Annotated in this window: 122 protein-coding genes, 2 pseudogenes and 1 riboswitch (1 of these 125 running past the window's edge); of the genes and pseudogenes, 30 read left to right on the top strand and 94 right to left on the bottom strand. The window is 39.0% G+C overall.

The window, feature by feature from the left end:
* The 18 genes from AC1Z3K_RS08895 to AC1Z3K_RS08810 all read right to left on the bottom strand — a co-directional run.
* On the bottom strand, positions 1 to 153 hold the beginning of the coding sequence (locus AC1Z3K_RS08895; protein ID WP_461732499.1) for an SDR family oxidoreductase. The gene continues 732 nt to the left of window position 1, outside the view; 153 of the gene's 885 nt are visible here — the first part of the coding sequence; the start codon lies at positions 151 to 153; its stop codon lies beyond the left edge, outside the window.
* Positions 154 to 377: 224 nt separating this feature from the next.
* Positions 378 to 974, bottom strand: a complete 597-nt coding sequence (locus tag AC1Z3K_RS08890; protein ID WP_426082524.1) for a nitroreductase family protein — start codon at positions 972 to 974, stop codon at positions 378 to 380.
* 166 nt (positions 975 to 1140) lie between these two features.
* Positions 1141 to 2418, bottom strand: coding sequence for an ABC transporter permease (locus tag AC1Z3K_RS08885; protein WP_461732498.1), 1278 nt, complete (start codon positions 2416 to 2418; stop codon positions 1141 to 1143).
* Positions 2419 to 3099 carry an ABC transporter ATP-binding protein gene (locus AC1Z3K_RS08880; protein ID WP_426082528.1) on the bottom strand — a complete coding sequence of 227 codons (681 nt, stop codon included), beginning with the start codon at positions 3097 to 3099 and terminating at the stop codon, positions 2419 to 2421.
* Between the two features lie 307 nt (positions 3100 to 3406).
* On the bottom strand, positions 3407 to 4612 hold the full coding sequence (locus AC1Z3K_RS08875) for a hypothetical protein (RefSeq protein WP_426082529.1): 1206 nt from the start codon (positions 4610 to 4612) through the stop codon (positions 3407 to 3409).
* A gap of 19 nt (positions 4613 to 4631) precedes the next feature.
* A complete protein-coding gene (locus tag AC1Z3K_RS08870) occupies positions 4632 to 5792 on the bottom strand; it encodes a hypothetical protein (RefSeq protein ID WP_461732497.1) in 1161 nt (386 codons plus the stop codon).
* Between the two features lie 221 nt (positions 5793 to 6013).
* On the bottom strand, positions 6014 to 7369 hold the full coding sequence (locus tag AC1Z3K_RS08865; protein ID WP_426082531.1) for a metallophosphoesterase: 1356 nt from the start codon (positions 7367 to 7369) through the stop codon (positions 6014 to 6016).
* A 185-nt stretch (positions 7370 to 7554) separates the two neighbouring features.
* Positions 7555 to 9273 carry a glucosaminidase domain-containing protein gene (locus tag AC1Z3K_RS08860; protein ID WP_461732496.1) on the bottom strand — a complete coding sequence of 573 codons (1719 nt, stop codon included), beginning with the start codon at positions 9271 to 9273 and terminating at the stop codon, positions 7555 to 7557.
* A 460-nt stretch (positions 9274 to 9733) separates the two neighbouring features.
* Positions 9734 to 10564 carry a MetQ/NlpA family ABC transporter substrate-binding protein gene (locus AC1Z3K_RS08855; RefSeq protein WP_426082533.1) on the bottom strand — a complete coding sequence of 277 codons (831 nt, stop codon included), beginning with the start codon at positions 10562 to 10564 and terminating at the stop codon, positions 9734 to 9736.
* Positions 10565 to 10576: 12 nt separating this feature from the next.
* The gene (locus AC1Z3K_RS08850; RefSeq protein ID WP_426082535.1) at positions 10577 to 11251 is read right to left on the bottom strand and encodes a methionine ABC transporter permease; all 675 of its coding nucleotides are present in this window, start codon (positions 11249 to 11251) and stop codon (positions 10577 to 10579) included.
* A complete protein-coding gene (locus AC1Z3K_RS08845) occupies positions 11248 to 11979 on the bottom strand; it encodes an ATP-binding cassette domain-containing protein (RefSeq protein WP_461732495.1) in 732 nt (243 codons plus the stop codon). The genes AC1Z3K_RS08850 and AC1Z3K_RS08845 overlap by 4 nt, the downstream gene beginning before the upstream one ends.
* A gap of 16 nt (positions 11980 to 11995) precedes the next feature.
* Positions 11996 to 13009: a lipoate--protein ligase gene (lplA, locus tag AC1Z3K_RS08840; RefSeq protein WP_461732494.1), complete on the bottom strand. Its 1014-nt coding sequence runs from the start codon at positions 13007 to 13009 to the stop codon at positions 11996 to 11998.
* A gap of 438 nt (positions 13010 to 13447) precedes the next feature.
* Positions 13448 to 13987: an HdeD family acid-resistance protein gene (locus tag AC1Z3K_RS08835; protein ID WP_426082538.1), complete on the bottom strand. Its 540-nt coding sequence runs from the start codon at positions 13985 to 13987 to the stop codon at positions 13448 to 13450.
* 309 nt (positions 13988 to 14296) lie between these two features.
* The gene (gene apf / locus AC1Z3K_RS08830) at positions 14297 to 14863 is read right to left on the bottom strand and encodes an aggregation-promoting factor (protein ID WP_426082539.1); all 567 of its coding nucleotides are present in this window, start codon (positions 14861 to 14863) and stop codon (positions 14297 to 14299) included.
* A 605-nt stretch (positions 14864 to 15468) separates the two neighbouring features.
* Positions 15469 to 16617, bottom strand: coding sequence for a tRNA epoxyqueuosine(34) reductase QueG (gene queG / locus AC1Z3K_RS08825; protein WP_461732493.1), 1149 nt, complete (start codon positions 16615 to 16617; stop codon positions 15469 to 15471).
* Positions 16618 to 16653: 36 nt separating this feature from the next.
* On the bottom strand, positions 16654 to 17415 hold the full coding sequence (locus AC1Z3K_RS08820; RefSeq protein ID WP_426082541.1) for an ABC transporter permease: 762 nt from the start codon (positions 17413 to 17415) through the stop codon (positions 16654 to 16656).
* Entirely contained in the window at positions 17408 to 18052 is a 645-nt protein-coding gene (locus tag AC1Z3K_RS08815) for an ABC transporter ATP-binding protein (RefSeq protein ID WP_461732492.1), read from the bottom strand. Before AC1Z3K_RS08815 ends, AC1Z3K_RS08820 begins: the two co-directional genes overlap by 8 nt.
* A 132-nt stretch (positions 18053 to 18184) precedes the next feature.
* Complete coding sequence (locus AC1Z3K_RS08810; protein ID WP_461732491.1) at positions 18185 to 18787, bottom strand: YczE/YyaS/YitT family protein; 603 nt, start codon at positions 18785 to 18787, stop codon at positions 18185 to 18187.
* A 387-nt stretch (positions 18788 to 19174) separates the two neighbouring features.
* A riboswitch (Lysine riboswitch) is annotated at positions 19175 to 19350 on the top strand.
* 82 nt (positions 19351 to 19432) lie between these two features.
* On the opposite strand from AC1Z3K_RS08810, the gene AC1Z3K_RS08805 reads away from it, so the two are divergent.
* Entirely contained in the window at positions 19433 to 21046 is a 1614-nt protein-coding gene (locus AC1Z3K_RS08805) for an ABC transporter permease subunit (protein ID WP_461732490.1), read from the top strand.
* Positions 21047 to 21059: 13 nt separating this feature from the next.
* Positions 21060 to 21800, top strand: coding sequence for an amino acid ABC transporter ATP-binding protein (locus AC1Z3K_RS08800; protein ID WP_426082545.1), 741 nt, complete (start codon positions 21060 to 21062; stop codon positions 21798 to 21800).
* Between the two features lie 25 nt (positions 21801 to 21825).
* On the opposite strand, the gene AC1Z3K_RS08795 is transcribed toward AC1Z3K_RS08800, so the two are convergent.
* From AC1Z3K_RS08795 to AC1Z3K_RS08785, 3 genes are all read right to left on the bottom strand, one after another.
* On the bottom strand, positions 21826 to 22398 hold the full coding sequence (locus tag AC1Z3K_RS08795; protein ID WP_461732489.1) for an adenylate kinase: 573 nt from the start codon (positions 22396 to 22398) through the stop codon (positions 21826 to 21828).
* A gap of 26 nt (positions 22399 to 22424) precedes the next feature.
* A complete protein-coding gene (locus tag AC1Z3K_RS08790; protein ID WP_426082548.1) occupies positions 22425 to 23003 on the bottom strand; it encodes an LOG family protein in 579 nt (192 codons plus the stop codon).
* Between the two features lie 72 nt (positions 23004 to 23075).
* Entirely contained in the window at positions 23076 to 23690 is a 615-nt protein-coding gene (locus tag AC1Z3K_RS08785) for a histidine phosphatase family protein (RefSeq protein WP_426082549.1), read from the bottom strand.
* 133 nt (positions 23691 to 23823) lie between these two features.
* Here AC1Z3K_RS08785 and AC1Z3K_RS08780 point away from each other — a divergent pair, with 133 nt between their 5' ends.
* The 4 genes from AC1Z3K_RS08780 (at position 23824) to AC1Z3K_RS08765 (ending at position 27982) form a co-directional block, all read left to right on the top strand.
* Entirely contained in the window at positions 23824 to 24147 is a 324-nt protein-coding gene (locus AC1Z3K_RS08780) for a MazG nucleotide pyrophosphohydrolase domain-containing protein (protein WP_426082551.1), read from the top strand.
* Positions 24148 to 24160: 13 nt separating this feature from the next.
* Positions 24161 to 24661: a GNAT family N-acetyltransferase gene (locus AC1Z3K_RS08775; protein WP_426082552.1), complete on the top strand. Its 501-nt coding sequence runs from the start codon at positions 24161 to 24163 to the stop codon at positions 24659 to 24661.
* A gap of 289 nt (positions 24662 to 24950) precedes the next feature.
* Positions 24951 to 26312, top strand: a complete 1362-nt coding sequence (gene brnQ / locus AC1Z3K_RS08770) for a branched-chain amino acid transport system II carrier protein (protein WP_461732488.1) — start codon at positions 24951 to 24953, stop codon at positions 26310 to 26312.
* 155 nt (positions 26313 to 26467) lie between these two features.
* On the top strand, positions 26468 to 27982 hold the full coding sequence (locus AC1Z3K_RS08765) for a helix-turn-helix domain-containing protein (RefSeq protein ID WP_461732487.1): 1515 nt from the start codon (positions 26468 to 26470) through the stop codon (positions 27980 to 27982).
* A 320-nt stretch (positions 27983 to 28302) separates the two neighbouring features.
* Here the strand turns inward: AC1Z3K_RS08765 and truA are convergent, their stop codons facing one another.
* The 34 genes from truA to AC1Z3K_RS08595 all read right to left on the bottom strand — a co-directional run bounded on the left by truA (position 28303) and on the right by AC1Z3K_RS08595 (position 47506).
* A complete protein-coding gene (gene truA / locus AC1Z3K_RS08760) occupies positions 28303 to 29049 on the bottom strand; it encodes a tRNA pseudouridine(38-40) synthase TruA (protein WP_426082556.1) in 747 nt (248 codons plus the stop codon).
* A 21-nt stretch (positions 29050 to 29070) separates the two neighbouring features.
* Positions 29071 to 29868: an energy-coupling factor transporter transmembrane component T family protein gene (locus AC1Z3K_RS08755; RefSeq protein ID WP_426082558.1), complete on the bottom strand. Its 798-nt coding sequence runs from the start codon at positions 29866 to 29868 to the stop codon at positions 29071 to 29073.
* On the bottom strand, positions 29865 to 30728 hold the full coding sequence (locus tag AC1Z3K_RS08750; protein WP_426082559.1) for an energy-coupling factor ABC transporter ATP-binding protein: 864 nt from the start codon (positions 30726 to 30728) through the stop codon (positions 29865 to 29867). The genes AC1Z3K_RS08755 and AC1Z3K_RS08750 overlap by 4 nt, the downstream gene beginning before the upstream one ends.
* Positions 30704 to 31543 (bottom strand): energy-coupling factor ABC transporter ATP-binding protein, encoded by an 840-nt coding sequence (locus AC1Z3K_RS08745; protein WP_461732486.1) that lies wholly within the window; start codon positions 31541 to 31543, stop codon positions 30704 to 30706. Before AC1Z3K_RS08745 ends, AC1Z3K_RS08750 begins: the two co-directional genes overlap by 25 nt.
* A 462-nt stretch (positions 31544 to 32005) precedes the next feature.
* The gene (rplQ, locus tag AC1Z3K_RS08740) at positions 32006 to 32386 is read right to left on the bottom strand and encodes a 50S ribosomal protein L17 (protein WP_229441613.1); all 381 of its coding nucleotides are present in this window, start codon (positions 32384 to 32386) and stop codon (positions 32006 to 32008) included.
* A gap of 140 nt (positions 32387 to 32526) precedes the next feature.
* Positions 32527 to 33465, bottom strand: a complete 939-nt coding sequence (locus AC1Z3K_RS08735; protein ID WP_426082561.1) for a DNA-directed RNA polymerase subunit alpha — start codon at positions 33463 to 33465, stop codon at positions 32527 to 32529.
* An 80-nt stretch (positions 33466 to 33545) separates the two neighbouring features.
* Entirely contained in the window at positions 33546 to 33935 is a 390-nt protein-coding gene (gene rpsK, locus AC1Z3K_RS08730; protein WP_426082562.1) for a 30S ribosomal protein S11, read from the bottom strand.
* A 27-nt stretch (positions 33936 to 33962) separates the two neighbouring features.
* Entirely contained in the window at positions 33963 to 34328 is a 366-nt protein-coding gene (gene rpsM / locus AC1Z3K_RS08725) for a 30S ribosomal protein S13 (RefSeq protein ID WP_426082564.1), read from the bottom strand.
* Between the two features lie 18 nt (positions 34329 to 34346).
* Positions 34347 to 34463 (bottom strand): 50S ribosomal protein L36, encoded by a 117-nt coding sequence (gene rpmJ / locus AC1Z3K_RS08720; protein ID WP_002288710.1) that lies wholly within the window; start codon positions 34461 to 34463, stop codon positions 34347 to 34349.
* A 32-nt stretch (positions 34464 to 34495) separates the two neighbouring features.
* On the bottom strand, positions 34496 to 34714 hold the full coding sequence (gene infA, locus AC1Z3K_RS08715; protein ID WP_013773088.1) for a translation initiation factor IF-1: 219 nt from the start codon (positions 34712 to 34714) through the stop codon (positions 34496 to 34498).
* Positions 34715 to 34909: 195 nt separating this feature from the next.
* Positions 34910 to 35557 carry an adenylate kinase gene (locus tag AC1Z3K_RS08710; RefSeq protein ID WP_426082567.1) on the bottom strand — a complete coding sequence of 216 codons (648 nt, stop codon included), beginning with the start codon at positions 35555 to 35557 and terminating at the stop codon, positions 34910 to 34912.
* Between the two features lie 85 nt (positions 35558 to 35642).
* Positions 35643 to 36941, bottom strand: coding sequence for a preprotein translocase subunit SecY (gene secY / locus AC1Z3K_RS08705; protein ID WP_426082568.1), 1299 nt, complete (start codon positions 36939 to 36941; stop codon positions 35643 to 35645).
* Entirely contained in the window at positions 36941 to 37381 is a 441-nt protein-coding gene (rplO, locus tag AC1Z3K_RS08700) for a 50S ribosomal protein L15 (RefSeq protein WP_426082570.1), read from the bottom strand. The genes secY and rplO overlap by 1 nt, the downstream gene beginning before the upstream one ends.
* Before the next feature lie 44 nt (positions 37382 to 37425).
* Positions 37426 to 37605, bottom strand: coding sequence for a 50S ribosomal protein L30 (rpmD, locus tag AC1Z3K_RS08695; protein WP_426082572.1), 180 nt, complete (start codon positions 37603 to 37605; stop codon positions 37426 to 37428).
* A 14-nt stretch (positions 37606 to 37619) separates the two neighbouring features.
* Positions 37620 to 38120: a 30S ribosomal protein S5 gene (gene rpsE / locus AC1Z3K_RS08690; protein WP_426082574.1), complete on the bottom strand. Its 501-nt coding sequence runs from the start codon at positions 38118 to 38120 to the stop codon at positions 37620 to 37622.
* 20 nt (positions 38121 to 38140) lie between these two features.
* A complete protein-coding gene (rplR, locus tag AC1Z3K_RS08685) occupies positions 38141 to 38497 on the bottom strand; it encodes a 50S ribosomal protein L18 (protein WP_426082576.1) in 357 nt (118 codons plus the stop codon).
* Between the two features lie 114 nt (positions 38498 to 38611).
* A complete protein-coding gene (rplF, locus tag AC1Z3K_RS08680) occupies positions 38612 to 39148 on the bottom strand; it encodes a 50S ribosomal protein L6 (protein ID WP_426082578.1) in 537 nt (178 codons plus the stop codon).
* Between the two features lie 31 nt (positions 39149 to 39179).
* Positions 39180 to 39578 (bottom strand): 30S ribosomal protein S8, encoded by a 399-nt coding sequence (gene rpsH, locus AC1Z3K_RS08675; RefSeq protein WP_426082579.1) that lies wholly within the window; start codon positions 39576 to 39578, stop codon positions 39180 to 39182.
* Positions 39579 to 39613: 35 nt separating this feature from the next.
* Positions 39614 to 39799 (bottom strand): type Z 30S ribosomal protein S14, encoded by a 186-nt coding sequence (locus AC1Z3K_RS08670; RefSeq protein ID WP_002356214.1) that lies wholly within the window; start codon positions 39797 to 39799, stop codon positions 39614 to 39616.
* Between the two features lie 18 nt (positions 39800 to 39817).
* Positions 39818 to 40357 carry a 50S ribosomal protein L5 gene (rplE, locus tag AC1Z3K_RS08665; RefSeq protein ID WP_202058253.1) on the bottom strand — a complete coding sequence of 180 codons (540 nt, stop codon included), beginning with the start codon at positions 40355 to 40357 and terminating at the stop codon, positions 39818 to 39820.
* A 26-nt stretch (positions 40358 to 40383) separates the two neighbouring features.
* Positions 40384 to 40695 carry a 50S ribosomal protein L24 gene (rplX, locus tag AC1Z3K_RS08660; RefSeq protein WP_426082582.1) on the bottom strand — a complete coding sequence of 104 codons (312 nt, stop codon included), beginning with the start codon at positions 40693 to 40695 and terminating at the stop codon, positions 40384 to 40386.
* A gap of 34 nt (positions 40696 to 40729) precedes the next feature.
* The gene (rplN, locus tag AC1Z3K_RS08655) at positions 40730 to 41098 is read right to left on the bottom strand and encodes a 50S ribosomal protein L14 (RefSeq protein WP_086349668.1); all 369 of its coding nucleotides are present in this window, start codon (positions 41096 to 41098) and stop codon (positions 40730 to 40732) included.
* 56 nt (positions 41099 to 41154) lie between these two features.
* Positions 41155 to 41421, bottom strand: coding sequence for a 30S ribosomal protein S17 (gene rpsQ / locus AC1Z3K_RS08650; protein WP_426082584.1), 267 nt, complete (start codon positions 41419 to 41421; stop codon positions 41155 to 41157).
* Between the two features lie 23 nt (positions 41422 to 41444).
* Positions 41445 to 41633 carry a 50S ribosomal protein L29 gene (gene rpmC / locus AC1Z3K_RS08645; protein WP_209557371.1) on the bottom strand — a complete coding sequence of 63 codons (189 nt, stop codon included), beginning with the start codon at positions 41631 to 41633 and terminating at the stop codon, positions 41445 to 41447.
* On the bottom strand, positions 41623 to 42057 hold the full coding sequence (rplP, locus tag AC1Z3K_RS08640) for a 50S ribosomal protein L16 (RefSeq protein WP_289868718.1): 435 nt from the start codon (positions 42055 to 42057) through the stop codon (positions 41623 to 41625). The genes rpmC and rplP overlap by 11 nt, the downstream gene beginning before the upstream one ends.
* Positions 42058 to 42059: 2 nt before the next feature.
* Positions 42060 to 42716 carry a 30S ribosomal protein S3 gene (gene rpsC / locus AC1Z3K_RS08635; protein ID WP_426082586.1) on the bottom strand — a complete coding sequence of 219 codons (657 nt, stop codon included), beginning with the start codon at positions 42714 to 42716 and terminating at the stop codon, positions 42060 to 42062.
* Positions 42717 to 42862: 146 nt separating this feature from the next.
* Complete coding sequence (gene rplV / locus AC1Z3K_RS08630) at positions 42863 to 43210, bottom strand: 50S ribosomal protein L22 (RefSeq protein ID WP_426082588.1); 348 nt, start codon at positions 43208 to 43210, stop codon at positions 42863 to 42865.
* Between the two features lie 23 nt (positions 43211 to 43233).
* Positions 43234 to 43512 carry a 30S ribosomal protein S19 gene (rpsS, locus tag AC1Z3K_RS08625; RefSeq protein WP_271493795.1) on the bottom strand — a complete coding sequence of 93 codons (279 nt, stop codon included), beginning with the start codon at positions 43510 to 43512 and terminating at the stop codon, positions 43234 to 43236.
* 138 nt (positions 43513 to 43650) lie between these two features.
* Positions 43651 to 44481 carry a 50S ribosomal protein L2 gene (gene rplB / locus AC1Z3K_RS08620; protein WP_426082589.1) on the bottom strand — a complete coding sequence of 277 codons (831 nt, stop codon included), beginning with the start codon at positions 44479 to 44481 and terminating at the stop codon, positions 43651 to 43653.
* A gap of 49 nt (positions 44482 to 44530) precedes the next feature.
* Entirely contained in the window at positions 44531 to 44821 is a 291-nt protein-coding gene (rplW, locus tag AC1Z3K_RS08615) for a 50S ribosomal protein L23 (RefSeq protein WP_426082590.1), read from the bottom strand.
* Positions 44821 to 45444 (bottom strand): 50S ribosomal protein L4, encoded by a 624-nt coding sequence (gene rplD, locus AC1Z3K_RS08610; RefSeq protein WP_461732485.1) that lies wholly within the window; start codon positions 45442 to 45444, stop codon positions 44821 to 44823. Before rplD ends, rplW begins: the two co-directional genes overlap by 1 nt.
* 26 nt (positions 45445 to 45470) lie before the next feature.
* Positions 45471 to 46100: a 50S ribosomal protein L3 gene (rplC, locus tag AC1Z3K_RS08605; protein WP_426082592.1), complete on the bottom strand. Its 630-nt coding sequence runs from the start codon at positions 46098 to 46100 to the stop codon at positions 45471 to 45473.
* A gap of 30 nt (positions 46101 to 46130) precedes the next feature.
* Positions 46131 to 46439, bottom strand: coding sequence for a 30S ribosomal protein S10 (gene rpsJ, locus AC1Z3K_RS08600; protein ID WP_010734471.1), 309 nt, complete (start codon positions 46437 to 46439; stop codon positions 46131 to 46133).
* 566 nt (positions 46440 to 47005) lie between these two features.
* Complete coding sequence (locus AC1Z3K_RS08595; RefSeq protein ID WP_461732484.1) at positions 47006 to 47506, bottom strand: DUF1307 domain-containing protein; 501 nt, start codon at positions 47504 to 47506, stop codon at positions 47006 to 47008.
* A 202-nt stretch (positions 47507 to 47708) separates the two neighbouring features.
* Here AC1Z3K_RS08595 and AC1Z3K_RS08590 point away from each other — a divergent pair, with 202 nt between their 5' ends.
* Together AC1Z3K_RS08590 and AC1Z3K_RS08585 are read left to right on the top strand one after the other, a co-directional pair.
* Positions 47709 to 48032, top strand: coding sequence for a PadR family transcriptional regulator (locus AC1Z3K_RS08590; protein WP_426082596.1), 324 nt, complete (start codon positions 47709 to 47711; stop codon positions 48030 to 48032).
* Positions 48025 to 48576, top strand: coding sequence for a DUF2812 domain-containing protein (locus tag AC1Z3K_RS08585; protein WP_426082598.1), 552 nt, complete (start codon positions 48025 to 48027; stop codon positions 48574 to 48576). The genes AC1Z3K_RS08590 and AC1Z3K_RS08585 overlap by 8 nt, the downstream gene beginning before the upstream one ends.
* Positions 48577 to 48723: 147 nt before the next feature.
* On the opposite strand, the gene tuf is transcribed toward AC1Z3K_RS08585, so the two are convergent.
* The 4 genes from tuf to rpsL form a co-directional block, all read right to left on the bottom strand.
* Positions 48724 to 49911: an elongation factor Tu gene (gene tuf / locus AC1Z3K_RS08580; RefSeq protein ID WP_426082600.1), complete on the bottom strand. Its 1188-nt coding sequence runs from the start codon at positions 49909 to 49911 to the stop codon at positions 48724 to 48726.
* A gap of 216 nt (positions 49912 to 50127) precedes the next feature.
* Entirely contained in the window at positions 50128 to 52212 is a 2085-nt protein-coding gene (fusA, locus tag AC1Z3K_RS08575) for an elongation factor G (RefSeq protein ID WP_461732483.1), read from the bottom strand.
* An 80-nt stretch (positions 52213 to 52292) separates the two neighbouring features.
* Entirely contained in the window at positions 52293 to 52763 is a 471-nt protein-coding gene (gene rpsG / locus AC1Z3K_RS08570) for a 30S ribosomal protein S7 (protein WP_069662405.1), read from the bottom strand.
* A gap of 56 nt (positions 52764 to 52819) precedes the next feature.
* Positions 52820 to 53239: a 30S ribosomal protein S12 gene (gene rpsL, locus AC1Z3K_RS08565; RefSeq protein ID WP_426082604.1), complete on the bottom strand. Its 420-nt coding sequence runs from the start codon at positions 53237 to 53239 to the stop codon at positions 52820 to 52822.
* A gap of 331 nt (positions 53240 to 53570) precedes the next feature.
* Here rpsL and rpiA point away from each other — a divergent pair, with 331 nt between their 5' ends.
* Both rpiA and AC1Z3K_RS08555 read left to right on the top strand, forming a co-directional pair.
* Complete coding sequence (rpiA, locus tag AC1Z3K_RS08560) at positions 53571 to 54251, top strand: ribose-5-phosphate isomerase RpiA (RefSeq protein ID WP_426082606.1); 681 nt, start codon at positions 53571 to 53573, stop codon at positions 54249 to 54251.
* A 42-nt stretch (positions 54252 to 54293) separates the two neighbouring features.
* Positions 54294 to 54878 carry a recombinase family protein gene (locus AC1Z3K_RS08555; protein ID WP_426082608.1) on the top strand — a complete coding sequence of 195 codons (585 nt, stop codon included), beginning with the start codon at positions 54294 to 54296 and terminating at the stop codon, positions 54876 to 54878.
* A gap of 241 nt (positions 54879 to 55119) precedes the next feature.
* Here AC1Z3K_RS08555 and AC1Z3K_RS08550 read toward each other — a convergent pair whose 3' ends face one another.
* The gene (locus AC1Z3K_RS08550) at positions 55120 to 56016 is read right to left on the bottom strand and encodes a MerR family transcriptional regulator (protein WP_426082610.1); all 897 of its coding nucleotides are present in this window, start codon (positions 56014 to 56016) and stop codon (positions 55120 to 55122) included.
* A gap of 279 nt (positions 56017 to 56295) precedes the next feature.
* Here AC1Z3K_RS08550 and AC1Z3K_RS08545 point away from each other — a divergent pair, with 279 nt between their 5' ends.
* Complete coding sequence (locus AC1Z3K_RS08545; RefSeq protein ID WP_426082612.1) at positions 56296 to 56982, top strand: 2,3-diphosphoglycerate-dependent phosphoglycerate mutase; 687 nt, start codon at positions 56296 to 56298, stop codon at positions 56980 to 56982.
* Between the two features lie 100 nt (positions 56983 to 57082).
* Here the strand turns inward: AC1Z3K_RS08545 and AC1Z3K_RS08540 are convergent, their stop codons facing one another.
* Both AC1Z3K_RS08540 and AC1Z3K_RS08535 read right to left on the bottom strand, forming a co-directional pair.
* Positions 57083 to 59518 (bottom strand): hypothetical protein, encoded by a 2436-nt coding sequence (locus tag AC1Z3K_RS08540; RefSeq protein WP_461732482.1) that lies wholly within the window; start codon positions 59516 to 59518, stop codon positions 57083 to 57085.
* A gap of 222 nt (positions 59519 to 59740) precedes the next feature.
* Positions 59741 to 61138, bottom strand: coding sequence for a glycoside hydrolase family 1 protein (locus tag AC1Z3K_RS08535; RefSeq protein ID WP_426082616.1), 1398 nt, complete (start codon positions 61136 to 61138; stop codon positions 59741 to 59743).
* Positions 61139 to 61298: 160 nt separating this feature from the next.
* Here AC1Z3K_RS08535 and celB point away from each other — a divergent pair, with 160 nt between their 5' ends.
* Positions 61299 to 62567, top strand: a complete 1269-nt coding sequence (celB, locus tag AC1Z3K_RS08530; protein ID WP_426082617.1) for a PTS cellobiose transporter subunit IIC — start codon at positions 61299 to 61301, stop codon at positions 62565 to 62567.
* 237 nt (positions 62568 to 62804) lie between these two features.
* Positions 62805 to 63524: a GntR family transcriptional regulator gene (locus AC1Z3K_RS08525; protein WP_426082618.1), complete on the top strand. Its 720-nt coding sequence runs from the start codon at positions 62805 to 62807 to the stop codon at positions 63522 to 63524.
* Positions 63525 to 63713: 189 nt separating this feature from the next.
* Here AC1Z3K_RS08525 and AC1Z3K_RS08520 read toward each other — a convergent pair whose 3' ends face one another.
* From AC1Z3K_RS08520 to AC1Z3K_RS08505, 4 genes are all read right to left on the bottom strand, one after another.
* Positions 63714 to 64904, bottom strand: coding sequence for an iron-containing alcohol dehydrogenase (locus tag AC1Z3K_RS08520; RefSeq protein WP_461732481.1), 1191 nt, complete (start codon positions 64902 to 64904; stop codon positions 63714 to 63716).
* 410 nt (positions 64905 to 65314) lie between these two features.
* Entirely contained in the window at positions 65315 to 66313 is a 999-nt protein-coding gene (locus AC1Z3K_RS08515) for a FecCD family ABC transporter permease (RefSeq protein ID WP_461732480.1), read from the bottom strand.
* On the bottom strand, positions 66310 to 67320 hold the full coding sequence (locus tag AC1Z3K_RS08510) for a FecCD family ABC transporter permease (protein WP_461732479.1): 1011 nt from the start codon (positions 67318 to 67320) through the stop codon (positions 66310 to 66312). Before AC1Z3K_RS08510 ends, AC1Z3K_RS08515 begins: the two co-directional genes overlap by 4 nt.
* Positions 67304 to 68116, bottom strand: coding sequence for an ABC transporter ATP-binding protein (locus AC1Z3K_RS08505; RefSeq protein WP_426082622.1), 813 nt, complete (start codon positions 68114 to 68116; stop codon positions 67304 to 67306). The genes AC1Z3K_RS08510 and AC1Z3K_RS08505 overlap by 17 nt, the downstream gene beginning before the upstream one ends.
* Before the next feature lie 244 nt (positions 68117 to 68360).
* Here AC1Z3K_RS08505 and AC1Z3K_RS08500 point away from each other — a divergent pair, with 244 nt between their 5' ends.
* A complete protein-coding gene (locus tag AC1Z3K_RS08500; RefSeq protein ID WP_461732478.1) occupies positions 68361 to 69311 on the top strand; it encodes an ABC transporter substrate-binding protein in 951 nt (316 codons plus the stop codon).
* A 57-nt stretch (positions 69312 to 69368) separates the two neighbouring features.
* On the opposite strand, the gene deoD is transcribed toward AC1Z3K_RS08500, so the two are convergent.
* The 11 genes from deoD to AC1Z3K_RS08445 all read right to left on the bottom strand — a co-directional run bounded on the left by deoD (position 69369) and on the right by AC1Z3K_RS08445 (position 81442).
* Positions 69369 to 70073, bottom strand: a complete 705-nt coding sequence (gene deoD, locus AC1Z3K_RS08495) for a purine-nucleoside phosphorylase (RefSeq protein WP_461732477.1) — start codon at positions 70071 to 70073, stop codon at positions 69369 to 69371.
* Between the two features lie 59 nt (positions 70074 to 70132).
* Positions 70133 to 70951: a purine-nucleoside phosphorylase gene (locus AC1Z3K_RS08490; protein ID WP_461732476.1), complete on the bottom strand. Its 819-nt coding sequence runs from the start codon at positions 70949 to 70951 to the stop codon at positions 70133 to 70135.
* Positions 70952 to 70961: 10 nt separating this feature from the next.
* On the bottom strand, positions 70962 to 72128 hold the full coding sequence (deoB, locus tag AC1Z3K_RS08485) for a phosphopentomutase (protein WP_426082646.1): 1167 nt from the start codon (positions 72126 to 72128) through the stop codon (positions 70962 to 70964).
* Between the two features lie 407 nt (positions 72129 to 72535).
* Entirely contained in the window at positions 72536 to 73498 is a 963-nt protein-coding gene (locus tag AC1Z3K_RS08480; RefSeq protein ID WP_426082647.1) for an ABC transporter permease, read from the bottom strand.
* Complete coding sequence (locus AC1Z3K_RS08475) at positions 73498 to 74634, bottom strand: ABC transporter permease (protein WP_426082648.1); 1137 nt, start codon at positions 74632 to 74634, stop codon at positions 73498 to 73500. Before AC1Z3K_RS08475 ends, AC1Z3K_RS08480 begins: the two co-directional genes overlap by 1 nt.
* Positions 74627 to 76195, bottom strand: a complete 1569-nt coding sequence (locus AC1Z3K_RS08470; protein WP_426082650.1) for an ABC transporter ATP-binding protein — start codon at positions 76193 to 76195, stop codon at positions 74627 to 74629. Before AC1Z3K_RS08470 ends, AC1Z3K_RS08475 begins: the two co-directional genes overlap by 8 nt.
* Before the next feature lie 291 nt (positions 76196 to 76486).
* Positions 76487 to 77602, bottom strand: a complete 1116-nt coding sequence (locus tag AC1Z3K_RS08465) for a BMP family lipoprotein (RefSeq protein ID WP_426082652.1) — start codon at positions 77600 to 77602, stop codon at positions 76487 to 76489.
* 259 nt (positions 77603 to 77861) lie between these two features.
* Positions 77862 to 78257: a cytidine deaminase gene (locus AC1Z3K_RS08460; protein ID WP_426082654.1), complete on the bottom strand. Its 396-nt coding sequence runs from the start codon at positions 78255 to 78257 to the stop codon at positions 77862 to 77864.
* 48 nt (positions 78258 to 78305) lie between these two features.
* Positions 78306 to 78968, bottom strand: a complete 663-nt coding sequence (deoC, locus tag AC1Z3K_RS08455) for a deoxyribose-phosphate aldolase (RefSeq protein WP_461732475.1) — start codon at positions 78966 to 78968, stop codon at positions 78306 to 78308.
* Positions 78969 to 78990: 22 nt separating this feature from the next.
* Positions 78991 to 80292 (bottom strand): pyrimidine-nucleoside phosphorylase, encoded by a 1302-nt coding sequence (locus AC1Z3K_RS08450; protein WP_461732474.1) that lies wholly within the window; start codon positions 80290 to 80292, stop codon positions 78991 to 78993.
* 121 nt (positions 80293 to 80413) lie between these two features.
* Positions 80414 to 81442 carry a LacI family DNA-binding transcriptional regulator gene (locus AC1Z3K_RS08445; RefSeq protein WP_461732473.1) on the bottom strand — a complete coding sequence of 343 codons (1029 nt, stop codon included), beginning with the start codon at positions 81440 to 81442 and terminating at the stop codon, positions 80414 to 80416.
* A gap of 458 nt (positions 81443 to 81900) precedes the next feature.
* On the opposite strand from AC1Z3K_RS08445, the gene AC1Z3K_RS08440 reads away from it, so the two are divergent.
* Positions 81901 to 82797, top strand: coding sequence for a PhzF family phenazine biosynthesis protein (locus AC1Z3K_RS08440; RefSeq protein ID WP_461732472.1), 897 nt, complete (start codon positions 81901 to 81903; stop codon positions 82795 to 82797).
* Between the two features lie 92 nt (positions 82798 to 82889).
* On the opposite strand, the gene AC1Z3K_RS08435 is transcribed toward AC1Z3K_RS08440, so the two are convergent.
* The 4 genes from AC1Z3K_RS08435 to AC1Z3K_RS08420 all read right to left on the bottom strand — a co-directional run bounded on the left by AC1Z3K_RS08435 (position 82890) and on the right by AC1Z3K_RS08420 (position 85806).
* The gene (locus AC1Z3K_RS08435) at positions 82890 to 83528 is read right to left on the bottom strand and encodes a hypothetical protein (protein ID WP_461732471.1); all 639 of its coding nucleotides are present in this window, start codon (positions 83526 to 83528) and stop codon (positions 82890 to 82892) included.
* A 29-nt stretch (positions 83529 to 83557) separates the two neighbouring features.
* Entirely contained in the window at positions 83558 to 83734 is a 177-nt protein-coding gene (locus AC1Z3K_RS08430; protein ID WP_461732470.1) for a hypothetical protein, read from the bottom strand.
* A gap of 138 nt (positions 83735 to 83872) precedes the next feature.
* A complete protein-coding gene (locus AC1Z3K_RS08425; protein ID WP_461732469.1) occupies positions 83873 to 84712 on the bottom strand; it encodes a hypothetical protein in 840 nt (279 codons plus the stop codon).
* A 278-nt stretch (positions 84713 to 84990) separates the two neighbouring features.
* Complete coding sequence (locus AC1Z3K_RS08420; RefSeq protein WP_461732468.1) at positions 84991 to 85806, bottom strand: hypothetical protein; 816 nt, start codon at positions 85804 to 85806, stop codon at positions 84991 to 84993.
* 286 nt (positions 85807 to 86092) lie between these two features.
* Between AC1Z3K_RS08420 and AC1Z3K_RS08415 the strand changes: the two genes are divergently transcribed.
* Positions 86093 to 87154 carry a hypothetical protein gene (locus AC1Z3K_RS08415; RefSeq protein ID WP_461732467.1) on the top strand — a complete coding sequence of 354 codons (1062 nt, stop codon included), beginning with the start codon at positions 86093 to 86095 and terminating at the stop codon, positions 87152 to 87154.
* Between the two features lie 421 nt (positions 87155 to 87575).
* On the opposite strand, the gene AC1Z3K_RS08410 is transcribed toward AC1Z3K_RS08415, so the two are convergent.
* Together AC1Z3K_RS08410 and AC1Z3K_RS08405 are read right to left on the bottom strand one after the other, a co-directional pair.
* Complete coding sequence (locus tag AC1Z3K_RS08410) at positions 87576 to 88844, bottom strand: DUF5068 domain-containing protein (protein WP_461732466.1); 1269 nt, start codon at positions 88842 to 88844, stop codon at positions 87576 to 87578.
* Between the two features lie 203 nt (positions 88845 to 89047).
* Positions 89048 to 91495 carry a glycoside hydrolase family 3 protein gene (locus AC1Z3K_RS08405; protein ID WP_461732465.1) on the bottom strand — a complete coding sequence of 816 codons (2448 nt, stop codon included), beginning with the start codon at positions 91493 to 91495 and terminating at the stop codon, positions 89048 to 89050.
* Between the two features lie 511 nt (positions 91496 to 92006).
* On the opposite strand from AC1Z3K_RS08405, the pseudogene AC1Z3K_RS08400 reads away from it, so the two are divergent.
* Positions 92007 to 92789: pseudogene (locus AC1Z3K_RS08400) on the top strand (TraX family protein).
* A 260-nt stretch (positions 92790 to 93049) separates the two neighbouring features.
* Here the strand turns inward: AC1Z3K_RS08400 and AC1Z3K_RS08395 are convergent.
* Both AC1Z3K_RS08395 and AC1Z3K_RS08390 read right to left on the bottom strand, forming a co-directional pair.
* On the bottom strand, positions 93050 to 93658 hold the full coding sequence (locus tag AC1Z3K_RS08395; RefSeq protein ID WP_426082672.1) for a class I SAM-dependent methyltransferase: 609 nt from the start codon (positions 93656 to 93658) through the stop codon (positions 93050 to 93052).
* A gap of 110 nt (positions 93659 to 93768) precedes the next feature.
* Positions 93769 to 94350: an SGNH/GDSL hydrolase family protein gene (locus tag AC1Z3K_RS08390; protein WP_461732464.1), complete on the bottom strand. Its 582-nt coding sequence runs from the start codon at positions 94348 to 94350 to the stop codon at positions 93769 to 93771.
* A 164-nt stretch (positions 94351 to 94514) separates the two neighbouring features.
* On the opposite strand from AC1Z3K_RS08390, the gene coaA reads away from it, so the two are divergent.
* Together coaA and guaA are read left to right on the top strand one after the other, a co-directional pair.
* Positions 94515 to 95438 carry a type I pantothenate kinase gene (gene coaA, locus AC1Z3K_RS08385; RefSeq protein ID WP_426082676.1) on the top strand — a complete coding sequence of 308 codons (924 nt, stop codon included), beginning with the start codon at positions 94515 to 94517 and terminating at the stop codon, positions 95436 to 95438.
* A gap of 206 nt (positions 95439 to 95644) precedes the next feature.
* Positions 95645 to 97201 (top strand): glutamine-hydrolyzing GMP synthase, encoded by a 1557-nt coding sequence (gene guaA / locus AC1Z3K_RS08380; RefSeq protein ID WP_461732463.1) that lies wholly within the window; start codon positions 95645 to 95647, stop codon positions 97199 to 97201.
* A gap of 158 nt (positions 97202 to 97359) precedes the next feature.
* On the opposite strand, the gene AC1Z3K_RS08375 is transcribed toward guaA, so the two are convergent.
* Positions 97360 to 99039 carry a hypothetical protein gene (locus AC1Z3K_RS08375; protein WP_461732462.1) on the bottom strand — a complete coding sequence of 560 codons (1680 nt, stop codon included), beginning with the start codon at positions 99037 to 99039 and terminating at the stop codon, positions 97360 to 97362.
* A gap of 15 nt (positions 99040 to 99054) precedes the next feature.
* A complete protein-coding gene (locus AC1Z3K_RS08370; RefSeq protein WP_461732461.1) occupies positions 99055 to 100074 on the bottom strand; it encodes a dsDNA nuclease domain-containing protein in 1020 nt (339 codons plus the stop codon).
* 228 nt (positions 100075 to 100302) lie between these two features.
* Between AC1Z3K_RS08370 and AC1Z3K_RS08365 the strand changes: the two genes are divergently transcribed.
* Positions 100303 to 101031, top strand: coding sequence for a restriction endonuclease (locus tag AC1Z3K_RS08365; RefSeq protein WP_461732460.1), 729 nt, complete (start codon positions 100303 to 100305; stop codon positions 101029 to 101031).
* Between the two features lie 133 nt (positions 101032 to 101164).
* Here AC1Z3K_RS08365 and AC1Z3K_RS08360 read toward each other — a convergent pair whose 3' ends face one another.
* Positions 101165 to 101458, bottom strand: a complete 294-nt coding sequence (locus AC1Z3K_RS08360) for a hypothetical protein (protein WP_461732459.1) — start codon at positions 101456 to 101458, stop codon at positions 101165 to 101167.
* Positions 101459 to 101548: 90 nt separating this feature from the next.
* On the opposite strand from AC1Z3K_RS08360, the pseudogene AC1Z3K_RS08355 reads away from it, so the two are divergent.
* From AC1Z3K_RS08355 to AC1Z3K_RS08325, 7 genes and pseudogenes are all read left to right on the top strand, one after another.
* A pseudogene (locus tag AC1Z3K_RS08355) lies at positions 101549 to 101762 on the top strand (helix-turn-helix domain-containing protein).
* A 371-nt stretch (positions 101763 to 102133) separates the two neighbouring features.
* Positions 102134 to 103495, top strand: a complete 1362-nt coding sequence (locus tag AC1Z3K_RS08350; protein ID WP_461732458.1) for a T7SS effector LXG polymorphic toxin — start codon at positions 102134 to 102136, stop codon at positions 103493 to 103495.
* A gap of 14 nt (positions 103496 to 103509) precedes the next feature.
* Positions 103510 to 103818 carry a hypothetical protein gene (locus AC1Z3K_RS08345; RefSeq protein ID WP_461732457.1) on the top strand — a complete coding sequence of 103 codons (309 nt, stop codon included), beginning with the start codon at positions 103510 to 103512 and terminating at the stop codon, positions 103816 to 103818.
* Positions 103819 to 104351: 533 nt separating this feature from the next.
* Positions 104352 to 104867 (top strand): hypothetical protein, encoded by a 516-nt coding sequence (locus AC1Z3K_RS08340; protein ID WP_461732456.1) that lies wholly within the window; start codon positions 104352 to 104354, stop codon positions 104865 to 104867.
* A gap of 221 nt (positions 104868 to 105088) precedes the next feature.
* Positions 105089 to 105607, top strand: a complete 519-nt coding sequence (locus AC1Z3K_RS08335; protein ID WP_461732455.1) for a hypothetical protein — start codon at positions 105089 to 105091, stop codon at positions 105605 to 105607.
* An 899-nt stretch (positions 105608 to 106506) separates the two neighbouring features.
* Positions 106507 to 106761: a type II toxin-antitoxin system RelB/DinJ family antitoxin gene (locus AC1Z3K_RS08330; RefSeq protein WP_461732454.1), complete on the top strand. Its 255-nt coding sequence runs from the start codon at positions 106507 to 106509 to the stop codon at positions 106759 to 106761.
* Positions 106751 to 107035, top strand: coding sequence for a type II toxin-antitoxin system YafQ family toxin (locus AC1Z3K_RS08325; RefSeq protein ID WP_461732453.1), 285 nt, complete (start codon positions 106751 to 106753; stop codon positions 107033 to 107035). The genes AC1Z3K_RS08330 and AC1Z3K_RS08325 overlap by 11 nt, the downstream gene beginning before the upstream one ends.
* Positions 107036 to 107413: 378 nt before the next feature.
* Here AC1Z3K_RS08325 and AC1Z3K_RS08320 read toward each other — a convergent pair whose 3' ends face one another.
* Positions 107414 to 107965, bottom strand: coding sequence for a hypothetical protein (locus AC1Z3K_RS08320; RefSeq protein WP_461732452.1), 552 nt, complete (start codon positions 107963 to 107965; stop codon positions 107414 to 107416).
* A gap of 321 nt (positions 107966 to 108286) precedes the next feature.
* Between AC1Z3K_RS08320 and AC1Z3K_RS08315 the strand changes: the two genes are divergently transcribed.
* Positions 108287 to 109258 (top strand): MerR family transcriptional regulator, encoded by a 972-nt coding sequence (locus AC1Z3K_RS08315; RefSeq protein ID WP_461732451.1) that lies wholly within the window; start codon positions 108287 to 108289, stop codon positions 109256 to 109258.
* A gap of 159 nt (positions 109259 to 109417) precedes the next feature.
* Positions 109418 to 109828, top strand: coding sequence for a VOC family protein (locus tag AC1Z3K_RS08310; protein ID WP_461732450.1), 411 nt, complete (start codon positions 109418 to 109420; stop codon positions 109826 to 109828).
* Positions 109829 to 110012: 184 nt separating this feature from the next.
* Here the strand turns inward: AC1Z3K_RS08310 and yeiL are convergent, their stop codons facing one another.
* Positions 110013 to 110666 carry a transcriptional regulator YeiL gene (yeiL, locus tag AC1Z3K_RS08305; RefSeq protein WP_426082714.1) on the bottom strand — a complete coding sequence of 218 codons (654 nt, stop codon included), beginning with the start codon at positions 110664 to 110666 and terminating at the stop codon, positions 110013 to 110015.
* Between the two features lie 99 nt (positions 110667 to 110765).
* Here yeiL and AC1Z3K_RS08300 point away from each other — a divergent pair, with 99 nt between their 5' ends.
* Positions 110766 to 111413 (top strand): YczE/YyaS/YitT family protein, encoded by a 648-nt coding sequence (locus AC1Z3K_RS08300; protein ID WP_461732510.1) that lies wholly within the window; start codon positions 110766 to 110768, stop codon positions 111411 to 111413.
* Positions 111414 to 111464: 51 nt separating this feature from the next.
* Here the strand turns inward: AC1Z3K_RS08300 and AC1Z3K_RS08295 are convergent, their stop codons facing one another.
* The 4 genes from AC1Z3K_RS08295 to AC1Z3K_RS08280 are packed head-to-tail and all read right to left on the bottom strand — an operon-like array spanning position 111465 to position 113885.
* Complete coding sequence (locus AC1Z3K_RS08295; RefSeq protein ID WP_461732449.1) at positions 111465 to 112220, bottom strand: ABC transporter permease; 756 nt, start codon at positions 112218 to 112220, stop codon at positions 111465 to 111467.
* The gene (locus tag AC1Z3K_RS08290) at positions 112221 to 113150 is read right to left on the bottom strand and encodes an ATP-binding cassette domain-containing protein (protein WP_426082716.1); all 930 of its coding nucleotides are present in this window, start codon (positions 113148 to 113150) and stop codon (positions 112221 to 112223) included.
* A gap of 32 nt (positions 113151 to 113182) precedes the next feature.
* Positions 113183 to 113551, bottom strand: a complete 369-nt coding sequence (locus tag AC1Z3K_RS08285; RefSeq protein ID WP_461732448.1) for a DUF1048 domain-containing protein — start codon at positions 113549 to 113551, stop codon at positions 113183 to 113185.
* Complete coding sequence (locus AC1Z3K_RS08280; RefSeq protein ID WP_426082719.1) at positions 113544 to 113885, bottom strand: PadR family transcriptional regulator; 342 nt, start codon at positions 113883 to 113885, stop codon at positions 113544 to 113546. The genes AC1Z3K_RS08285 and AC1Z3K_RS08280 overlap by 8 nt, the downstream gene beginning before the upstream one ends.
* Between the last annotated feature and the right edge of the window lie 427 nt (positions 113886 to 114312).

Genomic DNA, 114312 nt, shown 5'->3' with positions numbered 1-114312 from the left:
TTTCCTTCCGCTCAGTTTGTCTGAGCCTGTATAACTTTCCTCACCACAATCAGGCACAGGGGTCATTTTTCTTTGTAAAGCAGGTGCTTCCTGTCTTTGCTTCTCAAATTTTCCTGCATAAAATTTTGTCAATGGGTTATTTAAATCACTCATTCTAGCTCCTCCTTGTTTTCTTTCTCTTATTTCACCCTAATACAAAATTAAAACTGCTTCAAATTATACGCTTTATTTTTTTGGTTAAGACTACAAAAAATAAACCTGCCCCACGTACAATATAACTGTACATAAGGCAGGTTTAGCTTCTTCATATTACTATGAAATGCAGACGATTAGGATAGATAGCGACTAGAAGAATATCTATCCCTGATTCTTTGATTTTAGTTAAACTCACGGAAGCGCGCTGCATCATCCATATATTCTTTTTCACCTGCTGGTGCTTCGATTGAACCAATGACTAATTGCGCTCTTAATTTCCAATTTGCAGGAATAGACCATTCTTTAGCAACAGCTTCATCAATAACAGGATTGTAATGCTGCAGATTTGCACCAATGTTCTCTTGGGCTAAAGCAGTCCAAACATTTGCCTGTGTTAAACCACTTGCTTGTTCAGACCATACTGGGAAATTATCTGCATATAATTCAAATTGTTCCTGCAGACTTTTTACAACATCCTGATCTTCAAAGAATAAGATTGTTCCAGCAGCACCGGCAAAGCCTTGTAATTTCGCTTGTGTATTAGGAAAAGCTTCAGCAGGAGTTAACGGCTTCAATGCATCTTCTGTCAATGACCATAATTTTTTATGAGCATCACCAAACAGAAAAACGACACGTTGCGTTTGAGAATTGAAAGCACTTGGGCTTTCTTTTACTACTTCTTTCACTAAAGCTGTAATTTCTTCATTTGATTTTGTTAGGTTAGTACCTAAAGCATAGATAGAACGACGTTTTTTTAATTCTTGAACAAAATTTGACATATTTTTTTCATCCTTTCGATTTCACAAGTAAATAATTTCTACTACTCTTACAGTATATACGCTTACGAAAAGTAAGTAAAGAGTTTTGCTTACTTTTTTAAAGTAAAAAAATCCGGTACCTAAATTTAGGTACCAGATTGATAACTTATTCTATACTTTATTTCGCTTATTCATAGCGTAAAGACTCGATTGGATCAAGCTTCGCAGCTCTTCTTGCCGGCAAAGTACCTGCAAGAAACGCAATCAGCATAATGATTAGGATGATCCACAAGCTGGAAATTGGTGAAAACTGCAGCAAGGTAAATCCGGTTAACGCATCAAGGAATGATTCTGCCGCATAGCTGTTGATTATGGTGCTAACACCCATCGCTCCTAGAATACCTAGGACAGAACCGAAGAATCCGATTAATGCGGCTTCGACGCTAAAGACCATAAAGACTTTTCCACTGCTCAATCCCATCGCTTTCATCAACCCAATTTCTCTTGTCCGTTCCTGAACGGACATATAAAGAGTATTGATAATGCCAAAGCTCGCTGCCAGTAATGCGATAGCACCAAACATGGTCAGAACACCGGTGATTGCATTGATGATATTGCGAATCATGCCAATTTCATCTTCAACAGTAGTTCCTGTATAGCCGGCATCTTCTAATTTCTTTTGGATTTTTTCCACTTGGGTTTTAGACAGGCCTTTATCCATAACTGCTGAAATCATCATATATTGATTCTTCATTGTATCAGGCAGACCGTTTTCATTGATTGCTATGATTTTATCGCCTAACGCTTTACTAACGATTGACTGCCCCCCCTGAATAAGGCTTGTGTTACGAACACCTACTATTTTTGCTTCTACAATTTCCTGTTCTTTTGTCGCTTGAGAGCTTACTGCAATTTTTACTGTTTTGTTCAATGCTTCTTTTGCTGATTTATAACCCAAGCTCTCAACGTATTCTGGGGCTAGATTTATTTCATAGGCCTCTCCTTCAGAAGCTACCTGTTTTCCAACCTCTAAATCCATTTTAATCTCGCTTGGTGTTGCCGCTGAGAAAACAAACTTTTTGTCATCATTACCTTGAATGTAGTCTGTTGAAAGAAAGTTAAAAGGCTCCGCTTTGTTGATGCCTTTAATATCTTTGATTTTATCGACATCCTTATCGGACATATACTCTGCTTCTGCCCCAGCCTGATCAGGATTGTACTCTTCCGGACCTTCACTACTTCCCCCAGCCATCCCCATATCTAGTTTTGGTTGAACAAAGAGCTGGTTTTCTCCTCCAACATTGTTTACCTGTTTGTCAATATAATCGTTAACTCCGGTATTAACCCCAGTTGTTAATGAAATCGTAAAGGCACCAATAAAGATTGCTACGATTGTTAAAATTGTTCTTCCTTTATTTCTAAGCAGGTTTGCTCCTGCGGATTTTAAGATATCGCTGATTTTCATTTATTCGTCCCCTTCTATGATTTCCCCGTCTTTGATTCGTATTTGCCGGTCGCATCGCGCAGCCAGCTCATCATCATGTGTTACGATAATCAAGGTTATTCCCTCTTTTTTATTTAAGTCAAATAATAGTTTTTCAATTTTTTCACCTGTATTGGAATCAAGATTTCCAGTCGGCTCATCTGCAAAGATAATCTGAGGATTGTTTACCAAGGCTCTGGCAATACATACCCGCTGTTTTTGCCCGCCAGAAAGATTGTTCGCTTTATTATTGACCTTATCCTCCAACTCAACAGCTTCTAACGCCGCCATTGCCATCTTCTTACGCTTTTTTCCAGAAATACCGGCAATTTTCAAAGGGAGCATCACATTATTCAAGACAGTATCTTTAGGATTCATGAAAAACTGTTGAAAGACAAAACCGAATCGTTCGTTTCTTGTCTGGTTTAATTCCTTCTTCTTGATGTCTCTCACGCTGTTTCCATTCAATAAAATATCTCCAGAACTAGGTTTGTCAAGCAATGCTAGGATGTGCATTAATGTTGATTTCCCTGAGCCGCTTTTCCCAATAATTGCCACTGATTCTCCCTGTTCAATCTGTACATTGACACCCTTTAACGCATCAAATCTAGTTTCATTTTTCCCATAACTTTTCTTCAAGCTTTTTGCTTCAATTACAGCCATTTGACTCCTCCGTTGTTTTTCTATTTTTCATCACATAACCTATTGTGACGTAACACATGTTATTTGTCATGGTACTTGAGATGTATTTCATGGAAATCAATTTGCTACAATCGTTATTTCACTATCTAAAACCAAAATTAAATAACTGCAAAAATAATCATAAAATAAAATAAAACGCTTTATATAAACTTTGCATCGTCATATAGGAATGATTAAAAACAATGAAAATAAAATGTATTTCTAATAATACAAAAAAACTTAAAGCAATTTCTCTAAAAGAGAATTTCGCTTCAAGTTTTTTTGTTATTTAACTTTCCGACTTAAGTATAATTTGTTCCAACAACCTGTTTTCTGTCTGAATGACATCAAAGAATCCACTGATTTTTTCCAGCTGTTCATAATCAATTTGATAAAGCTTAACCGAAGGTTTAATAAACCAGAATCCCCGATTAATCCGTACCCGGTTATTAATTAAATGGCACTGTTCCATCATTGATTGGAGGTCCATCTCCGATACGCTATTCTTGATTCGTTCAACACGTTCACGCTCGTAAGTCAGCTCTCCTTTAGTAACGGTCATCTTTTCAGTGATTGTTACTAACTCTTTATTCAATTTCCAGGACTGTTCAATAAACTTAGCTTTTTTATACAAATCATCATAGTGAATCAAATCAATTTTCACAGATTTATACCAGTCTTCTTCATCGACTGTAATTTTTCTGTGCTTCTTAAATCGCTTCAAGCCACTGACTAGCAAACTATTTTCTATAGCGAGCAGCTCGTGTTCCAATTTTTCTTTTGCTACCCGCACACGTTCCTTTGACGCTTTTTCTCGTTTCAAACTTTCTTTTAAGTAAACCAGCTCATTCTCTTCTGAACGTACCATGCTGGTTTCATTTACATTTTTGACTTCTGGAAAAAGCTCTTCCGAAGGTTCAGCTTTTGTTTGCTTTGTTTTACTTTCCTCTTTTGAGGGCTCAATAGTGACACTTACTGGAAATGAGAGTTCTTCAGGCTGATTATCTTCCACCGCTTCTTCACTCAAAATTTCATGTAAATGCTTTTCGACCATCTCACTGATTGATTGTCTGGCACTGCCTGTCATTTGCTCAAGACTAGTTTTCAGACTGAAGTATACTGCCTGGTTTTCACCTTGGATGGCTAACGGAATAAATTCACACGCATATGTGCTGAATTCATCCTCAATTTCTTCAGACATTTTCGTCCAAATAAACTGAGGAAACAATTCCTGCAGCTCTTCCAGTAAAGCTTCTTCATCAAGTTCTACCTGAAAAAACTGGATTTCAAGATAGTTACGATTCTTCTGTGAATCCCGCAGCTGTTCAGTTAGTTCTTCTTTTTCTAATAAAGTTAAACTATCACCAGTTGCTTCGGCATAAATAGCTTCACACGAAACGAGTAGCTTGTCCGCAGATTTTTCTTCGAAGATTGTTTTTCCTAGGTAATCAGGAATTGCTCTCTGGTGAAAAAATACATCAAATGCCTCATCCACTGAATCATCCCTCCTTTTCCTATATATCCAGTTGATCTTCTTTAACTAAGTTAATGATTTCATTGAAGGCCATCTCAGACTCTTCCTTCACATTCTTAATACGGTTGTAGTAGTTTGTATACTCTCGTTCAGCTTTTTCCAGACGTTTCAGAATAACGGCTTTTCGTTGAACTTCCTCATTAATCAATTGCGCACGATGATTCGCTTGATTAATAATTTCTTTTGCCTGACGCTTCGCCTCAAGCAGTACTTCACCGATATCTTCTTTGGAAAGCTGTGTATCATTTGAAAACTCTTGCTGTGCTAAACGGCGCTTGGTTGTATCAAGCTCCTGACGCAGTCTTGAAAGCTCTTCATAAGTAGACGTATCTGTTGTTGCCGGATCGCTAGACATAATAACAATGCGATCCTCTGAAAGCTTATCAATCTCTTCTTGCTTAGCAAGTAATTCTTGTTCATATTGACGTACTTTTTGAGAGAAACGATCAGCCTTCTTACGATTCAAATCAAGCTCATCAGACTGACGGGTATTTTCTCTTGATAATGTATCATAATCCCGCTGCAGCTGTTGAAGCTCAGCAATACGCAGCTCATAATCTTTTGGTACTGCTTGAACTGTTGCCAGTTCATTCTCCAAAGAGCTGTTTTCTTCACGAAGCTCTGCTGTCTCTGCTTCGGCCTTACTTAATGCACGTTGACTTTTACGCAGTTCAGCTTTCAAATCACGAAGTTCATTCTGAAGCTGTTCATTTTCTTCCTGAAGCTCTTCTAACTCTTCATCATCGGCAACGACAGGAGCTGGACGTTTTCTCTTTTTAGGAGCTGGCGCAGCTTTTTCCTTTTTCTTGAACGGGAAGCGTTTTGGTGCTTCATCATAATCATCATCGTCGTCATAATCATCATCGTCATCGTCGTCGTCATAATCATCATCGTCGTCGTCATAATCATCATCGTCGTCGTCATAATCATCATCGTCGTCGTCATAATCATCATCATCGTCATCGTCGTCATCATAATCATCGTCATCGTCATCGTCGTAATCATAATCATCATCATCGTCGTAATCGTCATCATCATAATCATCGTCGTCGTACTCATCGTACTCGTCGTCATCATAGTATTCATCATCATCGTGTTTTTTTCTTGATTTATTTTTTCCTTTTTTTAAAAAAGAGAACATGTATTCACAGCCTTCCTAGTTTATGTTAAAGATTAATATAAATCTATTTTATCCTATCCTCCTTGTTACTTCAATCTTATCTTCTCATCATTTTTTATGGTTTTATATAAATTATAGAGATAAGACAGCTACTGTCTTTATCTACATATAATATTTTTATCAAACATTTATCCACTTTTTTACGACATATTCCTTTAATATAAGAAAATAAACAGCTTTTATTAGTTCCAGCTTTTTTCGAAATGAAGGTCATCGTCATTTTTGTCTTGAATGATTGTATCAATGTACTCTCGCAGTTCAGGAGCCTGCTCATTTATTGTCTGGTATGCATCAGAATTTCTCAACTTATCCGCAGCCTCATCAGTGATTGAATCTTCACCAGTAAAAAAGGATAGATTGAGTTTGCCGACAAAAGCCGCCGCTTCATCCAGCTTCTTTTCATCTTTAAAACCAGCACCCAACAATGAACGATACGCCATTGCCTCGCCATCTTTTATAAATAAATTTTCCAGATACTCATGATGCTTCAATAAATTTTCATCTTCCTGTTTTGTATCCTGCGCCCAACGGTCTACATCGGTTTCTTTTCTATAATAGCACATCTTCTTATTTTTTAGCGACAGAACACCTACAGGATGAGGTGATAGTGAAAAAGAACCAGTGACTATTTCTGTAATTCCTGTCTCTTTATCTGTTAAAATATCCTGAGCATGAATATGACCGGAAAATACAGCTGGAACTTTATACTTTTTCAATAGCTCTTTGATTTCAGGCGCATTGTTTAAGACATACCCCTTATTCACTCTTTCATTATGAGAAAACAAGTTATGGTGCATAAACACCAATGTTGTTTTAGCAGAACTCTCTCCTTGCTTCAACTGCTCATCCAGCCATGCTTTTGTTTCCTGAGACAGTTTTCCGGCAGTCACCGGATTGCGGTTTGAAGGCTCAATCGTATAAATATTTGTATCTAAAAACACAAAATTATAGGAATCATTTATCTGAACCATATAGCTTAATGACTTTTCGTCATAAGCTGCTGCTCCTTTATAGCCAGTTTCAGCAAAGATTGTTCTGAAATCATCCGGTGAAATCTGCGCCGTTTTTTCCTGCTTATCTTTCGTATATTTCCTAGCCCAGCCATCATAAATATCATGATTCCCTGGAATAATAAAGGTTTGTATACCCGCATCTCTCAGCGGAGAAAGAAGTTTAGCAAAAGCTTCTGCGCTGATTTTCTCTCCATTTAATGTAACATCCCCTGTAACAATCAATCCGTCTGGTTTTTCAGCAAGAGCTTCTGCGATAAGAGCCTGCAGGCTTTCTGTCTGATAAATCAAGTCCTTGCCCGCTGCAGTAGACTGTATAAACTGAAAGGCTTCTCCCTGATCATACAGCTCCTTAGAAATGTAATGAGGATCTGTAATAATCCAAAAGTCCAAGTCCGCTTTTTGAAGTACTTCTTCGCTGCTTTCAAGTGCCTTCGTCTTTGGTTTCTCATTGACTGTACTGGCAAACAGAAAAATTAGCAGTACGCTGACCGCTATGATAACTACAAGGACTGTTTTTTTCTTCATCTTTTCCACCTGCTTTACAATAACTACTACTGTATCCTTACAGTAAATGTGACAGCCATTTTCAAACCAATGGTTTGAAAATGGCTGGGATAATGAACATCCCAGCCACATAAGCTATTCAAATCGAACAGACAGCGGGACAGAAGCAGCTTCTGTCCCGCCTGTTTTTTTAGCTAGCATTCAATTTAAATTGATGTCGTATACGGCGGAGTCAAAACAAGTTCCTGTCCTTCTGTTAGGAAGTACTGATCCAGATTATTCCATTCTTTTAGTGAAAGAATAGAAATGCCTGTTTTTTTGGAGATTTTTGCTAAGGTATCTCCTGATTGTACTTCGTAAACACTGGTGCTCTTCTTCTTAGAGGCAGTCAGGTTGTAAGACTTGTTGCTGTTCTTTTCCTCTCCTTGAATAGAGCGGATTACTCGCTGAACACTACGAATAGAACGGTCAACAATTTCTTCTTTTTGAACAACAGTTGTTTCCTTCTCTACGTCTGTAGTTGGGATAATCAGTTTTTGACCTACAAAAATCATCCGGCGTTCAAATTGATTTCTTTCTAGAATAGCTGAAACAGGGATATTGTATAATTCACTAATTGATTTCAGCGATTCACCTTTTTTAACAACATGATAGAGAATATCCAATTGCTCTTTTTTCTCTTCATCTTTTGTCAAATCAATATCTTTTTTCACTTTATCTGTGACTTTTTTACTTATACTGCTCAATGTTTCTTTCTCAGCATTCAGCTCGTCATATTGATCCAGCTCATAAGCTTTGATTAGACTATTTAGTTTGGATGCATAGCTCGTATCTGTGGCATAACGACCTGTCAGATATTTCGTTGCATCTTGATATCCATCTGTTTTGTTTTTCCATGTACCGCTATAGAAATTCTTATTACCGCTTACTCCATTACTTAATAATTTCATGTAGTCTGTCAGCGACTCTTTATAAGACGGATATTTTCTAAACCCAGCTCGAATACTAATCATCTGACCGCCGCCTGTGTCTTCCTGTGTTAGGAAATTGACACTGGAGCCTTCATAACTTCCCTTGATGCCAAACAGGTTATAGTTTGGCGCAGAAGCTAATGCGCTATTGCCTGAGCCGCTTTCAAGAATTGCTTGTGCAATCATGACTGAAGCATACAAATTATTTTTTCCGGCAATCTCTCTAGCATCTTCACCAATCTCATTAATGAATGCCTGCGTAGTTAAATTTCTAGGAATATAATATACTGCTGTCGAAATGCCGTAATTTGTATTGCTGGTTCCTGAAGTTTGATTATACTGGTATGTCGGTTGTGTAGGTCCAACTACTGTTGAAGAAGTTGTATTTCCACTAATCGAAGAACCCGGACGGCTTCCGCCTGTTGAAACACTCGGCTTATTCGGTTTACTTGTTGAAGTTCCAGGCTTACTTGGTTTGTTCGGTTTACTGGAGCTGGTCGTTGTTCCAGTACTTCCACCTGATGAAGAAGTGGAGGTAGAACTATCTGTAGTAGAACTGGACGAACTGCTGTCGGTTGTACTGCTGTCTTCTGTTGTGGAAGACTCTTCCGTCGAACTGCTGTCCGTTGTGCTGCTGTCTTCGGTACTGCTTTCGCTTGTATTTGTTTCAGTCGTTTCTTCTGACGAAGTGCTTTCCTGACTGTCAGAAGACTCAGTTGTCTCAGTTTCTGATTCAACTGTTGAACTTTCTTCAAAATTTTCATATTCAGTTGTTACTTCTGTACTTAGTAAAACTTCTTCAGTTTCAGTCTGATTGGTACTCTCTAAAACTGAATCCTGTGTTTTATTTTGTGCAGAAATAATCGTACTCTCTGTGAAAGCGGAAGCTGTAGAGGCAGTCAAAAGTCCAGCACTAGCAAGACATATTCTTTTTAGACTTTTTTTCCTTTTCATTAACCCATTCTTCCTTTCAGAACATAAACGTTTTTTTCTGTATGCAATCAATAATAAACAATATCCCCCAGGACACTCGTTATCATTATACCAGAAAAGAAAAGCATTTTCTTCTCAAAAATTTATCAAATTGCTAAAATTTACAAGACAAACTCACGAAGAAAACGCTTTCTCTAATCTTACTGTCATTAACTTATGTTGAAAAAAGTAAAATCACACGAATTACTGTATAAAGCAAAAGAAATATTCAAAAAAAGCTACTGTCAACCCGGTAAAAATAATGATGGATTACTTAACAAAATTTCACTGGCATAAAAAGCCGTGCTTACTCACTCTTGCTTCATTTTTATTTTTTGAATAGTATAGCATATAGCTTCTTTTTGTACATGTTTTCTTTCTCAAGTTATAAAAAAATACTGAGACAGTTTACAAAACCATCTCAGTTCTATTTCAGTTATGTTTAGAAAGCTGGCGTCAGCGTTTCGCCATGCTTCTGCTCCAGAAAATTACGTACTTCATCACTCGTCATTGCTTTTTTTAGTGCGCTGATTTTTTCTGAAGTCTGATTATCTTCACGAGCAACTAGACTAATTGCAAAACGCTCATCAATTGTTTGCTCCAAAAACAGTGCATCCGCCGGCGTTAAGCCAACCTTCGCAATATATGTCGGATAATTATAAACAAGAGCAACATCTTTTTCATTATAAGCTTCAGCCAGATTCAACAAATCCACAGACAGCCATTCAAGATTTTTAGGATTAGTCTCTACATCCTTAATAGTCCCTTCAAAGCCAACGCCCTCTTTCAATGTTATCAGCCCTTGGTCAGCAAGAATTGCTAATGCCCGCCCCTCATTGGATATATCGCTAGGCAAAGCCACTTTTGCTCCATTCGGGATATCTTCAGTAGATTGATATTCTTTTGAGTAAAATCCCACTTTAGCATTATAGATTTTTTGAACCGCCACAAGATTTGCCTGCTTCTCGCTATTGAATTTTTCCATAAAGGGTTCATGTTGGGCAAAGTTTGCATCAATTTCCTTTTCCTTTAAAAGCTCATTGTACTGAATATTGTCATTCACTTGAACCAGTTCAAGCTCATAGCCCTCTTTTTTGAGTACATCGCCAGCTATCTCAACCACATCTGTCATTGGCGGCATATGAGAGGCTACTCGAATAGTTTTATCTACAGCAGCTTCATTATCACTAGCTGTCGTTTTCTTCTGTCCGCAAGCAGCCGTCAGAAAAACTACTGTGCTTAACAGTAAAAATAATTGTATAGACTTTTTCACTTTATACTCCTCCTAATGTCTTTTATCTATTTTTTCAGCAACTCGATTCCCAATTATCTGAATCGAAGCAACAAAAAGAATCATTAAAATAATAGCTGTATACATCAATCCGTATTCATATCGCTGATAACCGTACCTTAATGCGAAATCGCCAATACCACCGCCGCCGACAACACCCATCACAGTAGAATAGGAAACCATACTGACAATGACTGAAGTCAGCGTCAGCACAAGTCCAGACCTAGCTTCCACATATAGAAACTGCATAACCAACTGCCTTTTCCCGGCGCCTAACACCTGAGCCAACTCAGAGACTTCTTTTGGCACATCTAGCAAAACTTGCTCAACCAAGCGCGCATAAAGAGCGGCGGAAACAAAAGACAGCGGAAAAGCTGCCGCCCTCGTTCCAAACGCTGTTCCCAACACTCCTCTAGTTATCGGAATTAACGCAATAACCAGTAACAGGAATGGAAATGAGCGGATAATATCGATTAGACGGTTTAATACGACGGAAAGTAAACGAGTGGACGATGCTTGTTTTTTTCGAGACATAAACAGAAATGTTCCCATAGGCAAGCCAATTAAGAGTGCAGATAAAATGGAGTAAAGCAGCATCTCTCCAGTTTCTGCCAATGCTTTAGCCAGTTCTGGTCCATAGTAGCTCAGCTGATTGAAATACTCTGTCAACTTAATACCTCCTTGATTCGTTCATAGTAGGAGGCATACACTGGATTATCCGCTTTTTTGTCAAGAGTTACCGTTTCAAGCAACCGGCCTTTCTCAACAATCGCTGCTCGATTACACAATTGCTGAATTAACTCCAGCTCATGGCTAACCACTATAATAGTTGTTCCCAGCTCATGATTAATCTTTCTCAATAAAGTTCTAACTTCATAGGCGTGTTGTCCATCTAATGCTGATGTAGGTTCGTCACACAAGAGCAAGTTGGGCGCTGTCACTAAAGCTCTGGCAATAGCTGTACGCTGCTTTTCCCCACCGCTTAATTGTTTTGGATAAACTTCTGCTTTAGAATCAATTTTTACAAAACGCAGAATCTCTTCAACCGCTTGGGAATTGTCCTTCCCAGCTAATTTAAGCGGTAACTCGACGTTTTCCCGAACTGTTCGGTTGTAAAGCAAGTTGAAGTGCTGAAAGACAACCCCTGTCTTACGCAGCCTATTTTTTCGGGCTGATGCTGTCAACTTCTCAAGATCCTCACCATCAACTTCCAATCGTCCACTATCTGGTACCTCCAGTGTACTCAAGAGCTTTAACAGGGTGGATTTACCAGAACCACTCTCACCGATTATGCCAAAAATTTCACCGCTTTCAATCTGCAGATTTATCTCCTGCAGCGCCAGTGTTTTCCCTCCGCGGTGTTCATATATTTTGCTTACGTTATCAAAAACAATCATCCAGTCTCTCCTTTTATCAGTCCAGCAGCAGTCGAATAAAGGTTTCCTTCGATATACCAGAGAAGTATTCCTCCATAGAAATATTCGCCAGCACCTTTTCAATGGACTTGTCATCGTAGTCGGCTCCTGTTAATAGAGCCTCTACATCTCTACTGTCTTTCTGACTAAAATAATCACCATAAATTCGTATGGATTTAATTTTTCCTTTATCGATAGACAACCGAATATCAAGCAGACCACTTGGAAACTTTTTTTCTTTTTGTAGAGAAAACTCTGGTGCTTCTCCATAAATCCATTGGTTATTTCCATAAACTTCCTCAACTAGCTTATTGATTTCCTGATAATCAAAAGCTGTCAGCTCATATTTTCTATCCTGAATGTCTCCCAACTCTGCTGCAGAAAATAGCTGTAGAGTCAGTTGATCACGAAAAGCTTCTGTTGTAATTTTCTGGTATTTTTTATTTAGATAAGGCTTAATATTTGTCACATGACTTCTAACTGATTTTGTTCCTTTTGACTCTAGTTTTTTCTCCGACACCTGAAGAACTGTCTCCATTTCCTGCAGATTCACATCAAACATCAACGTACCATGCATGTACATCTTAGTCCCTTTTTTATACATAGCGTTACCTGAAAACTTTTTATCATCAATGAACAGATCATTTCTGCCATTCATTGCTGCTGTAGCTGCGCCCATCCTGTGAAGGGCGTCTATTATCGGTTGTGTAAAATGCTTAAAATCACCAAAATTATTGCCGGCTGCATTCATGATAAAGCTAAAGCTGACATTGCCTAAATCATCATAAACTGCACCGCCCCCAGACTGTCTACGTGTAACTGTGATATTTTTCTCTCTAGCGTAGGTTCGGTTTATCTCAGCGAAGGCATTCTGATTTCGTCCAATAATCACACAAGGGCTTTGTATATAAAAGAGTACTAAAGGTTCATCGAAAGACAAACTATTTAAAACATATTGTTCCGCTGCAAGATTTTCTCTTATATCTTTCGAATCTAAATGAATATAGTACATCAGAACCACACCCTCCCAATCTGTATTTATATATTTATTTAAAATAACAATTTGATAATAACACAAAAACAACTATCACCACACTATATATGCTTGAATAAAACAAACGTATTTTAATTAAATTCATTTTTATATAACAGAAAAAAACAATATGATACAGCTGTTTTTCTGTATTATCATTTTCTCAATTAATCATAAAAAAGATTGGAGCAATCGTCAAAATGACGCTGCACCAATCTCTAAATCTCGAATAAAAGATAGTTCATATTCATTTTTTATAGCTAAATCCAACAGGTCAGTTCCACTTGTATGAAAGATTTTAGCGGAATAATCGGCATACGAAACTAAAACTGAATTTTGAAAAGTTCAATACTCAATTCTTAGACCAACCACCGCTTTCACTTAAGCAAAAATACACATCGGAAAGACCACTTTCGTTTAGTGCTCAATCTTACGTAACTGAAAAAAAGTTAAGCATTCTGAAATTCCCATAAAAATAAGAATTCCGCCAAACAATTGAAAAAGAAATAAAACGCTTCGGAACGGATTGAATATCAGCAGACCTCCGCCAATTATCAGTACAATACCATAAAAAGACAGCAGACCCCAGTTAACAGTTGTATATTTTCTTAGATTGAAGGACTGAATTAAACGAGCACTCCCCACTGTTACAACCAGCAGACCTAGGAATATTGGCAAAATACTAACAATAGCTTTTGAAAACACTAAAACAATGCCTGCCAATACCAGCAGGAGAATTCCCAGAACAAAGCTGCTGTCGTAAATACCTTCTTTCTGCCTAACTCTAATTCCTTCTATCAAATCCAGCAGGCCCATAAATGCCAGGTAACCCGAAATTACATAAACCGTGATGTTAAATACGCCAGATGGGTTAACAACCACAGCTATTCCTAGAAGAACATAGATAATCCCTCTAAGCAGTGCATGCTTTTTCAAATGATAAATCAGTGTATCCATCTCCACCGCCTCCTATTTCTCTATTGTATAAACTTTTCTTATCGAAAACTACTATTTAGAATCATATCCCGCAACTTCTATCAAATTTCTCATTTTCTGCGTATTTATTTTCGATTAATCGACTTCAAAAAAACTGAACAAACCCGTAAAGCGAGATATTGGCTAAATTCCTTTCTCAATATCCGATATTATGACGGCTTTTATAGCCATACATAGCTTGTAATTTCTTTAGTTATAAAAAAAGACACCTGAAAAAATTTCAGGTGCCTATCTAATCTATTTGATAGCAATCATTTATTATTTAATTGATTAGTACCAGCCGTTAGCTAACCAGAAAGCTTGTGCCGCTTCCCATGAACCATAGCGTTGTGTTACGTATTGATCTGCTACGCGTTCTTGATTCGCTTCTGAATAATCCCCATTTAGGTATGAAGCATCTAATTGATATCTACCGATATATCTGCCGTTTGTTGCTGAGTAAGAACCGCTTGATTCTTTTTGTGCAATCCATTCTTTGGCAGATGAAGATGTACCAGTATAGCTAGATTCTGCTGCCGCAGGTGCTGCTTCAGTTACTGGAGCTGCCTGAACGGTTTCAGCTTGAACTGCTGGAGCTGCTTCAATCTTTTCTCCATCATCAGTTTTAATAATCAGTTGTTGACCAGTATAAATCATATTGATATTTTCAATGTTATTGTCTTCAGCAATTTTTTGGATTAAAGAGCTGTCGCCAAACACTTGCTGTGAAATTTTTGAAAGGCTGTCTCCTGTTTGAACAGTATATATAGTGTCTGCATGCACGTCTGTAGTTCCTGCAAAAATTCCAAATGTTGCTACCGCAATTGTTCCTAGTAGAATTGTTTTAATAGATTTCATTATCTATTCTCCTTCATAAAAAGTTTTCATCTCTCGTATGAGACTTTTCATACTTTATCATCCCAGCGTATTTCATAGGTAAAAGTATAGTGACAATTCATTACGAGTATTGATTTTTCGTAACACTCTGTAAAAAAAAGCGATAAAGAACTTGATATAAAAGGATTTATTATTTAATTTATATTTATAAAAAACCGTCTTTTTTTATAAAAAAGGAAGAAAATTTGTATTTGTTTATTTTATTCTCATCGTTTTCTCCTTTTATTTCGGTCTTTTTTTCAAAAAAAGAGCTTTTTATATCAAAACTGTAATGTGAAAAATCAATGACTACACTGCTTTTATGACATTTTCAGATAATTTCTTTGATTATTTCATACAAAATATTCATATATTTCTTCATCTATTCTCTAAACAACTAAAAAAACACCGTCAGAAATCATTATCCTTCTGACGGTTCAGCCTCAAATAAAGATACTTTCATGCAGATTCTGTAAATATTCTATTTGAGAAATATACATTAACCCATAATGGTAATAAAAAAATAGGAAGTCGAGACAAACACTCAATACTCCAAGTTTCACTCCAGTTAGATATCTTCCAAGTAACTATTCTTTTGTTAATTGACGAATCGCCCCTTGTATTTCATGTAATACCTCTTCTTCTGTTTCAACTTGCAGAAGCTCAGTCAATATTTTCAACCATTTTTCCGGTTCACGATTGCCTAATTTACCAATCGTCCAGGCCGCAGTACCTCGAATCACTGGTCGAATATCTTGTGTACATTCTAAAATTTCCGGTAGTGCTTCTCTGCCGCCCAAATTAGCTAGAGCAATCAGTGCATTCCGCTGCAGCGGCTTTTTCCCGCGCCATGATCCAGCGAGATGGCCAAATTGTTCTTTGAATTCCTTATTGGTCATGCTAAGCATCGGTTCCAGTTTTGGATAAACACTATCTATCTCCGGGTCCATTTCTTCATGAAAATGAAAATCTTTTCCTCTATTATAAGGACAGACTAATTGGCAAATGTCACAGCCGTAAATCACATTATGCATCTTCTTTCGATATTCTTCCGGCATCATACCTTTGGTTTGAGTCTGATAAGACAGACAGCGCGGTGCATTCATTCGTCCATCACCCAATAAAGCCTGCGTTGGACAAGCAGTCACACAGCGCGTACATTCGCCACAGCCAAAAGGAACAGGCTGATCCACTTCAAAAGAAATATTCGTTACAATCTCGCCCAAATAAACAAAAGAACCAAACTCTTCTGTAATCAGCAGACCATTCCTGCCAATAAAGCCCAACCCTGCACGCTGTGCCGCCGCAACATCAATCAGCTCCCCAGTATCCACCTGAGGCTTAAAACGCCAGCTTTCTTTTTCCTCTATCGTTTCCGCCTGCTCACGAATAAAATCAATCAACCCATTTAAACGCTCACGTAAAATATCGTGATAATCCATTCCCCATGAAGCTCTAGCAAATTGTCCTCGTTTTTCATCTCGCGGAACCTTTTCCTTCACCTTAGTCGGATAGGCTAGCGCAATCGCTATAATTGTCTGTGGATGCTCAAACGTTCGTTCCGGGTAAATACGTTCTTCAATAATCGGATGTTCAAATCCTGATGTATAACCTCGTTCCTTTTGCTCCTGTAAAGAAGCTTCTAAATGATCAAAAGGAGCTGCTGACGCAAAGCCAATCTTATCAATCCCAAGACGTTTACTCTCTTCAATGATTTTACTTTTCAAGTCAGTCATCCTATTTCGCCTCCGTTCGATTTTAACCAGCTAGAACTATATCCGCAGCTGCTTACGATTATTATAATACTCCTTGTAGGATAGATAGCCAGCAATAATTGCTCCAATACTAGTCGTGGAAAGAAGCATAAATGTAACCATTATCTGATACTTAATCGCATGAACGGGATCAACTCCGGCAAAAATCAGCCCTGACATCATTCCCGGCAGACTGACTAGCCCCACTGTTTTTGCAGAGTCCACCGTAGGCTGCATCGCCACCTTGATGCTTTCTCTTAGAATGTTTTTTGAAGCTAAAGAAACATCGGCTCCCAGAGAAAGCTTTTCCAAGACCTGCTGCCGCTGATTATAAAACAATGTATGCATATGCTTGTAGCAAAGACCAATTGCTATCATCGAATTGCTGGCAATCATTCCTGAAATCGGTACAAGCTGTGAAGGAATAATTTTTATTGCTCCTGCAAAAATCAATGTCCCAAGCGTAATCGAGGTGCTTAGAAAAATAGCTGCAAAGGAATACAGGAACGCATGCTGCAGCGAAGGATTACGCTGCTTTGTGTTCCAAGCAGCATTAAAAATAATTACCAGTACCATCACCAGTGTCAAAATGAGGATATCTGTTTGAAAAATATATTTCAATACATAGCCTACAACAATCAGCTGAACAACCGCACGGCAAACACTATAGATAATGTCTTTGCCCAGTCCCAGCTTCTGATTCAGACTAATCCCCAAAGCAATCCCCACAAGCAGCAAGGACCAGCCTAAAGACTGTCCAGTAACCGCTAAATCATTCATCCAGCTTTCCTCCTGTTATCTGTATAATTTTGGCTGATTGCGCCAGCTCTTCACTATCATGAGTTACCCGGATAATCGTTGCCCCCTGATGATGGACCTGCTGAATCAGCTGATTGACAATCTTTTTACTTTCCTCATCCAGCCCCACAGTGACTTCATCCAAAAGCAGCACTTCAGGTATAAATAAAATGTTGCGCAGTAACGCAATGCGCTGTCTTTCACCCCCAGAAAGCTCACTTATTTTTTTATCCAGAAATGCTTCATCTAAATAAACCTGAGCCAGCTTTTCTCTAATTCTTTTCTGATTAACGGGCACTTCTCTTACCTCAAATGGAAATACAAGATTGTCATAAACTGTCTCTCCAAATAATACCGGCTGCTGGAATGCATAAGAAACCTCTCGTCGGTAAGCAACTGGATCGAGCTCAGACAAATCCGTACCCTTATAATAAATCTTTCCGTCTGATGGCGATAACAGTGAAGCAAGCAGCTTCAAGAAGGTACTTTTCCCGCCCCCAGAAGGTCCTGTCAGTGTTAAAAAATCACCTGTCTCAACTGCTAAATCAACCCCTTTTATAATTGCTTCTTTCTCCGTCCGATAAACGACACTCTTTGCTAACAAAATATCTTTCGTCATCATCGCTGCTCCTTCCAACTACTTCTATTCAAGGGTACCTGATTCTGCTGATCATTTCAAAATAAAGATAAAAACTGCTTCAAAAACCAAATAAAATACTGGTTTTTGAAACAGCTTCATTATCCATTCACTTTATGAACGTTCATTTGTCCACATCGACCGCTTCAGCATCCATTCTACAATCGGACCTGTAGTCAGCAGACAGACAAAGGTTGCAATGTGGAAACTTGTGCTTCCCAGCAATAAGCCACTTACTACAAGCACAGCATCAATTGCAATTCTAATTAACTTCAAACTTCCTTTGGTTCGGCTTTCAATCATAAATGACAAACATTCTATTGCGGCGGCGCCCATCTGAGCAGATACATACAAGCCGATGCCCACAGCGTAGCAAATAGCTGCTACTAATCCCCAGAGGAGCGGTATGCCCATCTCCCAATCAGCTAAGAGACCTGAAAAGAAGTTGACCATCAGTCCTAAACAAACCCCGTTTATAATTGTCCCTGCGCCGATTAACTCACGTTGCATAAAAAATGCAATCACAATCATCAGGACGTTAAATGACATACTCAGATAACCAAACTCCCAAGGTATGTAATTTTGAATCCCCGTTAAAAAAACACTTAGTACATCTACACCATAGCCCGCTTTCAATAATACTGAGATGGATAGTGCAGTCAATGCCGTTCCAGCAAAGACAGACAGTATCCGATAGACGGGTTTTCTTTTAATCATATTTTTCCACATTCCTTATTTTTTTAAAGATTCTTTGGCCGCTGATAGCAATAACCTAATAAAAAGAAGTTTGCAGCTATAAATCAGTATTTTTTACCTTTATTCAACAGCGCCTCTTTCCATAATAGTGTTTCTTCTAATTCTTGTCAACTTTCTTGGTAGCGCTTTCTTTTTCATGGTGTAATAATTTAGTCATTTCAAAGTGACTAACTTGAAAAAGAACGGCACTTTAGCATTTACTCTTTAATCTACTATTTTTAGTAAGCAGTCATGTAAATAATAGCCGCAGCTGTCAGCCAGTTCTTCACAAACATTCTGAACTATTGACATTTTTTATTAGATATCGTAGACTAGTTACTACTTGAATGACAACTGAATAGTACCTCAAATCGAGGTAGAGGTCGCGGTTTTTATTAATCTTGTGGAGTGTGAAAGGACATGTTGAAGCAAGCCTAGGAACAACCGCCGAAATGTACAGCAGCCTTCTCTGTTGTATGTTGGGACACTATGCGAACAGCTGGTGGACTGTCTTGGCAGTAATGCCAAGTTGCGCTATGTTCTGTTGAGGAGACGACTGTTATCAACAACCAACATGCGTATGGTTGTTTTTTTGTATTTATAGTAAAGAAAGGAAGAATTAGTATTATGAATAAAAAAAGTATTTCCTTTGGTTTTCTGTTTACACTTTTATTAGGTCTGTTCTTCACGCCGCTGACTGTCAAAGCAGAAAGCAGTACAGCAAATGGTGAGTTCAGAGTCGGAATGGAAGCCGGCTACGCTCCTTTCAATTGGACGCAGACAACAGATGCCAACGGCGCTGTGGCAATTCCTAGCGACCACTCCTACGCAGGAGGCTATGATGTCCAGATTGCTAAGAAAGTAGCTGAAGGACTGAACAAACGACTAGTGATTGTCAAAACAAAATGGGACGGTCTGGCTCCAGCACTACAATCTGGAAAAATTGATGCTGTAATCGCCGGCATGTCGCCAACACCAGAACGTAAAAAGGAAATCGATTTTTCTGATCCTTACTATGAATCTAATCTTGTTATCGTTACTCGTAAAGACAGCAAGTATGCAAATGCAAAAAGCCTAACTGATTTCAGTGGTGCTAAGGTTACTGCTCAGCTGAATACCTTCCATTATACTGTCATTGATCAAATTCCTGATGTCCAGAAGCAGCAGGCGCAAGCGGACTTTGGTGCCATGCGGACAGCCTTAGCTTCTGGTGTCATTGACGGCTATGTTAGTGAACGGCCGGAAGGCGTTACTGCTGAAAGTGTGAATCCGGATATCAAGATGGTGGAATTTTCAGAAGGAAATGGGTTTAATACTGACCCTGCTGATACTACAATCGCTATCGGACTTCGCAAAGGAGATCCTAATCGTGAAAAAATCAATGCTATTTTAGCAGATATTTCTCCTGAGGAACGAACAAAGATTATGGATGATGCCATCGTTGACCAGCCGGCTGCTGAAGGCTCAACGGATGAAGAACAAACTAAGCCTGGTCTGATTAGTGATTTTAAAAATATTATTAGTCAATATGGTACGCTTTTCCTGCGCGGTACTGGAACAACATTGCTGTTGGCTTCTATCGGTACAATTGTTGGTACGCTAATCGGTCTTTTGATAGGCGTTATCCGGACAATCCCTACAGCTGAGAAGAAGGGCAAACGTGCATTCCAGAAAATCTTTAACTGGCTCTTATCCGCATATATTGAAATTTTCAGAAGTACGCCGATGATGGTTCAGGCAATGGTTATCTACTATGGGATTGCTTTGGCTTTCGGTATTGATTTAAATCGTACTGTTGCCGCTTTGTTTATTGTCTCAATTAATACAGGTGCTTATATGTCTGAAATTGTCCGCGGCGGGATTTTCTCCGTTGATAAAGGGCAGTTTGAAGCAGCGCAGGCCATTGGTATGACTCATGGACAAACGATGACAAAGATTGTTTTACCACAGGTTATTAGGAATATTATGCCGGCAACGGGGAACGAATTTGTAATCAACATTAAAGATACTTCTGTTCTGAGTGTTATTTCTGTTTCTGATCTGTTCTTCCAGGCTAATTCTGCGGCTGGAACAAACTATCAGTTCTTCCAAACCTTCTCCATCGTCTGTGTGATTTACTTTGTTTTAACTTTTACAGTAACACGGATTTTACGCTGGTTGGAAAACCGCATCGACGGACCTTCAGCATACATTCCTGTTGAAGAAGCAGAACAATCTGTAGCAATAGGCGAAGATAAATAAGGAGGCCCATATGATGAATGCAATTATTGAAGTTGAACATTTAAAGAAGAACTTTGGTGAAAATGAAGTCTTAAAAGATATCAACCTAACTGTAGAAAAAGGCGAAGTTGTGACGATTATCGGTTCCTCCGGCTCTGGAAAATCAACAATGCTCCGCTGCATTAATTTACTGGAAAAACCAACAGACGGTAAAATTATTTATAAAGGAGAAAATGTTTTAGCTCCTGGGTATGATTTGCCAAAATACAGAACCCATCTAGGGATGGTTTTCCAACAGTTTAATTTGTTTAACAACTTAAACGTTTTAGATAACTGCACAACTGGTCAGCTTACCGTTTTAAAACGCAACAAAAGCGAAGCTGAAGCAATCGCTATGGAAAACCTGGAAAAGGTTGGCATGGCACGCTTTGTAACAGCTAAACCAGCTCAGCTTTCCGGAGGTCAGAAACAGCGGGTAGCGATTGCCCGGGCACTATCCATGAATCCTGATGTTCTTTTATTTGATGAACCAACCTCTGCGCTTGACCCTGAAATGGTAGGAGAAGTGCTAAAAACGATGAAGAATTTGGCCCATACTGGGCTGACAATGATGATCGTTACGCATGAAATGGAGTTTGCGCGAGAAGTATCAGACCGCGTCATTTTCATGGATAAAGGCGTTATCGCAGAGGAAGGAAGCGCAGAAGATATTTTTGTCCATCCGAAAGAAGTGCGGACAAAAGAATTCCTGCAGCGTATTCTATCAAAAGAATGAATATAAACAAAATGCAAGAGGCTGCTCACGGGAGAGCAGTCTCTTGCATTTTATTTATAGCTGCCGCTGTTTGTTCGACTGCTCTATCCAGCATATCCTGATATTTCTCGTCTGCTTCAAGATACAGAAGCTGGTAGTGTTTACACTTTCGTTTAGTCTCTGCATGCTCAGCGATGATTTCCTGAACGGGGCGGTCTTCAGCAAATTTTCGCCGTTCAATTGTCGACCGATAAGCAAGTATTCCATCTTCAAAATGGTTCCTAATGTACCCTTCTGAGAACCCTAGATAGACAGGCACGATTTCGCGATGAGCAGCTGCCAGCTCATGTACCTTGTCCTGAGGTAAATAGCAGCCTTCAATAATCAAATGCTGTTCATTTTCAATCGCTACTTCAATGATTTTTTTTAATACTGGCCAAAGCTTTTCATTGATTATTTCATCTGAGCTGAACGGTGTAAACCCGCATTCTGGGTAGCCGCCAATTAAGCCCATTTTTAAATGATCAATGGATAAATAAGGAATGTGGTAAATCTCTAGTAATTTTTGCGCCAGTACTGTTTTTCCGCTGCAGCTGGCTCCGCCAATCAAAATAATCACTTGATGCCCGCCTTTCCTAATAAAGTCTAATGCTCAGTTTTTTTATACTCTCTTACAGCTATACCTTTATAAGTATCAATAAAAGCTTTCATCTCAGAGAATGATTCTGTAATTAAAATATTTTCCCGGTCTGCTGGAGAGAGGAAGCCTTCGGTCACCATATGATTAAAAAAGCTACCCAGCAAATCATAATAGCCCTGACTATTCCATAAGATACATGGATTTCCATGTTCTCCAACACGTGCCCATGATATAACCTCAGAAATTTCTTCCAGAGTTCCTGGACCACCCGGCAATGCAATGTAGCAGTCTGCCAAATCCATCATCTTCTTTTTCCGTTCATGCATGTTGCTGACAGTGATTAACTCTGATAAAGCAGGATGAGCAATTTCCCGTTCGATCAGGAAGTTGGGCATTACGCCGATTACTTCGCCACCCTTCGCTAAAACTGTATCAGCGATACGTTTCATTAATCCCACATTGCCTCCGCCATAAACTAATCCATAGCCCTTATCCACCAGCCAGTTGCCTAATTCAATGGCTTGTTGTTTATATACTAGACTATTTCCTTCACTTGCACCGCAATATACTGCTGCTCTTTTCATTTGCCAGCCGCCCTTCTTACTAATCCTAGCTTGTCAATCATTAACATTATCAATAAGGTACTTCCTTTCACTTTATTGATAAGAAATATCATTAAAGGTATCTACTGTATAGTGTTTTCCCTCTTTATGAAGGATGGTTAAGCTAGTGTTCTCCAAAGGGCCATTTTTGCGCCAGTTTCTTTTTTCCTGACCACTTAGATAATTAATCAGAACAATCAGCAATACGCCATGAGCAACAACCAGAACCTTGCCTTCCGGATGTCGCTCCTCTAGTTCACTGATTACAGCTGAGCCGCGGGCGACCAATTCATCATAAGTCTCCCCTCCAAAACCTGATGGGTCATATAAATCCGGACGTTCCCGCAGATATTTAGTTTGCTGATTCATAAAGTCAACTTTCATTGCCTCTTTTTCACCAAAGCCTATCTCTCTTAATCCATCATGATATTGCAACGTCATACCGTTCAGATGATGGTTCTCAGTCAGTATATAGTTTGCCGTATCCATGGCCCGTTTCTGCGTACTGACAACTACTTGGTCAAAAGCAATTCCCGCCAAGTGTTTTCCTAGCTTGCCTGCTTGTTCAATACCTTCTTGAAGCAACGGCGAGTCTGCCCCGCTTCCCTGAAAACTATCAGCTATGTTTAACTCAGTTTTTCCATGTCTCACGAAATAAAATGTTGTCATCTACTGTCTCTCCCTTTTCCTTCTACTGTCTTAGATTATAGCAGTTCTCCAGATTTCTGTCCTAATCATTTTCACTCTGCGGTCTTAAATCAAATATGATATGATAGGTTGGAGAAAAAACGGAGGTGGTCATTTGGATATACAAGAGTATCAAAAATGGATAAGCAGTTTTTACAAAGAACGCGGCTGGTACGAGCTGAATCCGTTCATTCGGGTCAGTTTTTTATCAGAAGAAACGGGCGAAGTGGCACAAGCTGTTCGAGCGCTGGAAATTGGACGCGACCGTCCCGATGAGATAGAAAAAGAACCTGAAGCCCTTAAACAGCAATTAACAGAGGAACTGGGAGATGTTCTAGATAATATCTTTATCCTGGCCGACAAATACGATATCCGCTTAACAGATATTTTAAGTACCCATCAGGAAAAATTGATAAAAAGATTTCATTCTGATTTATAAAGGAGGACTGACAATGGCAAAAACAATACAGATACGAAAGGCGCAGGATGATGATTACTCTGAATTGATGCTAATTGAAAATCAAATTTGGACAAATGAAAACTCACCTATCCTACATCATTACAATGATGTAGAGGAATATGCAGCTAAACAAAAGGACGAGCTGATTTTTGTTGCTGTTCAGGAGGAACAGCTAATTGGATTTGTCAACGTTCATCAGCCAACTCATCTGCCTTCACATAAACACCAGTGGATGATTGGCATTGGTGTCCATCCCGATTATCAGTCATCCGGAGCTGGACGAAAGCTGCTGGATTATTTAAAAATGACTGCTCCTTCCTACGGAATTCACAAACTTTCCTTACGGGTAATGGGAACCAACAACCGGGCCATTAACTTCTACAAGCGCAACGGCTTTGTTGAAGAGGGACACTTGCGTGATGAATTCTATATCAACGATGCCTATTGCGATGATTATCTCTTTGCTTATTTTCTACAAAAAACAGAAAAATAATTTAGACTCTGCTAAAGCCCGAAGATACACAACTAATTAGCTCACTATTCTGAGGTAAAAGGGTGATTGCGCGTTTCCAATTATCTCACCCCTGTTTGTGCAAAACGAATAAAGTTAATGAAAAAATGATTTAATTTTGTCTTTTCTGCTTGCCTGCACTTCTTAACTCTGCTATTTTAATGAAGGTGTTGCTTTTTATACACAATATAAAATAACCGATACTTAAAAAAATCTGATTTATTACCATTAAAAAGCTTTCAACGTGTAAAATAGAAAAGGAGTGCAGATATTGAATAAAAAACTTTCCTGGCGGGATTACCTCTTTGTAGGGTCCATGCTGTTCGGTTTGTTCTTCGGAGCAGGCAATTTAATTTTTCCAGTTCATTTAGGGCAAGAGGCTGGAGCAGCTGTCTTTTCGGCAAATCTTGGTTTCCTACTTACTGGTATTGGTCTTCCCTTTTTAGGTGTGATTGCTATCGGAATCTCTAAAAGCAACGGCTTGTTCGATTTGGCCAATCGCGTGAATCGATCGTATGCCATTATTTTTACTTCATTATTATATTTAACGATTGGTCCATTTTTTGCTTTGCCTAGATTGGCAACAACCTCTTTTGAAATTGGACTTGCTCCTTTCGTTGAGCTGAAACAGCAACCTCTTTTTCTAGCTTTATTTTCTATTTTATTCTTTTTTACAGCCTGGTTTTTATCTAGAAAGCCATCTATGATTCTTGATTATGTTGGAAAATTTTTAAATCCAATTTTTCTAGTTTTGTTAGGTGTGCTGCTTCTACTAGCCTTTTTAAAGCCATTGGGGGTTGTATCTTCTGCACCGATTGGGGAAGCTTACAGTCAATACGCTTTCTTTAAAGGCTTTACTGAAGGCTATAACACATTGGATGCTCTTGCGTCTTTGGCTTTTGGCATCATCATCGTGACAACAATTCGCGGAATGGGCGTTACAGAACCGAACGCTGTTGCAAAGGACACTGTAAAATCCGGTGCTGTTAGTATTTTATTAATGGGTATTATCTATACCTTGTTGGCCTACATGGGTGCAATGAGTATCGGTACCTTTAAACTTAGTGAAAATGGCGGGATTGCCCTTGCTCAAATTGCCAATCATTATTTAGGCAGCTGGGGCTCGCTGCTGTTGACCTTAATTATTATTGTTGCCTGCTTAAAAACAGCTATTGGTCTAATTACGGCTTTTGCGGAAACCTTTTCTGAGCTGTTTCCTAAAGGAAAATATCCTATGTATATAGCTGTTGCCAGCATCCTGCCTTGTTTATTTGCTAATGTTGGGCTGACCAATATCATTCAATTTTCAATTCCAGTATTGATGTTCCTGTATCCTCTGGCAATCACGCTAATGCTGCTGGTGATTCTAAGTCCGCTATTTAAACATCGTACAGAGGTTTATCGTATGACAACCTATTTCACCCTATTTGCTGCTTTTTTAGATGCACTAAACAGTGCCCCGGCTTTTATTAAAGAGAATTCCATCATTACTACAATTGTTCAACTATCTGAAGCATATTTGCCTTTCTTTACAATTGGCATGGGCTGGATTGTTCCCGCTGTAACAGGCTTTCTATTAGGAATTTTATGGAGCGCGGTCAGTTCAAAAAATGAAAACCACTTAAATAAATAAACTATAAATAAGCCAGCTTTTTAAAAGTTGGTTTATTTTATATATATTTTCCAATTAATTCGTAAATAAAAATGAAAATTTTATTATTTTTTTATCTTATTATTGGCATTCGGCAAGCTATCTATTAGAATGAGCATAGGAGGGATGCGTTTACTATGCTATTTGATGAATTAATGATGGACAATAGTACCTTAATCAAATTTCAAATTTATAAAAAAATTTCAAGTTTGAATCAAACAATAATACCTGTTTCCCAAGTAGCAAAGCTATTTGATCTTAGCTATCAGCAGACACTGATTATTTTGACTGAAATCAATCAAGAGATTATGGCCTATAATAATAAACAGTCTTCTATCTTAAAAAAAGCTGGTAAAATCAATGCGGAGCATCTAACTATCAGTATCGATGAATATCGGTATTTAACATTAAAAAAATCTATCCCCTTTTTATTCATTTTATACTTTTTAAATCATGATCAACCTACGATTGAAGACTTTTGTGAACGCCACTATGTTAGTCAGTCTACGGTTTCACGAAAAATGATTCCCTTAAAAAAACATGTCAAACAATTTAATCTACGCTTTAGCTTTCGTGAAGCAAATTTAACTGGAGATGAACGAGTCGTCCGAGTAGCACTGTTCAATACTCTTTGGCTGGGTACACGTGGACTTTTTTGGCCGTTTACGCGTGTATCGCGTGAGGAAGCAGAAAAGCTGGTTCATGATTTTTCAGAATATTTCCCATTAACCCGCACCTATCTAGGACTGCGTGAGTTATCTTTTTTTGCAGCAATTTTTCTTTCCAGAGCTCAAAAAAAATTTTTTGTGTCTTATGATTCCAACTATGATTTTTTAATGAAGGACAACCCTTACTATGATTTTAAGCGCTTAAACAAAAGTCTCGGGCCTGTCAAAGCTTTACCACCGGCTATAGCGAAGGGGGAAAGTAGTTTCATTTTTTTCCTGGCCCACTATGCCCCGTTCTACACGATGCAAGATGATCCTTCACTTTATCAAACCTTATTTGATTTTTCAAAACAAGATAATGAGGTGATGCACTTTGTCGATGCGTTTTTAAATTACAGCCAGAAAGAGTTTTTCTATAATCAGCCTGAAATAAAAAAAGATCCCTTATTGAAAGGAAATCTTCTTAATATTTTCTTTGTTTATTATGTTCTCAGACATCCATTTCCAAATCTACAGAGTTTAGTTGTTGATTCGGAAAACCGTATGCCGAAAGTCGAAAAGCAATTAGAACAGGTAATCCTGCGCTTTCTTGAAAATAAATTGAATGATTCAGCTTATCCTTATTTATCGAAAATCCAGAAGCCGTTAACAAAGTCCCTTAAGAATCTCATGCTTCCTTACTGCAATCAGTTTCAATGCTCCAAAGTTATTAAAGTCGGCATCGCCTTTGAGCATAATTTTCTGCTGATTAGAAACCTCTATCAGTTTCTCAATCAGCTTGATTTTGTAGAGGTTACACCTTACATAGATAAACTGACTCACAAGTATGATTTGGTCATCAGTTCATCTTTACTGCCGCTGGAAACATATCCAACGCTTCCTCTTCACTGCATGGATTTATCTTACGGAGATGAAGAGTTGGCACACCTATACGTCCGGCTTCACCGGTTATATAAAGAAAAAAATGCCGCATTCGACTATTAAAATAGAGAAGAACAATTTTCTATTAGTTTATGTATGACACTTAATTAGATTCCAGAAAAAAACAAAAAGGGGGTGGACAAAAACATGTCTCCACCCCCTAAAGCTGAATAAAGCGTATTTCAACAATCCTATACTAGGATTAGAAAAGAGAGCTGTAAAAGCAAATAAAGCGAACTAGACAAAAATAGCTTATCGATGTGCCTCCCCTGAATTAGAAAAAGTTCTAATCTGAGGGTGCGCATCTCAGCAAGCTATTTTTGCCTAGTTCGCTTTATTTCTCGTACCTGAATATTCTTGTCACAACCACTCTCAAACAAAAACTATTCATACTTTACTTCAACTAGATAAAGCCCCTCCGGATGAGCTGTTGGACCAGCTGCATTGCGGTCTTTAGCTGCCAGTATTTCGGCTATCGATGTTTCAGCCATACGTCCGTTACCTATTTTCAGTAGTGTTCCCACTAAAATACGAATCATTTTATAGAGAAAACCATCCCCTCGAAAAGTAAACAGCAGCTCATCTCCCGCTGGGTTAGTCGTCATCTTTGCTTCATAGATTGTACGTACCTTATCATCCACACTACTACCAGAAGCACAAAATGAAGTAAAATCATGCGTGCCAATCAGCTCCGGCAACGCCTGTTGGATTTTCTCCAGATTTAACGGATAAGGATAATAGCTTGCATAGAATCTGCGAAAAGGACTCCGCGGTTTTCCAATATCCACTCGAAACTCATAAGTCTTTTCTATTACATGGTATCTTGCATGGAAATCATCAGCGACCTTTTCTACACTGCGCACACTAATATCTTCAGGCGTCTGAGTATCTAAGCCGTAACGCATTCGTTCCAGCGGCCGATCTTCAGGATAGTCAAAATGAATGACCTGTCCCTTCGCATGCACACCTGCATCAGTTCTACCTGAACCAAAAATCGTAATTGATTTTCCATTATTCATTTTCTTTAAGGTTTTCTCCAGTTCAGCTTGAACAGTCCGGCCATTCGGCTGATTCTGAAACCCATTATAATTTGTTCCATCGTATGCAATTACAGCTTTGTAACGAGGCATTTTGTTCACCTTTTCTATAAGTTAGCTTCTGATAAAAATAAGTGCAACAGTCAGCAGTACGAAAATGAGCATGACTATTGTATCACCTTTCTGCCAGTGAAGAATTCGATATTTTGTTCTTCCTTCTCCGCCTTGGTAGCCTCGAGCTTCCATTGCGGTTGCTAAATCTTCTGCACGGTTAAAGCTGCTGACAAAGAGCGGAATTAGTAAAGGAATGACTGCCTTCATTTTTTGAATCAGATTTCCCTCTCCAAAATCCACACCCCTCGCACGCTGTGCATTCATAATCTTCTCTGTTTCATCCATCAATGTGGGAACAAAACGTAATGCAATAGAGAGCATCAAAGAAATTTCATGTACAGGCAGCTTAACTACTTTAAACGGACGTAATAAATACTCTATGGCATCTGATAAAGCTAAAGGCGGGGTTGTTAAAGTCAGTAAAGTAGACATAAAAATAATTAGAATAAAACGGCAGAAAATGAATAACCCATTAACCACACCAAATTCAGTTACTGAAAAGATTCCCCATTGAAAGTAAACAGTTCCTCCTTGCGTAAAGAGCATCTGCAGTGCGACTGTAAACAGAATCAGCCAAAGAAGCGGACGAATCCCTCTAATAAAGAAGCCAATATTAATTTTGGAAACAACGACTGCTGTCAGTGTGAATACCGCTAAAAGGCTGTAGGTCTGCCAATTATTTGCCATAAAGATAATTGCAATAAAATAGAAGCTGGCGAGAAGCTTTGCCCGAGGATCCATTTTATGAATAAATGAATCTCCTGGAATATATCGTCCAAAAATCAGTTTATTCATCATACTGATTCACCAGCCTTCATTTTTAAAATCTGATCAGCCAATTCATCAGCTGTAAGCGGCAGCTGAGTGATTGAAAACCCGCGAATTGCTAATTGTTCAGCAAACTCTGCAGCAGTTGGAACCCCTAACTGTTTCTCTTTCAGCCATTCAATATCCTGAAACACTTCTGACGGTTTACCGGTTTTCACGACTTTCCCTTTTTCAAGAACAAAAATATGATCTGCATAGTTCGCTGCATCATCCATCAAATGAGTCACTAAAACAATTGTCATTCCTTTTTCATGATGAAGCTGCCAGAACATCTCCATCATATCTTTACGTCCTCTGGGATCTAAGCCTGCAGTCGGTTCATCCAGCACTAGAACCTCAGGCTCCATTGCTAAAACTCCGGCAATTGCTACACGGCGCATTTGGCCGCCGGAAAGCTCAAAGGGTGAGCGGTCCAGATAGCTTTCGTCTAACCCTACTAGCTTCAACATCTTTTCCGCCAGCTTACGGGCCTCTTCTTCTGTTGCACCGAAGTTTCTTGGTCCAAACGCAATATCCTTTGCCACTGTTTCTTCAAACAGCTGTGCTTCTGGAAATTGAAAAACAATCCCGACCTTTTTACGAATCGGTTTCAAATTCTTATTATCTGTTTCCGCCGTAATCACTCGGTCACCAATATGAACGGTTCCCTTCGTCGGTTTCACCAATGCATTCAAATGCTGCAGCAAAGTAGATTTGCCGCTTCCAGTATGACCAACGATTGCAGAATAAGAGCCATCTTCAATCATCATGTCGATATCAAATAATGCTCTCTGCTCGAATGGCGTATTTGGCTGATAGGTAAAATCTACTTGTTCAAAACGGATGTCCATAGCCATTCCACCATCCTTTCTTCGGTCAAATATTCTTGTGGAACATCAATACCCCGTTCCTTCAATGCAATTTTCAGTTTTTCCGGGAAAGGTAAATCAAGCCCCATTTCAATCAGTTCAGTCCCAGCCGAAAATATTTTTTCAGGTGTTCCCTCATCAACCAACTGTCCCTGACGCATTACTAGGATACGGTTTGCATTTGCTGCTTCATCTATATCGTGAGTAATAGAAATCACAGTTAGATTACTTTCTGCTTTGATTTCCTGAATGGTTGAAATTACTTCTTCGCGACCTTCCGGATCCAACATGCTCGTAGCCTCATCTAAAATGATAATATCCGGCCGTAATGCTACAACTCCAGCAATCGCCACACGCTGTTTTTGTCCGCCAGATAATCTTGCAGGCTCTCTAGTTGCCAAATGATCCATCCGTACTTTTTTTAACGCATCCGTTACTCTAATCACCATTTCATCGCGAGGTATTCCTTGATTTTCCAAGCCAAAGGCCACATCATCCTCGACAGTAGAACCAACGAACTGATTGTCAGGGTTTTGAAAAACCATTCCAACCATGCGGCGGATATCCCAGACATTTTCTTCATTTAGTTCTTTACCGCCTACTGAAATTTGACCGGATGCCGGCAATAATAACCCATTAATGGTTTTAGCTAATGTTGATTTTCCAGAACCATTATGCCCGATAATTGCTACCCACTCTCCTTTTTTAATTGAAAAGGATACATCTTTCAATGCAGGATCTGCATCTTCTGGTTGGTAGTTGAAATTTATATTTTTAAGCTCAATGATTGATTCCATTACAAACGCTCCCGATTCTTTAGTATCATTGGAAAAATCAACTAATTCTATTTTTCTAACACTAGAGCCTGTCTGAAAACCATAGAGGAAACTAGATTTCCAGAAATTTTAGTGAAGGTCTAGAAAAGCATAGCATATGTGGTCCATGGCGATAGCTTTATGAAGATAAGTTCCATAAGAATCACGAACTACTCACCACTAGAGTTTTCAGGCAGACCCTAGGTACTATTATAACAAAAGTTACCAGTTAATGGGAACAGCCAAGTGTCTTGACAGCTATGTTTTATAAATAAAAATTAACTATGTATGTATCTGTTTTATGGTAAAAAAAAACACCTTATATGATGAGTGCCTATCCGCCGGGAATTCCCAGCGGATAGAGCGCGAGCTAGACTCGGAGTCGCCTCCAACATCATAACACTCTAAAAGAATCATCTATAAAGTGACGGTATAGTTTGATTATTAAACAAATTCCAAGATTACCATTGGCGCAGCATCTCCGCGTCTAGGTTCTGTTTTCAGGATACGAGTGTATCCGCCTTGACGTTCAGCGTAACGAGGTCCTAAGTCATTGAATAGTTTTTGTAAAGCTGATTCAACTACAATAGCCTCATTTTCTTCACGAACGCTGGCAACTTCATTACGTACGTAAGCAGCAGCTTGACGACGTGCATGAAGATCTCCACGTTTACCTAAAGTAATCATTTTTTCTGTTGTAGAACGAACTTCTTTCGCACGAGCTTCAGTCGTAACGATACGTTCGTTAATAATTAAGTCAGTTGTTAAGTCACGCAACATCGCTTTACGTTGGCTTGATGTGCGTCCTAATTTACGATAACCCACGTTGGTTTCCCTCCTTCGTTACTTTTTAACTACATTCTACATACAGCTTCAGCTACTATCCGGTTGATAGCCTGCAAGCTACGCACACAGCTCGACTAAATTCTGGGAAAAAGTCAAACCAGTATCCTTAGTAAAACGTATTAATCGTCTTTACGTAAGCCTAAACCCAGATCATGCAATTTAAGTTTAACCTCTTCAAGAGATTTACGACCCAAATTACGTACTTTAATCATTTCAGGTTCAGATTTGTTTGTCAGCTCTTGTACAGTATTAATTCCTGCACGTTTCAAACAGTTATATGAACGAACAGACAAGTCTAATTCTTCAATGGTCATTTCCAGCATTTTTTCTTTCTGTGTTTCTTCTTTTTCAACCATGATTTCAGCATTTTTAGCTTCATCGGTTAGATTAACAAAGATGTCTAAATGTTCAGTCATGATCTTAGCGGCTAGACTAAGAGCTTCCTGAGGAATGATTGAACCATCTGTCCATATTTCCATTGTAAGCTTATCGAAATTATCACGACGACCAACACGTGCACTTTCTACTTGGTAGTTAACACGACGTACTGGTGTGTAGATAGAATCGACTGGAAGAACACCAATCGGCATATCTTCTTTTTTATTTTCGTCTGCTTGAACATAGCCACGACCAGGTTTTACTGTTAAGCGAGCATGAAAAGCAGCTCCTTCAGCAACACTACAGATAACTAAATCTTTATTTAGAATCTCAACATCGCTGTCAACGATGATATCACCGGCAGTAACTACAGCAGGTCCTGTAATATCGATCTCAAGGGTTTTTTCTTCTTCAGAATAAAGCTTTAACGCTAATCCTTTGATATTCAGAATGATTTGTGTCACGTCTTCTCTTACACCTTTAATAGTAGAGAATTCATGTAATACACCATCGATTTGAATATTAGTGATTGCAGCTCCTGGTAATGAAGACAACAAAATACGACGTAGAGAATTTCCTAAAGTAGTCCCATAACCCCGTTCCAGAGGTTCTACAACGAACTTGCCATAATCTCTATCTTCATCAATTTTTTCGATTCTTGGTTTTTCAAATTCAATCATTCTTATCTATACCCCTTTCAAAACGAAAAGTGTCTTGTTCAATGACGTTTTTGGTTCAAACTCAAAATGAGCAGCACTCATTAAACACGACGGCGTTTTGGAGGGCGGCATCCATTATGAGGAACTGGTGTAACGTCACGAATTGCAGTCACTTCTAAACCTGTTGCTTGTAATGAACGGATTGCTGCTTCACGTCCAGAACCAGGTCCTTTAACTGTTACTTCGACAGTTTTCAGTCCATGTTCTTGTGCTACTTTAGTTGCAGATTCTGCAGCCATTTGAGCGGCAAAAGGAGTTGATTTTTTGCTTCCTTTGAAGCCTAAAGCTCCTGCTGATGACCATGCCAATGCATTTCCGTGAGTATCGGTAATCATCACAATTGTATTATTGAAAGTAGAATGGATATGCGCGATACCTGCTTCTACATTCTTTTTCACACGGCGTTTACGACTAACTTTCTTTGCTGCCATGAAGTTCTAACCTCCTTCACTTAGGAATTATTTTTTCTTGCCTGCTACAGTACGAGCTGGGCCTTTACGAGTACGTGCATTATTTTTCGTGTTTTGTCCACGAGTTGGTAATCCACGACGATGACGGATTCCACGGTAAGAACCGATTTCCATCAAACGCTTGATGTTCAAGTTCACTTCACGACGAAGATCCCCTTCAACTTTTAACTTATCAATTTCTGCACGAATCGCATCTGTTTGTTCGTTTGTTAAGTCACGAACGCGAATTTCTTCTGATACGCCTGCATTAGCTAATACTTTTTTCGCTGTAGTGTTTCCAATACCAAAAATATAAGTAAGAGAAATTACTACGCGTTTGTCACGAGGAATGTCTACTCCTGCAATACGAGCCATTATTCGTTACACCTCCTATTATCCTTGACGCTGTTTATGTTTTGGATTTGCTGGGCAAATGACCATAACACGCCCTTTACGACGAATTACTTTACAATGCTCACACATTGGTTTTACTGATGGTCTTACTTTCATGATAATACCTCCTGAGATTTTACGGAGTACAATTATTTAAAGCGATAGGTTATACGACCGCGAGTTAAATCATATGGCGATAACTCGACAGTTACTTTATCCCCGGGTAAAATTCGGATGTAATGCATACGAATCTTACCAGAAACGTGAGCCAATACTTCATGCCCGTTCTCTAATTCAACTTTAAACATTGCATTCGGCAAAGTTTCGACGACTGTACCTTCGATTTCAATCATATCATCTTTTGCCACGCACAGTACCTCCTTGTACTTGTTTCGCATTTTCACACGATAAAACGGTGGAAACTGCAGCTCCCACCTAGAATTTTCAATTAAACTTCCAAGAAAATTTTCATAGAAGTCGGACTGATACATTTTACCATAAAACATTCTATATAGCAAGAGAGTCTAAGCTCAACAAAATCAAGGACTGTGTGCAGCTTGCAACTATGCGTCAATAATCGTCTTCACGTCAGAGAACACATCGTTGATTTCTCGATTTCCATCGATTGTGTGCAACAAGTTCTTTTCTTTATAGTAGGCCAAAATCGGCGCACTGCTTTTGATGTTTACTGTCAAACGATTTTTTACCGTTTCAGGCTTATCATCTTCTCTTTGATAGAACTCATGTCCGCCGCAGCGATCGCATGTTCCTTCCACTGTTGGAGGATTGAAAATTTTGTGATAAGTTGCTCCGCAGTTTTTACACATAAAGCGTCCCGCCAAGCGTTCAATCAACACATCTTCTTCTACATGAATGTCGATAACGGCATCGATTTTTTTATTTAACTCTTTAAGCATTTGGTCCAGAGCTTCCGCCTGATCCAGCGTTCTTGGAAAGCCGTCCAGCAAAAATCCTTTTGCTGTATCTGGTTCTGCCAAGCGCTCTTTGACGATTCCATTTGTTACTTCATCAGGAACCAGCTCGCCTTTGTCGATATAAGATTTTGCTTCAAGTCCAAGAGCAGTTTCATTTTTCATCGCAGCCCGAAACATATCACCTGTTGAAATATGGGGAATCCCGTATTCATCAATAATTCTTTCTGCCTGCGTGCCTTTTCCTGCTCCGGGAAGTCCCATTAAAATGAGGTTCATTCGCTTTCCTCCTAATTTTAAAGGCTGAATACAAAACTAGCCATATGTGAGAATGGTGCTGAGGAAGATCCTCAACACACGATTCCTACTTATTGATAAAGCCAACATATTGACGTTTCAACATTAAACCTTCTAATTGTTTTGCTGTTTCCAATGCAACACCGATGATAATCAGTAAGCTGGTTCCACCTAAGCCGATTGATTGCGGCAGGTTCCAAAGCATTTGTGCAATGATAGGCAACAATGCAATGACACCCAAAAAGATAGAGCCGACAACACTTAATCTCATCAAGAGTCCGGATACATAATCTTCTGTCCCTTTACCTGGCCGTACACTTGGAATATAGCTTCCCTGTTTTTGCAGGTTTTCCGCAAGTTTCTCCGGATTTACCTGAACAAACGCATAGAAGAATGTAAAAGCGACGATCAGCACAGTATAGATAGTTGCACCTGGAATCGTGTTGTAGTCGAAAATTTCTGTCATAATTTCATACCATGTTTCACCAGCATAATTTGAAGCGAAGCCCTGCAGAATTGCATTAGGCGTCGAAATCAAGGAACTGGCAAAGATTACCGGAATAACACCGGCGGCATTTACTTTTAATGGCAGATAGCTGCTGGTTGGCGCTCCTGATACACGTTTTGTATACTGAATTGGGATTTTTCTCTCTGCCTGTTGTACAAACGTAACAACTGTGACAATGATTAAAATCGCAATAACCAGAATGACAACAAAAATGATAGAACTTACAAGCTCAGAAGAGTCAATATTGATGAAGTAGTCTTCAATAATCTCTTTGATGGACCCAGGTACACCTGAGATAATCCCGGCAAAGATAATCATTGAAACACCATTTCCAATACCCTTTTCTGTAATTTGTTCCCCCATCCATGTAACAAACAGCGTGCCTGCAGTTAAGATAACTGCAATCATTACAAATGTTGCTGGTGTTGGATTTTTCACTATACCAACCTGGCTTAGCGTATTAAATCCATAGGTTAGACCGATTGATTGCGCAATTCCAAGGACAATCGTCAAATAACGAGTCACCTGGTTTAGCTTTTTACGACCGACTTCCCCTTGTTTCGACCATTCAACAAATTTTGGTATGATGTCCATTTGCAGCAGCTGAACAATAATCGACGCCGTAATATATGGAGAAACCCCCATCGCAAAGATGGAGAAGTTCTGCATAGCACTACCACTGACGATATTCAGCATATTTAGAAATGGTAAGCTGCTTAATTCTTGTAAACCTTTTGCATTTACGCCAGGCACTGTAATATGTGCACCTAAACGAAATACAGCCAGTATGAATATGGTAAAGAATATTTTTGATCTAATGTCTTTGACTTTAAAAGCATCTTTCAATAGTTTGAACATTAGATCACCTCGATAGACCCACCAGCAGCTTCAATCGCTTCTTGTGCTGCTTTAGAGAATTTTGCTGCTTTAACAGTCAATTTCTTCGTTAATTCACCATTAGCAAGAACTTTAATTCCAGCTTTTTCGCTCTTAACGATCCCTGCTTCTTTCAAGACAACAGGTGTTACTTCAGCTCCATCTTCGAATCGATTCAATACATCTAAATTGATTACTGCATATTCTTTACGGTTGATATTTGTAAAACCGCGTTTTGGTAAACGACGGAATAATGGAGTTTGACCCCCTTCAAATCCTAAACGTACACCACCGCCTGAACGAGCTTTTTGCCCTTTTTGTCCACGACCTGATGTTTTACCATTACCAGATGAAGTACCACGTCCAACACGGTTACGTACTTTACGGGAACCTTCAGCAGGTTTTAATTCATGAAGTTTCATTGTGGTTTGGCACCTCCTTAAACAATCTAATTAATTGAGTAAAATTAAACTTCTTCTACGTCCACTAAATGAGAGATAGTGTTAACCATGCCTTTGATAGCTTCATTAGCTGGTTTAACAACTGTACTGTTCATTTTTTTCAATCCCAACGCTTTTACTGTATCACGTTGATTTTGAGGACGTCCGATAACACTGCGTTTTAAAGTAATTTTTAATTCAGCCATTATGTTTGTCCTCCTTATCCTACGATTTCTTCTACAGATTTGCCGCGAAGTGCTGCCACTTCTTCGACGCGTTTTAATTGTGTCAACCCGTCAACTGTTGCACGAACAACGTTGATTGGTGTGTTTGAACCTAGTGATTTAGATGTGATATCGGCTACTCCAGCCAATTCCAATACGGCACGAACTGGTCCGCCCGCTGCAACCCCAGAACCTTCTACTGCAGGTTTCATCAGGATACGTCCGCCGCCGAACACTCCGATAACTTCATGAGGGATGGTAGAACCAACCATAGGAACTTCAATTAAGTTTTTCTTCGCATCTTCAATCGCTTTACGAATTGCTTCTGGTACTTCTTGGGCTTTCCCAGTACCGAAGCCAACATGACCGTTTTTATCACCTACAACCACTAAAGCTGCGAAACGTAGACGACGTCCACCTTTAACAACTTTTGTTACACGGTTGATTGCAACAACGCGGTCTTCTAATTCCAAATGTTTTGGATCGATGTAAACCATTAATGGTGTTCCTCCTTCTCCTAAAATTCTAGTCCATTTTCACGAGCAGCTTCTGCTAAAGCTTGCACGCGGCCATGGTAAAGGTATCCACCACGGTCAAAGACTACTACTTTAATACCTTTTTCAGCAGCACGTTCTGCAACTAGTTTACCTACTGCAGCAGCTTGCTCAACTTTTGTTTCACCTGAAATTTCTTTCTCTAAGGCAGAGGCACTTGCTAGCGTTACACCCGCTACGTCATCAATAATTTGAGCGTAGATGTTTTTGTTAGAGCGAAAAACGTTCAAGCGTGGGCACTCAGCAGTACCAGAGATTTTGTTACGCACACGACGATGTCTCTTCTGACGTGTTTTGTTTTTATCTGGTTTTGTAATCACAATTGTCACCTCTTTGATTTGATAAACTGCTGAATCAGCAGTTCTCATTCAGGAAAAGTAATAAAGGATAGGTGGAAAATCAGCTTTAGCGATTTTCCTACACATCTTTTATTATTATTTACCTGTTTTACCTTCTTTACGGCGTACGTATTCGCCAACATAGCGGATACCTTTGCCTTTGTAAGGCTCTGGAGGACGAACGCCGCGGATGTTCGCTGCTAATTCGCCTACAACTTCTTTATTGATACCTTTTACAACGATTTGTGTATTTGAAGGTACGTCAAATGTTACACCTTCCGGTGCTGTCATTTCTACGGGATGAGAGTAACCAACGTTTAAAGTTAGTTTGCTTCCCTGTGCCTGCGCACGGTACCCAACCCCGATAAGTTCCAACGCTTTTTCAAACCCGGCACTTACACCAACAACCATGTTGTTGAAGTTCGCACGAGTTGTTCCGTGGATTGTTTTCATTTCTTTGCTGTCATTTGGACGAGTGAATGTTACCTCGTTTCCTTCGATATTCATTTTAATATCAGCTGAAAACTCACGAGTTAATTCACCTTTTGGTCCTTTTACAGTGACGTTGTTTCCTTCTTGCTTCACTTCAACGCCAGCAGGAAGAACAACTACTTTATTACCAATACGGCTCACTTAGAGACACCTCCTTGTGTATTCTTTAAAATTACCATACGTAGGCGATTACTTCGCCGCCGATGTTTTTCGCTCTAGCTTCTTTATCAGTAACAACACCTTCTGAAGTAGAGATGATCGCAATACCTAAACCGTTCAGTACTTTTGGTACTTCGTCAGCTTTTACGTAAGCACGTAAACCTGGTTTAGAGATACGTTTTAAGTTAGTGATAACACGCTCGTCGTCTTTACCGTATTTTAGGAAAACACGGATCACGCCTTGCTTGTCATCTTCAATATATTCTACATCGCGAACGAATCCTTCACGTTTCAGGATTTCTGCGATATCACGTTTGATTTTTGATGCAGGTACTTCTAAGCTCTCATGTTTAACCATGTTCGCATTACGAATGCGAGTTAGAAAATCTGCAATTGGATCTGTCATGACCATTGAACTAGTTACCTCCTTTATGCAAGTTTACTTGTTTACCAGCTAGCTTTCTTCACGCCGGGAATTTGACCTTTATAGGCAAGTTCGCGGAAGCAAATACGGCAAAGATGAAATTTACGATAAACTGAATGTGGACGTCCGCAACGTTCGCAGCGTGTATAAGCCTGTGTTGAATGTTTAGCAGGGCGTTTGTTTTTAGCAATCATTGATTTTTTAGCCACGTAGTTCGCCTCCTTATTTTATTTTTGGAATGGCATGCCTAGTTGTCCCAACAACTCACGAGATTCTTCGTCTGTGTTTGCTGTTGTAACGATAACGATATCCATACCACGTACTTTATCTACTAAATCATAATCCACTTCTGGGAAGATTAATTGTTCTTTAATACCTAAAGTGTAGTTACCGCGTCCGTCAAAGGCTTTTTTACTGATACCGTGGAAGTCACGTACACGAGGTAGAGAAACTGAAACCAGTTTATCCAGGAATTCGTACATTCTTTCTCCGCGCAGTGTTACTTTCGCACCGATCGGCATTCCTTCACGAAGACGGAATCCAGCGATTGATTTTTTTGCTTTAGTGATGATTGGCTTTTGACCAGAGATTAAAGCTAATTCTTCAACAGCTTTATCTAAGTTCTTAGCATTTGATACTGCATCACCCACACCCATATTGATAACAATTTTCTCAACTTTTGGTGTTTGCATGATTGAACTATAATTGAATTTTTCCATCAATGATGGTGTTACTTCTTTAATATATTTTTCTTTCAGGCGGTTCATTCAATAAGCCCCTCCTTCCTCAATGTTTATTTATCTAAAACTTCACCTGTTTTTTTAGAAACACGTACTTTTTTACCGTCTACTTCTTTGTAGCCAACTTTAGTAGCTTCTCCGTTAGAAGGATCGATCACCATCACGTTAGAAACATGAATCGGTGCCGGCTGTTCCAAGATTCCTCCTTGAGGAGCATCTTGACTAGGTTTCTGGTGTTTTTTCATGATGTTGATGCCATCAACGATCACTTTGTCTTTTTTAGGAAACGCTTCTAGAACAACGCCTTCCTTGTTTTTATCTTTACCAGTGATAACTTTTACTTTATCGCCTTTTTTAACAAACATTAGTGTTTCGCACCTCCTTTGATAAGTGTCTCGATTATAATACTTCTGGTGCAAGAGAAACGATCTTCATGAAGTTGTTCTCACGTAATTCACGTGCAACAGGTCCGAAGATACGTGTACCGCGCGGGCTCTTATCATCACGGATGATTACCGCAGCATTTTCGTCGAATTTAATGTAAGAACCGTCTGGACGACGAGCTCCTGATTTTGTACGAACGATAACGGCTTTAACTACTTCACCTTTTTTGACAACACCACCTGGCGTTGCTTGTTTAACCGTAGCAACAATTACGTCACCAATATTAGCAGTTTTACGACCAGAACCACCAAGGACTTTGATCGTTAGAATTTCACGCGCACCTGAGTTGTCAGCAACTCTTAATCGGCTTTCTTGTTGGATCACGATGTGTATCCTCCTTTCAGATTTATACTCAATCTATATAGGAAAATCTCGTTTTATTAGATAACAACTGCTTCTTCAACTACCTCTAGTAAACGGAAACGTTTTGTAGCTGATAATGGACGAGTTTCCATGATTCTTACGATGTCTCCAACTTTTGCAGTGTTGTTTTCATCATGTGCTTTGTACTTTTTAGAATATTTCATGCGTTTACCGTAGATAGGGTGGTTTTTCTTTGTTTCAACGACAACTGTGATTGTTTTATCCATTTTGTCAGAAACTACACGTCCCTGGTAAACCTTACGTTGATTTCTTTCTTCAGACATACGCGTTTGGCCTCCTTCCACTATTAGTTAGCTTGTTCACGCAATACTGTTTTGATGCGTGCAATCGATTGACGTACTTCTTTAATACGTGCAGTGTTTTCTAATTGTCCTGTTGCTAGTTGGAATCTAAGGTTAAACAATTCTTCTTTCAATTGTTTTTCCTGGTCAAGCATTTCGGCAGTGGTTAATTCTCTGATATCTTTAACCTTCATTCGATTCACCACCCATTTCCTCACGTTTTACGATCTTAGTTTTTACTGGCAGTTTGTGGGATGCAAGGCGCAGAGCTTCGCGAGCAACTTCTTCAGGAACGCCGGCAATCTCAAACATGATTTTACCACGTTTAACTGGAGATACCCATCCTTCAGGAGCACCTTTACCTTTACCCATACGAACACCAATAGCTTTACTAGTATATGATTTGTGAGGGAAAATTTTGATCCATACTTTCCCGCCACGTTTCATATAACGAGTCATGGCAATACGGGCAGCTTCGATTTGTCTGTTTGTGATCCAATGAGATTCAGTTGCCTGAAGACCCCATTCACCAAAAACGACTTCTTTTCCGCCTTTTGCTTCACCGCGCATTTTACCTCTAAACTCACGACGGTGTTTTACACGTTTAGGTACTAACATGCTTATTTCCCTCCTTTCTCAGTGTTTTTTTTCGCTGGAAGAATCTCTCCACGATAGATCCACACTTTTACTCCTAATTTTCCGTAAGTTGTGTCTGCTTCTTCCCATGCGTAGTCAATATCGGCACGCAATGTATGAAGAGGAACAGTTCCTTCTGAATATCCTTCTGAACGAGCAATATCTGCACCATTCAAACGACCGGATACTTGTGTCTTGATTCCTTGAGCGCCTGAACGCATTGTGCGTTGAATCGCTTGTTTTTGTGCACGACGGAAAGCTACACGGTTTTCTAATTGACGTGCAATTCCTTCGCCGACCAATTTAGCATCTAAATCTGGTTTTTTGATTTCAACGATGTTGATGTGAACTCTTTTACCAGTTAGTTTATTTAGTTCTTTTCTAAGGTTTTCAACTTCAGATCCGCCTTTACCGATAACCATACCCGGTTTAGCTGTGTGGATTGAAATGTTCACACGGTTTGCAGCGCGCTCGATCTCAATTGTAGACACAGCGGCATCAGCAAGTTTTTTAGCGATGAATTTACGGATTCTTAAATCTTCGTGTAAGAATTCAGCATACTCTTTTTCAGCATACCATTTTGCATCCCAGTCGCGGATGATGCCTACACGCATTCCAATTGGATGTACTTTTTGACCCACTGGTTGTCCCTCCTCTTATCATTTGAGGCTTGTTTTTAACAAGCTGCTCTTTTTGAGGTCCGGCAGCCATTGTTGCAGCACATAGCATCTGTTAAGCAGAACTGATGTGGTACAGTGCAAGGCTCCTCCTCTTATCCTTTTAAGGATTATTTTTCTGATACTACTACTGTAATATGACTTGTACGTTTCATGATTGGTGATGCTGAACCTTTAGCACGCGGACGGAACCGTTTCATAGTTGGTCCTTCGTTAACAAAAGCTTCAGATACAACAAGATTTTCAACATCTAAGTCAAAGTTGTTTTCTGCGTTAGCAACTGCTGACATTAAAACTTTTTCAATGATTCCAGCAGATTTGTTTGGTGTGAATTTCAAAATTGAAATTGCATCCCCAACGCTTTTTCCTCTGATAAGATCGATTACTAAACGTGCTTTACGAGGAGAAGTGCGAACTGTTTTCGCAGTTGCTTTAGCTGATGTGATTTGTTCTGCCATGTTGATGTTTCCCTCCCTCAAAATTAACGTCTAGTTTTCTTATCATCGGCAGCATGCCCACGATAAGTTCTAGTTGGTGCAAATTCACCTAATTTATGTCCTACCATATCTTCTTGAATGTATACTGGAACGTGTTTACGTCCATCATATACAGCAATTGTAAATCCAACAAATTGTGGAAAAATTGTAGAGCGGCGAGACCAAGTTTTAATTACTTTTTTCTTTTCAGCGCCTTGTTGAGCTTCGACTTTCTTCATTAAATGATCATCAGCGAAAGGCCCTTTTTTCAAACTACGACCCATGGTGAACCTCCTCTCAAAATGTACGACACATGGTCAAAAATATAAATCTTGTTAAATAAACAATCTCTATTATTATCTCTTTTGTTTTTAGCAAAAGACACGTTTCGTGTAATGTAGCTTTCACAAAATTTATATAGATTATTTAGTACGGCGACGAACGATAAGTTTGTCGGATTTGGCTTTTTTGTTACGAGTTTTGTAACCCAATGCTGGTTGACCCCAAGGTGATACTGGAGCTTTACGTCCGATTGGAGTTTTACCTTCACCACCACCGTGTGGGTGATCGTTAGGATTCATTACGCTACCACGTACAGTTGGACGCTTGCGCATCCAGCGAGAACGACCGGCTTTACCGATGTTGATTAGTTCGTGTTGCTCGTTACCAACTGAACCGACTGTTGCACGGCAAGTTGCCAAGATCATACGAACTTCGCCTGAGTTCAGACGGATCAATACGTATTTACCTTCTTTACCAAGTACTTGTGCACTTGTACCAGCTGAACGGATTAATTGTCCGCCTTTACCTGGCTTCATTTCGATGTTGTGAACAACAGTACCGACTGGAATGTTACTCAACGGCAGTGCGTTCCCAACTTTGATGTCTGATTCTGGACCGGAAACGATTTTTGTTCCAACTTCCAATCCTTTAGGTGCTAAGATGTAAGCTTTCACTCCATCTTCATAGTGTACTAATGCAATGTTAGCTGAACGGTTCGGATCGTACTCGATCGTTTGAACAGTTGCAACAACGTTGTCTTTGTTACGCTTGAAGTCGATCACGCGGTATTGGCGTTTGTGTCCGCCACCATGATGACGAACAGTAATGCGACCGTTGTTGTTACGACCAGCATGATTTTTTAACGGCTGTAGTAATGTTTTTTCTGGTGTAGAAGTTGTGATTTCAGCGAAATCAGAACTAGTCATATTACGACGGCCGTTTGTGGTAGGTTTGTACTTTTTAATCGCCACGTCTTGTTTCCCTCCTACTTTACTTCGATCATTATCTCAGGTTCTGCTTTTATTCAGCAGCTTCGAAAATTTGAATTCCTTTTGAATCTTCAGTCAATGTCACAATAGCTTTGCGACGTTTTTTAGTATATCCTGCATATTTGCCCATGCGTTTGAATTTAGGACGCACGTTGATGATATTCACGTTTTTAACTTTTACGTCAAACGCAGCTTCAACAGCTTGTTTCACTAAAGTTTTGTTCGCGCGAACGTCTACTTCGAACGTATATTTTTGTTCGTCCATAGCAAGCATTGATTTCTCAGTGATTACCGGGCGTTTGATTACGTCTAGTAAGTTCATTATGCAAGCACCTCCTCAATTTGAGTAAGAGCAGTTTGCGTTGCTAGCATTTTTTTGCTTGAAACAATATCCAATACGCTGATGTTGTCTGAAGTGACAACTGTTACGTTTGGCAAGTTACGAGCAGATAATGCTGCAAAGTCATTCTCAGGTTCAAGAACCACCAATACTTTTGTATCGATAGACAAATTACCAAGAACTTGTCTGAATTCTTTTGTTTTTGGTGCATCGAAGTTCAAGCCTTCAACTGCTACCAGATTACTTTCAGCAACTTTTTCTGACAATACAGATTTCATTGCTAAACGACGAACTTTTTTAGGAAGTTTGTAGCTGTAAGAACGTGGTGTTGGTCCGAAAACTACGCCACCTCCACGCCATTGTGGTGAACGGATTGAACCTTGACGGGCACGACCTGTTCCTTTTTGACGCCATGGCTTACGGCCACCGCCGCGAACAGCACTGCGGTTTTTCACAGCATGTGTTCCCTGTCTTAATGAAGCGCGCTGCATGATGATTGCATCGTATACAACACTTTCATTTGGTTCGATTCCGAAGATTTCTTCGTTTAAAGTGATTTCACCATTTTGAGTTCCATCTTGTTTAAATAATGCTACATTCGGCATTCCTTAGTTCCTCCTTTCCTACACGATTATTTAGCTTTTACAGCTGATTTGATTGTGATTAATGATTTTTTAGATCCAGGAATGTTTCCTTTGATCAGAATTACGTTTTTGTCTGCGTCCACTCTAACAATTTCAAGGTTTTGAATTGTTACGCGGTTGCCACCCATACGGCCGGCAAGCTTTTTATTTTTAAACACACGGTTTGGTGCAACTGGACCCATTGACCCAGGACGACGGTGGTAACGGGAACCGTGAGACATTGGTCCGCGGCTTTGTCCATGGCGTTTGATAACCCCTTGGAATCCTTTACCTTTCGTAGTACCTGTAACATCAACGATGTCTCCTGCTTGGAAAACATCTACAGCGATTTCGTCTCCAACTTTATATTCTCCCAGCTCAACATCTTTGAATTCCTTAATGAAGCGCTTAGGAGCCGTGTTTGCTTTTGCAACATGACCTTTCGCAGGTTTGTTCGCTAACACTTCACGTTTGTCTTGGTACCCGACTTGAATTGCTTCGTAGCCGTCTGTTCCAGTTGTTTTCACTTGTAGTACTACATTAGGAGTAGCTTCTACAACTGTTACCGGGATCAGCTCACCAGATTCTGTAAAGATTTGCGTCATTCCGACTTTTTTCCCTAAGATTCCTTTGGTCATGAGTACACCTCCATCATCTTGTTTTTTTTATTATAGTTTGATCTCAATGTTCACACCAGATGGTAAGTCAAGCTTCATTAAAGCATCAACTGTTTTTGGTGTTGGGTTCACAATGTCAATCAGACGTTTGTGAGTACGCATTTCGAATTGTTCGCGTGAATCTTTGTATTTATGTGTCGCACGAATAACAGTGTAAAGACTGCGTTCAGTTGGTAATGGAATTGGACCAGATACGCCAGCTCCAGTTCTTTTTGCAGTTTCTACGATTTTATCCGCTGATTGATCTAAAATACGATGTTCATACGCTTTTAAACGGATACGAATTTTTTGTTTTGCCATCTTGTTTCCCTCCTTCGCCTATTTTGAAAAGTAGACATGGCTCCACGAAAATCTCCGTCACGCTCGTCCATGGCAAAGCGTCCGGGCGTGTCGCAACCTCTCGTTTCCTAGCCGGTAAAATCTTTTTCAGATTTACCAGTGCTTTTCACACTCCTGTAAACAGCACCTTTATCATTATATTACAGAAAAGCCGAGATAGCAAGGTTTTTTTCAAGGTTTTCAGATTTATTTTCATGATTTTCATTTTATATTTTTTCTCTACTTATTTATTCAATTTTACGCTTGATTTCTTCTTCTAGATCAATACAGTCACATCACTCTCATACTATTTCAGCCTTATAAATCCAGCGACTCCTTCTTTTAACTTCTATAAGTAGTTTAGCCAAACTTCCCGCTGATTTTAATATCCCTCTGGTTTTTAGCAATCATGTTCGATTACTACTATAATATTAATCGGTATTTCTTCAAAAAGCTTCTACCCTATTTTTTCTTTTAGCTGTTTCGAGCAAAAAAACACTTCCCGCTTATTCTGGAAGTGTTTTTCATTTGATTAGTTTGTTGATTCTCTATTTCTTCTCTGTATACCCTTGTTCCAGCAGCATCTCTTTGGACTGCTTCATACTAATATATTTTACAACTCTATCTTCTTCTGATCCATCGGTAATAGTTCCCATAAGTGTCATCACTTCTTTAAGGTCGGCTACTTCATAATCAACAACGACCTTTTCAACCATTTTATCTTCCTGATAATCCGCTTTATAGGTAATCCCTTTAACATCATATTCATCCTTCACAAAAGAAAACATTTCCTCTGCCTCTTCTTTAGAAGAGATGTTTAACGGCCCATATTCAATCGTAGAATACGTTTCCTGCTTCACTACTTTATCCCCATTATGAGTATAGATGATTTCCATCTCCACTCCATCCTGTTTCATTTCAAAAACCGTGGTAGCTAAATTACTATTTTTACGTTTACTCGTTGAACCACCAATAGAACAGCCGGTTGCAATTAGACAGATTAGAAGCAGCGGCAGCAGCAGCCACCCTTTTCTCAAAACTTTTTTCATTTTCTTCCCCCCTACATTTTTATCTTTACTAACAATCGTAATTCTTTTTTTATGATATATCAATCTTTTTTTAGCTAGTAATTTTCTAATAGCCATAGAAAATTTTGTTCCTTTCACCGGATTGACTTACATTCATTCTTGACCTAATATAGAGATACGATATATAGAGGTTCGATATATAAAAAGAAGGGAATTTTTAAAGATGGATGAAAAAATCAGGCGGATATACAGCCCTATGACAGAAACCGGCTTTTATATTCTTTATTCCCTACAGTCAAAAAGACATGGCTACAGTATTATTCAGTTTGTCAAAGAACTAACTGATAACGAAATTATCATAAGCGCAGGAACCATGTACGGCAGCTTAAGTAAAATGGAACAAGACGGATTAATTCAAGTAGTCGCAGAAGAGAACCGCAGGAAAATATATGCATTGACTGAATCAGGAACAGAAGTTTTGCTGCTTGAAAAATTGAGAATTCAACGGCTTTATAAAAATAGCATAGGAGAGAAATCATATGAATAGAAAACATATAAGAAAGTTTTTTAGCTTAGCCGACTACCTTGATGAGGAGCTTTTTCTGCAGTCCATGCATAAAGCCGGCTGGAAAATGATTAATTTCAAAGCTCTGGGCTGGCAGTATACTTTTGAAAAGTGTGAACCAGAAGACTATATTTATCAACTAGATTTTAAACAGAAAAAAGAACAAGACGAGGCGGACTATCTACTGTTATTCGCAGACTGCGGATGGGAGCATTTTTTCACTTTCAACGGCTGGTATTATTTCAGAAAGGTAAAATCAGAAGCAATGGAAGAAAATATGATTTTCAACGATGCTGCTTCCAGAGCGGAAATGGCAAAAAAGATTATGAGCTATCAATGGCTGATTATTTTCCCTACATTAATTTTCCTATTTGTTTATACGACAAATTTTTTAATAAACACTCGTTCTTTCTGGGGACATTTATTTACATTTTTTTACTTATCCTTAGCATTGCTGGCGATTGGAATAGCGGTCAGAAACTATCTAAAGCTAAATAAAATCATCGAACAAAACACTTTATTGTAAATACTGCATAAGGTTACCTGAAGTATTAGAATCAGATTGATTCTGATACTTTTTTATTAACCAAAAAAACTCCAGAGGGAAATCCCTCTGGAGTTACGTCCGAGTACACCGATTTTTCCAAATCAGTTTTATTTATATTAAAACGAATTATTTAGTGATTTCAGTAACAACGCCTGAACCAACAGTACGTCCGCCTTCACGAATAGAGAAACGAGTTCCGTCTTCGATTGCGATTGGGTGGATTAGTTCAACGTCCATAGTTACGTTATCGCCAGGCATAACCATTTCAGTTCCTTCTGGCAATTCAACTACACCAGTTACGTCAGTTGTACGGAAGTAGAACTGAGGACGGTAGTTAGTGAAAAATGGAGTGTGACGTCCGCCTTCTTCTTTTGATAAAACGTAAACTTCAGCTTTAAATTTTGTATGTGGAGTGATTGTAGCTGGTTTAGCTAATACTTGTCCACGTTCGATTTCTTCACGTGCTACACCACGTAGTAATGCACCAATGTTGTCTCCCGCTTCAGCGTAATCCAACAATTTACGGAACATTTCAACACCTGTAACAGTTGTTTTAGAAGTTTCTTCTTGAATACCAACGATTTCGATTTCGTCACCAACACGAACTTGTCCACGTTCAACACGTCCAGTTGCAACAGTTCCACGTCCAGTAATTGAGAATACATCCTCAACTGGCATCATGAATGGTTTGTCAGTATCACGAGTTGGTGTTGGGATGTATTCATCCACAGCAGCCATCAACTCAAGAATTTTTTCTTCGTATGAAGCGTCGCCTTCAAGAGCTTTCAAAGCAGAACCAGCAACAACAGGAGTGTCATCACCTGGGAAGTCGTATTCTGACAATAGATCGCGAACTTCCATTTCTACTAATTCAAGTAATTCTTCGTCATCAACCATATCCATTTTGTTCAAGAAAACAACGATGTATGGTACACCAACGTTACGAGACAACAGGATGTGCTCACGAGTTTGAGGCATAGGACCATCAGCAGCAGATACTACTAAGATAGCTCCGTCCATTTGTGCAGCACCAGTAATCATGTTTTTAACGTAGTCCGCGTGTCCTGGGCAGTCAACGTGCGCATAGTGACGTGCGTCTGTTTCATACTCGATGTGAGAAGTGTTGATTGTAATTCCACGTTCTTTTTCTTCAGGAGCGTTATCGATTTCAGCATAGCTGGCAGCTTCTCCGCCACCGTGTTTAGCTAATACTGTAGCAATTGCAGCAGTTAATGTAGTTTTACCATGGTCAACGTGTCCAATAGTACCAATGTTTACATGGGGTTTAGAACGGTCAAATTTTTCTTTAGCCATTTTAAAATGTTCCTCCTAAAATCAAATGATTTATTTTTTGTATATCTGATAGGCGGCTCTACGACCGCCTGATCATCTTTAATTATTTTACCTGAAATCTCTAAAAAAGCATAGTCCCAAATACAGCTTTAAACAAAACTGAATATCTAGCGTCTTAAAACACCTAGCCTTGGTCACAACCACAGCTAATCAGCATTTCAAACTCGACCTTAGTTATTATTCAGATTTTCCGCCGTTTTTCTTGATGATTTCTTCTTGTACAGATTTAGGTACATCTTCATAGTGGTCAAATACCATCATGAATGTTCCGCGTCCTTGCGTTGCAGAACGAAGAGTTGTTGCATAGCCGAACATTTCAGCCAAAGGAACGATTGCGTTCACGATTTGTGAATTACCGTGAGCTTCCATACCTTCAACACGTCCCCGACGGCTTGTAACGTGTCCCATAATATCACCTAGGTAATCTTCTGGTACAGTAACTGTTACTTTCATCATCGGTTCCAAAATAACCGGATTTGCATTTTTAGCAGCCGCGCGCAGTGCCATAGAAGCCGCAACACGGAAGGCCGTTTCATTTGAATCGACATCATGGTAAGAACCATCGTAAAGCTTAGCTTTGATATCAACTAATGGATAGCCGGCAAGCACACCATTGTTCATTGAATCTGCTAATCCTTTTTCAACAGCTGGGATGTATTCACGAGGAACCACACCACCGACAATTGCGTTTTCGAATTCAAATCCTTTACCTTCTTCGTTTGGTGTAAATTCAACCCATACGTGACCGTATTGTCCTTTACCACCAGACTGACGTACAAACTTACCTTCTGCTTTAGTCGCAGAACGGAATGTTTCACGATAAGATACTTGAGGAGCTCCAACGTTTGCTTCAACCTTGAACTCACGTCTCATACGGTCAACCAATACGTCTAAGTGCAGCTCACCCATACCAGAGATAACTGTTTCACCAGTTTCAACGTTTGTTTCAACGCGGAATGATGGATCTTCTTCTGCAAGTTTTTGCAGAGCCACACCCATTTTATCTTGGTCAGCTTTTGATTTAGGCTCAACAGCTACTTGGATAACCGGTTCTGGGAACTCGATTGATTCAAGAATAACTGGTGCGTCTAAAGCACATAATGTATCCCCAGTTGTTGTATCTTTCAGACCAACAGCTGCTGCAATATCACCTGAGTACACTTTATCAATTTCTTGACGTGTATTCGCGTGCATTTGCAGGATACGTCCGATACGCTCTTTTTTGTCTTTAGAAGCGTTCAATACATATGAACCACTTTCAAGAACACCAGAGTATACACGGAAGAATGTTAAACGACCAACGAACGGGTCAGTCATAACTTTAAATGCTAATGATGCAAACGGACCTTCGTCATCGGCAGGACGAGTAGTTTCTTCGTCTGTCTTAACGTCAACCCCTTTGATTGCATCGATGTCAAGTGGTGAAGGCAGGTAATCAAGTACCGCATCCAACATCAATTGAACACCTTTGTTTTTGAAGGCTGAACCAGCTAATACTGGGAAGAATTCAACGTTGATTGTTGCTTGACGGATACCCGCTTTCAACTCTTCTTCAGTAATTTCTTCACCTTCAAGATATTTCATCATCAATTCTTCATCAGTTTCAGCAACAGCCTCAACTAATTTTTCACGCCATTCAGTTGCTAACTCCAAATAATCTTCCGGGATATCAGTTTCCTGAATATCAGTTCCTAAATCATTTGTGTAGATTTCAGCTTTCATTTTGATCAGGTCAATAATTCCAGTGAAATCATCTTCAGCACCGATTGGTAATTGAATTGGATGAGCATTTGCCTGTAAACGATCATGTAATGAGTTTACAGAGTACAGGAAGTCTGCACCGATTTTATCCATTTTGTTACAGAAAACAATACGGGGAACTTTATAATCAGTTGCCTGACGCCAAACCGTTTCAGTCTGAGGCTCAACCCCTGATTGTGAGTCAAGTACTGTTACTGCTCCATCTAGTACACGCAGCGAACGCTGTACTTCAATTGTGAAGTCAACGTGTCCCGGTGTATCGATGATATTTACGCGGTAGCCGTTCCACTGTGCAGTTGTTGCAGCAGAGGTAATCGTAATCCCACGCTCTTGCTCCTGTTCCATCCAGTCCATCTGTGAAGCTCCTTCGTGAGTTTCACCGATTTTATGGATTTTACCAGTATAATACAAGATACGCTCTGTTGTTGTAGTTTTACCTGCATCAACGTGAGCCATGATACCAATATTACGAGTTTTTTCCAATGAAAATTCTCTTGCCATTCTGATTTGTTCTCCTCTCTTGTTTAAATAAATATATCAAGTCAATTCCTACGTCAGTAAATGTGCACGCAGAGAGGATTTTACCAACGGTAATGTGCAAACGCACGGTTGGCATCTGCCATTTTATGAGTGTCTTCACGTTTCTTAACTGAAGCACCAGTATTGTTGGCAGCGTCCATGATTTCTTTAGCTAGACGTTGTTCCATTGTATGTTCACCGCGCAGACGTGCGTAGTTAACTACCCAACGTAAACCTAGTGTTGTACGACGCTCTGGACGAACTTCAACTGGTACTTGGTAGTTAGAACCCCCAACACGACGTGCTTTAACTTCAAGAACAGGCATAACGTTCTTCATTGCTTGCTCAAACACTTCCAATGGGTCGTTACCTGTAGATTCTTTGATGATATCAAATGAATTATAGATAATGTTAGCAGCAATCCCGCGTTTTCCATCAACCATTACACGGTTGATTAAGCGAGTTACTAATTTTGAGTTATAAATAGGATCTGGTAAAACATCACGTTTTGCAACTGGACCTTTACGAGGCATCCGTAACTCCTCCTTCCGAAATATTTCTTCTATAGTATATGTCAGTTAATGTCAAATTAATTAGCAGCTTTAGGTCTTTTAGTACCATATTTAGAGCGGCTTTGTTTACGGTCTGTAACACCGGCAGTATCAAGCGCACCACGAACGATATGGTAACGTACCCCTGGTAAATCTTTTACACGTCCGCCGCGCAGCAATACAACGCTATGCTCTTGCAGATTGTGTCCGATTCCTGGAATATAAGCTGTAACTTCAATCAAGTTTGACAAACGAACACGGGCATATTTACGCAAAGCTGAGTTCGGTTTTTTAGGTGTCATAGTTCCCACACGTGTACACACCCCACGTTTTTGCGGAGAGTTCACATTTGTTTGGGCTTTCTTAAAGCTGTTATATCCTTTGTTCAATGCAGGTGAGTTAGATTTTTCCACCTTTGATTTACGAGGTTTACGTACTAATTGGTTAATTGTAGGCATTCCTTGTTTTCCTCCTTCCTCAATTCGCTTCTAGTTCCACACATCCAGGTGGTTCTTTTTTTGCGATAAAAAATAATGCATCTATGCATCCTTTATCAAATATGCTTTGATAGACAGTCAGCACGTCTCCGGAAAGAGACCTGTACATAAAGCACCTTCGCTAGAATATCATGATATATCTACTATGTCAAGCTTTTCCTGACTATTTAAATGTAAAAAACACAGTTTTATCTTTCTGTTATTTTTAGAATTTTTCTTGTTGATCTTCCTATCTTTTCTTGGGAATCCACGGTACAATATTTTTGATAAACCGAAAGGAGCATGCACTGAAATGAACCTTAAACAAATGGTCGGAATAGAAGCTGCAAAATATGTCGAAGATGGAATGATTGTAGGTCTAGGTACTGGCTCTACTGCAAAATACATGGTGGACGAAATCGGCCGGCGAATCAGAGAAGAAAACCTGTCGATTATTGGTGTTACTACTTCAAAGGCAACAGAAAGACAAGCTGCTGAACTGGGAATTCCTTTGAAAAGCATCGATGATGTTCCTTACGTCGATTTGACTATCGACGGTGCAGATGAAGTCAGTGCTGATTTCCACGGAATTAAAGGCGGAGGAGCGGCGTTGCTTTTTGAAAAGATTGTTGCCTCTTATTCGAAAAAAAACATCTGGATTGTGGATGAATCAAAAATGGTAGATAAACTGGGGGCATTTCCTCTGCCTGTAGAAGTAATTCCCTACGGCAGCCAACAACTGCTTCGACTTTTTGAAGAAAAGGGCTACCAGCCAGCGTTGAGAAAGACAACTGATAATAAGGTTTTGGTAACAGATGGCGGGCATTACATCATCGACCTCCAGCTTGATGTGATTGAAGATCCAATAGCTTTGGGTGCTTATTTGGATCAGCTGGTTGGTGTTGTAGAACACGGACTTTTTCTAAAAATTGTTTCTACGGTAATTGTCGGACGTGAACAAGGTCCGCTGACTATTCCGAATACTCAAAAGTAATACCGCAAAATCCAAAGCTAAGCATAGAAGAAGGGAGATATAATGAATTTAATCGGCTATGCACGAACAACCATTAACGAATGCAATTTGGATACACAGCTTTCACTCTTGTCAAACTACGGCTGTGACAAAATCTACCAGGAAACATTTGAGCCTGCTGGGGACATCCCAGCCTGTTCCCTTCTGGATACGGTGATTGATACACTGGAGGAGCGAGATACCCTTGTAATTTGCCGGCTGAATCATCTTGGAAAATCAACCAGACAGCTTACAGATTTGACTCAGCTTTTCAAAAAGAGCGGAATTCATCTGGTCAGCCTTGAAGAAGGCATTGATACCCGTGGACCTGAAGGCGGCGTCTACTTTAGATTAATGGACGGCTTAGCTCAGATGGAGTGCGAACTCATCAAAGAACGGACATTAGTAGGCTTAACGAATGCCCGCAAAAAAGGCAAGGTTGGCGGGCGACCAAAAATCGATTTTAAAACAATCCGCCGCATTCGCCAAATGTACTACGAAAAACACGAAAATGTTCAAATTATTGCAGCAAAGTGCCGGGTTTCTATCGGAACCTGTTATAAGTATATTAACCTTTCTGAAGCAGAAACCGAGCAGCTTAACAAGTAATAGCTCAATGTTTACTTAGCTAGTCTACCTCTATCTTTTATGCCGGACTTCAGCAAGCTGCTGAGGCGGAGAAGAATATTTCTATATAATTGCTGTTCCAATCAGAGTAGAGACAAAAACTAGCAGATGCACAGGTAATTTTCATGTTCAAAAAACATAAATGCCGTGGAAACACAGGAGCGTATGAAAAGCCCACTGTGTTTCCACGGCATAATTTATCTCTTTCTTCGTTAACAGCTCCTCAACAGCCTACTCTTTTCTTTACTGGTTCAAACAATTGAAGACGATAGCTTTCATTCCCCTTTTCATCTATTATTTTTATATGTTCTTCCAAACAAAGTCTTGACCGGTCTGAGGTATAGACTTTGTTTTGCTTAAGCTGCAGCATTAGCTGTCCCCATGACGCAGGAATGTTCTCTGTACTTTCAAAAACAGCATACACACCTCCCGGCAGCAGCAATTCTTTCATGTCGCCAGGCAGTTGAATATTTTTGGGGATTGATGCACAGACACCATAGCCATAAGGATCCCCAGCCTTTTTAGCTTTCGGTGGCATATCCCCGCCAAAAATCCGAGCCGTTCCCAGCAGTTCTTCTGCTTCCAGCCATAATAGCATTTTCTCTAACGCTTCACTTTCAGGCTCTTTATTCACCACCACCGTATAGGCCATACGCATAGCTGGCAATAAGGCAAAGGTTAGCTCATTCCCAGCCTGAAGCTCCGCTTTATCTTGAATCCGTTTAAATCTGTCCATTAGCTTCTCCCCCCATTCTAAATGATTTTCTGCTTCGGTATTTTTCATTAATTCTTGTAAATATTGTTTCAAATTTTCTAGTCTATCTAATTCCTCGGATAGTTCTTTTTTCTCTAACTGCTGCTGTTTTATTTTTTTATCTGTCAAGTTAGCCAACTGTCGATAAGACGGAGCTGCTAAAAACTGAGAAACTTCTTTGATTGAGAAATGCCAGCTTCTCAGACAGTGTATGATTTTTATCTTTAGTACTTCTTCCATTGAATACATCCGCCAACCAGATTCCGGATTCCTAATACTAGTTGTCAGCCCGACAGCCTCCCAATATCTGATTGTTCTGCTGGTAACCCCCAGCTCTTTGGCGAGTCTTTGTATCGAGATACTCATCTTCATCCCTCCTAGCTTCTTGCTACCCTTATTCTATCAGTTGTCCTTACGTCAATTACAACCCTTTCTTGCTTTTCCATCCTTTTTTTAAGATAAGTTTGGGACATAACTAAATGTCCAAACTCTGCCTTCTCTAAAATCCGAATAAATAGTGAGACAGAAGCAATTTTTTCTTAATTTCTGCTTGTTTCAAAAATTTTCATTGGAAATTGACGAAAAAACGTTGTACAATAAGCACGTACTGAAATTTTCAGAAACTATACACAAAGGAGACTTATTATGCCAAAATTAGTTTTTTCTCGTCACGGACTTAGTGAATGGAATGCATTAAACCAGTTTACTGGATGGGTTGATGTAGATTTAGCACCTGAAGGTATCGAAGAAGCAAAAGAAGGCGGACGCAAAATTAAAGAAGCCGGAATCGAATTTGACGTAGCATTTACTTCAGTATTAACACGTGCTATCAAGACTTGTAATCTGATTTTAGAAAACTCAGATCAATTATGGGTACCCCAAGTAAAATCATGGCGCTTAAACGAACGTCATTACGGAAAATTACAAGGATTGAACAAAAAAGAAACAGCTGAAAAATACGGAGATGAACAGGTTCACATCTGGCGTCGTTCTTATGACACACTTCCTCCACTATTAGAAACTACTGATCCTGGTTCTGCTGCAAACGATCGTCGTTATGCAATGCTTGACCAACGTGATGTACCTGGTGGAGAAAACCTGAAAGTAACTTTGGAACGTGCGTTACCTTTTTGGCAAGATGAAATCGCTCCTGCTTTATTAGATAACAAAACTGTTTTAGTTGCTGCTCACGGTAACTCTTTACGTGCATTAGCTAAACATATCGAAGGTATCTCTGATGACGATATCATGGATTTAGAAATCCCAACAGGTCAGCCGCTTGTTTATGAATTAAACGATGATTTAACTGTTGCTAAGAAATATTATCTATAAGAAATTAAGAAAAACCGCCGTTCTGAGTAAGTCAGAACGGCGGTTTTTTCAAATTCCAATAGCATTAAAAAGTAATGAACAAGCTCATTCTATTTTCCTGCTATTTTGAATAGTTAAAACTTACATAATAAGGCGCGCCGGCTTTACGATTCGCTAAATGTACATAGATATACGTCCCTGCTTCATAAGTCAATGGTAAATTCCCACCTGTTGAAGCACTGCTTCCGCCTTTCGCGCAATCTGCAAAGTAATACCCTCTCCATTGTGCATCATCATAAAAATTCGTTTCTATTCTATGACTAGAGGTAGCTGTATCTTGTGACCAAAGATCCTGCACTTTATATTTCGCTGTTTCAGGTGCTTTAAATTTAAGCCAGCCTGTCTGATTCGCATAAATTGTTCCCATGCCAAATCCCATACCAAAATTCGGTGCAACTTCTACAGCAGTTTCCTGCGTTTGACCTAAAGAAAATACTTCAACTTCCACAAATTCTTCCTGATTACTTCCACTCATCTCTTTGACACGAATCGTGGTTTTTCCAGGTGCTTTCCCAATAATCTTAAAGCGGTTCGCTCCATCACTAACAACTTCAGCAATCTTTTCATCATCTGAGAAGTACTGAACATCATTTGGTTTTGTTGTATAGCTATCTACCTTGTATGAGAAGGATACCGAATTACCAGGATTCAACAATGGTTTACATTTGTATGGAATCGTTAGCTGCGTGGTATAGATAGGTTGAGCATCTTTCGTAGTTCGCTGTAAGACAAAGTAAAATGGTTCGCCATCCATATTTGTAGAAAGCTTCAAATAGACATACTCTCCAGCACCATAGTATACGGGTGCTTTTGATGATACAGATGATGAATTAGACGTTCTTCTATGTGCCGAATAATACCCCAAAGAACGGTTCTCCCATTCATTATAGAAATTGATTTCTGATTTTTGATTAACGACGTTGTTTCCATTCAAACCACCAGCTAGCGAATACATTGCTGCTTCATCCGCTTTGAATTTCACCCATCCTGTTTGATTGACAAAAATTCGAGTAGACTGACTATCAGCTGCTGGAAAACCAGGATTAATTTCTGGCGCATCTTCCCTTGTTGCCGCCGGTTGGACAGTCGCAACAGAAGCCTTAATGGTTTTACTTAGCTTTCCATCCTCTGTTTTAGCAGTGATTGTCACGCTGCTCCCTGTAGCTGCTTTGGCAGTAAGAACCCCATCTTGCGACACACTGACCAAATTAGCATTAGAGCTGCTCCAAATCATTTTCCCTGTATATTCTGCATCCTCGGGTAAATAACTTAGATTCAGATTTCTCACTTCACCTTGCTGCATTTTTATAAATGATTCTTCGAATTTGAAATCTTCCAACGGCACTTTGTATTCTTTATTCAAATCATAAAGTCTTGTTGTGTATTCATAAGAATCCTTTTTCCCGCTTAATCCTTCTACTTTAACAGTGAATTCATCACCTTCAGCATAATTGATTTCATTTGGTGCAAAGACCACTGTGTCATATCCCCAGCTGTTCGCAACAACGGTATATTCACCATCTTTTTGTGTATCTGAAAAATGCCATTCCTGACCACTTTTATTATTTTTCAGTGTAACCTTCAAGTTATTCCGATCAAAATCATAACCATTTGAGTTAAAACTCGCTGACCAGCGAAGATTGTAGTTATATTTTTTCATATCCTGTATTGGAAAAACTGATTCTGTTGGCCAAGTAACAATAGAATCATCCGGCACAGTATACGAGCCATCGCCTTGCGCATAAAGAGCAGCTGAGTATTCGACCTCTCTTCTTTCAGGAACATCGAGTTCAGCAAAGCCAAAGCCAATTGTTTGATACCACGGATTCAAAACAATTCTTCTGTGTCCAACCGATTGATTTCCATTTCCGTAATCAAACATGTATAAATCGCTATATTCATTCAGCGTTGGGATTGCTTCCCCATAAAACGGACTACGAACACTCCTCGCCAAATTACTTAAACGCGCTCCATTGGAAGCCTCCTGCCAAAAGCTATCAGTCATTCCCTCAGGCTTTGTGTATTTTGTTCCAATATTATGATCGATTACTCTAAGCGAGGCAATCCCTACTGCAGCATGTTGAGCAATACTTACTCTTGCTTGCGAAACGGTAACAGGGGTAAGTCCCGCGCTCTCTCTTAGCAGATTAATGTAGTCTGTTGCATTTTCCAATGTAGACGTTTTAAATGTACCTGTCGTATATTGCTCCGGACCAATGATTGGATTGATATCAAACTTATCATCAAACGCTTCCTTGCTTCGTATCTCTTTATACTTTTTTTGATAGTCCTGAATCTTTCTTACTTGTTCTACAGAAAAATCTGTAACAGTTGAGGCACTTAATGGATTTATTAATCCATCTGCCGAAGCTTCTGTTTGTACCTCTTCAATCACACCTTCAACAGGTACTTGGGTTTCATCTGCAAATACCGATCCGGCAGGACCTCCTAAACCAGCCAACACAACCATACCTAATAACCATTTTTTCTTTTTCATGCTATTTCCTCCTTTTTTAATCGTAAACTTACCTACTCCTTTTTTATAAGCTTACAACTAAAATAATAACATAATATTCTTTCTTTGGAACATTTATTAATCATAATAGAAGAAATTAACATACAATAAAAACCTAATCACCTTTCCGTTGTTCGACAGCTGCCTGAACAATAAAAACTACCCCAGAACATGATTAAATCATACTCTGGAGTAGTTTTGGTGTTAATCTTCAAATCCATTGCTTTCTGAAACTGTTTTGTACCAGTAGCCAGATTTTTTAATTGTTCTCTTGCCTTCCTGGTTCAGGTCAACCGCAATGAAACCATAACGATTCTTATAGGCGTTCATCCAAGACCAGTTATCCATACAGGTCCACATGTGGTATCCTAGACAACCACTGCCTTCTTCCAACGCTTTGTGTACGTAACGCAGATGATCTTTAACAAAATCAATGCGATAATCATCCTCTATCATCCCATCTGCATTTATATACTGTTCTTCACCTTCTACCCCCATACCGTTTTCCGAAATATAGCAGGGAATATTCCCATAGTTCTCACGAACATTAGTCAAGATATCATAGATGCCTTTTTCATAAATTTCCCAGCCGCGGTAGGGATTCATCTTTTTGCCAGGCATGTCATAATTGTCAAAATAATCATCCGGCATCGGACCGTGACTGTGATCTATTTCAGATTCTTTCGCTTTGATGCGACGAGGCTGATAATAGTTAATTCCCAGAATGTCTATTGTGTGTTCTTTAATTATTTCTAAATCTCCCGGCTCAATAGCAGGTAGTATATCCAGCTCTTTGACAACCTCTACTAATTCAGAGGGAAACTCACCTTTAACTGCTGGATCAAGAAATGAACGGTTGAAGAAAGCATCTGCCATTGCCGCAGCTTTCACATCAGCCGGATTCTTTTCATCACGAGGATAACTAGGCGTTAAGTTCAAAATAATACCGATTTGTCCGTCGAGATTCAGCTCATGATAGGCTTTAACTGCCATTGCACTGGAAAGTACCTCATGATATCCCACCTGAACAGCGTGCTCCATGTTAATCTCATTTGGATAGTGGAACTGATACAAGTAACCGCCCTCTACAGGAACAATCGGTTCGTTATGTGTGAACCATTTCTTCACCCGATCACCAAAAAGCTCAAAACAGGTTTTCGCATAGGTCACATAAGCATCCACTGTTTTGCGGTTAAGCCACCCGCCTTGCTCCTGAAGACTTAAAGGCATGTCAAAATGATATAGATTCATAAAGGGTTCAATCCCCGCTTCAATTAAGCTATCAATATAGTCATTATAGAAATCCACAGCCTTAGGATTCACTGCTCCTGTTCCATTTGGAATTAAGCGGCTCCATTGGATTGAAGTTCTGAAACTGTTGTGTCCCGTTTCTTTCATCAGCTGAATATCTTCTTTATATTTAGTGTAAACCCGAGATGTTTGTTCTGGTCCTACTTGGTCGAAAAACTTTTCTGGTTCCTGCTGATACCAATAATCCCAAATGTTTTCACCCTTGCCGTCTTCAGCGACTCTTCCTTCTGTTTGCGGACCACTGGCCGCTGAACCCCACCAAAAATTTTCGGGAAATTTATATATTGCCATTTCTATCCATCCTCTCTTTCCTTTTCTCACCTCAATGATAATCTATCACTCTAAAAAAATCAATACTTTAAAAATAAATGACTAGACATTTATTTTTAAAGATGATATATTACTTGTGTAATCGATTGCAAAACATATTATATAACTAGGAGGAATTTTCATGAACGGTTTAATGGATAAGCTTGGTGAGAAAATCATGCCTTTAGCTAACTGGTTGGGGCAGAACCGTTATCTAACTGTTTTAAGAGATGCATTTATGTTGTCATTTCCTTTAACAATGTTTGGTTCTATTGTTGTTGTTGTCAATAACCTGCCATTTTTCAGCGATGAGTTAAAGGGAACATTGGGTTCATTATTCGGAAACGGGCAAAACGCTACAATGAGCATCATGTCTGTCTTTGTTACTTTTGGTATTGGCTATTATTTATCTAAATCCTATGATGTAGAAGGCATTTTCGGCGGAGCGGTTTCTTTTGCCAGCTTCCTGATTCTGACACCCTTTTTTATGGATACTGAAAGCGGAGAAACCGTTAGCGGGGTCCTTAGTCTTGATCGTTTAGGCGCAAAAGGAATGTTCATTGGAATGCTTGCTGCTTTTATTGCAGGGGAAATTTATTGCAGAGTTACTAAAAAGGGTTGGCAGATTAAAATGCCTGATGGAGTACCTCCCGCAGTATCAAAATCTTTTGCAGCTCTGATCCCAGCTGTATGTACACTAACTGTCTTTCTTTTTATTAATGCAGCAGTAACCGGCTTTTTCAACACAAATCTTCACGATGTTATTTATGAAGTCATTCAAAAACCATTAACTGGTTTAGGAAGTAGTCTTCCGGCAACCTTAATTGCGCTCTTTTTTGTTCAGTTCCTTTGGTTTTTCGGTCTGCATGGACAAATCATTGTCAACTCAGTAATGGACCCAATCTGGAATACATTAATGCTGGATAATCTAGAGGCTTACCAATCTGGTAAAGAATTACCACATATTATCACAAAACCATTTATGGAAACATTCACCGTTGGTTTAGGCGGTTCCGGCATGACACTGGCAGTGGTATTGATTATGGCTTTCTTCCTTAAGAAAAAACAATATAGAGACGTCGGCCGACTAGCAATAGCACCTGGCCTCTTCAATGTAAACGAACCGGTTATTTTCGGTTTGCCAATTGTTCTAAATGCATCTATTTTCATCCCGTGGCTGCTGGCTCCTCTCGTAGTTACTACACTGAACTATTTAGTGATGGCAGCCGGTATTGTACCGCCGCCAACTGGAGTTTCTGTTCCATGGACTGTGCCAATCATTGCCAGCGGGGTTCTGGCTACCAACTCATGGCTGGGCGGTTTGCTGCAAGTGGTTGACTTCATCATCGTCGCGCTAATCTGGTACCCATTCTTAAAAATTATGGATAAACAAGTAGATATAGATGTTTAGACCATTACCCTCACGAAATGTGAAGGACTAATTTCCAAGAATTAAACAGGCACGTACGAAAGCAGCATCTGGTATTTTTAGTCTATTCCTATTCGACTTCGAAGAGGCTGCTTTCATTTTTAAGGACTGGAGCATAGTCAGCCTGACTAGTGTTCCAGTCCGTTTTTTCTTTTAGCAGAAAAATTAGCGTTGTAGAAAACCTGAGAGTTCGTTATACTCAAAATGAGGTGAGCATAGATGCCAAAATATGAAGAAATAGCCAATATTCTTAGAAAACGAATTAAAAATAAAACCTACACTCCCGATTCTCTTTTGCCTAATCAAACAGATTTGGTCAAAGAGTTTGATGTTAGCCGAATGACGATAAAAAAAGCAATTAATATTTTAGCGATGGAAGGCTTAGTTTATTCTCAGCGTGGGGCTGGTACCCGCATCTTGAATCACTCATTTTGGGATAAGGATACCTCGCCTGCAAATGAGTATCAAGGACTCAGTGTCCAAATGGAAGCAGCGAACAGGGAGCTATCCAGCCAGGTAATTCTGTTTGAAGTCGAATTCCCCAGTGAAGAAGTACAGGAACGGTTGATTATCCAGCCGGAACAGCCGGTTTATAAGATTATCCGCCTAAGATTGCTGGAAAAAAAACCTTACGTCATGGAGTATACCTACATGCCGGTGCATCTAGCTCCCGGCCTGACAAACGAGATTCTCCTACATTCTATTTATGATTATTTAAAAAAGGAATTAGGTATTCAATTTGCCGGTGCCTTCCGAACGATTCAGGCAGCTAAAAGCAGCGAATATGATCAAAAATATTTAGACTGTGCTGTTGACGATCCCGTTTTAGAAGTAGAACAGGTGGTTTATTTGAAAAATGGTCAGCCGATTGAATATTCCCGCAGCCGAAACCGGTATGATCAGCGTGGATATTCTGTGCTGGATGTCAAAGGAATTTAAATAGTTGCCGCAAGCGTGATTCGCTGTGGGAAAGAAGCCGCTTCGTCCTTAAACAGCTCCTTCGCATCTTTGAGATTCTTCGACTCATTTCTTAGAGAATTACCTTGGACCACGCTTTATTAGGTTTTTAGGTTTTGAAGTAGAAAAAAGCGGGAGCCAACTATGGTTCCCACTTTTTTCTCGATCTTTTTAGTAATAACTTGATTCTGTCATACAGTCCTGATAGATTTTTACTACATCCTCTTTAGAAAGCGGCATGTAGGCATCTGTTTCAATCGTACTATGCTTCACAGCTTGTTCCGCCATCAGAGACAGTTTTTCCTCATTTATGCCAACTTCCGGCAAAGTCATTGGAATACCACAGGCTTTAAAGAAATCGTAGACTGCCTGAATCCCTTTCTTCGCTGCTGCAAAGTCGTCCTGTTCCTTAATCCCCCAGACATTTTCAGCGAACTGACTAAATTTGCTCACAGTCTCTTCTGACAACACATACTTCATCCAGCGGGGAGTCAAAATAGCTAGCCCAATCCCATGAGTAATATCATAAAAAGCGCTTAATTCATGTTCCATCGGGTGACAAGACCAAGCACCGGATTTACCGTTGCCAGTGAGTCCGTTAAGCGCCAGACTACTTGCCCACATCAGATTTGCACGAGCGTCATAGTCATCCGGAGTCTTCAATGCTGTTGGACAATTTTTGATTACTGTCCGCATCAGTCCTTCTGATACTGAATCCTGAACATCTGCTCCTACCGTTTTCTTAAAGTAGTTTTCAAACAAATGACTCAAAATATCCGCTGACCCCGCTGCTGTCTGATAAGCAGGAACCGTATAAGTATTCTGCGGATCTAAAAACGAAACCTTTGGAAGTACTGATGGACCGCCCACACCCAGCTTCTGATTGGTAGCAAGATTAGTGATCACAGCGCCGCCATTCATCTCACTACCAGTTGCCGCAAGTGTTAAAACAGTTACAAGCGGAAGCGCAGGTCCATTAAAGCCTTTACGCTTCGAAACAAGCTCCCAAGCTGGCTCTTCTGCGTAGAAGCCCGCTGCAATTACCTTCGTACAATCAATAGTTGAGCCGCCGCCTACTGCCAAAATCACATCTACCTGATGTTCTCGACATAAAGCAATACCTCTATCAACGGTTTCTACTCGTGGATTTGGTTCAATCCCGCTTAATTCAACAACCTTATTCTGATTGTCTTTCATTAATGATAAAACCTGATCATATAACCCGTTCTTTTTAATACTACCACCGCCATATGCCAGCAGCACTGTTTTTCCATAGAGGTTTAGAACATCTGCTAATTCATCCTTCAAACGGTCTTTTCCAAAACGCACATCCGTTGGTACATAAAAACGAAAATTTTCCATTCTTTCACCTGCTTCAATTATAATTTTATCTCACCTACCATCATATACCTTTTCATATACTTCTGCCAGCAGCGGATTCCAGTAACCGCGCTCTTTGATAATTGCCTAAAAAGTTATCAATGGTAAATGCAAAAGTGAGTGAGACATAACTTATCAAGTCATATCCCACTCACATGGAATCTAGATAAACAGCGGGCGTAGAGCTCTCCCTTCGGAAACAAATACCTCTATCCCTTTCTCTTTTGCATCTAGTTAATCCTTCATGCCAGATGTTTTTATTCCAGCAACCAAATTCTTAGAAGCAATTAGGACAGAGTCATCAATACTATAGGAACTAGTTTTGAAAAATCGCTAGAACAAAAGCGTATTATCCGCAAAAAGCAGCTAGGTTCTCTTCTTCCATCTTATCGTTACTTATCACTCCGCAGCAGTAGATAGAGAAAATAAGGCGCTCCAATGATGGCAACAATAACACCAGCAGGAATTTCACCTTTTTCCTGAATTGTACGTCCAATCGTATCACTAAGCAGCAGAAGAACACTTCCAGTTAATAAAGACAGCGGTAAAATATCCTTATGCTTGGCGGCTCCTAGCTTTCTGACAATATGCGGGGCAATTAAGCCCAGAAAGCTGATTCCACCAGTTACAGAAATAGCTGCTGCAGCTCCGGAAACAGCTAAAATCAACGAGAATAGCCGCTCTTTTCCCGCCTCAATTCCAACTGAAATGGCTGTTTCATCACCTAATTGCAGAATATCATAAACCCGATGCTTTCTTAATGCAATCACAAAAACCAGAACCAGCCACGGCAGCAGGGCACCAGCAAAGGACCAATTACTGCCCCAGATAGTACCTGCCTGCCACATCGTGACAAAGCGATAATTTTCAGCATCCAGCTTTGTTGTCAGCAGAATCGTCAAAGCAGCAATTCCTGTACTTAATACCACTCCAGTTAAAACCATTCGAACGGGTGTTAATCCTTTGCGGCGGTCGTAGGCAATCAAAAGAATACTTCCAGCTGTCGCTAGTGCACCCAATAAAGCTACAAAAGGCAATAGAAATACGGTAGCTGTCGTTGCTTCGAAAAAGCTGATAAACAACAGCACTGCAAAGCCTGCACCTGCATTAATCCCTAGAATACCTGAATCAGCCAGCGGGTTTTGCGTAACACTTTGAAGAATAGTTCCACTTAAACCCAGAGCGCCTCCAGCTAGTACAGCGATAATAATCCGAGGCAACCGAAAATCAATGATTAATAGCCGCTGCACTTTGCTGCCAGAACCAGAAACTACTTGTAAAAAATCCTCGAAAGAAATCGCCAGCTGACCATTTGTCAGACTGAACAAGGTGATTGCTAACAACAATAAAACAAGTAAACTATAGATGCCGAATAATTTTCCTTTACTCACCCTAGATTCCCTCCCTTACGGAATAAATAGATAAAGAATGGAATCCCAATGACTGCCACAACAGCACCAAAGGGTGTTTCAAACGGCGGATTGATCATACGGGCGATAAAATCGGCCAACACTACCAGCAAAGCCCCGCCGACAGCTGAAAACGGCAGTAGTTTGCGGTAGTTTTCACCAGCAAAAAAGCGCATCATATGTGGAACAATCAAACCGACAAAGCTGACTGATCCAGCAATCGCTACGGCTAAACCAGATAACAGCAGAATGAGTGCGCTGACCGCCAATCGAATCACCCGAGGATTTTTTCCTAAGCTAATTGCAGTGTCATCACCAAAACGCAGAATAGTAACTGACGAACTGAAAAAGAAGGAGGCAGCTACTGATGCAATAAATATAGGGGCTACAAGCTTCAGCTGCTGCCAGGAGATAGCGCTGATTCCGCCCAAAGACCAGAACGTAATATCTTGGCTTAAATTAAACTGCAGTGCAATAAACTGGCTAAGAGAAATAAACAACGCACTGATTCCGGCACCTGCTAAGGTTAATCGGATAGGTGTGGCTCCTTGCTTTGAGCGACTGGATATAAAATAAATGATTAGGACGCTCAGCCCCGCCCCCAAAAAAGAAACAAATAAAATCTGCCAGTAGCCTGCAGCTGGTAAAAAAGCAAAGACTAAGGCTAGACCCAATGAAGCACCAGCGTTAATCCCCAACAAACCAGAATCTGCCAACGGGTTTTGCGTAATCCCTTGAGCAAGAGCCCCAGTGATAGCCAGACTCGTTCCTACCAAAACTGCTCCAAGCACTCTAGGAAGGCGTATCGACAAGACTACCTGATGCAGCTGATTTTCCTTATCGAAATCAGTAAATGCTTCAATCAATGTGCTAAAAGGGACTTGAACCGCACCATACAGAACAGAGACAACAACTGCTGCCAGCAGCAAAAGAAAAAAGAGCAGAAAGCAGCTGATTTGCCGCTGTTGAAGCTTAGCTTTCCAGTTCATCAGCCTTCTCCTTTTCCGCCATTTCATAAGATAGAACCAGAGGCCGTCTTGTTTTTCCGTGACAGATAATTTCTGCTTCAATAGCAAACACCTGCATTAACAACGCTTCTGTGACAACCTCATTGGGTGTTCCGTCTTTTACTATATTTCCGTCCTTCATAGCAATGATTCGATCTGAAAAACGGGAGGCCAAATTAATATCATGAATGGTCATGACAATCGTTTTATTGTATTCTTGATTAATCATTTTCAACACGTTTAAAATTTCCAGCTGATGTGCCGGGTCAAGATAAGTGGTTGGCTCATCTAAAAGCAAAATCTCTGTATCCTGCACTAGAGCCATGGCTATCCATACCCGCTGCCGTTGTCCTCCGGATAATATCGCCACTGACTCTCTAGCCAGTTCAGTTAGCCCTGTCAACTCCAACGCCCACTGAATAAGCTCTTGATCGTGACTATTCAGGTTTTTCCAACCAGACTGATACGGATAGCGGCCAAAAGAAACCAAATCAAATACCGACAAATCTACGCTATTTTCCGGACTTTGAGATAAGATTGCCAGCTTTCGGGCAACTTCTTTTGACGAGAACTCGCTCAGCTTACGCTCTTCCAGCCAAACCTGTCCTTTAGCTTCCGGCATAATGCGCGCCAGTGTTTTAAGCAGCGTGGACTTGCCGCAGCCGTTAGGTCCAATGACACTGGTTATGGTTCCCTGTTCAAATGTACAGTTTAGCTTTTCGCTAATAACCTCTTTGCCATAGGCTGTCGCCAAATCGGTCGTTTTTAGTATATTCATGAAATTCCTTCCTCGTACTGAAGTTATATATACAACGATTCTTTTTATCTTTTCGCTGAGAATGATTCTCAACGAACTGTACTTCATTATAGAAAACTCTTCTATAAAATGCAATGACCTTTATTCTTTCAGCACACAACAAAGAGAATTTATTGTTCAATTAGAAATAACAATTGACAAATCTCTCGATATAAATGATAATGAGAATCGTTATCATTTAATTATACTTAAGGGAGAGAATCAAATGAAATTGTTTAATAAATATACGGCGTTCGGACTGTCTCTATTAATTGGCGGAAGCTTACTGGCTGCTTGCGGCTCTAATAATAAAACAGACAGTTCCTCTGCTAAAGACAGCACTGCGGAAGAACGGATTATGAAAGATGCTTTAGGAAATGAAGTGACTATTCCTGCTAATCCAAAGAAAATCATCGGCAGTTATCTGGAAGATTACTTAGTCGCTTTAGACGAGACCCCCATCGCTCAATGGACTGTAAATAATGCGAGTATTCAAGACTATCTACAGGATAAATTAGAAGGGATTCCGACAATCTCTTACGATTTGCCTTATGAGGAAGTTCTTAAATATGAACCTGATTTACTGCTGGTTAGCTCATCAGCGACGGTTGAAGGTGGAAAATATGCTGAATACAGCAAAATCGCTCCTACATATGTAGTGAAAAACGGCGACGGTGTTACCTGGCGAGATCAGCTAACTGATGTTGCGTCTGTTCTAAACAAGGAAGATCAAGCAAAAGAAATTCTGGCAGACTATGATACATTAGCTGATAAAACAAAAGCTGAGCTTGCAGACAAAGCAGCTGACCAGTCAGCCACCGTTCTTTGGATTACCAATAACCAAGCCTTTATGGTTAGCGAAACTCGTTCAAGCGGCGCTGTACTTTACGGAGATTTAGGTCTAAAAATCCCTAATTTGGTTGCTGAGATTTCTGAAACAGCAACGGCTGATTGGAGTGCTGTTTCTCTTGAAAAGATGGCCGAACTGGATGCAGACAATATCTTCTTAATCAATAGCGATGAATCCGATCCGTTCTTCCAAGAGGATGTCTGGAAAAACCTGAAGGCTGTGAAAAATGATAAAGTTTACAGCTTCGGCGGCGATTCCAGCTGGCTCTATAATGGACCAATTGCCAACACAAACATCATTGAAGATGTTAAAACTTCTCTGCTGTAAAACAGAAAAAACGAAGGAAAGGTCTTAGGCTTTCCTTCGTTTTTTGCTTATTTAAACTTATGCAATAGCTGTTTCCAGACCTACTTCAATCATTTCATTAAATGTTGTCTGTCTCTCTTCAGCCGTTGTTTCCTCACCAGTAATAATATGGTCGCTGACTGTGCAGATTGCTAATGCCTGCACGTTAAATTTCGCCCCTAAATAATACAAGGCTGCAGCTTCCATTTCCACTCCCAGTACACCTAATTCAGCCAACTTCATTGTTTCAGCTGTATCATCCTTGTAAAATGTATCTTCAGACAATACATTTCCTACATGGGTAGTAAATCCTTTTTCTGTCGCAAGCTGATAGGCTTTAAGCAATAAGTCAAAATTGCCGATTGGTGGAAAATGAAACTGTTGGAAATTTTTAGCAATCATTGCAGAGCTAGTTGCCGCGCCTTGAGCAATCACTAAATCTCGAACATGAACATCTGTAGAAAGCGCGCCGCAAGTGCCTACTCTAATCAATTTCTTCACATCATAGGAATTGATTAATTCATGGGCGTAAATCGTTGCGGAAGGCATACCCATACCTGTTCCCTGTACAGAAACACGTTCTCCTTTATAGGTTCCCGTATAGCCCAGCATTCCCCGAACCTGATTGTAACAAACCGGATTCTCTAAAAAGGTTTCTGCAATATATTTTGCCCTTAGCGGATCGCCCGGCAATAGAATTTTATCTGCTATTTCACCTTGTTTCGCTTCAATATGAACACTCATTTGCTTCGCTCCTTTATTTTCTTCTCATTAGTGTTAGAGATAACAAACGTTTCATCGTACTACATATTTTTCAATGTAGTTTTCACCAGCTGCTTGAATTGCTCCTTCACCCGCTCTGTTGTTTCCACAACTTCTTCATGGTTTAGGCTGCTCTGCATCCCTGCGGCCAAATTAGTAATACAAGAGATTCCCAGAACCTTCAAGCCGCTATGAGCAGCCACAATTACTTCTGCCACAGTGGACATCCCCACAGCATCAGCCCCCATCTTCCGAGCCATGCGTATTTCAGCAGGTGTTTCATACGTAGGACCAGAAAAACCCATATACACGCCTTCCTGTAAAACAATCCCTTGTTCAGCAGCTGCTGCCTTTGCAGCCTCCTGATAATTTTTCGTATAAGCCTGACTCATATCCGGGAAACGTGGTCCCATGTCATCTTCATTCTCACCAATTAACGGATTGTCTCCAGTGAAATTGATATGATCAGTAATCAGCATCAGATTACCTGGTTCAAAGGCTTCATTCACTCCACCTGCAGCATTGGTTACTACAATCGAATGAATACCTAACGCTGCCATCATACGTACTGGATACGTCACTGTCTGCATTGAATGACCTTCATAGTAATGGAAGCGTCCCTGCATGGCCAGCACTTTTTTCCCAGCTAGTGTACCATACACTAGCTTACCCGCATGACCAACGACTTTAGAAAGAGAAAAATGCGGTACTTCAGAAAAGGAAATCGCTACTGGATTTTCAATTTCCTCTGCCAGTTCACCAAGACCAGAGCCCAAAACCAAACCAAAGTCTACCTGTTCAATTCCTTTTCCTCTCAAAAAATCAGTTGTTTCCTGTAGCTGTTCTTTCAATTTTGTCATTGTTTTCCTCCTATTTTAAATCACTTAAAAAGCTGACGCCGTTTTCTGTTTTAGGAACTCCAAAGTTTTCAGCAATCGTTGCGGAAATATCTGCATAGTGTCCTTGAGCAAGCTGACCTTGTCCCTGCATTTTTTTACTATAAACAAGCAGTGGAACGTACTCTCTAGTATGGTCTGTCCCGGGAAAAGTCGGATCATTGCCGTGATCGGCTGTAATCATCAACAAATCATCTTCCTGCATAGTTTCTAAAATCTCAGGTAGCCGCAGGTCGAACTCTTCTATTGCATGCGCATAGCCAACAACATCTCGGCGATGACCAAATAATGCATCGAAATCAACCAGATTGGTAAAGCTTAAACCTGTGAAATCCTTCTTCATGACATTCAACAGCTGATCAACACCGTCCATGTTGCTCTTTGTACGAACTGCTTCAGTGATGCCCTGTCCGTTGAAAATATCATTAATTTTCCCAACTGCAATCACAGCTTTGTCAGCTTCCTTCAACGAATCCAGCACCGTATGTCCAAATGGATCCAATGCGTAATCATGGCGGTTGCTTGTACGTGTAAAGTTGCCTGGTTCACCAAGATATGGACGGGCGATAATGCGTCCAATCATATACGGCTCATCTTTTGTAATGTCTCGGACGTACTGGCAAATTCGGTATAGCTCTTCTAAAGGAATAATGTCTTCATGTGCTGCAATCTGCAAAACCGGATCAGCAGACGTGTAAACGATTAAATCCCCTGTTTTCATTTGATGTTCACCGTAATCATCAATCACAGCCGTACCACTATATGGTTTATTGCAGACAATTTTTCTTCCTGAAAAATCTTCAATCTGCTTCAATAACTCATCAGGAAAGCCCTCAGGAAAGACACGAAACGGCTTTTGAATGTTCAAGCCCATAATTTCCCAATGTCCCGTCATAGTATCTTTACCAACCGAAACTTCTTCCAATTTTGTTGCATAGCCTAAATGATCAGCATCAGCAGCAACTTTATGCAAAGGAGCAATTGTACCCAAGCCCAGCTTTTCAAGATTAGGGATAGTCAACCCGGCTTCCTTAGCAATATGCCCTAATGTATCACTGCCTACATCACCAAATTTATCAGCATCTGGCGCTTCTCCAATTCCTACAGAATCCATTACAACTAAATGTACACGTTTAAACATAACCATCCTTCTTTCTTCCAGTTTTGTTTAGTGCTTATAGACATCAGACAAGTTCGTTCCTGCTGATATCTGATTAAAATAGTTAAAACTATTTTTTTACTGCTGTTATATTGACTAGCTTGCCCAAGGGAGATAATGGACCAGCTTTTTACTCCTGCATCTCATAGCTTAGAGCAGAAGTATTATTATACAAGCAAATAAAACATTCCTCTTCTGCTTTTATCTTTACAGTACTCATTTATGCAAAAAAAGGCAAGACTAAAGAAATGTTCCCATAGTCCCGCCCTTTTAATACAACTATCTAAATCCTGCAAGAGAAATGTGATGTACTCTATTCCCTTACTTACTCTTTTCAAAACAGCATTTTTTAAGTTACCGCTTCATGCTAGAGGATTTATATAGATTAATTATTTAGATTTGATATAGTTCTGACCATTGGCTTTCGGTCCGGAAGCTTTTCCTAAGAACAGTACCAATACAATGATTGTCAATACATAAGGTGCTGACTGCAGATAGACATCAGGAATCTTGGAAATAATCGGAATACTTGATCCGGCAATACTCAAATTTTGTGCAAATCCGAAGAACAACGCCGCACCCATCGCACCCAATGGATTCCATTTGCCGAAGATCATAGCTGCCATCGCGATAAACCCTTGTCCGGCGATTGTGGTTGCTGCAAAACGTCCAGCAATCGATTGTGCGAAAATCGCACCGCCCATACCGCCAAGGAAACCTGACAGCATTACACCAGCGTAACGCATCATGTAGACATTGATACCCAGCGTATCCGCAGCTTGAGGATTTTCCCCTACAGAACGCAGACGCAGACCAAACCGGGTTTTAAAAATAACAAACCAGGCAAGAATCGCAATCAGTACCGCAAAATATGCCGGTAAGAAGGTCCGTTTAAAGAATAAATCACCAATAATTGGAATATCTTTCAAGATTGGAAAGGCAAAGTAGCCAAATGATTTTGCAATCGTATCTGTCTGCCCTTTTCCATAAATTACTTTTACAAGGAATATGCCCAGTGCCGGCGCCATCAGATTAATGACTGTACCGCTTATAATATGATCCGCACGGAGATTAACTGTAGCTACTGCATGAAGCAATGAGAAAACCAGACCAACAGCACCGCCGACGAGACAGGCGATCCAAGGCGTCATGCTGCCGAAAGTATCGGCGAAGGTTAAATTGAAGACAACTGAACTGAATGCACCCATGACCATAATGCCTTCCAGTCCTACGTTTACAATCCCGCTTCGTTCTGAGAACGTACCGCCCAAAGCAGTCAGAATCAGTGGAGTGGAATAAAATAATGTCTGATTAATAATTGTCTGAATTGTTGATAGTAATGCTGCATCCATTAGATTTTCCCTCCTTGCTGGCTTTCATCATTGCCGGCTGACTCTATCTCTTGAACAACCACAACTTCTTTTTTACTTCCAGATGCTTTTGCCATCAGGAAACGGATAAGGTAGCTAATCCCAACAAAGAAGATGATTGATGCAATAACAACATCGACCAATTCGGTTGGAACGCCTGCACGAAGCGGCATTCCTTGTCCGCCCAGCTTAAGAATACTAAACAGCAGAGCTGCCAGTAAAATACCTGCTGAGCTGCCGGCACCTAGTAAGGATACCGCCATTCCATCAAATCCAATACTCAGTGACGAACCTTGTACAAAGAAGTTCTGGAAGGTTCCTAATCCCTGTACAACACCGCCTAAACCAGCAAGTGTACCTGAGATAATCATAGAAAGAATAATTGTCCGTTTACTACTCATCCCTGCATATTCAGAAGCAAAAGGATTTAGTCCAACAGAGCGTATTTCATAGCCGATTGTGGTTTTCTTCATCATAAACCAGACAATCACCAGGAAAATAAGCGCTAAGAAAATACCAAGATTTAACCGGGAACCATTACTCATCTCAGTCAAGAAAGAATTTCTAAGGGTCGCATTTGCTCCAACCATCTTGGTTACCCCTTTGTTGCTCATCACTTCAGGATTCATAACATTATTGACAATATGAGTGCTTGCATAAAGCAACACATAGTTCATCATAATCGTAACGATAACTTCACTCGTTCCAAAATACGCCCGTAAAATACCGGGAATCGCAGCCGCAGCCGCACCGGCTAGCGCACCAGCAATCACTGCTAATGGTAATACAACCATTCTAGGCGCATCCGGCATTGCCAGCGCCACCCAGATACTTGCTACCCAGCCGCAAAGCGCCTGACCAGAAAGCCCGATATTGAAGAAGCCGGCTGAGTTCGCTACAGAAAAGCCCAGGGCTGTAAAAATCAGCGGCCCAGCTGTTACAAAAATTTCACCAATATTTTTAGGTCCCTGACCAAAAACAGTGGTAAACATTGCGGAATATCCTTGAACAGGTGAATACCCGAAAATCAACATAATAATTGCACCAAGAATGAATCCCATCACTACCGACAGTATCGGCACCATAATATTTCTGATTCGTTCTGTCTTGTTATTCAACAGAATCACCTGCCTTCACACTGTTTAGCTCTTCACGTGCTTCTTCCAGTGAATACCCTGCCATCAGAAGCCCTAGTTCATTTTCAGATGTTTCCTTCGGATCAACAATCCCTACAATTTTTCCAGCATGGATTACTGCGATACGGTCAGAAACATTCATAATTTCATCGAGTTCAAAGCTGACAACTAACACAGCCTTCTCCTGATTACGCTGTTCAATCAGACGTTTATGAATATACTCAATCGCCCCCACATCAAGTCCCCGTGTTGGCTGAGATACAATGAGTAAATCAGGATTTCGGTCTACTTCTCTAGCGATGATTGCCTTTTGCTGATTCCCGCCGGACAGAGCCTTTGCAGGCACCAGTTCATTGGTTGTACGGACATCGTATTCTTCAATCAGCTTGCGGGCATACTCATTAATTTTATTATAATTCAGCACTCCGGTTTTACTTAACGGTTCCTTGTAGTAAGTCTGCAGTGCTATGTTTTCTGCCAAAGTCATTTCCAGAATCAAGCCGTACTTATGACGGTCTTCCGGCACATGTCCCACACCAGCTTCTGTAATTTGGCGAGGCTTCTGATTAACAATGGATACTCCGTTCAGCTCCACTGATCCGCTTTCGATTTTCCTTAAGCCTGTCAACGCCTGAATTAACTCAGTCTGTCCGTTACCATCAATCCCAGCTATCCCTACCACTTCACCAGCTCTGACATCCAGACTCAGGCCTTTAACCGCTTCAAGTCCCCGGCTCTCTTTAACAACTAAATCTTTAACAGACAGGACTGTCTTGGTCGGTTTTGCAGGTATCTTTTCTGTTTTAAATGATACTGAACGGCCGACCATCATATCTGCCAGCTGCTGAGAAGATACGTCTTTAATATCAACGGTACCGATACTCTTGCCTCGGCGAATAACTGTACAACGATCTGCAACTTTTTTAATTTCATCCAGCTTATGGGTAATCAGAATAATCGATTTTCCTTCTTTGACCAGCCCCTGCATAATTGCAATTAATTCATCAATTTCCTGAGGCGTCAGCACCGCAGTCGGTTCATCAAAAATCAGAATATTGGCTCCGCGATAAAGAGTTTTTAGAATTTCCACTCTTTGCTGCATACCAACAGAAACATCTCGAATATACGCATTAGGATTTACATCTAATCCGTATCTTTTGGATACTTTTTGAATTTCTTCAACAGCTTTTTTACGGTCCAGAACACCGCCTTTAGCAGGTTCGTTTCCTAAAATGATATTCTCAGTGACAGTAAAAGCATCAACCAGCATAAAATGCTGATGGACCATTCCTATCCCTAAGCGGTTAGCAGCAGTCGGTCCATTGATATCTACCTTTTGACCGTCTATGTAGATTTCTCCTGAGGTCGGTTCCAATAAACCTGACAGGACATTCATCAGTGTAGATTTTCCCGCACCATTCTCTCCCAGCAATGCGTGAATTTCTCCAGGCTTTACTTGCAGGTTGATGTTGTCATTGGCTTTGAATGTGCCGAACTGTTTGGTAATATTGCGCATCTCAATCACATATTTTTCTTGAGCCACGTTTTTTTCACATCCTAACGTTTTTTTCACTTGTGACAAGCAACAAGGTTTTACATGTTGAAACTGAACATAAAGCTTAGGCACTGCTGTTTCTTCAAAAATTCGGGTGACCAAATCTTAAAAGTCCGAAAGATGATTTCTGTCGTTTGACTTTTAAGAAAACAGATTAGTAAACTAGTTTATCTCCTATTCTGCTTTCTTAGAAACCGGAACTTTTTTAGGAATGGGATAGGAGGGACATTCGCATGTCCCATTCCTCATTCCCTGTTCAACAACTTAACTATTTACGAATTAGTCTTTTACATCTTCCGGTGTTTCAGGCACTTCAATATCTCCTGCAATAATTTTTTCTTTTGCAGTATCTACCGCTTTTTGTGCATCATCTGAAAGGTAGCCTTCAGTCAAATCAACACCGCCGTCTTTCAAACCATATACTTTGTGTTCGCCGCCAGGGAATTTGTCTTCCAAAGCAAGATTAGAGATATCTTTGACTGCTGCGCCTACACCTTTAAGCGTAGAAGTCAATGTAAAGTTATCATCTTTGCCATCTGATGTTGTATATTTACCATCTTCATCCTGGTCTCTATCCACACCGATAACCCATACTTTGTCTTGGTCGCCAGATTCATTCAAATCTTTCGCTTCCTGGAAGACACCTGCTCCTGTACCGCCTGAAGCGTGGAAAATGATGTCTGCTCCGCCTTGGTACATTGCAGCTGCAAGAGATTTCCCTTTCGCAGGATCTCCAAATGATGCAGCATATTTCACATCAACAGTGATTGTCTTGCCTAGCTCTTCAGCAGCATCTGCAACACCTTGACGGAAGCCAGCTTCAAAGCGGTCAATTACAACCCCTTCTTCACCACCGATAAAACCAACCTTATCAGTTTTAGTTGTATTGGCAGCAGCTACCCCTGCAAGATAAGAAGCTTCATGATCCTTGAAAGTTGCTGAAACTACGTTGTCTTTGTCTTCGATTACACTATCAATGATAACGAATTGTGTATCCGCATTTTGATCTGCAGCAGCACTAATAGAGTCTGCCAACAGATAGCCGATACCGAATACTGTTTTGAAACCGTTGGAAACAGCTGTATCGATGTTTGTTACGTATTCAGAAGCATCATTTGATTGGATGTAGTCATAACCGCCAGCACCTTTTGGCAGGTCATTCTCTTTACCCCACTCCTGCAATCCTTCCCATGCAGACTGGTTAAATGATTTGTCATCCACACCGCCGATGTCGGTTACGATCACTGCACTGTGGTCAGCATCTCCTGAACCACTTGCTGATCCGCCATCTTTTGAGTCATCCGTTGTGCCGCCGTTACCTCCGCCACATGCAGCTAATGCAACTGTCAATCCAGCTGCCACTACGCCTAGACCAAATAATTTTGCTTTTTTCATTTCTGTAAAGCCCCCTAAATAATAGTTTTATATTTTCAACAGCCAGGATGACTGAATGAAACGTAGATAAGAAAACCTGTGCAGAAAATGTATGCCTTATACAGAAACAGCGGATGCCATTGCTGTTAAGGATTACATCTGCTGCTGATAGTACTGAACCGCAAAACTGATTGATTCATTTTCAGAAGAAGCAAGCTTCTTCTGACCAGCCCTTTTCAACATTGTTTATGTGCTTGTCCGCCCTTCTCACATCTGCGGTTTACAAGTCATCATCAGTAAAGGCGTACGGTAAAAGCTCAGCCACTGTTGTTTCTTTGGTAACACCATTGTCGCCAACTAGCGTCACCGGCATTGAAGGCTCACAAAACTCGGCAATAACCTGCCGGCAAGCACCACATGGCGCAATTGGTTTAGGTGTATGCCCGGCAACAACTAAATGCTGAAACTTTCTTTGTCCCTCTGAGACAGCTTTGAAAATAGCTGTCCGTTCTGCACAGTTTGTTAGTCCATACGAAGCATTTTCAATATTAATTCCCTGATACGTCTGACCGTCTTCAGTGACGAGACAGGCTCCTACCGGGAAATGAGAATAAGGAACGTAGGCCTTATCTAATGCATTTTCTGCAATTGCAATCCATTCTGGTTTTACAGTCATGATTTCCCCACTCTTCTATTCTATGGTTTAATTCGCATCCGTTTAAAACTAGTAGCCGGTACCTGTTGCACCTTCCATGATTGACACACCTGCACTTGTACCGATTCTTGTCGCACCGGCAGCAATCATTGCTTCTGCTTCTGCTTTGTTATGGATCCCGCCTGAAGCTTTAACACCCATATCAGAACCGACTGTTTCTCTCATTAACCGAACATCTTCGACTGTCGCTCCGCCCGTTGAAAAGCCTGTAGAGGTTTTAACGAAATCAGCCCCTGCTTCTTTTGCCAGCTGGCAAGCTTTCACTTTTTCTTCATCTGTCAACAGAGCTGTTTCAATAATCACTTTTACCAAGGCTTTGCCTGCCGCTGCTTCCACTACTGCCTGAATGTCCTTCAGAACTTTTTTATATTGCTTAGATTTCAGCGCACCGACGTTCAAAACCATGTCTACTTCGTCTGCGCCATTTGCAATTGCATCTTTTGTTTCATAAGCTTTTACTTCAGAAGTATTTGCTCCTAGAGGAAAACCAATAACTGTACAAGTTGAAACAGCTGTACCCGCTAATTTTTCATGCGCCAAGCTCACCCAAAACGGATTTACACAGACAGAAAAGAATTCATATTTTTTTGCTTCTTCAATAATTTTCAATACGTCTTCTTCTGCTGCATTTGCTTTCAATATCGTGTGATCGATCATTCGATTAATTTCCACGTTTTTACACTTCCTTTTACGTTTATAGAGTAATTATATCATGAATCAGAACAGGTTCCTCCCCTGACTGTCCAATTTCGATATTTTTATAAATCAGATCCTTTACTTCTTCTATGTCTTCAGTATTCGCATAGATTGTCAACAGGGATTCTCCTTCATTCACAGGCATACCGACCTTCTTGTGCAGCTTAATTCCTACTGCATAATCCAGCTCATCTTCCTTAGTTGCCCGACCCGCACCTAAAAGCATTGCAGCCACGCCAATCTCATTTGCAACAATCCGTTGAACAATGCCGCTGGATTTTGCCGGCAATTCAACTTCATACTTAGCTGTCAATAGTCGTTCCGGGTTATCGATGATTGTATCATCGCCCCCTTGATTACGAATCATTTCTCTGAATTTTTCCAAGGCTTTTGCAGATTCCAGCGCTTCCTTCAGCATCGCCCGTGCTTCGTCCAACGTTGCGGCTTTTTCTGCTAGAACAACCATCTGACTGCCCAGCACATAGCACATTTCCACTAAATCTTCTGGCCCATTTCCCTTCAGAGTCTCGATTGCTTCAACAATTTCCAAACTGTTGCCAATCGCCTCGCCCAGCGGCTGAGACATATCTGAAATAACCGCCATCGTCTGCCTGTTAGCCAATTTACCAATCCGCACCATCGTTTCTGCCAATCTACGGGCTTCATCCAGGTTTTTCATGAAGGCTCCTTCACCAGTTGTCACATCCAGTACAATCGCGTCCGCACCTGCTGCGATTTTCTTGCTCATAATTGAACTGGCAATCAGCGGAATTGAATTTACTGTTGCGGTAACGTCTCTTAATGCATAAAGCTTTTTATCTGCAGGAGCCAAATCGCCCGACTGACCAATCACCGCTACATGGCTTTCATTGACTAATCGTATAAACTCTTCATCCGGCAGTTCAACCTTAAAACCGGGAATTGCTTCCAGCTTATCAATTGTTCCGCCGGTATGTCCTAAGCCTCTGCCGGACATTTTAGCAACACTCACACCTACACTAGCTACTAAAGGAGCTAAAATCAGCGTTGTGGTATCGCCTACTCCGCCGGTAGAATGCTTATCTACCTTGATGCCTTTTATCTCAGAAAGATTGATTACTTCACCGGAATGAGCCATCGCCAAAGTCATATCTGTAATTTCTTCATCTGTCATGTCCTGATAAAAAACCGTCATCAAAAATGCACTGAGCTGATAGTCTGGAATATCTCCTTTGGTATATCCGTCAATAATGAACTGGATTTCTTCTTTCGACAGTACATTTCCGTCTCTTTTTTTCTCGATTAAATCTACCATTCTCATTCTTGCATTCCTCCGAATTCCCAATGTTGTATTATACACTAAAAACTTTTGTCATGAAACCGTTAGTAAAACAGTTTACTAAACCTAATAAATAAAAAAGAAAGTGCTTACAAGACGAACATTACCTTTTTTTTCTTTTATTGTCAATAGAAATTACACTGTCCCTTTCGACAAAAGTTGTTTCAAAAATTTTATTTGGAATTTTTTGTGCGTCGCCGTGAATACCCTCAACTAGAAATTTTGCTGCATAATAGCCGATATCAAATGCGGGCTGATAGACAGTGGTTAAGCTTGGCGTCAAATACTGAGAAATTTCCAGTCCATCAAAGCCTATAACTGAAATGTCTTCTGGAATCCGCAGCCCTTTCTCATAAATTGCCTGGTAGGCACCGATGGCCATCTCGTCGTTACCACAAAAAATAGCAGTTATCTCTTTATTTTCCAACACCTTTAAAGCAGCCTTGTAGCCGCCCTTAAGCGTCAATTCCCCACTGCAGATGTATTCTTCTTGAACGGGGATGGCATGGTCTTCCAAAGCATTCCGATAAGCAGATACCCGCTCGGTCAACTGATAATAGCCTTCTGTTTCCTTCAGCATACCTATATGCCTGTGCCCCTTAGCGATTAAGGAAGTCATCGCTTTGTATGCCCCTTCATGCTCATTGATCAGCAGCTGGCCGTAATTCCGTTTATTAATCCCCCGGTCTACAAGCACTACAGGAAAGGATGCAGCCATTCTTTTTTTCAGAAGATGGTCCTCAGCCAAAACATTTGGGGTCGCTAGAATGATTCCATCCACCGACCGATGAATCAGCTCTGTCACATATTTCTCTTCTTCTTCCTTGCTGTGTTTGGAGTTGCAAAGTAAAATCATATAGCCTAGTGCGTTCAGATGAGTTTCTACGCCCTCAACAATTTTCGAAAAGAAAAAATCCGTTACGTCCGGAACAATCATTCCAACAGTCTTCGAATGCCTAGTGATAATATTTGACGCAAAGAAATCTGGCTTGTACTGGTACTTATCCACTATTTCTAAAACATTTTTTCTAGTTGCTTCACTAAACCTGCTGCCCTTATTGTTAAGTATCTGGGAAACCGTGGTCACTGAAACCCCAGCCATATCCGCAATTTCCTTAATTGTTAATTTCATTTTCCCACTCCCCGTTGACACACTCCATATGACATGATACATTTTCAAAATACTTGTTGAACAATCATATCTTATCAGAATCGTTCGGAAAAAAACAGATAAATGAAAAATTTATTATTTAATAAAAAAGTGCTTAACTAGAAAAGCGAGCAGTCTGAAAAACATCAGAAACCTTACACGATTGCTATTTTCACACTTTCATATTTTTTGATAATTTACTGAAAACTTCCAAACGTAGCAACTGCTATATTTCAGAAAATACCGAACATTCACTGAACCTAGTTACTGCTTTTGCAGCTTTTTATAATTTTGTAAAATACCTTCTGCAATTTAACTTATCGTAGTCAAATTACAGATAAATACTGCTTTTAGAGCAACTGCACTGATTGTAGGTCAGTAAGCAGAGCATGAGCAGATGGCTTGTTTATAAGAAATAGTTTTTCAACTCAGCTTAGTTTATGAAAAAGAAAGGATACCCAATGATTATTGATACCTATTCTCTCAATGCATTCACTAAAAATAATTCAGGCGGAAATCCCGCCGGTGTTGTTCTTGATACAAAAAATCTTGCTGAAACTGAAATGCAAAAAATTGCAACTATCTTAGGATTTTCAGAAACGGCTTTTCTTTTTCCTAGCGTACAAGCAGATTTTCAGGTTCGCTACTTTACTCCGGTTGAAGAAGTCCCTATTTGCGGCCATGCTACGGTAGGCCTCTTTTCAACTTTACTTCAAAAAGAGAAGCTTGCTTCGGGCAGCTATTCTATTGAAACAAAAGCAGGTATTCTAACGGTCAATGCAACATCTGCTGGAGAAATTTTTCTACAGCAGACACCGCCGCAGTTCCTGACTATTCTCTCAGCGGCTGAGCTGGCGGATTCACTGGGATTATTAGAAAACGACTTTCATGATTACTTGCCTGTTCAAATTGTTTCAACAGGACTTAAAGATATCTTGATTCCAGTTAAGAGCTTACAGCTAGTGACAAATGCTCAGCCAAATTTTCCGCAAATAACAGCAATCAGCCAGAAATATCAAGTAACAGGCTATCATCTTTTCTCAACAGAAACCGTCACACCCGCTGCAACTGCTCATTGCCGGAATTTTGCTCCTCTATTTAATATCCCAGAGGAAAGCGCCACAGGTACATCAAACGCGGCCCTTGCCTGTTATCTCAGTAAATATCAGCAGAATGACCAGTCTAACGGCAGCTGCCATATGATTTTTGAGCAGGGCTACTCTATGGGTCTGCCTTCTGAAATTCAGACCTGTCTGACGAAAAAAGCAGACAAAATTCGCGAGATTTTCGTCGGAGGTAAGGCATCGTCGGTACAGAAGAAATCGTTATCCATCTAGCTGTCAACAAGATAAACAACAAAGAGACGGATATGAAAAAAGCAGACAAGATACTTTATTAAATAGCTTGTCTACTTTTTTCAATTTGTTCTTTATTTAAAAAAATTTTGTATTTTACCATAATAGGTATTACCTATCTCAAAAGCAACAAGAATGAAAATAACTATATATAGTATAATCAAAATTATCATTTCTCCTATTGAAAGATGGTAACCTGAAGCATACGTACACAACACTACATTACTAGCTACTGGAAGCAGAACAACTAAAAACAGTGTAATAAAAATATCCTTTATTGTATCATCAATCTCATATGAGTATAATCTAACGAAAAAGGGAACAAAAAACAATACAGCTACTGCCATAATTGATGGTATATTTTTATCAATAGTACTGGTCAATATACTTTTAATTGAATCTCCCAAAAATATAAATGTAATCATCCATGTGATTAGGACTACCCCATAAGTTATCCACTTGTTACTATTGCCTTTAATTTCATTTTTACTTCGCTCCCAGTCTAATTTTAATAAAAGGCTAATACAATAAACCAAATCCCTTTTATATTTTTCTAAATCGAAATTCGGATCAGCTAATTTCCCCTCAATTTCTTCAATTACTGACCATAGATACCCATCATATCTAGCCCATCTTATACTAATCCTCTCTTTCCACTTACTGTGTCCAAAAGGGTTAATCCTAAGTTTAATATCATTTAAATATTTACTCATTTCTTCTTTATTCGTAGCTTCATCAATCTTTATACAAATCTCTCGTAAATCTTTTCTCCAACTATTTCTTTAGTAATATATTCAATATTGCTACTTCTTTTGTCTGAAAAATAACTAAACAACTGTGTTATAAATGCTGTCAAAACCGATGAACCTACCATAGCAGGGATTACATATTGAAATATTAATTGTGTTTTTTCTTCCATTTATTATTCCTCGTTTCTATCCCATTATTAGATATAAGCTCATTAAATAAATAACTAATTTTTAATGTTTATATCAGCTGTGTAGCTGAATTCTAGGCGGCTAATTTTTATCAGTAAGGACTGCCACACATAATTCAATCAACCTTCATACCATTCTTTCTTTGTATAATCATAACGCTCTCTAAAATCTTCTGCGTATCGATTAATTACTTTTGCTTCCACATAGCTTTTTGAATTAAATAAAAAGTAAGTAGGAATTAGTGTTATTAGTAATAAAATAGGAATTCCTATGAAAATACCTATCAAATCATCAAAAAAATTCGCTTGAGTTTTAGAATCTGGGAGAACAGAATCAATTAGCCACCATTTATTTATTCGATAAAATTGCATAGATAAAAAGATGACTACTACAACTAAACCTGAAGTTTTCATCATAATATTCAGAGTTTTAGATGTTTTATATTGCTTGTTAAAACGTTTGTTGAGCTCTTCTATAATCATATTTTCTTCTACTTTTTCATAGAGAACCAAGAAAGTGATAATACACATCGTAACTACTAAAAAATTGATTATATAGCTTCCCTCATCCATCCCATATCCTATAGAGAACAAAGATATATATGCCATTTTAACAAGTGAATATCTAGTTTTTTCATATCCCCAATAACGCAAAAAATTACAATATGGGGATAAAAATTTATAAGTCATGTAGCCTATTATCGCTAGCTCTATAACAATTGCAATGATAGTCTGTGGAAGATATTTTGAACCACTAGCTATAAGACTAATTATCAGTAACGCTGGGAGAAACACACTTGCTAAGTAAACACACCATTTTTTTATATTTATAGAAAATTTTTGCTCAGGTTTCCCATCCATGATAAATTTAACATCTTCAAAATAAATATTTTTAGTAGCTTCTTCCAATGATATCAAGTTGATATAGCTGTTGCTTCTGCGTTTGTTAATCTCCTTCATAAAACTAATACCCTCCATTTGGAAATATATTATTATTTGCATTGGGATTAGAATTAGGAATACCGCCCACCCCTTTAAAATAAAATCATTTGTGAGTTTAAATCATCACTATAAAATATATCATACTTATATCTGCTTTCATAAAACTTTTTGATAATATATTAAGAGAAGTTCAGGTGAAATCACACTTTAAATCATTAATTATTTGAGACTTAATTCTGATTTTTATCAGCTAATCATAAAAAAGAACGCAGAATTAATATCTCTGCGTTCTAATGCTATTTATCAAACTGTGTTTTCAAAAAAAATCGTTCGCCGGAATTAATGGCGCCTTCTTCATCTTTATAGGTATAGGCATCATTCAAACAAGCCGCATACAGCTCTTTCATCGCCTCTTGGGAAGGGGCGAAATTCCCTGATTCATTCTTTTGCAAGGTCAATTCGTGCGTTACCGGCTCTTTGGTAAGAGGGGCAATATTATTCTCCACATATTTCAAATAATTGTAGTTACTTAGCGTGGTCATAAACGCTTCATCTTCCAGAAAAACAATTCCTTCTCCAGCAACATCATAGTTTAAATAGAAAATCTGGCGACTGAAGCTGCCTAAAGAAATGGGGTAAAATGCCAGCTTCACTTTTGCAGTGTCGCCTGTAATCTCTGAAGACATAACCTCATAATTTACGACCTGCTGCAGCATCTCTTTCAATACAGTACTGGTTGCTGAGGATAATTCCTTTGCAGACAGAGTTTCTCCATCTACCACTATTCCTTTTAAGCCTTTAGGCTGTTTGTCTTCGAACTGTTCCTGAACACTTTTCCAAAATTCGGCTTCACTGAACGGCAAAATATCCTTGCCCTTGTTAAAGCCGTCTGAAAACAACGCCTCCATTGTTATAAAAGCAGCATACTCAGGATCAGTAAATGTTTTTTCCTTGAACTTTGTTGTTGATTTTTGATAAGCATCCAGCGTAGTCACATCATTATTTTTATCATAAACCTTAATGACTGCTGGATATTCTGCAGCTGAAGCAGTAATACCCAATGATAAAGCTGTACCTAGTAATATTCCACCAACAATTAACCTTTTTTTCATTTTCATCCTCCTTGTTTGTGCTTATTTTATCATAGCATAGACGTTCCTAAGTGAAAACGGAAAAAACAAATTGGCAGTACTAAGCTTTTCTTATATAATAAATATCAGACTAGGTCGTGTCTGAAAAGTTCTGTGTTAAACGAGTTTTTGGAAATTTTAATGTAAATCAATTGAAAAAAACAGGTTATGTGGTGCATAAGCAAGGATTTTTGATAATAAACATCATCAAACTTACAACAATATTTACCGCTAAACTTTTCAGACACGAGCTGCACAGGAGGAGAAAATGAAAAATAAAAAGTTGGTTACAGCGGCAGTTGGTGCCGCAGTGTTGGTATTAAGTATCTTAGGCTATTGCCTATTTGTTTGGGTTGGGGGAATTATCCGTGAGGACCGCCCTCAATCCAAACGAGAGCTGCCTCGTGCTCCACAGGAAATTGTTTCTACCAGTGAAGATGATTTAACAACATCATTTACTGAACAAGATGATCCAGCAGAGCAGCCAGTGGATCCTGAGAAATACTTTGTAGAAAAGAATGAAATCACTTTATCAGACGGATGGAAAAAAACGATGGCGGAACGCGGTTATTCAGATATTTCTATTCTCTATGTGAATAGCTCTGTGAAAAACAAGTATTTTGCCGTTCTGAAAATGACGTATGATAATTTTCAAGCTGACAACCTGCCCATGGCGCTTGAACCTGATAACCTAGTTGTTCAGCAGGATGGACAGGACTATTATGAGCTGAAAGCACAAAAGGAAAACGAGTATGATCCAGAGGAGGGGTTATTTCTATGCGAAAGCCTTCAGGAACAAGGCTACCCTATCCACACCATAAAACTGAATTTTACTTCCGGCTCATACAACAACCAAACAGAAGACAGTATCTATCGTCCAATCACCATCAAATATCCTTTAGACATTGAAGCTGTTGGGGCGATTTATGAAGGCATGTTGACATACGACACAATGAGTCAATATGGTCTTGATGTTGCTGAAACACGTCAGGAAGAGTTTTTAACATTGTCTCTGCCGGAAAAATTCAGCTTTGTCAACGATGGTCTTGGCTCCCCTCGTGTATTGAATAACTATACTTACGATACAGGTGTACTATTGACATACAGCGGTAAAATTGACGATTTAAATGAAGATATTCCAGCGTTAAATCAGGAATTACTGAAACAAGCAGGCGCAGCTTATGCTGTGGTCTTAGTAAAAGGAACTCCTGTCGCTTATTATTTTGAAACGACAACTAGTAATTCGGCTTACGAACTCTATCGAATGGACAAATCCTTTTTAACAAGATTGGAAAATGAAGAATTCACACGATCTGAAGAGGATTACTAAAGCTAGATAAATTCTGTTAAATAAAAACCCGTCAATCGTACTACCTATTGCCGGAACCCTTTAGAAGCCAAAGCAACAACGCTTAGCTTCAAGAAACAGGATAAACTATCCGAAAATAGCAACCTAAGATGAGCCCTTAAGTTAGATTTTTGAATCTAACTTAAGGGCTCATTGTTTGTTTGGATTTAGTGTAAAGAAGAATTTGAGCAGTTATTTATTGGTCCGCCTCTCTTTCCCATAATCACTTAAGAGGAATGTGAAAATTTCTTATGATTTAAGCCTCTTCCAAAGATACACTAAATAGACCAGATAAACCATTGAAGCTTCTATCTGGTCGGTATTATAACTTTTATAACCAAAAACTAGAGGGAAAGGTATTTCGCTGAGTCACCTTTCCCTCTATTCTTAGGATGTTTTTAATTTATTTTGGTAAATCAAACTCTGCTTCTTCACTTGAAAAGTCTTCATCCAGCAGTTTCAACTTGATGCTAAAGTCTTTTTCCCGCCAGATTTTTTCATATTGCTCCTGGTCAAGAACAAATACCTGCAGCAGTTCACCACTTTCTCCCGGCTGAACAATGTCTTTTATACTATTGTAGTCTACCAGCATTCCTTCACTTAGAAGACGTTGAGAGCCGTTATTCACCGTCAACACAGAGGCACTGCTGCCCATATTAATGCCTTTCTCTCCTTGATTATCTAAATCAAATTTAACGGTCAATAGTACAACGCCGTTTTCAAATGAACTAAAGCGCTGTGCTTCTACTTCATTTGGCTCAAAGAAAGTAAATTGATAGTCAGAAAGTGTTGCTTTGAATCCTTTAATATCTTTTGTTTCATTTATATTTTTCTTTTCTTTATCCAGTGTTTTTGTCCCCATGTTATCTATACTGGCTTTATCCTGTAGAAAGGCTGCATTATCCCCTGCTGTTTTTTCACCAGATGACGTAACTGACAGCTGGATTTTCTGGTCTTCACCCACGGCGTCTTCAGCTTTAAAGGTATCCGGCGCTGTATAGCCTCGTGGAACCTGCATCGTTACAATTCCCAACTTGTTTATTTCTTCAAGTGCCTCTTTACTAAAGAGATAATTGGCTGTTTTAGTAACTGTCTCTCCTGCTGGCAGTTCACCGTCTTCTCGAACAGTGAAGCTGATGATATTGTCAGAATCATCTTTCACAACAGACTTATTATTTGTGTACGCCTTTGTTGCTCCTGTAAAGGTTAAGTCTGGAGTTGACGGATAGTATAGTGTCTTATCACTATTATTTGTAATTGTAAATGTCGCTAGTAATATACCGCCTTCTTCTGTTTCATCGCCAAAAGGAATCTTAAAATTAGAATCAAAATTTGTCAGCTTATTCAAAGCATATTCGTCAATCGAAATTTCCAAATCTCCTTCTGAAACAACTACTGGGTCAGTTTGACGATACAGCTCTTCTGATTTCTCTGCACCCATATAGTCAGCCATTGCCTCAGACCGTTCTTCCAGACTTGGAACAGCACCTGATTTTTTCTCAGACTTAGCTGTGGTTTCTTCAGTAGATTCCTCTGTAGATTCTTCTGTTGACTCCTTAGATACTTCCTCTGTTGATGCCTCTATTGAAGAATTTTTTGTTTCTTTTTTTGAATTATCGCAGGCAGTCAAAACTGCTGTAGAAAGCAATAACACCCAAATAACTTTTTTCATCTTTCCGCTCCTTTGTCATTTAATAAAAATACAGCAACCTTTTTACTCAACCTGTACTCCCTTTGACCAAAGTATAGCATAGGCGAGTCAGCGAAAGGTTTCAGTTTTTTACTTAAAGACAGCGAAACTTGATAGCAGACAGCTAATTTCTTTTGTAACTCTTACTAAAAGAAACAAAAATAAAACAAAGACGTTTTTTTAGATTATTTCACATATTTTTCGGTCCGTGCATCAGAGATTACACCCTTATAATCTAAGCCATAGCCAAAATCATACAGATTGCCTGCTGTATCCTTGTATACCTCCAAGTCATGTGCAACATCTTCCTGCTGGTTTTCTACCGTGTCCATATCTGCTGGGAACTGCATTGGTAAAAGCCCTTTTGGCTCCTGCTTTCCTAAAATAATGTCGAAATAGGCCTGATCGCTCACAGAAAAGCCAGTTACGATGGCATCAGCGTCTTTTTCAAATTCACTCACCACTACTGGATTTTTAGCTTTCAGAACAACAATAACCGGTACTTTTTTCCCTGTATCTTTTTCAATTTGTTCACTCTGCTTCTTAGCATTTTTAAAGGCTTCCAAATCATAGCTATTGCTGATGACTGCGGTCTGTCCATAATAACTGCGGTTCTCCTTTTCACCATTTTCCAAAACATCTCCGCTAATAGATGTTTTGCGGACATTCTTACCATCCGCTTTATAAGTGCCGTACTGCAGAGACAGCGGATAGAAAACATCGTCTTTTAGACCGGCACTACTAAAGGGACTGCCATTATCCGGACTACTCATTCCAATAACAATCATATCTACATTTTTCAAATCCGGTGCTTTAAAGCCTGTTACCTTTTCTCCTTCTTTAATTGGTTCATCCGTCAGAACTTCTTTGAAGTATTCTTTCGCTGCGTCCACATTCATTGTAGGCTCAGCTGTATCCTGTGCGTCTGCAAAAACGGTTTTAAACTCATGATGGATTGAGCTTGGGAGATAGACTACTTTCTCCTGATAATCTTTTTCTACATTTGCTTCTTTAATGGTCTCATCACTGTTTTTCAGCATAACAATTGAATCCAGCTGTGCCTGATAACCGTCTGTTCTTTTTTCTTCACTGCCGACGATTTCAGCAGAAGAAGCTAAGGACAGATACGGATTTTCAAAAATTCCCGGCAGCATCATCATCTTGACCAGACGAGCCCCAGACTGCTGGAAGCGTTCTTCCGCCGATATATCTACGTCGCCCTTTTCATAAGCTGCATCCCATAGCTCATAAGCATCGAGAACTGGCTGAATTGCATTGTTCCCGCCAAACATATCCACACCAGTCAGCAGGACTTCATAGTGCCGCTGAGCGACTGTCTCATCCTCCACTCCCCAGGCTGTACCAATACCCAAAACATTATCAGGATCAGAAACCGCTGAAGTGACCGTCCAGTCTGTACAAATAATCCCTTCATACTTATTATCTTTACGCAAAATATCAATTTTATCCTTATCATATGCAGAACCTTTATTTACTCCAAATACTGGATTGCCGTCTTTATCAATTGCTACAGAATAAGAACTCATCACAGAGGCTGCCTGTTCCGTCTTACCATCCAGCTTCATGGCGCCATCTAAAAATGGGATTAGATGCTCTTCAAAATTACCGCCCGGATAAACCGCATATTTACCGCTATTCATATGCGATTCCCGACCGCCTTCGCCCATACCATCTCCTGGGAAATGCTTCACCATAGCGTTAATTGAATCTGCTCCCCAGCCAATATCCGCTCCATCAGAATCATAGGAAGATTGCGAGCCGTCTACATAGGCTTTTGCCATATCTGTCGCCAGTGCCGTATCCTCGCCAAAGGTGCCGTCAGCCCGCAGCCATCTCGGGTCTGTCGCCAGCTCAATCTGTGGACCCAAGGCCGTAGCAATTCCCATCGCCCGATACTCCTCAGAAGCAGCCTTAGAGAATTTCAACATAGTATCAGGATCAAAGGTCGCAGCCAAGCCTAAATTAGAGGGCCATCTGGAGATATCTTCTCCCTCTGCATTATACGAGGCATCTGAACCAGCCGTGCTCCGCGGATCTGAGCTAAAGTTGACTGGAATAAATTTCTTTCCCTCTTCTGTACTCAGTTGCTCTACATACGCCTGCATCTCATTGTTCCAATTAACTGCAGCTTCAACATCATTTCCGCCGGCATTCAGAACATTTCTTAGATTATCTTCGTTCAGATATTTCTTTTGATCGTCGGTTAACCCCTGCTCTGGTTCCCGCTCATGACTACTAAACAGCATTAAACCGGCTATTTCCTCTTTAGTCAGTTCCTTTGCCAAAGAAGCCGCCCGGGTATCAATATCTTTACGCCAATCCTCCCAATCATCCAGCTTACCGTTGCCGTTCATATCCTTAAATGCATAAGTATAATCCCCATCTTCCTCCTCAATCAGCTGAACACCACCATCCTTTAAGTAGCCTAAAACAGCTCCATTATTCGGATTCTTAACGAGTATATAGGTCACATTTCCTTCTGTTTTTTCTTCTGTTGTGTACTTTTGCGGAGTAGTTCCTTCTAATTTTTCTTCTTTAACAGCGTTGCTGTCACAGGCTGCCAATAATACAGATAACGATACCAAAGAAATAAACTTTCCTGCTTTTTTCATAAAAAAACCTCCACTCTTCTCATTAGTCATTCCTATTTATAAAATTGAAAGAAATCTTTTCATCTATCGGTCCCCGTCCCCCTTGTTTATTTTTTTCTTCCAATCATTACAAACACATTTTATGGCTTTCGGCTTCCAACTGATTTTCATCATAAAAAAAGACCTGAACGAATCAAAAAAGGCATGCTTTCAAGCACGTTTTTTAATTCATACAGGTTTAGCTTGTTCGTAAACAATCACTATCCAAATGAAAACTATTCTATTTAACACACTGTCTATTGTAGGAGATAGACTTCAAAATGTCAACGCTTTCTTTTTTGACGTAATAAGCCTCTCTTGATTCTTTTAGAAGAAATTAGACATGAAAAAATAGGCATCCAGTAGTCATCCTTTCATTTTTGTTCGTTGGTTATCACTTCAATCTATGGAGAGCGGCTTTTTAGTTATGATACTCTTTCAGTTGTGCTGATCTATCACACCTTTGGACTTAATTTTATAGATTATATCATCATTGGAAACGACAGAATGTTTTTCCAATTCAACGAAAGAAGGAAGTGATTTTTTGAATGCAAACCAGTTAAAATTTCTTATGATGGGCTTAATGGTCCTCGACCACATCTCATTTTTTGTTTCAGACACGACAGCCACTATTTTCCATATTATTACTCGCTGTGTAGGGGTATTCTTTGCTTATATGGTAGTAGAAGGCTTTTTTTACACACGCAGTCGGCAGAACTATTTGATGCGACTGGGCGCAGCCGCCGGAATGATGGCCGCAGGCAGCAGCTTACTGAATCTATAGCTGGCAGATCCAGCCGTTCAGGTCCACAACAATATCTTTCTAACCTTAACAGCAGGTCTGCTAATGCTGCTGTTGTTCAGCTGGAGCAGTAGTCAAAAACAGCTTGGACTCAAACTAATGGGATTTGCTGGAGCTTTAGCTTTGCTGGCGGCAGGTGCTTTATTTACTGAGGGGGGAATGGTAATTTTACCGTTTATGGCGATTACTTACTTCACTAGAGAAAAAGTTTTACTGAGAGATGCCTGCTACCTAGCCTTTTCCCTACTACTACTCATTACCAGCTTCCAATGGATGGGGGACTGGTCAAATACGCTGCTTATGTTGGGTGTCAATTCTGATTTTGCGTTTATTTCAGTAGTGCCTTTCCTTCATCTTTATAACGGACAAAAAGGACAGACATCCCCAATGACTAAGTACGCCTTTTACCTGTTCTATCCCTTACATCTTTGGGTGATTGCCATTGCTTCAAAGCTTGTGCTGATAAACAGCTGAGTTGTAATAGTCTGGAAATCAAACTAGCCTTCTTTAATCACTGAGCTTCTCCTTATGTCATGCTTTAAGCGTTCTATTAGTTTTCATGTAAAAGCGGCAAAGTTTGCTGTAAAAATATTCGTCCGACAACAAATAAACACCTATGAACAACATTCGTTAATCATGTTGTTCCATAGGTGTTTATCAAGTTTTTAACGGATTTCAATGCGTCTAGGGCATAACTAAATTCCTAAACTTTTAGTATACTTAAATCCAAATAATCAGGCTTCCTTCACACTTTTCAAAATATAGTAGCCTTTATCTTTACTGACAATCTCTACATTGCCAAAAACCTCTGACATTTTCTTCTGAGCGCTGGGTGCTCCTTGTTTCTTTTGAATGACAACAGTTAATGTACCACCTGTCGCCAATAAAGGCTCTGCTCCGCTTAATATTTCATGGACAACTTGCTTTCCAGCCCGAATCGGCGGATTGCTGACAATCGCTGCATAGCTTGTCTCATGAAGCGTCTCATAAATATTAGATGGATGAATGTCTATCTGTTCAATGTGGTTTTTCGCGGCATTTTCCACAGCTAAAGCCACCGCCCGCTGGTTCACATCAATCATTTCCACTGTTCTGCCAGAAGCATGTGCTAAAGCAAGACCAATTGGTCCATACCCACAGCCTACATCCAAAATACGTCCTTCACTTGGTAATTCTTTCCAGTCAAAGACATCAATCAACACGCGGGAACCGTAATCCACTCCTTTACGTGAAAACACTCCGCTGTCCGTCATAAAATGAAAGTTTTTACCTGCCAATTCAAAATCCCATTCTTCAATATCATGAGCGATATCCGGATTTTCTGTATAATAATGATTCGTCATTCGTTTGTCCTCTATCTTTGATTACTTATTATTTCTATTCGAAAGCTGCTGCCAGCAAAACATTGTAGCTCACTCTCATTTATATCTGAGAAAATGCCAGCTGTTCCTACTTAGCTATCCAACAGTTTACCTTTTATCTCCCGAACAATCAAGGCAGCTAAAAACTCATAGCCGGATTCAGAAAAATGCAGTCCGTCATCCTGTAAAAATTCCTCCGTACCTGGGTAAACACTCAGGGCATGATACATATCTACTGTAGGAACAGCAAACTGTTCGCCAATCTCTTTTCCTTTCGCTACAAAGCGGCGCACGGTTTCATCTTGACGACTAGGCTGACGAGCTGATACAACAAATGGAGCCGTAAATAGAATAACCTTTTCTCTGCCAATTTTCTCAATCATCTCTGTTAGGTTCTCGCCATATTTATCAACATCAATTGGATAATTATCTGAACAATCGTTGGCACCGAAAAAGATGGTAACGTAATCAGGCTCCTTAGCCAACACATCTTTTTCAAGCCGCTTCACTCCACCGCTTGAGGTATCTCCTGGAATCCCTGCATTTGAAATCATGATATTTTCAAATCCCTGCGCTGTGAGAGCTGCTTTCACTAAATTCGTTAATATTGGAGAAGCTGCTTCCCCCAGATAACCGGCTGTAATGCTGTCGCCAAATAACACAAGCTTTGTCATGCCTATCCCCTCTTTCACAATTAATAGCTGTATTTTGATTTTATCATACCACTTGCTAAAAACTTTTGCCTAAAGAAACATTTCTTTCCATTATCACTGTATAGATAGCTGTTAATTGTGTTAAAATAGGCAAAGAAAACATGTCACTGTTGGTGGAGGGGCAAATGGACGAAAGAATGAATTACTATCGCATTCCTCGTGAGGAATGGCTGGGGTTTTACCACAAAGGGGAAGCGCCGTTAACTGAAGATGAGTTGGAAAATATCAAAGGGTTCAATGATCAGATTTCTTTGCAGGATGTAGAAGATATTTACGTCCCGTTAACTCATCTGATTCATTTGCATATGAAGGAATTCGAATCCCTGACACTAAGCAAAGGACTGTTTCTGCATAGATATGTACCTGTACCGCCCTTTATCATTGGGATTGCCGGAAGCGTTGCAGTGGGGAAAAGTACGACTGCCCGGCTGCTGCAGACGATTTTGTCCCGGATATTTAAACGTCGAAATGTTCAGCTGATTACAACTGACGGCTTTTTATATCCTAACAAAGTTTTGGAAGAACGAGGCATTATGAACCGTAAAGGCTTTCCGGAAAGCTATGACATGGAGAAGCTCATCAGCTTTTTGAATCTTGTTAAAAACGGTGAAGATGAAATCCGTGTGCCTGTTTATTCCCATAGCGTGTATGACATCATCGATGATGAATACGAAATAATCAATCAGCCGGATATTCTGATTGTGGAAGGGATTAATACTTTACAACTGCCGGCAAATGAACAGATTTATGTCAGTGATTTCTTTGATTTCTCTGTTTTTGTAGACGCCGAACCAAAGCTGATCGAACAATGGTATTTAGAACGTTTTGGGGCTTTGCTCGATACCGCCTTTTTGGATCCAAGTAATTATTATTATCAATACGCAATCGGTGATCGGGAAGAAGCTTTTGAGATGGCCAGAAATGTCTGGAAAAATGTGAATTTGAAGAATTTAGAGGAATACATCTTGCCTACTAGAGGCCGAGCTGATATCATACTCCATAAAAAAGAAAAACATATCATTGATGAAATCTATTTAAGAAAATTCTGATTTTCATTTTCGCTGTTTTCGAACAGGCTGAACCACTGTTGCTTTTAGAGAGAATCAAGGCCTAACACCATTCTGGTTATCGGCTTTTCCTAAGATTTGTTGTTCACTGAAGATTTGCTTTTGCGAATTCGCAGCTACAGGCAGCTTCAGCCAATCTAATCGTTTCTCTTTATATAAAAATAATTCTATAGATAGGGGTAATAAATGTGACGAACGTTTCCGAAATGACAAACGTTGAAAAAATCATCGTGTTGGACTATGGCAGCCAATACAATCAGCTGATCACCCGCCGTATCCGTGAGTTCGGTGTGTTTTCAGAGTTATTGAGCCACCGCATTACTGCTGCAGAAGTGAAAGAAATCGCACCAAAGGGCATCATCTTATCTGGTGGTCCCAACAGTGTCTATGATGACCAAGCTTTCCGCATCGATCCTGAGATTCTCGAATTAGGTATTCCAATTCTAGGTATCTGCTACGGGATGCAGCTTTTGACTTATTGTCTAGACGGAAAAGTTGAACCAGCCAAAAACCGTGAATACGGAAAAGCTGAACTGGAAGTAACAGCAGCCGATGCGGCTTTATTCAAAGGCTTGCCTTCACCGCAAACTGTTTGGATGAGCCATGGAGATTTAGTCACTGAGCTTCCTGAAGGCTTCGAGCTTGTTGCTACAAGTAAAGACTGTCCAATTGCTTCTATTCAAAATAAAGAACGCAACTTCTATGGCGTACAATTCCACCCGGAAGTTCGCCATTCTGAATACGGTAATGATTTGCTCCGTCATTTCGCCTTTGATGTCTGCAACTGTACTGGCGACTGGTCGATGGAAAACTTCATTGATATGGAAATCGCAAAGGTGCGTGAGCAGGTAGGCGATCGTAAAGTTCTGCTGGCACTGTCCGGCGGAGTGGATTCCAGCGTTGTCGGCGTACTGCTGCAAAAAGCCATTGGCGACCAATTGACGTGTATCTTTGTCGACCATGGATTGCTTCGCAAAGGTGAAGGCGATCAGGTGATGGATATGCTGGGCGGAAAATTTGGTTTAAACATTATCCGTGTGAACGCTCAAAAACGTTTCCTTGATAAATTAGCTGGTGTTTCTGATCCGGAAGAAAAACGTAAAATCATCGGCAATGAGTTCGTCTATGTCTTTGATGATGAAGCAACCAAGCTGGAAGGCATTGACTTCCTTGCACAAGGAACGCTTTATACAGACGTAATCGAAAGCGGTACTGAAACTGCGCAGACAATCAAATCCCACCACAACGTAGGTGGTCTGCCGGAAGACATGCAGTTCGAATTAATCGAACCATTAAATACCCTGTTCAAGGATGAAGTTCGTGCCTTGGGTACAGAGCTAGGCATGCCTGACCATATCGTTTGGCGGCAGCCATTCCCTGGACCTGGTCTAGGCATCCGCGTACTTGGTGAAATCACTGAAGAAAAACTGGAAATCGTTCGCGAATCAGATGCCATTCTTAGAGAAGAAATCGCTAATGCTGGCCTGGACCGTGATATCTGGCAATACTTCACTGTGCTGCCCGGCATCCGCAGTGTAGGTGTAATGGGTGATGGACGGACATATGACTATACAGTGGGTATCCGTGCAGTAACCTCAATCGACGGCATGACTGCCGACTTCGCCCGTATCCCATGGGAAGTCCTGCAGAAAATCAGCGTACGTATCGTGAACGAAGTGGCTCATGTCAATCGTATCGTGTACGATATTACGAGTAAACCTCCAGCAACTGTGGAGTGGGAATAGCCTAAAATCATGAAGTTCAATAGAATCAAGGATTTTTAAGGCGTTTGTAGAGGTATAAAACAGCTTAAAAATGGGTTAGTTCGGGTTAAGTGTCCCCGAACTGTCCCCAAAAACTAAAATAAAGAGCTTAGGACAAATGTCCCGAGCTCTTTAAAACTTTATTCTAAATTAGCTTTATACTCTATATATACGTCTTCATATTCTTTTGTAAAGAGACCTCTATTCTTTTTCAAATTCAGAATATTTAATTCAACCCCGCTCTCCATAATTCTATTTATTGTTGCTTCATTATCTGTAACGGATAAAAAACTTTGTGTGAAATGCCCCATTTTTGATACTAAAAAATCTGTAGTCTTATTAAAATCACTTTTGGAAAAATCATCTTTAATATAAGTATCTATATATAGAGGTAACGAAGTACATGATTTATTTTCATCAATTATTTCATAAATCGATAAATATTGTGATAAAAATGCTTGAACTTTTGATAAACCAGATTGATTAATATTAACTGATTCGAAATTAGTTCTGTAATATGCATTATATGAAAATGGAATATCCAACTCCTCAAAAGCTGACCTCATCAATTTTTGATATTTTTCATGAATACTATTTTTATTTAAATCATTCAATTGCTCTTCAATTAATTCAAGCTCTTCTTCAATTTCATACCTACTATTTCTTAATTCATTTATTTCTTTTTCTAATTTAATATTTACTTGAGAAAAAGCATAGCTTTCAGCTCTTTCAGAAAGAGATATAGTTTTATTCGTAGCATTCAATTTTTTGTTAAAAGCGTTTTCGTTCTCTAAAGTGTTCTTTAGTTCTGTTTTTATAGTAGATAGTTCATTTCTATTTTCCTCAAATAACAAAACTAGCTTTTCTCTTTCATTAATTAAATTTTCTTTTTTCAAAAGTAATTCATAGTTATCTGACATTTTTTTATATATCAGTTGATTACAATTTGGACAATGCGCTTCTAACTCCTCTGGTATGATTTGATTTATTACTTGATTCAACTGTGCTATTTGACTTTCCATTCTGTTGTGTTCATATAGAGACTTATTATACTTATCTTTCAGTTGATGTTCTGTATTAACAATATTTTCATAGACAGAAAGAACTATTTTATATTTTTCTTGGAATTTATCTATATCTACGTCTTCTATTATTTTCATATTTGCCAAATTTTCTTGTAAAATAGTGTTTTTACTCTCTATTAAAGAATCTGTATATAATAAACGCTTCTTTTGTTCATTTTTACGTAAACTCAACCTGTAGTATTCATTAGAACGCATTCCTGTATAAAATTCTAGTACTATTTTTTTATAATTATTTATGAAATTTATATTTGAAAATGTAGAACTTAGATAAGTTTGCCAACTATAATCTTGATCCATATAGAATGGTAAAAATAGATGGTTGGGATATAATTTTGTTTTTTCTCCTTTTTTATTCAAAGTCTCTAATTCTATATTCAATACTTCGTTCAACTTATCCTTAAAGTCTTTAGTGCTAAAATAGGTATAAGACTCATTATCAGAAAATAATTTGAAATAGTTTTTGCCTTTTCCTTTTTCAACTAATTTTCTTCTAACCAAAATATAGTCTGACTGGTTTACCGTAAATTCTATTACAAAAATTAAATTGTTATTTTGATTTTGTAATTCAAAATTACGAACATCACAACCAAATGTATACATAATAGCTCTGGCTAAAGAAGTTTTCCCAGAATCCTTTTCTCCAACAATCAAATTCAAACCTTTTTCGAAAGTTTCATGAAATGCTTTAGAGTTTAAAGAGTCTAATATCGAAAATTTTCTTATTTTTAAATGCAATTCTATCACCTCGTGTTAAATTACTAATAATATTAATGCCTTTATTTCATGTTCTTCCAATCTTAAAACCATGTCTTCACATTGATAATTGTTAAGTATCTCCTCATAAAAATCATTAATACTATCATAAATATTCAACTCATATAAGCTCTTAAGAATATGGTAATCTTTATTGATTGCGTGTTGTTCTATTGTATAAATATTTTTATACATTTCAAAACTTCGTTTTATGCTTAATCTCCCTTGATCTTCTCTGTTTAAATTATTGGAAACTAAATGAAATTCTTTATCGTTATCCATATTTAAATAATTTTTTAACTCTTCCATTAAAAAATTATACGTTAAACTCTCTTTACTTTTTCTAATACTTTTTATTTTTAACAGCAGCGACGCATAAAGTGCTCTACTATTAATTTTATTAGAACCAAACTTTTCAGTTATTACATCTTCTATAAAGATGCGTGTGACTTCTTCATGATAAGGCTTAGGAATTAATCTTCTTGCTTTTATGTTTTCCCAGTCGTAAGAAGTATGTTTTGTTTTTGTGACTATTTCATTTTTTGCTTTGTCCCCTATATCTTCAAAACATAATACTCTCATATCCTTTAACAATTCAGGAGCTTCTTTTTTGTTATTCCATAAATTGTTGGAAAATTCTTTTGTCGTACAAGTTACTAAAGTTGTTTCCACAGGTAGTTCTGAAAATTCCCTTTTTACTTCTAAATAATTATCATACATTTTTTCAATAATGGATTCTTTTTTATCTATACTCTTACTTCTATTTTGTGTTAAACAACCTAATGTGATGTTAGTATTAATTCCTTTAGATTGATACAGGTTTATTTTTTCTGATATTATTATAAAATCTTCAATTTTTTCATATAAAAGTGCAAATGAGTTGCCCTCAGCAATTTTTTCAAACATTAAATAAATTGCAGAAGATAATTGAAATTCAAAACCATCTAATGCACTGTCCCCACCTATTTCTGTATCAGTTAATTGTGATATTCCATCAGCAATTTTCAGCATATCCATATTTATTTTCACCTACCCTTACTTTGCACTAAATTTATTGTTAATTTGAATTGAATAAACCATTTATGAATATTTCACTTTATTACCTATAATTATAATACCAAATAAAAGGAGAATGTTTAACAAAAAGTTGAGCTCATCATATTTTTTATTATATATTTTCTAGCTACGCAATCTATTACAACCATACTCAACGTGTTATAATTCAAACAAGGAGCTGATCATACTATGTTCAAAAATAAAGGAGACAGACTCGAATCTCTTGTTCAATATGTATACCAAGTGCTATCTAATTCCTCAAATCAAAAAATAGAAGTCATTAACAAACATGATATAATTGGTAAGTCAGGAGTCAAACACAATATAGATGTATATTATCAATTCAAATTAAACGGAATAACTCATAAGGTTATTTTTGAATGTAAGAACTGGAAGACAAAAATATCAAAAGAAAAGGTTTTGGCTTTTAAATCAATTCTTGATGATATTCCTAACTCAGTGGGAATAATGATAGCTCCCAAAGGTTATCAGAGTGGTGCAAAACAGTTTGCTGAGCATCATGGAATAGAGTTAGTATCAGGAAGCGAAAAATCATTACTCGCCTTAGCTGCTGGCGAAAAATTAAAAGTCATTTTACCTGATGAATCTGTAGTTGGTCAACCATTCTATTGTATTATGGAGGATGGGGGAGATAATCAAATAACTGGTACATATATGAGAAATATATCAGCGAATGGCGAATCTTTTTTACGTCTATTTTTTTCAAAAGTAGAGGCTATAGAAAACTCAAATTTAATGTACGGAGAAACAGTAGTTAGAGGTTTAGATAAAAAGCACCTTGCAATACTTTGCGATTATAGTGAAAATTTTGAACTTCAATTAGCTATCCAACCATTTCTACAGGAGCAAGCCCTAGGCGTAGAACCCCGAATGATAAGGGATTACTTTCTTGATTAACCAAACCATACAATTTTAAACTTTCAAGATAATATAAAACTAAGTCAAATTAAGAAATCAGGACATATTTCTGTACTATAAGCAAACATACTAAGATTAGAGAGAAAGTAAACTCGTCTTAGTATGTTTATTGTTAGAATCTTTGAACTTTTACTTTATTCCTCATGTTCTCAACATGAATTTCCAGTTTATTCGTATCCTTTAAATAACTTTCATAGAACGTATCAAAAATTTTTGAATGAGCATGAAACTCTTTTATTATTTTTTTCTTATTAATAGGTGTCGATTCATTAGCAAAAAAATTTTTCATTAATTCCAGCATGGTTTTCCATGACTGGAAATGTTCCAAAATTTCTTGCATAGTATAAATATCTTGTTGACTAATTTCTTTGATCGGTTGGTTATTTTTAGTTATTGTATTTTTCATCATCTATACCTCCAAATATTTTTATGCGATTTTTGCATAGAAACAAACATGCGAAAAACGCATACTATAAAATTGCCCTGAGGTGATTTTATGTATTATCGAATTCGCGACTACTGACTTAAGCCAAGAACAGATAGCCAAGCTTTTAAATGTCAGTCAAACAACTTATTCTCGATATGAAACAGGAAATTTGGAAATCCCTATTCCATCTTTAATAGCATTAGCTACCTTTTATTCTACCAGCATTGATTATCTCGTAGAATTAACAGAGTACAAACAAGCTTATCCAAACAAAAAGAAGTAGATCAGAACAATACTATTAGTTAGGTACTATTCTGATCTACTATTATTCTATTTTAAAACTTTCATATTATCTGCTTTGAAAGATAACGCAATGAACTTCCAAATACTTCGATTATTTTGCCCAATAGCTCCTATTCTTTAGTCGACTACTCACTGTTCAACACCACTATAGCTACCTAAAAATAAAGTAAAGAATATCCTGTCCGAAAGTTTCTTAGTAATATAAATCTGATTTTTTAGTAAATATAGCTGTGCCTCCAAAAATGATTAGTTACATTTCCCCGAAACATTTAACCTGATTTCCGTTTCCATATGGTAAAATAAATTCACATATCAAATTTAATAATAAAAAGATTAAAAAGGAGAAGGTAGATGGGACTTAGTTTTTTTGTTGGTGAAATTCAGGAACAAACCAATGTCGCTGTGACCATGGCAAACGAGTATATTCAGGATGCGGGTCTGTTAAAAGATGCGATGACTGCCTATTTAAATGCACCCTTGTCCGGCAAAACCTACGATTCTGCAAGACGTTATTTCATGGCTGTCTATCCCCCACTTTCTAATGCCTTAATCCTGGCAGCGGAGTCACTAAGTGAAGCCCACCAAAAATACCCGGCAAAGTTTCAGGAAATAGTCGGTGGAGGGGATATCGAAGAAGACCGGTTGCGTGATCAGATCCAACAAGGACAGAGCTTATTGCGCTCGTATGCAAATGTAATGGATAAGCTGGAGGAACAGAACATACACCTAGAACGGTGCTATATGAGTGTTCAGGGAAGCATTGCTAAACTAGAAGAACGACTGCAGAAGTTGTATACTTTTGATAGTGTATCTGCCGGTATATTTACTGAAGCAGAGGCAAACATTGAGAATCTGGAACGAGCGATTGCGGCGTTGAACAAAGGTGGAGCATGGAATCCAGCTTCTGGAACTTTTGATGTGACCAGACTTGATATGACCTGGGTAAAACCGATTCAAGAAAAGTGGCAAGAGCGGGAACAGGCGATTCAAGAAAAACTGATGAAGAATTTGCTGGACTACGAATTACGACCCACGCAAGGACCCAACGGGACAGTGCTTTATGAGGTCTATGTAAATGGAGAATTAGATCCGGAAGCAACGCTGCAATACAAAACCTATCTTGCCTTGAAGGAACGGCAAGAGCTGCTGGAAAATCCATTAACCACTGAAGAAAAGCTGTTATTAGCGACTCTCTTTGTTGGCGTAGCGTTCGTGATTGGCGGTTCACTGGTGACAATCACAGGTGTGACAGGTATAATCGACGGAATGCCAGTTCTTGCAACAAATGCAGGTGGATCAGCGATTCTAGCGCAAACCCTGACAATAAACAAAGATGCACTACTAACAACAGTAGAGGGCTTTGTGATTACCAGTGCAGGTGTTGTTACGATTATGGCTAGTAATGATGTAACTAAAAGCTCCCATGCAAAAATTAGATCAGCTGAAGGTAGAAATGTTAATACAGCAATTAATGACTTGCAACGAGCTAGACCTTCAGATGTTATGATACAAGAGGATGGGCGTTGGTTGGTTAGAGGCCAAAACGGGCGAGTCCATGTGCTAGAAGCTAATGGTGAAATCGTAACTACCATGAATAATGTAACTAAGAGCAATCTTCAAATGAGATTACAGAGTAGTAGGTGGTCAAAATTGACATTAGAACAGATAAATAAATTCAAAACAGATTTCAGTAACTATGTAAATTGGGACTAAAGGAGATAGCAAATATGGATAATGAATTGATGTATGAAAAATATATAGTCAGCATAGAAGATGTCGCTTTAGATATCAGTCAGACAGACTATTGGCGTAAAAAAATATTCGCAAGTGATTATGACCAAAGAATTTTGATAAGCAAACTTGATATAGACGAAATTCCTGATTATATTAAACCAATATTTATTGAAGAGGGGTTCACATTTCTAGTATCAAAAGTTAAAGAAAGTCCAGAATCAGACCCCTTTGATGAAGGAAGTATCATTTTTAAATTTGAAGCAGTTCCCTTTCCAGATATTGTGAGGTATACGGGAAACTAGCATAGATTAATTAAGTTATTTAATAGGTAGCATTATGCCCATTGTGAAAAAAAGAAAATGATTCTCTTATTATAATAATAAGTGCTTTGAGACCCTATTTTAAGTGACACGATTAAAATCGATAGAATTGTAGTTGCTACTAGAGATCAGTTATGATGAGGAGAAAATGATGTATAAAGACACAAATAACGAGATAATATGCCCCTATTGTAACTATAAGGCATAGTAGAAAAAATTCCAATCTAAAATGAACAATGAAATAATTTACAGGTGTGATGAATGCTTTGGTATTTATGAGTCTTTAATTGATTTGGAGTATACGGTAAAAGTAGAGCTAGGTTCAGGTTATGCAACTATGATAAGCGTTGATGTTGATAACTTGAAAGAGATACGATTAAAATAGGCAGATTAACAACAAAAGATTTAGAGAAATATAGAATCAATTATAAGGAACTCCCTCCTCTAAAAGAAATTGATTATTACGCTAAAGGTTACATTAATGGCCGATTGATAATAAAGTAAGGAGGAAAACTGTGCAGTCAAATGAAGCATGGAAAAAAGAAATAGGTGAACTTGAAAATTTTGAAAATTCGCAAGCATTAAAATTTACCTTAGATGAACTGAATAGCTTTTTTAATAAACGTTTAGTTGATGTATATGGATGCTTAATATTTTCAAACAGAGAATCTAGTATGTCACAGGAAAATTTTGAAGCTCATTTAAAAAATTTTCTTGATCGAACGGGGTATGAAGCTTCTGCAAATGAAATTCGAATGATTGATTTTTTTGAACAGTCGCTAACTATTCAAGAACAAGTGCAGCTTGCGAGGGTATTTATTCAGAATATTAACTCCCGCTTGCAGTTATTAACCTCCCAAAGAATTATTTATATATTTGGAATTAATGATAATATACTAACAACCAGGTTTCACCAAGAGTGGGAGGATGAGAGTAGTTGGTTAGGAGACCTAGAAGGCTTCACAAGTCCAATAGCGGTTGTAACCAGCGAAGAGTTACCTGAAAACTTTTTCAAAATTACCAATGTATAAAATCTGTTTTGGAAAACAAGGATTTACTACTGAATATTAGTAGACAATTAAGACAAGCATGAACCCAATAGTACAAAAATGCAGCTGCGGCGTTGATTCTGGAAAAATTATAAATCCTGACAGTATGATGTTAGCACCTCCAAGAATTCAAAATTGTTGAAAAAACCAGAAATAAATAAAGCAATTGAAAGAGCACTTAAATATTTAGGAGAGTGAAAATAATGTTAACAAATAAATGTTGGGAAGAAGAACTCGCACAAAATAATGAAAATATTACTGAACATGAACTAATTTTCAATATAGATGATTTTAACCGCTGTATTAACATGGAAATATATGATATGCATGATTGCTTGACGCTTTCAACTAGAGGTATTGAAATATCGGCAAAGCAATTTGATGCTATTTTGAAGGAGTATCCTTTAGGAAGAGTAGGATATGAAGTTTATAATAATGAATTTAGAGTAATTGATTTTGTCAGCCAGGATTTGTCCATTAGGGCACAATGGCAATTCGGTAGGATGTATATTCAATATTTAAATTCTCGCTTAACTTTAATTAAAGACAGAAAAATATATTATATCTTATCCATTAATGATGATATTTTGACAATTAGATTCCATCAAGAATGGGAAGAAGAAATACATTACTTTAGCAATATAGATATCAATGATCGTTCAGAGCCAATTGCGATTATTACAAGTAGTAAACTTCCAACTAATTTTTTAAGGCTAAATTAAACCTCTGAATTCGATTGCTCTTTTGTAAGAACACTAGCAATTCCCTTTTAGAACCTAGAAAATAACCAAACATGTTAAAACGTAGATATACAAGTAATAGTTATGGTGAACTATGATGCAGTAATGTCAGGCTAATTTACACTTGATTTTATCCCCTCACTGATAACATTCAAATAAAATCATACTCATTTCAAACAAACGAAATAGCTACCTACTTTCAGTATCGTTCAACGTATCTCTGAAGATGCAGCTCTTGGAACATCATTTATTTAGTTTTAGTGAGACATAACTCATTGAGTTATATCCTACTCACTTGGAATCCGGATAAACGGTGGGAGCAGAAGCAATCCCTTCGGAAATAAGCCGACATTCACAAAAATTTGTGGAACAATTTCCGTGAATTTCTTCTTATTTCTCGGGACTAAACACTTCGGTCCCATCCTCTTCTTTTATATACAATATCCACCATGTTAAAAACGCCTACTCATGAACCTCTTCTTGTCACCTTCACAACTCCCCGGATTCTAAAAGATTCAGCCTTATCCTCTCTTTATTTGTTACATTAATCATTTTAAATGTCTTTTTAGCTGCTACGTTGCCTATCTCACACTTAAATATTTCAGGAAGCTCTTTTTCAAAGAGTAGCCTCTCAGTTTTAGATAAACTAACGGTTTTCTCTTTAGCAGCGGCTATAATCTTTATTTTCTCAATACTAGTAGGGGGAAACAACCGCCATTTACAATACTATCTCCGCCAATCCATTTTCGTAAATATCTGGCTAACTCATTATATTTTCTTTTTTATTAGAAAAAACTATAAAAAGCCTACCATAATAAATCACTTCACTTTACAACGTATATACAAAATGCTATAATATTGTCAAGAAAGGGGTTGAGAATATGGCCCAGTTAAACCTACGATTAGACGATGACTTAAAAGAAGAGTCAGCAAAGTTTTTCAATGAGATTGGTATGGATTTATCTACGGGAATCAAAATATATTTGACAAAGGTCGTTAAGGAACAAGCAATTCCGTTCACATTATCTCTAGCTCAAGACGATTTATCTCAAGCACTGAAAGAAATTGAAAGTGGCAATTACAAGACTTTTAATAACAAACAAGAACTAATGAAAGAATTAAACAATGAAGATTAGAACAGTTCCTACATTTGAACGAAACTATAAGGCTCTAAAGAAAAAACATTATGACATGACTAAATTTGAGGTAGTTCTTGATTTGCTACTTAGCCAAGATACTGAGCAACTGGTGCATAAATATGGAGACCACGCCTTAAAAGGAAATAAAAAAGGCTTGCGAGAACTTCATATCGAAAGTGATTGGTTACTTGTTTATCGAATTGATAACGGCTGTTTGGAATTATGGCTACTTGCGACTGGTTCGCATGACCAAATATTCAGAAATACTTAGGCGGTCTCTTTTAATTTTCTACGGGATACTCTGTTTATCTATTGATAACATAAAATCAGTTTTAGTAACTTTTCAACACTCATTATATAATAGCAAAGATTAGTCTTTATTTAGTCAGCTGATAAAATCAATTCTAGGGTAACGTTGAGGTTGTGACAAAAGCGTTCAGCTCCGAGAAATAAGCCATACGATACGAAAATGGCGTCACACATTTTCACTATTGTACGGCTTATTTCCGAAGGAGCAGCTTGTGAATCGCTGTTTATTCAGGTTTTGGGCGTAGAAAAAGTTAAGATTCATTTATGTTCCTGACTCCTCTTACCTATACAATAGCCATTATGTTAAAAACGACTACTGATGAACCTCTTCTTTTCACCTTCACAACTCCCCGGATTCTAAAAGATTCAGCCTTATTCCCTCTTTATTTGTTACATTAATCATTTTAATTGTCTTTTTAGCTGCTACACTGCCTATCTCACACTTAAATATTTCAGGAAGCTCTTTTTCAAAGAGTAGCCGTTCAGTTTTAGATAAACTAACGGTTTTCTCTTTAGCAGCAGCAGCTATAATTTTTATTTTCTCAATACTAGTAGGAGGGAAACAACCGCCGTTTACAATAATTTCTTCTTTAGCACATTTTCGTAAATATTCGGCTAACTCATTTTCAATCATGTATGAGATACTTTGATTAATTTTCGAAACACTTTGATTCGTACCCAATCTGCTCTCATCTATTTCAAATCCGTCAACCCCATATACAAAATAATAAAAGCCTGCATTTGATTTATTTAATTCTGATGGTTGAGAACCAAGTGCTCGGGAAGAGGTCTTTGTTTGATGAACATATATCCTATCTCTCCAATCTGGGGCTGTTCCAACATAATAATTTCCAGTTCTTTTATATTTCAGTACATAAAGATTCCAGGCCATTCTTCTTCCTCTTTTCTATACATTTTGTTTTCTAGCTTTATTATCTATTTTATCATTCATCACCCATTAAAATAGCTATTTTTTAACTCATGGTATTCATTCAAGCGTAGATTTTAGGCTATCCTCAAAGATAAGAAAAACAGTCTATTCTTGCTTAAACAAGTCATTTCACACTAATTACGCAATAAATAGCTACTGTTTTAAAATCCTATTCCATTGGCTTTTTCCAAATTTCTAAATTTCCCAAACTGAAAAAACTTGACTCTTCCTTTAGGGAAGCATTTATAATTACACTTGTATCATAGAAGGAGAGGAGAGTTTATGAATAAATTAATTAAGATTAGGGATGTATCAAGCAAATATGATATTACCGCCCGTACGCTGCGCTATTACGAGGACATGGGTCTGCTGCGAAGTATTCGCAGTGAAGACGTTACTTACAGAATGTATGATGAGGATGCGGTCAGAAGGATTGAGCAAATCCTTATTTTACGCAAACTGAATATTAGCATAAAAGATATTCAGCGTATTTTCAGTGCTTCCGGGTCAGATGTCGTTCTTGATGTATTAGGGAAGAAAGTTGAAAACATTGACGATGAAGTTTCCCTGCTGCATGAATTGAAAAATATTGTCTTAGATTTTATCCAAGAAATAGAAAGAATGAATTTTACAGATAACGCAGATATCAAACAGCTATATAACAAGGCAAAGGAAATTGAAACACAATTTGTAAGCGTTGATTATATTGGAAAGCCCTCCAATGTCAGCCGCTTGATTGAGATAACCGATCAGCTGGACAAGAAGGTTCCAGATGTCATGGTGGTCAGAGTTCCCGGCTTTAGAGCAATCACATCTGGTGAACAAACATGGATGGACATTTTTAAAGAGGGCGGCTATATGTGGCAGCTGTGGCGGCATTATGATAAGTTCAAAACAGTCATTTTTGACTGTTTAGATTTTACCTTACCGAAAGAAGACAAAGCAGAGATGGTTTGTGCGATTAAAGATGAGGTAACCGCAGAAGATGTACAGCCTTTTAACATTATCGATTTTCCAGGGGGCTTATATGCGATGGCTGTCAGCATTGATGAAGACAATGAAAGTATCGAAAAAGTACAAAATAAAATTTACAAATGGCTGGAAAACACTAATTTTGTACTAGATGAAAGTCGTGATTTCATGTTTAATATGCCCTATTTGGACGAAGAAAATCAGTACAATAATGATATTGAAAAAGGTCTCGGCTATAAGCAGATGCAGCGGTATGTTCCGATTAAGCTAAAAGAAGATTAAATGATTTTTTCACAACAAGAATAAAGGACCAATAACAAGGAAGCTGCTTTCCTAGATTATTGGTCTTTTTAGAAGGTTATTTTTTAAACATTCACATACATACAGTTTGTATGTTAAAATAAAAATTGAAAAATAACCCTTTAAAAGGAGAGAAAAATGATGACAACTAGTTGTTACCCCGTATTAATGAGTCAGGATATCCAGAAGGGAGCTGCCTTTTTTATGCAAGTATTTGGCTTCCAAGAAACCTTTACAAGTGATTGGTACATTAGTTTGAAAAATGATGACGATTTTGAGCTGGCGTTAATTGATAGCCAGCACGACACGATTCCAGACCAATATAGAGCTGTCAGTCAAGGAATCATCCTTAATTTCGAAGTGGACAATGTTGATCAGCTTTATGCTGAAATAGTGACAAAACAAAAAGCACCGATTCTAATGGAGCTTCAAGATGAAGACTATGGGCAACGGCATTTCTTAATAGAAAGTCCTGATAAGCTGTTAATCGATGTGATTCAGGTTATACCTCCTAGTGATGACTATCTAGAAAAATATGTAGAAACAGAGTAGGACAAATCTTTTTCAATCAAATACCCCAGATACTAGAGCAAGCTCCGGTATCTGGGGTTATTACTATTGCTTTTCGCTTCTGACCAACAATAATCTTTATATCCACGAAAATTTAATGTCTAATTTACTCATTCAAAGCTCGACTACTACACAGCTGTTTTATCTATTCCCCGTAGTTCACCAATCATAGGCTAAGATATTCTTCGAGTCCTTTTCTATCAATAACGTACACTGAGTTTTGCTTCTCAATTAATCCCTGCTCCCTAAACTGCTTTAAGGTATGGAGTAAGTGCCGGTAGCTCACGCCAAGATACTCTGCAATTTCTGTATGCTTTTCCTTGTAGACATCATCAACCGAGACTTCCAATAGCAGCTCAGCTAATCGATATTTTAGTTCATAGGTCTGATTTGCGGCAAAGTGATCCATCCTCAGGAGCAGTTTTTCCCCCATGTATTTGCTGATTTTCCTTAGAAAAGAATTTCTGTTAAGCAGAACCGTTCGGGCATATCGAATAGGTATAGCCAGACAAACTGTCGAACCGATGGAAACCACGTCTTTCGTCATCGTCTCCGCCTCTAATAGCGTTAAATCTCCGATAATATCTCCTGCTTTAACAAACTGAATAAGAACAGCTTTCCCGTTTTCTTCATTCTTGAGAATCTTGGCTTTTCCCTGAAGAATATAAAATAGAAAATCCAGTTCTTCTCCTTCTTTGTGAATATATTGATTACTGCTGAACTCTGTAATATAGCTTTCTGCTAAATCTTTCTCAGAAAACAAATCAGCATTGGCTGCCAGTTTCTTCTTTGACGAAAGTTGATAGGCGGTTTTTATCATAAAATTTCTCCTTCAAAATATGCTATATCTCATACTCCTTCTTTGGAATTGTATCACATAATAAGAAGCGTAAATAAGAAAGGAGTGTTTTAAATGAAAATGAATATCCAGAATTTTTTGCTCTCTTTAGTTTTTTATATGATTAGCGCCCTTGGTATTAGCTTGACTATTAAAGCAGATATCGGTGTCAGCAGCTTCAATTCTTTCAACGTAGCTTTTTCCACTTTCACGTCTATAAAAGTTGGGACTGTCACTACTTTAATCAACTGTTTGTTTTTAGTTATTTGCTGGCTGCTTGACAGAAAGCGGACAATTAAGAGTTATTTGGTGATGTTGGCTGCTTTAATCAGCTTCGGTAATGTCATTAATCTCTTCTTATATCATCTGTTGGCGCCGATTATGGTCACCTCTTATCTCAGTGGCATTCTGCTATTTATCGCAGGAACAATCATTGCCGGATTTGGAACCGGCCAAGTGCTGGCCTTGGGATTTTTGAAATTCCCTATCGAAAATTTCTGTGCCTTGCTTTCAGCTAGAACTGGCCGGAGCTTTCAATTTTACCGCTATCTGATAGACAGCGTTTGTATTCTTCTTTCCCTGCTTCTCTCTATAACCTATCACCTGCCTGTTTTTGTTCGTGAAGGAACCCTGATTAGCCTCTTTTTATTGTCATTTGTTATTTCCTGGTCGAAGGAGTTACATCTCACTCAGTCAGAAGATAAAGTGAAAAAGAACATGGAATTCTAAGCTTAAGGATTTCATGTTCTTTTTTCAGTGCTTTGCTGTTTAGAAAAGCTGCTATTTCAGCTTCTTTTTATAGACAACTACTGATCCAAAAGCAAAGACCAGCCAAACCGCCCCAGAAAAAATCAAACCTGTCAGGGTCGCTGAATCAAGTGTATTGCCGCTCAGCAGCTCTCTTAATCCATCAATGACAGCTGTGAACGGATTATATTTGGCAAAAGTCTGCAGCCCGCTTTTCATGCTTTCTATCGGTGCAAATGCTGAACTGACGAATACGAAGGCCATCAATATATAGCTATAGACGCTGGCGGTCTCTACGCTTTTAGCTAGCAGTCCGAAAAATACCGCCACCCAAGTCATGGCAAAATTAAAGACTAAAAGCAGTAGGAATGCCAGCATAAAATGAAGCAGCGAGGTTTCCATTCGATAGCCAAATAGCAGCGCAGCTATGCCTACAAAAAACATAGAAACAAAATTATACAGAACAGAGGTATACACATGCCCTCCAAGTATTGAGCTTTTAGCAATCGGCATTGAATGAAACCGCTCAAAGATTCCCTTAGTCACATCCTGTGTCAGACGATAAGCTGTGTAGCCAGAACCTGTAATGACTGTCAAAATTAAGATACCCGGCACCACATAATCGATATAGCTTTTGTTCCCCATATCCATCGCACTGCCGTAAATGTAGACAGATGCCAGCATAATCATAACTGGCATCAAAACAACCGTAATCAGCGTATCAATACTTTTCATTGTGTGTTTTAATACTCGTCCTGTCATCGTCATTGTATCCTGCACTGTATGCATTTAAGCCGCCCCCTTTTCCACAATTTTCAGAAAGACATCTTCTAGTCTGCTTTCAATTTTTGAAAATGCCCGCAGCTCTAACCCGGCTGTTTCCAGCATTCCAAGAACTAAAGCAAATTCTTTAGCACTCCCATTTGTCAAAACTTGAATATTCAGCTCTTCCACATTCTCACGTATGGAATAAGCAGCCAACAGCACCACTGCTTTCTCGTAGTCGTTCTTTGTGTAAAAACCTAGTTCCACACCGTTTTCTTCCACTGTATCCTTTAGTTCCTTTGGCGTTCCTTCTGCTATCAGACGGCCTTCCTTCAAAATTCCTACTCTATCCGCTAGCTGTTCTGCCTCTTCAATATATTGTGTCGTTAGGAAAATCGTTACACCTGCTTCCTTCAGCTTACGAATTAACCCCCAAACCTCTAGACGGCTTTTCGGGTCAAGTCCTGTTGTAGGCTCATCTAAAAAAATGATTTGCGGATTACCAATTAGACTCATGGCAATATCCAGTCTTCTTTTCATCCCACCGGAAAATGAAGCAACCAGCTGATCCTTAGCATCAAGCAGCCGAAATTGTTCAAGCAGAGCTAGGGCTGCTTCTTTGGCATCCTTAAGATGACGCAGCCGTCCAATCATTACTAAATTTTCCTGTGCAGTAAACAGTTCATCCACTGCGGTAAACTGACCGGTCAAACTTATAGCCTCTTCTACGCTGCGGGGTTCCTGCTCTACATCAAATCCTGCAACGTATGCTTCACCAGCATCCTTATGAGAGAGCGTTGTTAAAATCTTAATAACCGTTGTTTTACCGGCACCATTCATTCCAAGCAAAGAATAGACCTCTCCTTTTCCCACTTGAAAGTTAAGGTTTTTAAGCACTGTTTGTGTTCCAAAGCTTTTAGATAAATCTTTTACGTCAATCACAGGGGCACTCATGCTTTCCACTCCATTCTTCTTGTGTTTCTTATTTACCTCGTATGTGTATCTCTAAATTTCTGAACCTTTTTATTCAGCTTTATTTTTCTTTCATCCACCCAGGTATTGGACACTTCTCTCACGATATCACTGGCAAATTCACCTACATCATCACCTGTCACTGCAAAAACATTCTGTCCGTTTTCAGCACTGTCTTCAAAAATTACCAGCAAATCATACATGGCCGCCAGCATCTTATGCCCTGTAAAATCAGAGAACTCCCACATATATTTTTGGATTTCTTTAAAGACAAAGCGATAATCCTCAGGAAGGGCCTCGATTCGATGCTCAAACTCCTTATATTCAGCTTTTTCATAACGCCAGTTTTTTGTTACCTCTAAAAGCTCTTTCCATTTACCCATGATGCTTCGCTCCCATCTCATCTTTAATTATTGCCATTTTTTCTGAAACAAATGTCCAGCGCTGCCAAAACGCCTCTAGTTCCCTCTCGCCTTTTTCATTCAGCGAATAAAACTTTCGAGCGGGTCCCTTTTCCGAAGGCTTCTTTTCAATAGCTACCAGCTGATTTTTTTCTAAACGAAGAAGAATAGTATAGACGGTTCCTTCAACGATATCTGTAAAACCAAGATCATTTAACGTCTTAGTGATTTCATAACCGTATGTCTCCTTTCGGCTAATGATTTCCAGAACCAGTCCTTCAAGAATTCCCTTCAGCATCTCTGTCAATTTATTCATTTCACTCACCTACTTCGTAATACTAAGTACAGGTATATAGTAATACTTAGTACCAACCTCTGTCAACTACTTTGTTTCACTTAGTAGTAAATATTTTTTCTATATAACAAAAAAAGAGCTGAAGCCCTTTGTACTTAGAGAGTTTCTGCTCTGGGAATTATTTATTTTTGTCCGCTTTTTCATTATCCTTTTAATTTGTACATTAGCTTGCTGCTTAACCCCATACTTTAAGTACTCTGACAGACAGTTTTTTTGCGGTACGTTCAAAAACAAGATTAAAGGTTTTTAAATAAAAAAGTTCCTTATTGACGCCGAAGGAATCCTCCGCCAGAATAAAGAGAGGAGCCACCGTATTACATCGTTACTTTTTGTAAATCTAATAAAAAATAGTGGACAGAACTATGAAAAAAATCATAAAAAACGGCCA

Source organism: Enterococcus sp. LJL128 (genome assembly GCF_056924295.1).
The sequence above is the reverse complement of the archived record's forward strand: the minus strand, read 5'-3'. Positions and strand labels throughout refer to the sequence as shown.

Excerpts from the sequence above, each read along its gene's own strand:
- AC1Z3K_RS08295 (WP_461732449.1), bottom strand. The coding sequence starts at position 112,220 with ATGCATACAGTGCAGGATACAATGACGATGACAGGACGAGTATTAAAA.
- AC1Z3K_RS08590 (WP_426082596.1), top strand. The coding sequence starts at position 47,709 with ATGGATGAAAAAATCAGGCGGATATACAGCCCTATGACAGAAACCGGC.
- rplC (WP_426082592.1), bottom strand. The coding sequence starts at position 46,100 with ATGACCAAAGGAATCTTAGGGAAAAAAGTCGGAATGACGCAAATCTTT.
- AC1Z3K_RS08535 (WP_426082616.1), bottom strand. The coding sequence starts at position 61,138 with ATGGCAATATATAAATTTCCCGAAAATTTTTGGTGGGGTTCAGCGGCC.
- AC1Z3K_RS08790 (WP_426082548.1), bottom strand. The coding sequence starts at position 23,003 with ATGAAAAGAGCAGCAGTATATTGCGGTGCAAGTGAAGGAAATAGTCTA.
- AC1Z3K_RS08365 (WP_461732460.1), top strand. The coding sequence starts at position 100,303 with ATGTTCAAAAATAAAGGAGACAGACTCGAATCTCTTGTTCAATATGTA.
- rpsJ (WP_010734471.1), bottom strand. The coding sequence starts at position 46,439 with ATGGCAAAACAAAAAATTCGTATCCGTTTAAAAGCGTATGAACATCGT.
- rpsE (WP_426082574.1), bottom strand. The coding sequence starts at position 38,120 with ATGGTTTACATCGATCCAAAACATTTGGAATTAGAAGACCGCGTTGTT.
- AC1Z3K_RS08280 (WP_426082719.1), bottom strand. The coding sequence starts at position 113,885 with ATGAATAAATTGACAGAGATGCTGAAGGGAATTCTTGAAGGACTGGTT.
- AC1Z3K_RS08835 (WP_426082538.1), bottom strand. The coding sequence starts at position 13,987 with ATGGATACACTGATTTATCATTTGAAAAAGCATGCACTGCTTAGAGGG.
- AC1Z3K_RS08865 (WP_426082531.1), bottom strand. The coding sequence starts at position 7,369 with ATGAAGAAAAAAACAGTCCTTGTAGTTATCATAGCGGTCAGCGTACTG.
- rpmD (WP_426082572.1), bottom strand. The coding sequence starts at position 37,605 with ATGGCTGAATTAAAAATTACTTTAAAACGCAGTGTTATCGGACGTCCT.
- rplD (WP_461732485.1), bottom strand. The coding sequence starts at position 45,444 with ATGCCGAATGTAGCATTATTTAAACAAGATGGAACTCAAAATGGTGAA.
- rpmJ (WP_002288710.1), bottom strand. The coding sequence starts at position 34,463 with ATGAAAGTAAGACCATCAGTAAAACCAATGTGTGAGCATTGTAAAGTA.
- AC1Z3K_RS08395 (WP_426082672.1), bottom strand. The coding sequence starts at position 93,658 with ATGACGAATCATTATTATACAGAAAATCCGGATATCGCTCATGATATT.
- rpsH (WP_426082579.1), bottom strand. The coding sequence starts at position 39,578 with ATGGTCATGACAGATCCAATTGCAGATTTTCTAACTCGCATTCGTAAT.
- AC1Z3K_RS08750 (WP_426082559.1), bottom strand. The coding sequence starts at position 30,728 with ATGGACATCCGTTTTGAACAAGTAGATTTTACCTATCAGCCAAATACG.
- AC1Z3K_RS08805 (WP_461732490.1), top strand. The coding sequence starts at position 19,433 with ATGAATAAAAAAAGTATTTCCTTTGGTTTTCTGTTTACACTTTTATTA.
- celB (WP_426082617.1), top strand. The coding sequence starts at position 61,299 with ATGAACGGTTTAATGGATAAGCTTGGTGAGAAAATCATGCCTTTAGCT.
- fusA (WP_461732483.1), bottom strand. The coding sequence starts at position 52,212 with ATGGCAAGAGAATTTTCATTGGAAAAAACTCGTAATATTGGTATCATG.
- AC1Z3K_RS08440 (WP_461732472.1), top strand. The coding sequence starts at position 81,901 with ATGAAAAAGAAAGGATACCCAATGATTATTGATACCTATTCTCTCAAT.
- AC1Z3K_RS08870 (WP_461732497.1), bottom strand. The coding sequence starts at position 5,792 with ATGTTCTCTTTTTTAAAAAAAGGAAAAAATAAATCAAGAAAAAAACAC.
- AC1Z3K_RS08525 (WP_426082618.1), top strand. The coding sequence starts at position 62,805 with ATGCCAAAATATGAAGAAATAGCCAATATTCTTAGAAAACGAATTAAA.
- AC1Z3K_RS08735 (WP_426082561.1), bottom strand. The coding sequence starts at position 33,465 with ATGATTGAATTTGAAAAACCAAGAATCGAAAAAATTGATGAAGATAGA.
- AC1Z3K_RS08765 (WP_461732487.1), top strand. The coding sequence starts at position 26,468 with ATGCTATTTGATGAATTAATGATGGACAATAGTACCTTAATCAAATTT.
- AC1Z3K_RS08360 (WP_461732459.1), bottom strand. The coding sequence starts at position 101,458 with ATGAAAAATACAATAACTAAAAATAACCAACCGATCAAAGAAATTAGT.
- AC1Z3K_RS08430 (WP_461732470.1), bottom strand. The coding sequence starts at position 83,734 with ATGGAAGAAAAAACACAATTAATATTTCAATATGTAATCCCTGCTATG.
- AC1Z3K_RS08520 (WP_461732481.1), bottom strand. The coding sequence starts at position 64,904 with ATGGAAAATTTTCGTTTTTATGTACCAACGGATGTGCGTTTTGGAAAA.
- tuf (WP_426082600.1), bottom strand. The coding sequence starts at position 49,911 with ATGGCTAAAGAAAAATTTGACCGTTCTAAACCCCATGTAAACATTGGT.
- rpsL (WP_426082604.1), bottom strand. The coding sequence starts at position 53,239 with ATGCCTACAATTAACCAATTAGTACGTAAACCTCGTAAATCAAAGGTG.
- rplV (WP_426082588.1), bottom strand. The coding sequence starts at position 43,210 with ATGGCAGAACAAATCACATCAGCTAAAGCAACTGCGAAAACAGTTCGC.
- lplA (WP_461732494.1), bottom strand. The coding sequence starts at position 13,009 with ATGTACTATATTCATTTAGATTCGAAAGATATAAGAGAAAATCTTGCA.
- AC1Z3K_RS08425 (WP_461732469.1), bottom strand. The coding sequence starts at position 84,712 with ATGAAGGAGATTAACAAACGCAGAAGCAACAGCTATATCAACTTGATA.
- AC1Z3K_RS08890 (WP_426082524.1), bottom strand. The coding sequence starts at position 974 with ATGTCAAATTTTGTTCAAGAATTAAAAAAACGTCGTTCTATCTATGCT.
- AC1Z3K_RS08755 (WP_426082558.1), bottom strand. The coding sequence starts at position 29,868 with ATGATGAATAAACTGATTTTTGGACGATATATTCCAGGAGATTCATTT.
- AC1Z3K_RS08800 (WP_426082545.1), top strand. The coding sequence starts at position 21,060 with ATGAATGCAATTATTGAAGTTGAACATTTAAAGAAGAACTTTGGTGAA.
- AC1Z3K_RS08810 (WP_461732491.1), bottom strand. The coding sequence starts at position 18,787 with ATGATTAAAAGAAAACCCGTCTATCGGATACTGTCTGTCTTTGCTGGA.
- secY (WP_426082568.1), bottom strand. The coding sequence starts at position 36,941 with ATGTTCAAACTATTGAAAGATGCTTTTAAAGTCAAAGACATTAGATCA.
- rpmC (WP_209557371.1), bottom strand. The coding sequence starts at position 41,633 with ATGAAGGTTAAAGATATCAGAGAATTAACCACTGCCGAAATGCTTGAC.
- AC1Z3K_RS08465 (WP_426082652.1), bottom strand. The coding sequence starts at position 77,602 with ATGAAAAAAGCAAAATTATTTGGTCTAGGCGTAGTGGCAGCTGGATTG.
- rplE (WP_202058253.1), bottom strand. The coding sequence starts at position 40,357 with ATGAACCGCCTGAAAGAAAAATATATTAAAGAAGTAACACCATCATTG.
- AC1Z3K_RS08405 (WP_461732465.1), bottom strand. The coding sequence starts at position 91,495 with ATGAAAAAAGCAGGAAAGTTTATTTCTTTGGTATCGTTATCTGTATTA.
- AC1Z3K_RS08315 (WP_461732451.1), top strand. The coding sequence starts at position 108,287 with ATGAATAAATTAATTAAGATTAGGGATGTATCAAGCAAATATGATATT.
- AC1Z3K_RS08350 (WP_461732458.1), top strand. The coding sequence starts at position 102,134 with ATGGGACTTAGTTTTTTTGTTGGTGAAATTCAGGAACAAACCAATGTC.
- AC1Z3K_RS08480 (WP_426082647.1), bottom strand. The coding sequence starts at position 73,498 with ATGGATGCAGCATTACTATCAACAATTCAGACAATTATTAATCAGACA.
- rplP (WP_289868718.1), bottom strand. The coding sequence starts at position 42,057 with ATGTTAGTACCTAAACGTGTAAAACACCGTCGTGAGTTTAGAGGTAAA.
- AC1Z3K_RS08460 (WP_426082654.1), bottom strand. The coding sequence starts at position 78,257 with ATGACTGTAAAACCAGAATGGATTGCAATTGCAGAAAATGCATTAGAT.
- apf (WP_426082539.1), bottom strand. The coding sequence starts at position 14,863 with ATGAAATCTATTAAAACAATTCTACTAGGAACAATTGCGGTAGCAACA.
- queG (WP_461732493.1), bottom strand. The coding sequence starts at position 16,617 with ATGACTGACTTGAAAAGTAAAATCATTGAAGAGAGTAAACGTCTTGGG.
- AC1Z3K_RS08415 (WP_461732467.1), top strand. The coding sequence starts at position 86,093 with ATGAAAAATAAAAAGTTGGTTACAGCGGCAGTTGGTGCCGCAGTGTTG.
- rpsS (WP_271493795.1), bottom strand. The coding sequence starts at position 43,512 with ATGGGTCGTAGTTTGAAAAAAGGGCCTTTCGCTGATGATCATTTAATG.
- rpiA (WP_426082606.1), top strand. The coding sequence starts at position 53,571 with ATGAACCTTAAACAAATGGTCGGAATAGAAGCTGCAAAATATGTCGAA.
- AC1Z3K_RS08450 (WP_461732474.1), bottom strand. The coding sequence starts at position 80,292 with ATGAGAATGGTAGATTTAATCGAGAAAAAAAGAGACGGAAATGTACTG.
- rpsM (WP_426082564.1), bottom strand. The coding sequence starts at position 34,328 with ATGGCTCGTATTGCAGGAGTAGACATTCCTCGTGACAAACGCGTAGTA.
- AC1Z3K_RS08745 (WP_461732486.1), bottom strand. The coding sequence starts at position 31,543 with ATGGAATCAATCATTGAGCTTAAAAATATAAATTTCAACTACCAACCA.
- coaA (WP_426082676.1), top strand. The coding sequence starts at position 94,515 with ATGGACGAAAGAATGAATTACTATCGCATTCCTCGTGAGGAATGGCTG.
- deoD (WP_461732477.1), bottom strand. The coding sequence starts at position 70,073 with ATGAGTGTTCATATTGAAGCGAAACAAGGTGAAATAGCAGATAAAATT.
- truA (WP_426082556.1), bottom strand. The coding sequence starts at position 29,049 with ATGCCTCGTTACAAAGCTGTAATTGCATACGATGGAACAAATTATAAT.
- AC1Z3K_RS08820 (WP_426082541.1), bottom strand. The coding sequence starts at position 17,415 with ATGAATGATTTAGCGGTTACTGGACAGTCTTTAGGCTGGTCCTTGCTG.
- AC1Z3K_RS08325 (WP_461732453.1), top strand. The coding sequence starts at position 106,751 with ATGAAGATTAGAACAGTTCCTACATTTGAACGAAACTATAAGGCTCTA.
- rpsG (WP_069662405.1), bottom strand. The coding sequence starts at position 52,763 with ATGCCTCGTAAAGGTCCAGTTGCAAAACGTGATGTTTTACCAGATCCT.
- AC1Z3K_RS08370 (WP_461732461.1), bottom strand. The coding sequence starts at position 100,074 with ATGGATATGCTGAAAATTGCTGATGGAATATCACAATTAACTGATACA.
- AC1Z3K_RS08290 (WP_426082716.1), bottom strand. The coding sequence starts at position 113,150 with ATGAGTGCCCCTGTGATTGACGTAAAAGATTTATCTAAAAGCTTTGGA.
- AC1Z3K_RS08445 (WP_461732473.1), bottom strand. The coding sequence starts at position 81,442 with ATGAAATTAACAATTAAGGAAATTGCGGATATGGCTGGGGTTTCAGTG.
- AC1Z3K_RS08310 (WP_461732450.1), top strand. The coding sequence starts at position 109,418 with ATGACAACTAGTTGTTACCCCGTATTAATGAGTCAGGATATCCAGAAG.
- AC1Z3K_RS08505 (WP_426082622.1), bottom strand. The coding sequence starts at position 68,116 with ATGAATATACTAAAAACGACCGATTTGGCGACAGCCTATGGCAAAGAG.
- rpsK (WP_426082562.1), bottom strand. The coding sequence starts at position 33,935 with ATGGCAGCAAAGAAAGTTAGTCGTAAACGCCGTGTGAAAAAGAATGTA.
- AC1Z3K_RS08500 (WP_461732478.1), top strand. The coding sequence starts at position 68,361 with ATGAAATTGTTTAATAAATATACGGCGTTCGGACTGTCTCTATTAATT.
- AC1Z3K_RS08490 (WP_461732476.1), bottom strand. The coding sequence starts at position 70,951 with ATGACAAAATTGAAAGAACAGCTACAGGAAACAACTGATTTTTTGAGA.
- AC1Z3K_RS08585 (WP_426082598.1), top strand. The coding sequence starts at position 48,025 with ATGAATAGAAAACATATAAGAAAGTTTTTTAGCTTAGCCGACTACCTT.
- AC1Z3K_RS08435 (WP_461732471.1), bottom strand. The coding sequence starts at position 83,528 with ATGAGTAAATATTTAAATGATATTAAACTTAGGATTAACCCTTTTGGA.
- AC1Z3K_RS08545 (WP_426082612.1), top strand. The coding sequence starts at position 56,296 with ATGCCAAAATTAGTTTTTTCTCGTCACGGACTTAGTGAATGGAATGCA.
- AC1Z3K_RS08390 (WP_461732464.1), bottom strand. The coding sequence starts at position 94,350 with ATGACAAAGCTTGTGTTATTTGGCGACAGCATTACAGCCGGTTATCTG.
- deoB (WP_426082646.1), bottom strand. The coding sequence starts at position 72,128 with ATGTTTAAACGTGTACATTTAGTTGTAATGGATTCTGTAGGAATTGGA.
- AC1Z3K_RS08775 (WP_426082552.1), top strand. The coding sequence starts at position 24,161 with ATGGCAAAAACAATACAGATACGAAAGGCGCAGGATGATGATTACTCT.
- AC1Z3K_RS08860 (WP_461732496.1), bottom strand. The coding sequence starts at position 9,273 with ATGAAAAGGAAAAAAAGTCTAAAAAGAATATGTCTTGCTAGTGCTGGA.
- rplX (WP_426082582.1), bottom strand. The coding sequence starts at position 40,695 with ATGTTTGTTAAAAAAGGCGATAAAGTAAAAGTTATCACTGGTAAAGAT.
- rplO (WP_426082570.1), bottom strand. The coding sequence starts at position 37,381 with ATGAAACTTCATGAATTAAAACCTGCTGAAGGTTCCCGTAAAGTACGT.
- AC1Z3K_RS08420 (WP_461732468.1), bottom strand. The coding sequence starts at position 85,806 with ATGAAAAAAAGGTTAATTGTTGGTGGAATATTACTAGGTACAGCTTTA.
- AC1Z3K_RS08330 (WP_461732454.1), top strand. The coding sequence starts at position 106,507 with ATGGCCCAGTTAAACCTACGATTAGACGATGACTTAAAAGAAGAGTCA.
- AC1Z3K_RS08710 (WP_426082567.1), bottom strand. The coding sequence starts at position 35,557 with ATGAACCTCATTTTAATGGGACTTCCCGGAGCAGGAAAAGGCACGCAG.
- AC1Z3K_RS08550 (WP_426082610.1), bottom strand. The coding sequence starts at position 56,016 with ATGAGTATCTCGATACAAAGACTCGCCAAAGAGCTGGGGGTTACCAGC.
- AC1Z3K_RS08540 (WP_461732482.1), bottom strand. The coding sequence starts at position 59,518 with ATGAAAAAGAAAAAATGGTTATTAGGTATGGTTGTGTTGGCTGGTTTA.
- AC1Z3K_RS08345 (WP_461732457.1), top strand. The coding sequence starts at position 103,510 with ATGGATAATGAATTGATGTATGAAAAATATATAGTCAGCATAGAAGAT.
- AC1Z3K_RS08285 (WP_461732448.1), bottom strand. The coding sequence starts at position 113,551 with ATGGGTAAATGGAAAGAGCTTTTAGAGGTAACAAAAAACTGGCGTTAT.
- AC1Z3K_RS08410 (WP_461732466.1), bottom strand. The coding sequence starts at position 88,844 with ATGAAAAAAGTTATTTGGGTGTTATTGCTTTCTACAGCAGTTTTGACT.
- AC1Z3K_RS08785 (WP_426082549.1), bottom strand. The coding sequence starts at position 23,690 with ATGACAACATTTTATTTCGTGAGACATGGAAAAACTGAGTTAAACATA.
- rplW (WP_426082590.1), bottom strand. The coding sequence starts at position 44,821 with ATGAACTTACTAGACGTAATCAAACGCCCGGTAATCACTGAGAAATCA.
- AC1Z3K_RS08335 (WP_461732455.1), top strand. The coding sequence starts at position 105,089 with ATGTTAACAAATAAATGTTGGGAAGAAGAACTCGCACAAAATAATGAA.
- AC1Z3K_RS08320 (WP_461732452.1), bottom strand. The coding sequence starts at position 107,965 with ATGGCCTGGAATCTTTATGTACTGAAATATAAAAGAACTGGAAATTAT.
- AC1Z3K_RS08555 (WP_426082608.1), top strand. The coding sequence starts at position 54,294 with ATGAATTTAATCGGCTATGCACGAACAACCATTAACGAATGCAATTTG.
- AC1Z3K_RS08815 (WP_461732492.1), bottom strand. The coding sequence starts at position 18,052 with ATGACGAAAGATATTTTGTTAGCAAAGAGTGTCGTTTATCGGACGGAG.
- AC1Z3K_RS08845 (WP_461732495.1), bottom strand. The coding sequence starts at position 11,979 with ATGATTGTTTTTGATAACGTAAGCAAAATATATGAACACCGCGGAGGG.
- rpsQ (WP_426082584.1), bottom strand. The coding sequence starts at position 41,421 with ATGTCTGAAGAAAGAAATCAACGTAAGGTTTACCAGGGACGTGTAGTT.
- AC1Z3K_RS08510 (WP_461732479.1), bottom strand. The coding sequence starts at position 67,320 with ATGAACTGGAAAGCTAAGCTTCAACAGCGGCAAATCAGCTGCTTTCTG.
- AC1Z3K_RS08885 (WP_461732498.1), bottom strand. The coding sequence starts at position 2,418 with ATGAAAATCAGCGATATCTTAAAATCCGCAGGAGCAAACCTGCTTAGA.
- yeiL (WP_426082714.1), bottom strand. The coding sequence starts at position 110,666 with ATGATAAAAACCGCCTATCAACTTTCGTCAAAGAAGAAACTGGCAGCC.
- AC1Z3K_RS08880 (WP_426082528.1), bottom strand. The coding sequence starts at position 3,099 with ATGGCTGTAATTGAAGCAAAAAGCTTGAAGAAAAGTTATGGGAAAAAT.
- AC1Z3K_RS08595 (WP_461732484.1), bottom strand. The coding sequence starts at position 47,506 with ATGAAAAAAGTTTTGAGAAAAGGGTGGCTGCTGCTGCCGCTGCTTCTA.
- AC1Z3K_RS08300 (WP_461732510.1), top strand. The coding sequence starts at position 110,766 with ATGAATATCCAGAATTTTTTGCTCTCTTTAGTTTTTTATATGATTAGC.